Annotated in this window: 100 protein-coding genes and 2 pseudogenes (2 of these 102 cut by a window edge); 43 read left to right on the top strand and 59 right to left on the bottom strand. The window is 62.7% G+C overall.

Annotated elements, in window-relative coordinates:
- Positions 1-381: the 5' portion of a dTDP-glucose 4,6-dehydratase gene (rfbB, locus tag NMB96_RS09875; RefSeq protein WP_255086792.1), read on the bottom strand. Its footprint begins 675 nt before the window's first position; the window shows 381 of its 1,056 coding nt (coding positions 1-381); the start codon lies at positions 379-381; the stop codon falls past the left edge of the window.
- A 229-nt stretch (positions 382-610) separates the two neighbouring features.
- Between rfbB and NMB96_RS09870 the strand changes: the two genes are divergently transcribed.
- The 11 genes from NMB96_RS09870 to NMB96_RS23530 all read left to right on the top strand — a co-directional run bounded on the left by NMB96_RS09870 (position 611) and on the right by NMB96_RS23530 (position 12,534).
- Positions 611-1,357 (top strand): electron transfer flavoprotein subunit beta/FixA family protein, encoded by a 747-nt coding sequence (locus NMB96_RS09870; RefSeq protein WP_104549286.1) that lies wholly within the window; start codon positions 611-613, stop codon positions 1,355-1,357.
- Positions 1,357-2,301 carry an electron transfer flavoprotein subunit alpha/FixB family protein gene (locus tag NMB96_RS09865; RefSeq protein ID WP_255086791.1) on the top strand — a complete coding sequence of 315 codons (945 nt, stop codon included), beginning with the start codon at positions 1,357-1,359 and terminating at the stop codon, positions 2,299-2,301. Before NMB96_RS09870 ends, NMB96_RS09865 begins: the two co-directional genes overlap by 1 nt.
- A 15-nt stretch (positions 2,302-2,316) precedes the next feature.
- Positions 2,317-3,303 (top strand): lysylphosphatidylglycerol synthase transmembrane domain-containing protein, encoded by a 987-nt coding sequence (locus NMB96_RS09860; protein WP_255086790.1) that lies wholly within the window; start codon positions 2,317-2,319, stop codon positions 3,301-3,303.
- Positions 3,304-3,406: 103 nt separating this feature from the next.
- A complete protein-coding gene (locus NMB96_RS09855) occupies positions 3,407-4,795 on the top strand; it encodes a UbiA family prenyltransferase (protein WP_255086789.1) in 1,389 nt (462 codons plus the stop codon).
- Positions 4,795-6,096 (top strand): FAD-binding oxidoreductase, encoded by a 1,302-nt coding sequence (locus NMB96_RS09850; protein ID WP_255086788.1) that lies wholly within the window; start codon positions 4,795-4,797, stop codon positions 6,094-6,096. Before NMB96_RS09855 ends, NMB96_RS09850 begins: the two co-directional genes overlap by 1 nt.
- Positions 6,097-6,098: 2 nt before the next feature.
- Complete coding sequence (locus NMB96_RS09845; protein ID WP_255086787.1) at positions 6,099-6,827, top strand: SDR family oxidoreductase; 729 nt, start codon at positions 6,099-6,101, stop codon at positions 6,825-6,827.
- A gap of 1 nt (position 6,828) precedes the next feature.
- Entirely contained in the window at positions 6,829-7,773 is a 945-nt protein-coding gene (locus tag NMB96_RS09840; RefSeq protein ID WP_255086786.1) for an NAD-dependent epimerase/dehydratase family protein, read from the top strand.
- A gap of 22 nt (positions 7,774-7,795) precedes the next feature.
- Positions 7,796-9,103, top strand: a complete 1,308-nt coding sequence (locus tag NMB96_RS09835; protein ID WP_255086785.1) for an NAD(P)/FAD-dependent oxidoreductase — start codon at positions 7,796-7,798, stop codon at positions 9,101-9,103.
- On the top strand, positions 9,100-9,507 hold the full coding sequence (locus NMB96_RS09830; RefSeq protein ID WP_255086784.1) for a GtrA family protein: 408 nt from the start codon (positions 9,100-9,102) through the stop codon (positions 9,505-9,507). Before NMB96_RS09835 ends, NMB96_RS09830 begins: the two co-directional genes overlap by 4 nt.
- Positions 9,508-9,681: 174 nt before the next feature.
- Positions 9,682-11,640 carry a hypothetical protein gene (locus tag NMB96_RS09825; RefSeq protein WP_255086783.1) on the top strand — a complete coding sequence of 653 codons (1,959 nt, stop codon included), beginning with the start codon at positions 9,682-9,684 and terminating at the stop codon, positions 11,638-11,640.
- Positions 11,641-12,285: 645 nt separating this feature from the next.
- Positions 12,286-12,534 (top strand): integrase core domain-containing protein, encoded by a 249-nt coding sequence (locus tag NMB96_RS23530; protein WP_425520918.1) that lies wholly within the window; start codon positions 12,286-12,288, stop codon positions 12,532-12,534.
- 13 nt (positions 12,535-12,547) lie between these two features.
- Here the strand turns inward: NMB96_RS23530 and NMB96_RS09820 are convergent.
- Positions 12,548-12,822 (bottom strand): annotated as a pseudogene (locus tag NMB96_RS09820) (integrase core domain-containing protein); the annotation flags it as partial.
- Between the two features lie 119 nt (positions 12,823-12,941).
- Between NMB96_RS09820 and NMB96_RS09815 the strand changes: the two are divergent.
- Positions 12,942-14,309, top strand: coding sequence for an IS5-like element IS1478 family transposase (locus tag NMB96_RS09815; RefSeq protein WP_011035783.1), 1,368 nt, complete (start codon positions 12,942-12,944; stop codon positions 14,307-14,309).
- Between the two features lie 22 nt (positions 14,310-14,331).
- Here the strand turns inward: NMB96_RS09815 and NMB96_RS09810 are convergent.
- The 11 genes and pseudogenes from NMB96_RS09810 to NMB96_RS09760 all read right to left on the bottom strand — a co-directional run.
- Positions 14,332-15,170 (bottom strand): annotated as a pseudogene (locus tag NMB96_RS09810) (IS3 family transposase); the annotation flags it as partial.
- A protein-coding gene (locus NMB96_RS09805) for an IS3 family transposase (RefSeq protein ID WP_183086658.1) occupies positions 15,148-16,250 on the bottom strand; the annotation gives its coding sequence in 2 pieces (ribosomal slippage) (positions 15,148-15,992 and positions 15,992-16,250; 1,104 coding nt in all). The pseudogene NMB96_RS09810 and the gene NMB96_RS09805, both read right to left, overlap by 23 nt.
- 570 nt (positions 16,251-16,820) lie before the next feature.
- Positions 16,821-18,188 carry an IS5-like element IS1478 family transposase gene (locus tag NMB96_RS09800; protein ID WP_011035783.1) on the bottom strand — a complete coding sequence of 456 codons (1,368 nt, stop codon included), beginning with the start codon at positions 18,186-18,188 and terminating at the stop codon, positions 16,821-16,823.
- Between the two features lie 165 nt (positions 18,189-18,353).
- Complete coding sequence (locus tag NMB96_RS09795; protein ID WP_255086782.1) at positions 18,354-22,832, bottom strand: glycoside hydrolase family 99-like domain-containing protein; 4,479 nt, start codon at positions 22,830-22,832, stop codon at positions 18,354-18,356.
- Positions 22,833-22,852: 20 nt separating this feature from the next.
- Positions 22,853-24,190 carry an ABC transporter ATP-binding protein gene (locus NMB96_RS09790; RefSeq protein WP_255086781.1) on the bottom strand — a complete coding sequence of 446 codons (1,338 nt, stop codon included), beginning with the start codon at positions 24,188-24,190 and terminating at the stop codon, positions 22,853-22,855.
- Entirely contained in the window at positions 24,180-25,019 is an 840-nt protein-coding gene (locus tag NMB96_RS09785; protein ID WP_425520917.1) for an ABC transporter permease, read from the bottom strand. The genes NMB96_RS09790 and NMB96_RS09785 overlap by 11 nt, the downstream gene beginning before the upstream one ends.
- Positions 25,019-26,215, bottom strand: coding sequence for a cystathionine gamma-synthase (locus NMB96_RS09780; protein WP_255086780.1), 1,197 nt, complete (start codon positions 26,213-26,215; stop codon positions 25,019-25,021). The genes NMB96_RS09785 and NMB96_RS09780 overlap by 1 nt, the downstream gene beginning before the upstream one ends.
- Positions 26,216-26,317: 102 nt before the next feature.
- Entirely contained in the window at positions 26,318-27,688 is a 1,371-nt protein-coding gene (locus tag NMB96_RS09775; protein WP_074056614.1) for a pyridoxal-phosphate dependent enzyme, read from the bottom strand.
- A gap of 218 nt (positions 27,689-27,906) precedes the next feature.
- Positions 27,907-28,125: an HP1242/YdcH family protein gene (locus NMB96_RS09770; RefSeq protein WP_002814034.1), complete on the bottom strand. Its 219-nt coding sequence runs from the start codon at positions 28,123-28,125 to the stop codon at positions 27,907-27,909.
- A 336-nt stretch (positions 28,126-28,461) separates the two neighbouring features.
- Entirely contained in the window at positions 28,462-29,352 is an 891-nt protein-coding gene (locus tag NMB96_RS09765) for a hypothetical protein (protein WP_255086778.1), read from the bottom strand.
- Positions 29,349-29,732: a DUF4398 domain-containing protein gene (locus NMB96_RS09760; protein ID WP_006449646.1), complete on the bottom strand. Its 384-nt coding sequence runs from the start codon at positions 29,730-29,732 to the stop codon at positions 29,349-29,351. Before NMB96_RS09760 ends, NMB96_RS09765 begins: the two co-directional genes overlap by 4 nt.
- A gap of 98 nt (positions 29,733-29,830) precedes the next feature.
- Between NMB96_RS09760 and NMB96_RS09755 the strand changes: the two genes are divergently transcribed.
- Positions 29,831-30,964, top strand: coding sequence for a PilT/PilU family type 4a pilus ATPase (locus NMB96_RS09755; RefSeq protein ID WP_006449645.1), 1,134 nt, complete (start codon positions 29,831-29,833; stop codon positions 30,962-30,964).
- 523 nt (positions 30,965-31,487) lie between these two features.
- On the opposite strand, the gene maiA is transcribed toward NMB96_RS09755, so the two are convergent.
- Both maiA and NMB96_RS09745 read right to left on the bottom strand, forming a co-directional pair.
- Positions 31,488-32,150: a maleylacetoacetate isomerase gene (maiA, locus tag NMB96_RS09750; protein WP_255086777.1), complete on the bottom strand. Its 663-nt coding sequence runs from the start codon at positions 32,148-32,150 to the stop codon at positions 31,488-31,490.
- A 55-nt stretch (positions 32,151-32,205) separates the two neighbouring features.
- Entirely contained in the window at positions 32,206-33,264 is a 1,059-nt protein-coding gene (locus NMB96_RS09745; RefSeq protein ID WP_255086951.1) for a fumarylacetoacetate hydrolase family protein, read from the bottom strand.
- A 308-nt stretch (positions 33,265-33,572) separates the two neighbouring features.
- Here NMB96_RS09745 and NMB96_RS09740 point away from each other — a divergent pair, with 308 nt between their 5' ends.
- Complete coding sequence (locus tag NMB96_RS09740) at positions 33,573-34,961, top strand: DEAD/DEAH box helicase (RefSeq protein WP_006450465.1); 1,389 nt, start codon at positions 33,573-33,575, stop codon at positions 34,959-34,961.
- A 190-nt stretch (positions 34,962-35,151) separates the two neighbouring features.
- On the opposite strand, the gene NMB96_RS09735 is transcribed toward NMB96_RS09740, so the two are convergent.
- Together NMB96_RS09735 and NMB96_RS09730 are read right to left on the bottom strand one after the other, a co-directional pair.
- The gene (locus NMB96_RS09735; protein ID WP_255086776.1) at positions 35,152-37,434 is read right to left on the bottom strand and encodes a transferrin receptor-like dimerization domain-containing protein; all 2,283 of its coding nucleotides are present in this window, start codon (positions 37,432-37,434) and stop codon (positions 35,152-35,154) included.
- Positions 37,435-37,545: 111 nt separating this feature from the next.
- Complete coding sequence (locus NMB96_RS09730) at positions 37,546-40,188, bottom strand: TonB-dependent receptor (protein ID WP_425520916.1); 2,643 nt, start codon at positions 40,186-40,188, stop codon at positions 37,546-37,548.
- 258 nt (positions 40,189-40,446) lie between these two features.
- Here NMB96_RS09730 and queD point away from each other — a divergent pair, with 258 nt between their 5' ends.
- Both queD and NMB96_RS09720 read left to right on the top strand, forming a co-directional pair.
- On the top strand, positions 40,447-40,800 hold the full coding sequence (gene queD / locus NMB96_RS09725) for a 6-carboxytetrahydropterin synthase QueD (protein ID WP_043888904.1): 354 nt from the start codon (positions 40,447-40,449) through the stop codon (positions 40,798-40,800).
- A 193-nt stretch (positions 40,801-40,993) separates the two neighbouring features.
- Entirely contained in the window at positions 40,994-41,356 is a 363-nt protein-coding gene (locus tag NMB96_RS09720; protein WP_255086774.1) for a phasin family protein, read from the top strand.
- Between the two features lie 175 nt (positions 41,357-41,531).
- Here the strand turns inward: NMB96_RS09720 and bioD are convergent, their stop codons facing one another.
- Positions 41,532-42,206 (bottom strand): dethiobiotin synthase, encoded by a 675-nt coding sequence (bioD, locus tag NMB96_RS09715; protein ID WP_255086773.1) that lies wholly within the window; start codon positions 42,204-42,206, stop codon positions 41,532-41,534.
- 118 nt (positions 42,207-42,324) lie between these two features.
- Between bioD and NMB96_RS09710 the strand changes: the two genes are divergently transcribed.
- Positions 42,325-42,807: a GAF domain-containing protein gene (locus tag NMB96_RS09710; RefSeq protein ID WP_255086772.1), complete on the top strand. Its 483-nt coding sequence runs from the start codon at positions 42,325-42,327 to the stop codon at positions 42,805-42,807.
- Positions 42,804-43,196: a TfoX/Sxy family protein gene (locus tag NMB96_RS09705; protein ID WP_255086771.1), complete on the top strand. Its 393-nt coding sequence runs from the start codon at positions 42,804-42,806 to the stop codon at positions 43,194-43,196. The genes NMB96_RS09710 and NMB96_RS09705 overlap by 4 nt, the downstream gene beginning before the upstream one ends.
- Positions 43,197-43,311: 115 nt before the next feature.
- On the opposite strand, the gene NMB96_RS09700 is transcribed toward NMB96_RS09705, so the two are convergent.
- The 4 genes from NMB96_RS09700 to dinB all read right to left on the bottom strand — a co-directional run bounded on the left by NMB96_RS09700 (position 43,312) and on the right by dinB (position 48,659).
- Positions 43,312-44,220: an alpha/beta hydrolase gene (locus tag NMB96_RS09700; protein ID WP_425520924.1), complete on the bottom strand. Its 909-nt coding sequence runs from the start codon at positions 44,218-44,220 to the stop codon at positions 43,312-43,314.
- A gap of 98 nt (positions 44,221-44,318) precedes the next feature.
- Positions 44,319-46,535 (bottom strand): TonB-dependent siderophore receptor, encoded by a 2,217-nt coding sequence (locus tag NMB96_RS09695; RefSeq protein ID WP_485130473.1) that lies wholly within the window; start codon positions 46,533-46,535, stop codon positions 44,319-44,321.
- Positions 46,536-46,767: 232 nt separating this feature from the next.
- Complete coding sequence (locus NMB96_RS09690; protein WP_255086768.1) at positions 46,768-47,418, bottom strand: phosphoglycolate phosphatase; 651 nt, start codon at positions 47,416-47,418, stop codon at positions 46,768-46,770.
- A gap of 161 nt (positions 47,419-47,579) precedes the next feature.
- Entirely contained in the window at positions 47,580-48,659 is a 1,080-nt protein-coding gene (dinB, locus tag NMB96_RS09685) for a DNA polymerase IV (RefSeq protein ID WP_255086767.1), read from the bottom strand.
- A 205-nt stretch (positions 48,660-48,864) separates the two neighbouring features.
- On the opposite strand from dinB, the gene fabA reads away from it, so the two are divergent.
- The 3 genes from fabA to NMB96_RS09670 all read left to right on the top strand — a co-directional run bounded on the left by fabA (position 48,865) and on the right by NMB96_RS09670 (position 51,321).
- Entirely contained in the window at positions 48,865-49,380 is a 516-nt protein-coding gene (fabA, locus tag NMB96_RS09680; RefSeq protein WP_176341626.1) for a 3-hydroxyacyl-[acyl-carrier-protein] dehydratase FabA, read from the top strand.
- Positions 49,380-50,588 carry a beta-ketoacyl-ACP synthase I gene (gene fabB / locus NMB96_RS09675; protein ID WP_255086765.1) on the top strand — a complete coding sequence of 403 codons (1,209 nt, stop codon included), beginning with the start codon at positions 49,380-49,382 and terminating at the stop codon, positions 50,586-50,588. The genes fabA and fabB overlap by 1 nt, the downstream gene beginning before the upstream one ends.
- A 277-nt stretch (positions 50,589-50,865) precedes the next feature.
- Positions 50,866-51,321, top strand: a complete 456-nt coding sequence (locus tag NMB96_RS09670) for a GIY-YIG nuclease family protein (RefSeq protein ID WP_255086764.1) — start codon at positions 50,866-50,868, stop codon at positions 51,319-51,321.
- A 181-nt stretch (positions 51,322-51,502) separates the two neighbouring features.
- Here the strand turns inward: NMB96_RS09670 and NMB96_RS09665 are convergent, their stop codons facing one another.
- Together NMB96_RS09665 and NMB96_RS09660 are read right to left on the bottom strand one after the other, a co-directional pair.
- Positions 51,503-53,527, bottom strand: a complete 2,025-nt coding sequence (locus NMB96_RS09665) for a M3 family metallopeptidase (RefSeq protein ID WP_255086762.1) — start codon at positions 53,525-53,527, stop codon at positions 51,503-51,505.
- A gap of 115 nt (positions 53,528-53,642) precedes the next feature.
- A complete protein-coding gene (locus NMB96_RS09660; protein WP_255086760.1) occupies positions 53,643-54,746 on the bottom strand; it encodes a PLP-dependent cysteine synthase family protein in 1,104 nt (367 codons plus the stop codon).
- 133 nt (positions 54,747-54,879) lie between these two features.
- Between NMB96_RS09660 and NMB96_RS09655 the strand changes: the two genes are divergently transcribed.
- The 4 genes from NMB96_RS09655 (at position 54,880) to gloA (ending at position 59,268) form a co-directional block, all read left to right on the top strand.
- Positions 54,880-55,281, top strand: a complete 402-nt coding sequence (locus NMB96_RS09655) for a CopL family metal-binding regulatory protein (protein ID WP_255086759.1) — start codon at positions 54,880-54,882, stop codon at positions 55,279-55,281.
- Between the two features lie 82 nt (positions 55,282-55,363).
- Complete coding sequence (locus NMB96_RS09650; RefSeq protein WP_255086758.1) at positions 55,364-57,199, top strand: copper resistance system multicopper oxidase; 1,836 nt, start codon at positions 55,364-55,366, stop codon at positions 57,197-57,199.
- Positions 57,200-57,417: 218 nt separating this feature from the next.
- Positions 57,418-58,512: a copper resistance protein B gene (locus NMB96_RS09645; RefSeq protein ID WP_425520923.1), complete on the top strand. Its 1,095-nt coding sequence runs from the start codon at positions 57,418-57,420 to the stop codon at positions 58,510-58,512.
- Between the two features lie 231 nt (positions 58,513-58,743).
- Positions 58,744-59,268, top strand: a complete 525-nt coding sequence (gloA, locus tag NMB96_RS09640) for a lactoylglutathione lyase (protein ID WP_255086756.1) — start codon at positions 58,744-58,746, stop codon at positions 59,266-59,268.
- 172 nt (positions 59,269-59,440) lie between these two features.
- Here the strand turns inward: gloA and NMB96_RS09635 are convergent, their stop codons facing one another.
- On the bottom strand, positions 59,441-60,577 hold the full coding sequence (locus NMB96_RS09635; protein WP_255086755.1) for a hypothetical protein: 1,137 nt from the start codon (positions 60,575-60,577) through the stop codon (positions 59,441-59,443).
- Between the two features lie 229 nt (positions 60,578-60,806).
- Positions 60,807-61,280 carry a hypothetical protein gene (locus NMB96_RS09630; RefSeq protein WP_255086753.1) on the bottom strand — a complete coding sequence of 158 codons (474 nt, stop codon included), beginning with the start codon at positions 61,278-61,280 and terminating at the stop codon, positions 60,807-60,809.
- A 542-nt stretch (positions 61,281-61,822) separates the two neighbouring features.
- Between NMB96_RS09630 and NMB96_RS09625 the strand changes: the two genes are divergently transcribed.
- The gene (locus tag NMB96_RS09625) at positions 61,823-64,288 is read left to right on the top strand and encodes a hypothetical protein (protein ID WP_255086752.1); all 2,466 of its coding nucleotides are present in this window, start codon (positions 61,823-61,825) and stop codon (positions 64,286-64,288) included.
- Positions 64,289-64,661: 373 nt separating this feature from the next.
- Here NMB96_RS09625 and NMB96_RS09620 read toward each other — a convergent pair whose 3' ends face one another.
- Positions 64,662-65,345 (bottom strand): hypothetical protein, encoded by a 684-nt coding sequence (locus NMB96_RS09620; protein ID WP_255086751.1) that lies wholly within the window; start codon positions 65,343-65,345, stop codon positions 64,662-64,664.
- An 89-nt stretch (positions 65,346-65,434) separates the two neighbouring features.
- Between NMB96_RS09620 and NMB96_RS09615 the strand changes: the two genes are divergently transcribed.
- On the top strand, positions 65,435-66,070 hold the full coding sequence (locus NMB96_RS09615) for a Crp/Fnr family transcriptional regulator (RefSeq protein WP_255086750.1): 636 nt from the start codon (positions 65,435-65,437) through the stop codon (positions 66,068-66,070).
- A 274-nt stretch (positions 66,071-66,344) separates the two neighbouring features.
- Here NMB96_RS09615 and glmS read toward each other — a convergent pair whose 3' ends face one another.
- Positions 66,345-68,174, bottom strand: coding sequence for a glutamine--fructose-6-phosphate transaminase (isomerizing) (gene glmS / locus NMB96_RS09610; RefSeq protein WP_255086749.1), 1,830 nt, complete (start codon positions 68,172-68,174; stop codon positions 66,345-66,347).
- A gap of 203 nt (positions 68,175-68,377) precedes the next feature.
- Between glmS and NMB96_RS09605 the strand changes: the two genes are divergently transcribed.
- From NMB96_RS09605 to NMB96_RS09580, 6 genes are all read left to right on the top strand, one after another.
- Positions 68,378-69,649, top strand: coding sequence for an efflux RND transporter periplasmic adaptor subunit (locus NMB96_RS09605; protein WP_043888898.1), 1,272 nt, complete (start codon positions 68,378-68,380; stop codon positions 69,647-69,649).
- A gap of 81 nt (positions 69,650-69,730) precedes the next feature.
- Positions 69,731-70,450, top strand: coding sequence for an ABC transporter ATP-binding protein (locus tag NMB96_RS09600; RefSeq protein ID WP_023902459.1), 720 nt, complete (start codon positions 69,731-69,733; stop codon positions 70,448-70,450).
- Positions 70,451-70,461: 11 nt separating this feature from the next.
- Positions 70,462-71,760 (top strand): ABC transporter permease, encoded by a 1,299-nt coding sequence (locus NMB96_RS09595; RefSeq protein WP_023902458.1) that lies wholly within the window; start codon positions 70,462-70,464, stop codon positions 71,758-71,760.
- Between the two features lie 55 nt (positions 71,761-71,815).
- Positions 71,816-73,048, top strand: a complete 1,233-nt coding sequence (locus NMB96_RS09590) for an ABC transporter permease (protein ID WP_023902457.1) — start codon at positions 71,816-71,818, stop codon at positions 73,046-73,048.
- A 409-nt stretch (positions 73,049-73,457) separates the two neighbouring features.
- Entirely contained in the window at positions 73,458-74,801 is a 1,344-nt protein-coding gene (locus tag NMB96_RS09585; protein WP_023902455.1) for a sigma-54-dependent transcriptional regulator, read from the top strand.
- Positions 74,802-74,809: 8 nt separating this feature from the next.
- A complete protein-coding gene (locus NMB96_RS09580; protein WP_043889661.1) occupies positions 74,810-76,162 on the top strand; it encodes a sensor histidine kinase in 1,353 nt (450 codons plus the stop codon).
- Positions 76,163-76,202: 40 nt separating this feature from the next.
- On the opposite strand, the gene NMB96_RS09575 is transcribed toward NMB96_RS09580, so the two are convergent.
- Both NMB96_RS09575 and glmU read right to left on the bottom strand, forming a co-directional pair.
- Positions 76,203-77,168 (bottom strand): NosD domain-containing protein, encoded by a 966-nt coding sequence (locus NMB96_RS09575; RefSeq protein ID WP_255086748.1) that lies wholly within the window; start codon positions 77,166-77,168, stop codon positions 76,203-76,205.
- A 109-nt stretch (positions 77,169-77,277) separates the two neighbouring features.
- Positions 77,278-78,642 (bottom strand): bifunctional UDP-N-acetylglucosamine diphosphorylase/glucosamine-1-phosphate N-acetyltransferase GlmU, encoded by a 1,365-nt coding sequence (gene glmU, locus NMB96_RS09570; protein ID WP_255086747.1) that lies wholly within the window; start codon positions 78,640-78,642, stop codon positions 77,278-77,280.
- A 144-nt stretch (positions 78,643-78,786) separates the two neighbouring features.
- On the opposite strand from glmU, the gene NMB96_RS09565 reads away from it, so the two are divergent.
- Complete coding sequence (locus NMB96_RS09565; RefSeq protein ID WP_006450430.1) at positions 78,787-79,170, top strand: GtrA family protein; 384 nt, start codon at positions 78,787-78,789, stop codon at positions 79,168-79,170.
- Positions 79,171-79,358: 188 nt separating this feature from the next.
- Here the strand turns inward: NMB96_RS09565 and NMB96_RS09560 are convergent, their stop codons facing one another.
- From NMB96_RS09560 to NMB96_RS09515, 10 genes are all read right to left on the bottom strand, one after another.
- Positions 79,359-79,928 (bottom strand): chorismate mutase, encoded by a 570-nt coding sequence (locus NMB96_RS09560; RefSeq protein WP_255086746.1) that lies wholly within the window; start codon positions 79,926-79,928, stop codon positions 79,359-79,361.
- 235 nt (positions 79,929-80,163) lie between these two features.
- The gene (locus NMB96_RS09555) at positions 80,164-80,586 is read right to left on the bottom strand and encodes a F0F1 ATP synthase subunit epsilon (RefSeq protein ID WP_184409146.1); all 423 of its coding nucleotides are present in this window, start codon (positions 80,584-80,586) and stop codon (positions 80,164-80,166) included.
- A gap of 168 nt (positions 80,587-80,754) precedes the next feature.
- Positions 80,755-82,161 carry a F0F1 ATP synthase subunit beta gene (atpD, locus tag NMB96_RS09550; RefSeq protein WP_023902450.1) on the bottom strand — a complete coding sequence of 469 codons (1,407 nt, stop codon included), beginning with the start codon at positions 82,159-82,161 and terminating at the stop codon, positions 80,755-80,757.
- A gap of 122 nt (positions 82,162-82,283) precedes the next feature.
- Positions 82,284-83,147 (bottom strand): F0F1 ATP synthase subunit gamma, encoded by an 864-nt coding sequence (atpG, locus tag NMB96_RS09545; protein WP_006450426.1) that lies wholly within the window; start codon positions 83,145-83,147, stop codon positions 82,284-82,286.
- A 189-nt stretch (positions 83,148-83,336) separates the two neighbouring features.
- The gene (gene atpA, locus NMB96_RS09540; protein ID WP_055824757.1) at positions 83,337-84,884 is read right to left on the bottom strand and encodes a F0F1 ATP synthase subunit alpha; all 1,548 of its coding nucleotides are present in this window, start codon (positions 84,882-84,884) and stop codon (positions 83,337-83,339) included.
- A gap of 47 nt (positions 84,885-84,931) precedes the next feature.
- Complete coding sequence (locus tag NMB96_RS09535; protein WP_176341648.1) at positions 84,932-85,459, bottom strand: F0F1 ATP synthase subunit delta; 528 nt, start codon at positions 85,457-85,459, stop codon at positions 84,932-84,934.
- Positions 85,460-85,462: 3 nt separating this feature from the next.
- Entirely contained in the window at positions 85,463-85,933 is a 471-nt protein-coding gene (locus tag NMB96_RS09530; RefSeq protein ID WP_006450423.1) for a F0F1 ATP synthase subunit B, read from the bottom strand.
- A gap of 113 nt (positions 85,934-86,046) precedes the next feature.
- Positions 86,047-86,349 carry a F0F1 ATP synthase subunit C gene (gene atpE / locus NMB96_RS09525; RefSeq protein WP_002814105.1) on the bottom strand — a complete coding sequence of 101 codons (303 nt, stop codon included), beginning with the start codon at positions 86,347-86,349 and terminating at the stop codon, positions 86,047-86,049.
- A 72-nt stretch (positions 86,350-86,421) separates the two neighbouring features.
- Entirely contained in the window at positions 86,422-87,222 is an 801-nt protein-coding gene (gene atpB / locus NMB96_RS09520) for a F0F1 ATP synthase subunit A (RefSeq protein ID WP_006450422.1), read from the bottom strand.
- A gap of 25 nt (positions 87,223-87,247) precedes the next feature.
- Positions 87,248-87,613, bottom strand: a complete 366-nt coding sequence (locus NMB96_RS09515) for a hypothetical protein (RefSeq protein WP_005920882.1) — start codon at positions 87,611-87,613, stop codon at positions 87,248-87,250.
- A 529-nt stretch (positions 87,614-88,142) separates the two neighbouring features.
- Here NMB96_RS09515 and NMB96_RS09510 point away from each other — a divergent pair.
- The gene (locus tag NMB96_RS09510; protein ID WP_023902449.1) at positions 88,143-88,955 is read left to right on the top strand and encodes a hypothetical protein; all 813 of its coding nucleotides are present in this window, start codon (positions 88,143-88,145) and stop codon (positions 88,953-88,955) included.
- Positions 88,956-89,239: 284 nt separating this feature from the next.
- Here NMB96_RS09510 and lpdA read toward each other — a convergent pair whose 3' ends face one another.
- From lpdA to NMB96_RS09485, 5 genes are all read right to left on the bottom strand, one after another.
- Complete coding sequence (gene lpdA, locus NMB96_RS09505; RefSeq protein WP_255086745.1) at positions 89,240-91,072, bottom strand: dihydrolipoyl dehydrogenase; 1,833 nt, start codon at positions 91,070-91,072, stop codon at positions 89,240-89,242.
- A gap of 16 nt (positions 91,073-91,088) precedes the next feature.
- Positions 91,089-91,736 (bottom strand): hypothetical protein, encoded by a 648-nt coding sequence (locus NMB96_RS09500; RefSeq protein ID WP_255086744.1) that lies wholly within the window; start codon positions 91,734-91,736, stop codon positions 91,089-91,091.
- Positions 91,733-93,523, bottom strand: coding sequence for a dihydrolipoyllysine-residue acetyltransferase (locus NMB96_RS09495; protein ID WP_023902445.1), 1,791 nt, complete (start codon positions 93,521-93,523; stop codon positions 91,733-91,735). Before NMB96_RS09495 ends, NMB96_RS09500 begins: the two co-directional genes overlap by 4 nt.
- Before the next feature lie 128 nt (positions 93,524-93,651).
- Positions 93,652-94,410, bottom strand: coding sequence for a DUF2884 family protein (locus NMB96_RS09490; RefSeq protein WP_255086743.1), 759 nt, complete (start codon positions 94,408-94,410; stop codon positions 93,652-93,654).
- 251 nt (positions 94,411-94,661) lie between these two features.
- Positions 94,662-95,222: a DNA-deoxyinosine glycosylase gene (locus NMB96_RS09485; RefSeq protein ID WP_023902442.1), complete on the bottom strand. Its 561-nt coding sequence runs from the start codon at positions 95,220-95,222 to the stop codon at positions 94,662-94,664.
- Positions 95,223-95,363: 141 nt separating this feature from the next.
- On the opposite strand from NMB96_RS09485, the gene NMB96_RS09480 reads away from it, so the two are divergent.
- Positions 95,364-96,035: an OmpW/AlkL family protein gene (locus NMB96_RS09480; RefSeq protein ID WP_006450414.1), complete on the top strand. Its 672-nt coding sequence runs from the start codon at positions 95,364-95,366 to the stop codon at positions 96,033-96,035.
- A gap of 234 nt (positions 96,036-96,269) precedes the next feature.
- Here NMB96_RS09480 and NMB96_RS09475 read toward each other — a convergent pair whose 3' ends face one another.
- The 5 genes from NMB96_RS09475 to NMB96_RS09455 form a co-directional block, all read right to left on the bottom strand.
- Positions 96,270-96,827 carry a CcdC protein domain-containing protein gene (locus NMB96_RS09475; RefSeq protein WP_006450413.1) on the bottom strand — a complete coding sequence of 186 codons (558 nt, stop codon included), beginning with the start codon at positions 96,825-96,827 and terminating at the stop codon, positions 96,270-96,272.
- A 163-nt stretch (positions 96,828-96,990) separates the two neighbouring features.
- Positions 96,991-97,794 (bottom strand): MetQ/NlpA family ABC transporter substrate-binding protein, encoded by an 804-nt coding sequence (locus tag NMB96_RS09470; RefSeq protein ID WP_006450412.1) that lies wholly within the window; start codon positions 97,792-97,794, stop codon positions 96,991-96,993.
- 136 nt (positions 97,795-97,930) lie between these two features.
- The gene (locus NMB96_RS09465) at positions 97,931-98,626 is read right to left on the bottom strand and encodes a methionine ABC transporter permease (protein ID WP_168957210.1); all 696 of its coding nucleotides are present in this window, start codon (positions 98,624-98,626) and stop codon (positions 97,931-97,933) included.
- Positions 98,623-99,630: a methionine ABC transporter ATP-binding protein gene (locus tag NMB96_RS09460; RefSeq protein ID WP_255086742.1), complete on the bottom strand. Its 1,008-nt coding sequence runs from the start codon at positions 99,628-99,630 to the stop codon at positions 98,623-98,625. The genes NMB96_RS09465 and NMB96_RS09460 overlap by 4 nt, the downstream gene beginning before the upstream one ends.
- Before the next feature lie 147 nt (positions 99,631-99,777).
- Positions 99,778-100,674, bottom strand: a complete 897-nt coding sequence (locus tag NMB96_RS09455) for a DMT family transporter (RefSeq protein WP_255086741.1) — start codon at positions 100,672-100,674, stop codon at positions 99,778-99,780.
- Between the two features lie 107 nt (positions 100,675-100,781).
- Here NMB96_RS09455 and NMB96_RS09450 point away from each other — a divergent pair, with 107 nt between their 5' ends.
- The 4 genes from NMB96_RS09450 to NMB96_RS09435 all read left to right on the top strand — a co-directional run bounded on the left by NMB96_RS09450 (position 100,782) and on the right by NMB96_RS09435 (position 103,741).
- Complete coding sequence (locus NMB96_RS09450; RefSeq protein ID WP_006450408.1) at positions 100,782-101,267, top strand: YajQ family cyclic di-GMP-binding protein; 486 nt, start codon at positions 100,782-100,784, stop codon at positions 101,265-101,267.
- A gap of 148 nt (positions 101,268-101,415) precedes the next feature.
- Positions 101,416-102,102: an alpha/beta hydrolase gene (locus tag NMB96_RS09445; RefSeq protein ID WP_425520915.1), complete on the top strand. Its 687-nt coding sequence runs from the start codon at positions 101,416-101,418 to the stop codon at positions 102,100-102,102.
- Positions 102,103-102,250: 148 nt separating this feature from the next.
- On the top strand, positions 102,251-102,811 hold the full coding sequence (locus NMB96_RS09440; RefSeq protein ID WP_006450406.1) for a DUF1415 domain-containing protein: 561 nt from the start codon (positions 102,251-102,253) through the stop codon (positions 102,809-102,811).
- Positions 102,812-102,934: 123 nt separating this feature from the next.
- Positions 102,935-103,741 carry an SDR family oxidoreductase gene (locus tag NMB96_RS09435; protein ID WP_255086739.1) on the top strand — a complete coding sequence of 269 codons (807 nt, stop codon included), beginning with the start codon at positions 102,935-102,937 and terminating at the stop codon, positions 103,739-103,741.
- Between the two features lie 149 nt (positions 103,742-103,890).
- On the opposite strand, the gene NMB96_RS09430 is transcribed toward NMB96_RS09435, so the two are convergent.
- Both NMB96_RS09430 and NMB96_RS09425 read right to left on the bottom strand, forming a co-directional pair.
- On the bottom strand, positions 103,891-104,604 hold the full coding sequence (locus NMB96_RS09430; protein ID WP_255086737.1) for a pseudouridine synthase: 714 nt from the start codon (positions 104,602-104,604) through the stop codon (positions 103,891-103,893).
- Positions 104,601-105,668, bottom strand: a complete 1,068-nt coding sequence (locus NMB96_RS09425; RefSeq protein ID WP_255086736.1) for a class I SAM-dependent methyltransferase — start codon at positions 105,666-105,668, stop codon at positions 104,601-104,603. Before NMB96_RS09425 ends, NMB96_RS09430 begins: the two co-directional genes overlap by 4 nt.
- A gap of 848 nt (positions 105,669-106,516) precedes the next feature.
- Here NMB96_RS09425 and NMB96_RS09420 point away from each other — a divergent pair.
- On the top strand, positions 106,517-106,777 hold the full coding sequence (locus NMB96_RS09420) for a hypothetical protein (RefSeq protein ID WP_006452568.1): 261 nt from the start codon (positions 106,517-106,519) through the stop codon (positions 106,775-106,777).
- A 102-nt stretch (positions 106,778-106,879) separates the two neighbouring features.
- Here NMB96_RS09420 and NMB96_RS09415 read toward each other — a convergent pair whose 3' ends face one another.
- The 5 genes from NMB96_RS09415 to NMB96_RS09395 form a co-directional block, all read right to left on the bottom strand.
- Positions 106,880-108,229: a PQQ-dependent sugar dehydrogenase gene (locus NMB96_RS09415; protein WP_255086735.1), complete on the bottom strand. Its 1,350-nt coding sequence runs from the start codon at positions 108,227-108,229 to the stop codon at positions 106,880-106,882.
- Positions 108,230-108,318: 89 nt separating this feature from the next.
- A complete protein-coding gene (locus tag NMB96_RS09410) occupies positions 108,319-108,627 on the bottom strand; it encodes a DUF3247 family protein (protein WP_023902431.1) in 309 nt (102 codons plus the stop codon).
- 125 nt (positions 108,628-108,752) lie between these two features.
- The gene (locus NMB96_RS09405; RefSeq protein WP_023902430.1) at positions 108,753-110,786 is read right to left on the bottom strand and encodes a PAS domain-containing hybrid sensor histidine kinase/response regulator; all 2,034 of its coding nucleotides are present in this window, start codon (positions 110,784-110,786) and stop codon (positions 108,753-108,755) included.
- A 107-nt stretch (positions 110,787-110,893) separates the two neighbouring features.
- On the bottom strand, positions 110,894-111,184 hold the full coding sequence (locus NMB96_RS09400; protein WP_023902429.1) for a hypothetical protein: 291 nt from the start codon (positions 111,182-111,184) through the stop codon (positions 110,894-110,896).
- Positions 111,171-111,617 (bottom strand): hypothetical protein, encoded by a 447-nt coding sequence (locus NMB96_RS09395; protein ID WP_043888894.1) that lies wholly within the window; start codon positions 111,615-111,617, stop codon positions 111,171-111,173. The genes NMB96_RS09400 and NMB96_RS09395 overlap by 14 nt, the downstream gene beginning before the upstream one ends.
- A gap of 247 nt (positions 111,618-111,864) precedes the next feature.
- Between NMB96_RS09395 and NMB96_RS09390 the strand changes: the two genes are divergently transcribed.
- The gene (locus NMB96_RS09390) at positions 111,865-112,440 is read left to right on the top strand and encodes a DUF3016 domain-containing protein (RefSeq protein WP_016903446.1); all 576 of its coding nucleotides are present in this window, start codon (positions 111,865-111,867) and stop codon (positions 112,438-112,440) included.
- Between the two features lie 149 nt (positions 112,441-112,589).
- Here the strand turns inward: NMB96_RS09390 and alr are convergent, their stop codons facing one another.
- Together alr and NMB96_RS09380 are read right to left on the bottom strand one after the other, a co-directional pair.
- Positions 112,590-113,690 (bottom strand): alanine racemase, encoded by a 1,101-nt coding sequence (alr, locus tag NMB96_RS09385; RefSeq protein WP_023902426.1) that lies wholly within the window; start codon positions 113,688-113,690, stop codon positions 112,590-112,592.
- The gene (locus NMB96_RS09380) at positions 113,690-114,979 is read right to left on the bottom strand and encodes a D-amino acid dehydrogenase (RefSeq protein WP_016903445.1); all 1,290 of its coding nucleotides are present in this window, start codon (positions 114,977-114,979) and stop codon (positions 113,690-113,692) included. Before NMB96_RS09380 ends, alr begins: the two co-directional genes overlap by 1 nt.
- A 149-nt stretch (positions 114,980-115,128) precedes the next feature.
- Here NMB96_RS09380 and NMB96_RS09375 point away from each other — a divergent pair, with 149 nt between their 5' ends.
- On the top strand, positions 115,129-115,343 hold the 5' portion of the coding sequence (locus tag NMB96_RS09375; protein WP_023902425.1) for an Lrp/AsnC ligand binding domain-containing protein. Its footprint extends 265 nt past the window's final position; 215 of the gene's 480 nt are visible here — the first part of the coding sequence; its start codon is at positions 115,129-115,131; its stop codon lies beyond the right edge, outside the window.

Raw genomic sequence — 115,343 nt, 5'->3', positions numbered from 1 at the left:
GCGGAACGCATCACGGCGCGTATCCGGCAACGCTTTCCAATAGTCGCGCACTGCCTCAAGCAGGGCCAAAGTGCCGACCACGTTGGTCTGGATGAAGGCGCCAGGGCCTTCGATCGAACGATCGACATGGCTTTCGGCCGCGAAGTTCAGCACCGCGTCCGGCTGATGTTCCTGCAGCAAGCGAGTCACAAGCGCGCCGTCACCGATGTCGCCCTTGACGAAAACATGGTCGGCGTTGCCTTCCAGCGACGCCAGCGTGTTCAGATTGCCCGCATAAGTGAGCGCGTCCAGATTGACCACGCGGATCCCACGAGAGACCGCCTCCAGAACAAAATTTCCGCCGATAAAGCCGGCCCCGCCGGTTACTAGCCAAGTCGCCACTGTCTACTCCTCCTGGTCGCGCGCACCCGCGCTGCATTTTCAAACCACACAGGATATATGGTCCGGGCAAGACCGAGCTTAAGCATCGCCCACATCGCTGCGTCCGACTGCCGCAGCGCAGCATCCATACGCCATCGCATGGTGCGCCCTCCCCGGTTAGAATGGCGGCACTCCCGAGCCTGCCGCCGCGGCCGGGCCTTCCCGCAACAGCTGAAGGATCTCGTACACGATGAAAATCCTCGTCGCCTACAAGCGCGTGGTGGACTACAACGTCCGCATTCAGGTCAAGCCGGATGGCTCCGGTGTGGTGACCGACGGCGTCAAGCTCTCGCCGAACCCGTTCGACGAAATCGCCCTGGAAGAGGCGTTGCGCCTGCGCGATGCCGGCATCGCCACCGAGGTGGTAGTCGCCACGCTGGCGCCGGCCGACGCGGCCGCGCATCTGCGCAACGGTCTGGCCATGGGCGCCAACCGGGCCATCCACGTGGTGACCGACTCCGCCATCCAGCCGCTGACCGCTGCACGTACCCTGCTCAAGCTGGTCGAGAAGGAACAGCCGGACCTGGTCATCCTGGGCAAGCAAGCGATCGACGACGATGCCAACCAGACCGGTCAGATGCTCGCCACGCTGTGGGGCCGTCCGCAGGCGACCTTCGCCGGCAAGCTGGTCGTGGCCGATGGCAAGGCCACCGTGACCCGTGAGGTCGATGCCGGCCTGGAAACGCTGGAAGTGGACCTGCCGGCGGTGATTACCACAGATCTGCGCCTGAACGAGCCGCGCTTCATCAAGCTGCCGGACATCATGAAGGCCAAGAGCAAGCCGCTGGAAACGCTGGCTTTTGCCGACCTCGGCGTCGATGCGCACGACAGCCTCAGCACCACCCACTACGCCGCGCCGTCCAAGCGCAGCCGTGGCGTGATGGTCAAGGACGCCGCCGAACTGGTGGCCGCACTCAAGCAAAAGGGGTTGTTGTAATGGCCAAGATTCTCGTTGTCGCCGAACATCTCAACGGTCAGCTCAATGCGGCCACCGCCAAGACCCTCAGCGCCGCGCTGGCGGTGTCGGCCGAGTCCATCGACATCGTCGTGCTGGCCGCCGACCCTGCGACGGTTGCCGGGCAGGCCGCGCAGTTGGCGGGCGTCGCACGCGTACTGACGGTGACAAACGCCGCCAACGAACACGCCGTCGCCCAGGTGCTTGGGCCGCAGATCGCACAGCTCGCCGGCCAGGGCTACAGCCACGTGTTCGGCCCCTCGACAACGTTTGGCAAGGATCTGATGCCGGTCGTGGCCGCGCTGCTGGGCGTGAACCAGATCTCCGACCTGATGTCGGTCGAGGATGCCTACACCTTCAAGCGCCCGATTTACGCCGGCAACGCGATCATCAGCGTGAAAGCGCCGGCCGACCAGATCGTTGTTGCAACTGTGCGCAGCGCCTCGTGGCCGGAAGCGGCAGCCGGCGGCAGTGCGACGGTCGAGGCAGTCACCGTCGATGCCGCGCTGCCGACCCACACCCGCTTCGTCGGCCTGGCCGCAGGCAGCTCCGATCGCCCCGACCTGCAGAGCGCCAAGCGCGTGGTCTCCGGCGGCCGCGGCGTCGGCTCGGCCGAGAATTTCCAGCACATCTACAGCCTGGCCGACAAACTCGGCGCGGCCGTGGGCGCCTCGCGCGCTGCAGTGGACGCCGGCTACGTGCCGAACGAACTGCAGGTCGGCCAGACCGGCAAGATCATCGCCCCCGAGCTGTACGTGGCGATCGGTATCAGCGGCGCAATCCAGCATCTGACCGGCATCAAGGACGCAGGGACGATCGTGGCGATCAACAAGGACCCGGAGTCGCCGATCTTCGAGATTGCGGATATTGGCTTGGTTGGGGATCTGTTCGCATTGCTCCCTGAGCTGGAGGCCGCACTGGGCTGAGGCCCTTCTGCTGCAATGGATTCACCTTCACCTCCCAGCATCAACGGTGCCGCAAGATTGTGGCACCGCCTGGATTATCTGGCCGCCTTCGTTCTCGTGCTATGCGCCGGGTACGTCGCCGCATTGGTCTGGGTCGATCACGGAAACCGGACCTTTTCGCGGCTGAGCGAGGTCTGGCCGTTGATGTCGCTCGCCATCGTGCCCGTTTCCATCACGTATCTGTTCCGGTACTGGCGGTGGCACTGGCTCCTCCGCCGTAAAGGCCATCAGTTACCGGTATTACCTGGCCTGGCTGGCTATTTGGCAGGCTTCGCATTGACCGCAACGCCCGGCAAGGCCGGCGAATTGCTGCGGATTCGCTATTTCGCGCGCATGGGCATCCCGCCCGAGCGTACGCTGGGCGTCTTCGTCTTCGAGCGCGCGTCCGATCTGCTGGTCATCCTGTCTTTGGCGTTGCTGGCTGCCTCGGTGTTCCCCACCCTGGGCGCCCTGGTCGCGGTGGTGCTGGGATTTGTCTGCCTGCTATTCGGCGCGGCAGCGTGGCCTGCGCTATTGAACACTCTGGCACGTTTGAGCGAGCGCTTTCCCGGCCGCTGGTTACGACGCTTGGCCAGCTTTTGCCTTGCGGCAGCGTTGGAGCTACGTAGCTGCCTGGATCTGCGCGCGTTCGGACAAAGCATGCTTGCCGGATCCATCGCCTGGGGACTGACATCTGCGGTCTTCGTAAGCCTTTGCATTGGAATGGGCTTGCAGCTGAACCCTGTTGTCGCGCTCGGTATTTACCCGCTCGCGATGCTGATTGGCGCACTGTCGTTCGTCCCCGGTGGCGTTGGCACGACCGAACTGGCCATCGTGTTGATGCTCAATCGGCTCGGGATCTCTACGCAGGACGCAATTGCAGTCGCCGTCGCAGCCCGCCTGGTCACGCTCTGGTACGCCATTCTCGTCGGCGCGTTGGCCATGTTGATAGCAGAATTTGCCTCGCGAGAAGAAGCAGGTTGATCGACTAGGTATAATCGCGGCCCCGCAATGGATCGCCAGGCCCTCGATGTCAGCCCCTACCAGCAGCTCCACTCGTCCAGTTGTTTCGGGACGCGCCTTGTGCGTGGATCTGGATGGCACGCTTTTGAACTCTGACATCCTCTACGAGTCGGTGCTAGCTCTGCTGGCACGAAATCCGCTGTACGTGTTCTTGCTGCCCCTGTGGCTGTTGCGCGGCAAGGCTGCGCTGAAGCGCGAACTTGCCTCCCGCGTCTTCCTGCCTGCAGAGACCTTGCCTTACAACCACCAAGTGCTAGAGCTGCTGCGTACCACGACGCAACGCCCACGCGTGCTATGCACGGCCTCGGATACACTGCTGGTGAAGCCTATCGCAGACCACCTGGGCCTGTTCGAACAAGTGATCGCCAGTGATGGCAAACGCAATCTGTCTGGTCGCAACAAGGCCGATGTACTGGTCGACACATTTGGGCAGGGGAACTTCGATTACGCCGGCAACGGCAGCGTGGATCTGCACGTATGGGAAAAGGCTGGCGGCGCCTGGGTCGTCAACAACGGGACTGCACTCGCCAAAGCCGCCGCAGAGCGGACGCACGTGCATGCGCATTGGCCTGCTCCGCCGCGTGCCCGAGCATGGCTGAAAGCGTTGCGCCTGCATCAATGGTTGAAGAATCTGCTGGTGTTCGTTCCACTCCTTACCGCTCATCGCTTCCTGGATCTGGACTCGGTAATGCAAGCCACGATCGCGCTTGTGGCGTTCGGGCTATGCGCATCTGGCGTCTACGTGCTCAACGATTTACTTGACCTGACGCCGGACCGTCAACATCCGCGCAAGCGCAAGCGGCCGTTTGCGGCAGGTCGACTTCCTCTTCTGCAGGGTCTGCTCGTCGCTCCTGCGCTGACCATCGCCGGACTGCTGCTTTCTTTAGCCTGCAGCGTCGAATTCACGTTGGTGTTGCTGGCCTACTACGTCATGACACTGGCGTATTCGCTGCGTTTGAAGCGTGTCGTGATGATCGACGTAGTACTGCTCGCAGCGCTTTACACCGTGCGCATCATCGGTGGGGCCGTGGCGATCGGCGTCGAATTATCGTTCTGGCTGCTGGCCTTTTCGATGTTCATGTTCCTGTCTCTGGCCCTACTCAAGCGTTACACTGAACTGCACGCCATGTTGAGCAGCGGCAAGACCAAGGCCAGTGGGCGTGCCTATTCGGTCGAGGACCTTTCGCTGCTGCAATCGATGGGCGCTGCTGCCGGCTACATCGCAGTCATGGTGATGGCGTTGTACATCAACAGCCCCGAGAGTGTGGAGCTTTACCGCAACCCCAAGTTGCTGTGGTTGGTTTGTCCAGTGCTGCTGTATTGGGTGAGCCGAGTCTGGATCATTGCCTACCGCGGAGACATGCACGACGATCCGATCGTGTTTGCCGCCACAGACCGTGTAAGCCAGATCGTTGTCGTGCTGTGCGGGCTGTTCGCTCTGAGCGCCATCTGATGACAGCGGGGCAATCCTGGGGACGCTATCCCAAGGCACATCAGACGCTGATACCGGTCAACGATCGCGCCACACGCTTGCCGGCATTCGATGGCCAAGCCCTGCCCCGCGGCAACGGACGCAGTTATGGCGACAGTTGCCTTAATCCGGATGGGACCTTGTTGTGCGCAAGCGGGCTCGATCGCTTCATCGCCTTTGATCCGAGCAATGGCGTACTGCGTTGCGAAGGGGGCGTCACCCTGGCGGAAATCATCGAACTGGTTTTGCCACAGGGCTGGTTTTTGCCTGTGACGCCGGGCACTCGCTATGTCACGGTGGCTGGCGCAATCGCCAATGACGTGCATGGCAAGAACCACCATCGCACTGGTACCTTCGGTCACCACGTGCGCGCATTCGAGCTGCTGCGCAGCGATGGCGAGCGGCGGCTCTGCACTCGAGCCGACAACGATCACTGGTTCGCAGCCACGGTGGGAGGCCTGGGCCTGACCGGCCTGATCACCTGGGCAGAGATTCAACTACGACGCGTCGGCAGCCCAACCCTGGAGGCGGAGAACATCCGTTTCGGCTCGCTCGACGAATTCTTTGCCTTATCTGCCGCATCTGCAGAAAGCCACGAATACAGCGTTGCCTGGATCGATTGCCTGGCAAGCGGACGTTCGCGGGGACGTGGACACTTCACGCGTGCCGATCACTGCAGCGGACTTCCGCAGGAACGACCGAAATCACCAGACGCGGGACTATCCATGCCGATCACGCCGCCGATTTCGTTGGTGAACAAATTATCCCTGCGGCCTTTCAACGCGCTGTACTACTGGCGCCAGCCTGCACCACGCAAACGCTTTGTCAGTCATCTGCTGCCGTTCTTCTATCCGCTGGACGGCATCCGCGACTGGAACCGCATGTACGGGCCTTCCGGCTTCCTGCAATACCAGTGTGTACTGCCGCCAGCAACCTCGCGAGACGGGGTCGATGCCCTGCTAGCCGAAATTGCCCGCAGCGGTAGCGGCTCGTTCCTTGCTGTGCTGAAAGAGTTCGGCAGCACACCCTCACTCGGCATGCTGTCATTTCCCAGACCAGGCACTACGCTGGCACTGGATTTTCCCAATAGTGGCCCTGACGTGTTCCGCCTGCTCGAGCGACTCGACCGCATCGTCGACGAAGCAGGCGGCGCTCTGTACCCTGCCAAAGATGCACGTATGGCCGCGCATTCGTTCCAGCGCGCCTACGGCCTCTGGCGCGAATTCAGCAGCTATCTCGATCCACGTTTTTCTTCCGGCTTCTGGCGCCGGGTCACGGAGTAAACATGCAACGCGTCCTCATCATCGGTGCCACCTCGGCCATCGCCGAAGCAACCGCCCGACGCTACGCCGCACGCGGGGCGGCCATCCATCTGCTCGGCCGACAGGCAACGCGCCTGGAGACGATCGCGGCGGACCTCGCAACACGCGGCGCCAAGAGCAGCGTCGGCGTGCTGGATGTCAACGACAGCGCACGTCACTGCGATATCCTGGATGCTGCCTGGGCCGCATTGGGTGGCGTCGATGTGGTGTTGATTGCGCATGGCACGCTGCCGGATCAAGCTGCGTGCAACGCATCGTTCGAACTGTCGCTTCGCGAATTCGCAACCAACGGCACCTCCACTATCGCGCTGTGCGCAGCGATCGTGCCGCGGCTGGTCTCGGGCGCAACGCTTGCGGTGATTTCTTCGGTGGCAGGAGACCGTGGTCGCGCCAGCAACTACCTATATGGCTGCGCAAAAGCGGCTGTGACTGCATATCTGAGCGGACTCGGCCAGCGCTTGCGTCCGGAAGGCATCAACGTACTCACGATCAAGCCGGGCTTCGTCGACACCCCAATGACCGCAGCTTTCAAGAAGGGCGCCCTGTGGGCAAAGCCGGATCAGATCGCCAAGGGAATCGTCAGTGCGGTGGACAAGCGTCGTGCTGTGGCCTACTTACCAGCTTTTTGGTGGGCCATCATGCTGGTGATCAAAAACATCCCCGAATTCGTTTTCCGCAGGATCAAGCTCTGACATGACCGACAAACACGCCAAGATTGTCATCACGGGTGCCGCCGGGCTGGTCGGCCAAAACCTGATCGTCGAGCTCGAACAACAGGGCTACACCCAACTGGTGGCAATCGACAAGCACGCGCACAATTTGCAGATTCTGCGCGAGCTGCATCCTGCCGTGCGTGTCTTGCATGCGGACCTCGCCGAACCGGGCGAATGGGCCCGCGAGTTCGAAGGCGCAGCCTGCGTCGCTCAATTGCACGCACAGATCACTGGCAAAACCACCGAGCTTTTCACCCGCAACAACCTGGTTGCCACTTCGCATGTGCTTGACGCCTGCAAAGCGGCCAACGTGCCCTTCGTGGTCCACATCAGCTCATCGGTGGTGAATTCGATCGCTGTGGATGATTACACAAACACCAAGCGCTCCCAGGAAGAAATGGTGGTGAGCAGCGGCTTGCGTCATTGCGTGTTGCGGCCAACGCTGATGTTTGGCTGGTTCGATCCAAAGCATCTGGGCTGGCTGTCGCGCTTCATGGCCAAGACGCCCGTCTTTCCGATCCCAGGCGATGGCAAGTTCATGCGCCAGCCGCTATACGAACGTGACTTCTGCCGCTGCATCGCTAAATGCATCGAACGCGAACCCAACGGCGAGGTCTACGATATCGTTGGCGACACACGCGTGGATTACGTTGACATCATCAAGACGATCAAGCGGGTCAAACGCCTGCATACGGTGATCGTGCATATTCCTATCGGTTTCTTTGCCTTCCTGCTGCGCGTGTATTCGATCTTTAGCAAGAAACCCCCATTCACGGCCGACCAGCTCAAGGCGCTCAGCGCCGGCGATGACTTCAAAGGCGTCAATACCGAGAAAGTCTTCGGCGTGCGCCAGACGCCATTCGAAGATGCGATCCGCGAAAGTTATACCGACCCGCGCTATAGCCACATCGTACTTAAGCGCTGAACTGTCACCAAGAGATAAACACATGAGCTCATTCGCGATCGTCGGCAGTGGCCCCATGGGCCTAATGGCTGCCATGGAACTACTGAAGAAAGGTCATCAGGTCGATGTATACGAACGCGATGACCGGATCGGTGGCATGTCCGCCGATTTTGATTTCGACGGCCTGCACATCGAGCGCTATTACCACTTCATCTGCAAGACTGATTTCCCGCTGTTCAAGCTGCTCGAGGACCTAAAGCTGTCCGACCGCCTGCATTGGACCGACACAAAAATGGGGTACTACTACCAGGGCAAGCTGCACAAATGGGGAACGCCGTTCGCCCTGCTCGGTTTCCCGCATCTGGGACTAGTCGACAAGATCCGCTACGCGCTGCATGTCATGCACACCAAGGGTATCAGCGACTGGACCGCGCTGGATAAGGAGAACGCACGCGACTGGATTACCCGCTGGATCGGCCCCAAAGCCTACAAGGTGATGTGGGAGAAGGCGTTCGCGCTGAAGTTCTTCGAGTACCAGAACGACCTGTCCGCCTCGTGGATCGGTACCCGAATCAAGCGCGTGGCGTTGTCGCGGCGCAATCTTCTCAACGAAAGCATGGGCTATCTGGAAGGTGGCTCGGCCGTTCTGCTGGAACGCATGGCGGCAGAAGTTGCACGTCTCGGCGGTCGCATCCTGCTGTCGCGGCCGATCGAGGAGGTCGCCTCGGCCGACGGCCAGGTCACCGGCATCCGCACCCGCGACGGCCACCATCCCTACGACGGCGTCGTGTCGACCGCACCGATCCAGTACGTGCCCGGCATGGTGCCCGGCCTGCCCAAGACGTTTGCCGACCAGGTCGGCGCGATCGAGAATATTCCGGTCGCCTGCGTGATCCTGAAGCTATCCAGGCCGGTCAGCGAAAACTTCTGGATGAACATCAGCGACGACCGGATCGCCATTCCTGGCCTGATCGAGTACAGCAACCTCAACCCCGGCAACGGCCCCGGCGAGCACATCGTGTACGCGCCCTACTACATGCCCAAGACCCATCCGAAGTGGCAGTGGAGTAACCAGCAGTTGATCGACGAGGTCATCAGCTACCTGCCTATGATCAACCCGGACTTCAAGCCGGAGTGGATCCGCGCCACCCATTGCCATCGTTACGAGTACGCGCAGACCATCTGCCCGCCAGGCTTCCAGGACATGCTGCCGCCGATGAAGACGCCGTTGCGTGGATTCTTCATGGCAGACACCGCCTACTATTATCCAGAAGACCGTTCTATCAATGAAAGCATCGCCGTTGGCGCGAAGCTCGCTCACGTCGCGGCAGAAGGGAAGACGTCAAGGTGATCTCTCGACAGTTCTTACTGTTTCTAGTCGCAGGGAGTATAGCCGCAGCTGTAAATTTTGGCTCTCGTCTTGTCTTTAGTGGGTGGATGCGCTACGTCCCAGCAATTATTTTGGCTTACTGTCTAGGCATGATTACGGCCTTCATACTCAACAAGGTCTTGGTTTTCCAAAAAGCACAGAACGATCTCAGCCATCAGATGACTTGGTTTCTCATCGTCAACTTGGCCGCAGTATTGCAAACAATCATGATCAGCTTGGTACTCTCCCGTTGGTTACTACCTGCCCTGCAGATCAACTTCCATAACGAAACAGTAGCACACGCCTTTGGCGTTGCTGTGCCTGTGATTACTAGTTACTTAGGCCACAAACACCTTTCTTTTTCATCATCAAAATATTTAAGATAGACATTACCACATCTCCACAAGAATAATTTAGTCGAAGATGGCATCGGAGCTTAACTCCGAATGCAAATTTCAATGAAATTCTTGAGTACCTCAACGTAAAGCGCAAACCTGCATTGTTATTAAAAATAATCGAAACAAACCACCGGATGCATAAAATTCTCCATGGAGTCAGCTGTGCGCACCATGAATCCACAACCAAGAGCCATTCTTAGTTTCACCAGCAAATCCTGTGCTCTTGTGTTCATAGCAATATTTCTCTCACGCTTATTTTTGCTAATGAGCGCAGGTGGCTCTGTTCCTTTCTGGGATCAATGGGGTGGCGAAAATTCAATCTTCAGTGCATTTGAGAGTGGCTCCCTGACTCTGGCACAAATGTTTGCACCTCACAATGAACATCGAATCTTCTGGACACGATTGCTCACCATTATCCTGTTTGAGCTAAATGGCCATCAATGGGATAATCAAGTTGAAGCCTTCGCGTCAAACGTTATATACAGCATATCGCTCACTATACCCGTACTAATTACATCGATTAAAAGCCATAAAAATCAGGCGATTTCTGTGGCCGTAGCTGTAACATTGATGGGAACACTTCCATTTGGCTGGGAAAATACATTAGTAGGCTTTCAGAGCCAATTTTACATAAATACCTTACTTGCATTCATAGCAATTGCAGCCTCATCATTCGGCGCAATAAAACTCCGCACAGCGATCACTCTTACCATCTTGATCCTGGCTTCTCTCGCATCTATGGCAAATGGTGTACTCACTGCATTTGCTTGCGCTGGAGTATTAATTGCTCGTGGAGCTAACCAACGTGATCTTCTCAATCGCGGCGCGATGCTTGCTGCATTTGTCACGCTGCTTGGAATCGCTGGCTTCATCATCACCCCTTCCCCAGCGTACCACGCACAGTTGAAGGCCCAGGATATCTCAGAAGCGGCTTCCGCATTACTGATAACAAGCAGCTGGCCACTCTTGCCCGGAATCGGCCAATTAGCTTTATTTGTTCCAGCTGCATTTTGGATGCTGATAGTCGGACGCAATCGCCAGACTCAAACTGACTATTTTTTTCTAGGCATCAACGCTCTCGGCATACTAAATGCGGTTGCAATAGCCTATTCCCGAGGACATGACTTAGCTGAAGTTACTTCACGCTATACAGACACTATCTTGCCCTCTAGCATAGCTACTATTTACTTTGCCTCACGCCTTATCGGATCAGGAGTACGTGGCGTATCAACTCGCGGCATATCCTACGGTAGCTACATAGCAGTAGTGCTTGGTATCTTCTGCCAATCTTATCTTCAATGGCCAAAACTGGAGGAGCGAGCTTACTGGCTTCGTATGTCGACATTAAACACAGCAAAATTCCTTGCTGGCGACGACGAGGCATTCCAGGGCAAGCCACATGGTCATGTACCTTATCCCGATCCAGTCCACCTTGGCGCAAGCCTTCGGAATAATGCGCAAATTGAATCACTACCAACCTCATTGCTTGGAGCCCTCGCTGTATCGGGCCGTTATCCGGCTATCGCGGAGCGTTGCAATGTAGCGTCGGATCCGAAAGATAACTTTGCTAGAATTCAGGCAGACTGTAGCGCACCTGCTGCTTCCAATTCTAATTTTGTTTCGATAGCGACCGGACCGTTATCTACGGCGCTGATGCTCTTCCGCCAAAAGACAAATACCTCAATTTTCCCAAGAGGCAGGGTGACTCCTACCCTTCCGTTAAATACAGGAAAATGCGCACTTGATACGTTCAACGAGCGGCCTGCAGGTCAGCTTCCCATAACATCTTCCATCGGTTTTCCAATCAGACTCGCGGGCTGGACTACGCCGACACAATTTAACTTCAAAAATTTCAATTGGTCGCGGTTGCGAATAGTACTATCAGATGGTGCACAGGCCTACAGTTTTGACACCGGGCATTGGCGCACCAACCGGCCTGATGTAGCCGATTTTTTTAAGAATAAAAATTATATGTACAGCGGCTTCGATGTGTATATCGATCCTCAGGACTTAAAGCCCGGCACATACCGAATCTTAGTAAGCACCAACACAAATTTTGACTGCGACACGGGCCATTCAGTAAAAATTGATGCGCCCACGCTTCCATTTCTGCGTTTCTGAGGGATCGACACACATCCAGATTAAGACTTCACCTTTCTTGTTCGCAGCATTTGGTAAAACTGATCCAGCCACAGCTAAACGCTTCCGGGCGAACTACGCCAAAGGAAAAAATAAGGATGCGCAAAGGCAAGTTCACCGAAAGCCAGATCGTCGCCACGTTGAAACAAGTTGGGAGCTGCCGCTAAGTCAAAGATATTTATTACAAGCTGGGCGTTTTCGAGGCGACCTAGTGCGTCCGGAAGTCCAAGTACGGCGACATGGAGGTCGCTGATTTGCAACGTTTTTGCGACCTGTAGCCGAGCACGGCAAGCTCAAAGAGGTTTTATGCCGACCTTGCGATTGAGAACAATGCATTGAAGGATGTCATCGCAAACAACTGTAGGCCTTGCGCATACGCGCCCGCTCTTGCCAAGCTCGTGAGCAGCATGGCTGGAGCTGGCGACGGATCGGTTCGACGAACGCCTTAGCTCGCTCGGCAGCACGTTATCGACGTCGTTCTGATCGTGATGAGGAGGTAGTTGCGCAGTTATTAGCATTGCCCGAGCATAGATTTTGGCATAAGAATGCATCACTGACTGCCCCGACTAGCCGAACAAGCTTCGCTTAGACGACCGGCCAGAATTTCTTCATGCCGGTCTTGGCCAAGTGGGCCGAGCACAAGGCATCTCATTAAATTTTATCGAGCCGGGACGGCCGATACAGAACGGTTTCATCGAATGCTTAAACGACATCTACCGGCGCGGCAAGCTGGACATGCACATCCTCCGCGCGCCGGGCGAAGTTCGCGAGCGAACCGCGCAGTGGCTGACCTACTACTACAAGCAACAAAAATACCGTAAGACGCCTGGGCGTACTAACGGCTGCCGTGCTCCACGCGACGTCCCCCCGACCTGAGTAGCGGCCGGGTTTAGAGTCCGGGGCTGATGATATCGGTGTTTGCCAGATGTTGGGCATAAGCAGCCAGGGTCATGCGCCGATTGCTTTCTTTGGTCGTTCTTCGTTGTATTCGCGTCGCCAGCGTTCGATCTCGGTGCGCGCATGCGGCAGTGTTGGGAACCAGTGCTCGTTGAGGCATTCGTCGCGTAGCCGGCCGTTGAAGGATTCGACGTAGGCGTTCTGGTTCGGTTTGCCTGGTTGGATCAGCCGCAACTGCACGCCACGTGCATGGGCCCAGACGATCATTAGTCGCCCCTGAAAAACCCCCAATCACCCAACGCCCGCAAGGCCTTGATGTCTGCAGCGGCGTGCCAGAACTACCAGTTTTCGCTACGCTGAAGGCTGGTTTCTGGCAATTTCCACTCATGCATACACGCCGTCCTGCTGCCGAGCACATGCCTGCCGAGGAGTTGTTTCGTTCGCGCCTGGAGAACCAGATCGATCTGCGGCATCCGCTGGCGCAGCTGAGCCAACGGATGCCGTGGACGGCGTTGGAGCAAGCACTTTCATCGCGCTTGCCGGCCACCCAGGCTGGTGGCGGTCGGCCGGCATTGCCGGTGCGGCTGATCGCCGGTTTGCTCTACCTCAAACACGCCTACGACCTGTCCGATGAGGCGGTGTGCGAGCGTTGGCTGGAAAATCCGTATTGGCAGTTTTTCACTGGCGAGGTCGTGTTCCAGACGCGCTTGCCGTGCGATGCCAGCTCGCTGACGCGCTGGCGTCAGCGGCTTGACGAAGCGGGGATGGAAGAGTTGCTGGCACACACCATCAACGCTGCACATGCCATGCAGGCGGTGGACGCACGCGAGTTGTCGCGGGTGATCGTGGACACCACGGTGCAGGAAAAGGCGATTGCCTATCCGACCGATAGTCGGTTGCTGGAGGTGGCACGCAAGAAACTGGTGCTGCTGGCCAAGCGTTACGGCATCGGGTTGCGGCAGAGCTACGCACGGCAAGGTCCGGCCCTGAGCCGCAAGGCGGGCCGCTATGCGCATGCACGCCAGTTCAAGCGCATGCAGCGCGTGCTGCGACGTCAACGCACGGTCTTGGGGCGGGTGTTGCGCGATATCGCGCGCAAGCTGGACCAGGTGGAACCCGGCGTGCGCGAGCGCATCGCGGTCTGGCTGGAACGTGCGCAACGGCTGTACACGCAGCGTCCGAAGGACAAACAAAAACTGTACGCATTGCATGCCCCGGAAGTGGAATGCATCGGTAAGGGCAAGGCGCGTCAAGCGTACGAATTCGGCGTCAAGGTCGGCATTGCGGTCACCGCCTGCAAGGGATTGGTCGTGGGTGCGCGTAGCTTCCCGGGCAACCCGTACGACGGCGACACCTTGGCCGAGCAGCTGGAGCAGACACGCGGGTTGCTGCAGGATCTGAGCGTAGAACCGACGGTGGCGATCGTGGACCTGGGCTATCGCGGGCGCGAGGTCGATGGCGTGCAGGTGCTCCATCGTGGCAAGGCCAAGACGCTGACGCGACGGCAATGGCGCTGGATCAAACGACGGCAGGCGGTGGAACCGGTGATCGGACATCTGAAAGACGACTGCAGGTTGCGTCGCTGCAGGCTGAAAGGTGCACAAGGCGATGCGCTGCACGTACTCGGCTGCGCCGCCGGCTACAACCTGCGCTGGCTGCTGCGCTGGATCGCGTTTTTGCGTGCCTGGATGCGGGCGATGGGATGGCCATCCTTTAGCGCCGTGCCGCTGTCGCCGATGACACTTGGTGCTTGAAGGGGGTTTTTCAGGGGCGACTCATTACCTTACCGCAAAATTCCTTGCCGTTATCAGTGCGGATCACCTTCGGCAAACCGCGACTGTGTGCCAACCGATCCAGCACGCGCGCAACGCCGTGTCCCGAGATCGCGCGCTCCACGTCGATGGCGACCGCTTCGTGTGTTGCGTCGTCCACAATCACCAGACACTTGATCACCCGCCCTTCGGCGGTGCGGTCGAACACAAAATCCATCGACCACACCTGATTGGCCTGTGATGGCCGCAGCAGCGGCTGACGCTCGCCTATTGGCACCTTTTTGCGTCTGCTACGCCGGACCTGCAGCTGCTGCTCGCGGTACAACCGCTCAACACGCTTGTAGTTCACGATGCGTCCTTCTTGTCGCAATTTGAGATAGATCATTCCCACGCCATAACGGCGATGGCGATGCGCCAACGCACAGATGCGTTCGCGCAGTTCGACGTTGCTGTCTTCGCGCGGGCAATAGCGCAGCGCACTGGCGCTCATACCGATCACTGCCAACGCACGACGCTCGCTGGCACCACGCCCGATCCACTCGCGCACCAGCGTACGACGCGCCGGTGCGCTCACCACTTTTTTCGCAGTGCATCCTTGATCAGGTCGTTCTCGAACAACTGCTCGGCCAGCAACTTCTTCAGTCGAGCATTCTCTGACTCAAGGTCCTTGAGCCGTTTGGCATCGGGCACGCTCATCCCGCCGAACTTGCTGCGCCACAAATAGTACGAAGCCTCGCTGAAGCCATGCCGCCGGCATAGGTCCTTGATTGCCACGCCTGCTTCGGCCTCGACGTCCCCCCGCCCTGAGTAGCGGCTTGGTTTAGAGTCCGGGGGTAATGATATCGGTGTTTGCCAGATGTTGGGCATAAGCAGCCGGGGTCATGCCGCCGATTGCATTCTTGGGTCGCTCTTCGTTGTACGCGCGTCGCCAGCGTTCGATTTCGGTGCGCGCGTGCAGCAGTGTCGGGAACCAGTGCTCGTTGAGGCATTCGTCGCGTAGTCGGCCGTTGAACGATTCGACGTAGGCGTTCTGGTTCGGTTTGCCGGGTTGGATCAGCCGCAACTGCACACCACGGGCATGTGCCCAGGCGACCATCGCCCTGCCGCAAAACTCCTTGCCGTTGTCAGTGCGGATCACCTTCGGCAAACCGCGACTGTGTGCCAACCGATCCAGCACGCGCGCAACGCCATGTCCCGAGATCGCGCGCTCCACGTCGATGGCGACCGCTTCGTGGGTTGCATCGTCCACGATCACCAGACACTTGACCACCCGACCGTCGGCAGTGCGGTCGAACACGAAGTCCATCGACCACACCTGATTGGCCTGCGCTGGCCGCAGCAGCGGCTGACGCTCGCTTATTGGCACCTTTTTGCGTTTGCGCCGTCGGACCTGTAGCTGCTGCTCGCGGTACAACCGCTCCACCCGTTTGTAGTTCACGATGCGCCCTTCCTGTCGCAGTTTGAGATAGATCATTCCCACGCCATAGCGGCGATGGCGATGCGCCAACGCAACGATGCGCTCGCGCAGTTCGCCATTGCGGTCTTCGCGTGGGCAATAGCGCAGCGCACTGGCGCTCATGCCGATCGCTGCCAAGGCGCGACGCTCGCTGGCGCCACGCCCGATCCACTCGCGCACCAGCGTACGACGCGCCGGTGCGCTTACCACTTTTTTCGCAGCGCATCCTTGATCAGGTCGTTCTCGAACAATTGCTCGGCCAGCAACTTCTTCAGCCGCGCGTTCTCGGACTCGAGGTCCTTGAGCCGCTTGGCATCAGGCACGCTCATCCCGCCGAATTTGCTGCGCCACAGGTAGTACGAGGCCTCGCTGAAGCCATGGCGCCGGCACAGGTCCTTGATCGCCACGCCGCTTTCGGCTTCGCGCAGAAAGCCGATGACCTGCTCGTCAGTAAAACGTTTCTTCACGTCCAATCTCCTCGGGGTAGGGAATTGGACTCCAAACTGAGGCGCTACTCAAAATCGGGGGGACGTCGCACGATCAACACCAACCGCAGACCCCTAACTTCAGCTGATACTGAATTGCGGGGAGCGACAATCACTGCCCAGGATCTGGCCCGCGAGCTCGACCGGTTCACACGCAGCCGTAGCCTGACACAAGTGAAATAAGAGCTGTGCTAAATGTTTGCCCTGCGAGACCTGCAGGGTAGTCGCCGCTCGAATATGTGTATCAGAGGCATGCAACTAATGCTGCCCCAGCATGGCAACTGAATTAAAGCACCCACTTTCAGCCATTTAACAACAATCCGTTAGACGACTGGCACAATCAAGTGCAGATTCACAGCACTTCTTTATCTTCGCTCTGGAATCGAACGCCGCGATGCGGTTACATCCATAATAGAAATGAGAGGACAAGGACATATGATGTCGTCAGCTTGCGCTTAGCAATTTCCTGAGCCGACATTATTAGCGACGGGATCCAAATTGAGTCTTATTCGGGAAACTGGCCAGTAATTGGTCGCCCCTGAAAAACCCCCTTCAAGCACCAAGTGTCATCGGCGACAGCGGCACGGCGCTAAAGGATGGCCATCCCATCGCCCGCATCCAGGCACGCAAAAACGCGATCCAGCGCAGCAGCCAGCGCAGGTTGTAGCCGGCGGCGCAGCCGAGTACGTGCAGCGCATCGCCTTGTGCACCTTTCAGCCTGCAGCGACGCAACCTGCAGTCGTCTTTCAGATGTCCGATCACCGGTTCCACCGCCTGCCGTCGTTTGATCCAGCGCCATTGCCGTCGCGTCAGCGTCTTGGCCTTGCCACGATGGAGCACCTGCACGCCATCGACCTCGCGCCCGCGATAGCCCAGGTCCACGATCGCCACCGTCGGTTCTACGCTCAGATCCTGCAGCAACCCGCGTGTCTGCTCCAGCTGCTCGGCCAAGGTGTCGCCGTCGTACGGGTTGCCCGGGAAGCTACGCGCACCCACGACCAATCCCTTGCAGGCGGTGACCGCAATGCCGACCTTGACGCCGAATTCGTACGCTTGACGCGCCTTGCCCTTACCGATGCATTCCACTTCCGGGGCATGCAATGCGTACAGTTTTTGTTTGTCCTTCGGACGCTGCGTGTACAGCCGTTGCGCACGTTCCAGCCAGACCGCGATGCGCTCGCGCACGCCGGGTTCCACCTGGTCCAGCTTGCGCGCGATATCGCGCAACACCCGCCCCAAGACCGTGCGTTGACGTCGCAGCACGCGCTGCATGCGCTTGAACTGGCGTGCATGCGCATAGCGGCCCGCCTTGCGGCTCAGGGCCGGACCTTGCCGTGCGTAGCTCTGCCGCAACCCGATGCCGTAACGCTTGGCCAGCAGCACCAGTTTCTTGCGTGCCACCTCCAGCAACCGACTATCGGTCGGATAGGCAATCGCCTTTTCCTGCACCGTGGTGTCCACGATCACCCGCGACAACTCGCGTGCGTCCACCGCCTGCATGGCATGTGCAGCGTTGATGGTGTGTGCCAGCAACTCTTCCATCCCCGCTTCGTCAAGCCGCTGACGCCAGCGCGTCAGCGAGCTGGCATCGCACGGCAAGCGCGTCTGGAACACGACCTCGCCAGTGAAAAACTGCCAATACGGATTTTCCAGCCAACGCTCGCACACCGCCTCATCGGACAGGTCGTAGGCGTGTTTGAGGTAGAGCAAACCGGCGATCAGCCGCACCGGCAATGCCGGCCGACCGCCACCAGCCTGGGTGGCCGGCAAGCGCGATGAAAGTGCTTGCTCCAACGCCGTCCACGGCATCCGTTGGCTCAGCTGCGCCAGCGGATGCCGCAGATCGATCTGGTTCTCCAGGCGCGAACGAAACAACTCCTCGGCAGGCATGTGCTCGGCAGCAGGACGGCGTGTATGCATGAGTGGAAATTGCCAGAAACCAGCCTTCAGCGTAGCGAAAACTGGTAGTTCTGGCACGCCGCTGCAGACATCAAGGCCTTGCGGGCGTTGGGTGATTGGGGGTTTTTCAGGGGCGACTAATTGGCCCATTCTTCACATCAAGAATAGGCCAATCCCAGACCACGTCTAGGATTTATGCAAGGTCGGCTTGGCGTAAGCGTATGTCTTGAAAGAGCCGTAGGCTTCGGTAAATGGTGTATTACTGGAAGCAATGTAATATCCCGACGAACATGTCGCGATACTAAAGCATCGTTCTATCGCGTGCGCTAGCGTTCCATCCACCTGCCCGGCCTCAGGTTCAAAATCTTCGCGTGTCAACTCCAAATCAATAATTAGCTGGATTGCCTCTATACGAGCGTAGAACATCGAACCGGCAGCGAACATTGCAATGGCAGGATCGACAGGATCGCTATGCATCTGTCGCGACAGACGATGCACCGCATCAGCATTCGCGCCCCAGTAGGTCGTCATCGGCAAAATATGCCCATCGGGCGCGGAGAGACCCAACTCTGGCTGCTGGCGGAATGCATCAAAGTTGCGGGCGGCCAGATATGGATCCAGTAGCTTGTCGAGCATGTCTCGCCGCCACGACTCGCCGTCCTCACGGTGGAGCGAACGCTTGGTATGCAACTTCAATACCAGTGACTCGGAAGGGTCCAGCGTCTTTAGGGTTTCCAGAAAAGGCAGAATGTCACGGCCGTGGTTCTCGTAAACTTGCACATCCGCGTCCATTCCCGCATCGGCAAGTCGCGCCTTCACATCCTGCACATTGCGAGAGACTGTCGAGATTACAAGACGATATGGTACGGTCCACGCGGATAGTGACGCCAACATCTCAGGAAGAAGTTCTGGATAGAAGGCGTGGATAATCACCACCACCCGCTCCGGCGTGCGCGGCGTAGGTACACGACGTAGTGCCTGCCGAGTCGCTTCCAGATATGCATATCCGTAGCGACGATCCGGCTCCAGATGCGCGCCCTCAGCCCACTCGTTCCAGGCATTAACAAAAACTAGGGAATCGCCCCGCACCGGGTGCTGACGGGCATAGTCAATTGCTCCTCTTAGCCAAGTGCGATAGCGTTCCGGAGTGGAACGGGCGACTGTATAGCCTTTACCCGGCTTGCGCGCGTCATTATCCCAGCCAGGGAAAACGCCTCGGATCAGGTCGTATTCCGGCTTTGCCTCGGCAAAGGCGCTGCTAACGACATCGGCATAATCAACCACGTTACCCTGGAAGGCAGGATTCACGATCTCCAACTCGTGATTAATCGAAGACAAACCTGCCGCGACTTTGTGAGGTGGAAATTCAACCGCGGCGTCAAAGCCGTATTCACGCGGATCAAGCTTATCGAACTGCACCATGCAGATGAACAGCTCACCGATTCCCACTTCGCGGCAATGCTGCCGCCAACGTTCCAACGTTGCGCCAGCATCAGGCAGCAACGAGGGTCGATAAAGAATGACTAACGGGCGCCCATCAACACGGATATAGCGTGAATCCCTTAGCAGAGGCTCCAATTCTGTGATAAAGGCACGGTCGTCTTCAGCACTGTAATCTTGAGCGATGAGCACATCGTTCTCAAGGCCATCCCAGCGGCGGGTCCAATTTTCGTTCGCCCAGCAAATACAGAAAGGCAGGTCGACATCAGAAGCGAGTAGCTGATCGAGCGGGCGCTCCATAAGCCGCTTACCCGCGAACCAATAATAATGGAAGCAGAAGCCTTCAATGCCATACAACTTTGCCAGCTCCGCCTGACGGCGCATAACATCGATCAGACGCAAATCGTAGAAGCCAAGTTCACCCGGTAAATGTGGCTGATAATGCCCCACGAACTGCGGAACTGCTTTGCTGACATTCGTCCACTCGGTGAAGCCGCGCCCCCACCATGCGTCATTCTCGGGAAAGGGATGAAACTGCGGGAGATAGAAGGCAATGACACGCGCCGCGTTTGCGCGGGGATCAATCCCGGCCGCAATACCGACATACTCACTTTCAGACGGCTTGGGCAACTGCAGGATGGCTTGCGTGTAACGACGCAAGAAAGAATCGCCGCCCTCCTCAACAAACTCCGACGCAGGAGACAATACAATCTCTTGTGGCTGATCAGGCTGGCGGGCGGCCAACCAGTTCCTGTAAGCATTGGTCCTTTCAAATACACTAGGCATCAGCCGGAAGGATGCGGATTTGATTGACTGGCGCGTCGCCTCCGAAACAGGAAGCGCACGATAAACGCGGCGCAGGCTACGTCCAACCGATTGCCTCACGAATTGTGGGCGAAGCATATTCCTCAGCACTCGCAATGGCATGGTAATCCGCCAACTAGTTGATGCCAGCAGCCGATCCAGTTCAGCTGCACGCTCTGACGCCAGGCGAAGCGATTGCTCATATATTCCAAGCGCATCCTTGGCTTCAATCAAATCGCGCCCTAGCCTGACTTCGGCTTCTCGAGCTTGCTCAGCAAGCTGAAACATCCTCTCCAGAATTGTGTTGTTTCTTTCCAGCGCACGATTACGTTCGGCACGCGCCTCCATCAACGACTGAATTTCAGCATCCTTGAGCTGGTCATTGCCCGCGAGAGCCTGTATTTCTGCATCCTTCAATCGCTCACGCGCGGCACTTGCCGCCAACAGCGCCTGAATCTCCAGCTCCTTGAGGCGGAGCTTCTCGGTCAACGCTTCACGTAACGCTTCCACTTCTAATTCCCTGCGTTTTTCTGCTTCTTCCGTGGCTGCTTTATGCTGCCGAATCTCCGCATCCTTGAGCTGCTCCTTCTCAGCATTGATTGCCAGTTCGGCCAAAAGTTGCGCTTGTCTTTGACGAAGCGCATCACCATCGTCTTGGCCCTCCTTGATTCCTTCCTGAAATTGACGGCTGATATCGCTGATTCGCTGCGCCGTATCAGACATCAAGGCATTCCAATTCCTTGACATTCTTCCCACATCAGGGAGCGATCGCAAATTGAAGTTTGAGAAGCTCTTTAGCCCTAGCCCACTATCTCGCCCATAGACCAAACGCGTGACCATGCCATCCAGATCGATAAAACGTTCGACGTCACCCTCTCCAACTGGTGCGCCCATCATCTCCATCAATAGTCTAAGCAGCGTAGGGAGATGAAGGTGGGAAATATCTTCAGGCGCGCCTACTGCAACCAAAGAGGTAAATGAACCAACGATGGCCCGATAAATTAAATAGGGTAGCTCCAGCTCTCCATGCCAGACCCATTCCAAATCGATAAACTGGTAATTGCCATCTTCCAGTTGCATCAGGTTACGCGGCAACGCATCCAAGGCCCAGCCAGGGAGCATGCCCCCCCCCATGGGATCACCCGCAACTTCGACTTCATGCAACAGGGCATCCTTCCATTGCCCCAACCATTCGGCCACCTCAGCAGCTGTCCAACCATCGCGAGTCACTATGGCTTCCAGCCCCTGACTGTGTATACGTCCGTGTAGAAACGGCTCCGGCAGCAACCGCATACTGATGGGGCGTGAACGCTCAACACTGTCATCTTCCGCAAGGCGGCTGCGGACGACTTCTATTTCGCCACGACTCATGCTCGATTGAAACTGGACCTGCTTGCAAAACACCGGAACGCGTTCGCTTGCGAAATGCAGTGCCAGTGGCACAGGTCCACTCCTGGCAACTGAAACAGCACGCTTACGAGCAACGACCAAGAATGAATTGGACATATCTGCCAACAAACCGTTGCGACCGATCACCGTCCAAGCCCGCTCCAATGCAAATAGCGGGGCGTAGGGGAGCTGTGGGTCGCTCGATGCACTCTGGCTGGCGAGGGAACTCGCATCGAACTGCGGGTAGGACCCGTCGTAACCGGCTGGGAGAACCACCGCGCCGGGAAATTTGTAGTCAGGAAACGGCAGCAGGAATTCGGCATGCTCGAAACCTGCGTCTTGAAGCATTTTCGTCAGCTCAAGCCGACCGAAAGTAGCTACAGTTTTTTCCCCGTAGTTATCCGAAATGCCATACATGGCCTTGCCGACATGATCTTCCGGCATGCCAGCCAGGTACTTAAGACCTAACTGGTTTTCGATCGCGACAACCAGCACGCCGTCGTCAGCCAGCAAGGAGTGCGCTTTACGCAGCCACGCAGCCGCAGGATCTGCAGCCTTGCCATAGATCCTCGCATACTCAAGGACGCCGATGAGCGTCACTGCGTCAAACGCCTCTTCAGCCGAAAAGTTCTCCAGGACGTCGTTCACCACCTGCACATTCGACAAATCGCGACAGCGTGACGCCGTCATTCGCGCGCGACGCTGACTGCCCTCCAATGCGACCAATGTAGTTCCGAGCTCACCCAAGTAGCGGGAAATAGCACCACAGCCTGAGCCGACCTCCAGAACACGTCCACTTAGCAAATCTGCCAAAGGGCGTAGAAGGTTCGCGCGACTGGCACTGAGGTGATAGCGCGATGGCCAGTCGATTTGATGTTCAGATAATGAGCGCGAAAACAATGAGACGTCGTCACAACCAGCTATTGCAGCAGCCACTCGCTGCTCAGCTTCGTCACCATCACTGTAGCCGAACTCTTCCGCCTGATTTTTAGGCAGCCAAACTCCTTCAGACAGCATATATGTGTCTGCCATTCCCACATCCGAGCTAGACATTAACTTGCCAATCCTTGTTGAGCCGCTAATTTAGGACGAATCACAGCTCCGACGTCACTGAATCCGACAAAGCCTTCCGAAATGACCTGGAAGTGGATCGAATCGTAGCGCCTATCGTGTGGAATCACGTCGTCCCCCTGTCGACTAGCGACACCAACGGAAATAAAGTAGTCGCCACTTCCCAGTCTGCATTCAAAGTCGACATCGATTCGTATCGCACTTCCCAGGGCACCTAGTTGCGCCATCTCGACGATCTCTTGCATCTCGGTATTGGTCGCATAAACAGTAACACCCTCAGTATTCTTGATAGTAAGACCAAGTACCGGCCGCACCACTTCTCGTTCGAAACGAACGGCAAGACTTAGACAGCCGGCCTCGCCGCTGGAGACCACTTGAGGAAAAGCTTGAGCACCAACTCGCAAATAAAAATCTTGCAGGACGGCTGCTCGATCTCCCCAGCGGTACTCATGGGGGTTGTAATTCGGATGACTAGAAAATGGATCGGTCCCTATCGGCGGCACAGCCAAAAATCCAGATTGGCTTTCTGCCTCGCCGCTACCCTCAAATTTTACCAAGGCCTGCGACGGACGACTTTTTCCGAATAGCAGGTCCATATAATGGTGCACTACTTTCTTTGGCGCGCCATCCATCAACAGACGGCCTCTATCTAGAAGTACTGCGCGATCGCAATGTGTAACAATTTGCTCAGTGGAATGAGACACGAACAAGATGGACGTACCCTGCTCACGCAACTCGCGCAGTCGCGCGAAGCACTTCGACTGGAACTTCGCGTCACCCACTGCAAGCGCCTCGTCCACAACCAAAACGTCTGGGGTGACATTGATCGCTACGGCAAACGCGAGGCGGACAAACATACCGCTGGAATAGGTCTTTACGGGTTGATCGATGAACTCGCCGATGTCGGCGAATTCTGTGATTTGCTGGAAACGCCCCTCGATCTCTCTGCGCGAAAGGCCAAGAACTGCGCCGTAAACGAAGACATTCTCTCGCCCGGTGAATTCTGGATTGAAGCCCGCTCCAAGTTCCAACAGAGCGGCGACCCGCCCATTTACGATCGCAGTGCCCGTCGTGGGCGCCAATGTACCGCAGATAATTTGCAAAAGGGTCGATTTGCCGGAACCATTACGGCCAACAATACCTACGCTCTCCCCCCGCCCCACATTAAAGCTAACCGCATCGAGCGCATGGAACTCACGAAACCACTGAGCCTTGCGTTCATTCGGACTCAGCATCTGCATCAATCGATGATGCGATTTCTGGTAAACAGGAAATACCTTACCAATATTATTAACTTGGATAATCGATTCAGATGACATCTGCGAATCCTCTGCGAGTTGCCTTGAACCATGCAAAGCCTGCATAGAAGACAACTATCGCAATACACATGTAAATCCCAAGACCAATGAAATTTGGCAAATTCCCCCAAAGTGCTACTTCGCGTGCCTGGTCAATGATGAAAGTCAGCGGATTCAACTTGAACACTAGTTCAAAGCTCTCAGGGATCGCCTGCTCGGGGATCATGGCCGAAGACAGAAACAACAGTGCAGTAGAAAGCACACCGGTAACCTGGGTGATATCGCGGAAGTACACTCCAAGCGAGGCTAGGAACCAAGATACTCCAAGCCCGAGCACTACCAATGGCAGCAGTACGATCGGAAGCAGTACAATTGTCCAAGACATCTCTCCATCCATAGCTAACCGGAGCAGTGCAAACACCACTGTATTCATTAGCACATGGAAAAGCGCAGACGCAACCATCGGCCAAGGCAAAATTTCAAGTGGGAATATGACCCGTTTGACAAAATTCGGGTTACCCATAATCAAATATGGTGAACGGCTTAAACATTCGGCAAAAAAGCCATGCACGATCAAGCCAACGAACAGCACCAACGAAAAGTGCGCTTGACCTTCGGCGACTTGGGGCCAACGGCTTTTCATGATCGAACCAAATGCAATCGTATAGACGATCAACAGCAGAAACGGGCTTATCAATGACCAGAGTAGACCAAAGCTGGCTCCGCGATAGCGGCCTAACACTTCACGCTTGGATAATTCCAATGTCAGGTCTCGACGCTCTGTGAGTGCGTCGAAAGGGCCGAGTACTAACCTTGTTAGACGTCCTCGACCAAATAAAGTCCAAGTCATTAAAAACTTCCCTCTTGTAAGGCGATTTCCAAATCCCCCCGCAAATCCCCAACATCCTCAACACCCACACTCAGCCTGACCAGCGCATCGCTGATCCCAAGCTGTTCGCGGCGGGCCACAGGAATCGAGGCATGCGTCATAACGGCTGGATGGTTCACCAGGCTTTCCACCCCGCCAAGCGATTCGGCCAGGGTAAACAGCTCGGTCTTCTCGCAAAACCGCTTGGCCGCATCAAACCCGCCCTTGAGGACGATCGAGACGATGCCGCCGAAGCCGGTCATCTGCGTCTTCGCCAATGCGTGCTGTGGGTGCGAGGTGAGGCCGGGGTAGATCACCTTTTCGATCGCGGGGTGGGTTTCCAGCCACTGCGCCAGCGCCAGGGCGTTCTCGCAATGCGCGCGCATCCGCAGCGGCAGGGTCTTGAGGCCTCGCAGGGCGAGGAAGCTGTCGAACGGACCCTGGACGCCGCCGATGGAGTTCTGCAGGAACGCCAATTGCTCGGCCAGTTCTGCATTGTCGCCGACCACCGCGATGCCGCCGACCATGTCGGAGTGACCGTTGAGGTATTTGGTGGCCGAGTGCACGACGATATCGGCGCCCAGGCTGAGCGGGCGCTGCAGCATCGGCGAGGCGAAGGTGTTGTCGACCACGATCAGCAGGCCGTGCTTGCGCGCGATGGCAGCAATGGCGGCGATGTCGACCAGCTTGAGCATCGGGTTGGTCGGGGTTTCGATCCACACCATCTTGGTGTCGGGGCGGATCGCCGCTTCGAAGGCGGCCGGGTCGGTCAGGTCGACGAAGCTGAAGTCCAGGCCGGCGGTGCGGCGGCGCACGCGCTCGAACAGGCGGAAGGTGCCGCCATACAGGTCGTCCATCGCCACCACGTGGCTGCCGGCATCCAGCAATTCCATCACCGTAGAGGTGGCGGCCATGCCGGAGGCGAACGCGAACGCACGCGTGCCGCCTTCCAGCGACGCGACGCAGCGCTCATAGGCAAATCGCGTAGGGTTGTGGGTCCGCGAGTACTCGAAGCCCTGGTGCTCGCCCGGGCTGGACTGCGCATACGTGGACGTCGCGTAGATCGGCGGCATCACCGCGCCGGTGCTGGGATCCGGCGACTGCCCTCCATGGATCGCCAGCGTGGCAAGCGAGAGTTCGCGCGCGCCATCGTGGCAGGTTGTGGTGCGATTGGACATGGAGGTTCCCGGAAAAAGTGGCGAATTGTAACAAGCAGGTCTGAATGGCCGGTGCCGCGCGTCTCATCCGGGCGCGCGGCGCTACCCGATCACTGCATGCGATCACTGCACGCGGCGGCGCAGGTAGTTGAGCAGGTCGATGCGGGTGATCAGGCCCAGGAACTGGTTGCCGTCCATGACGATGGCGACCTGGCCGCGGTCGAACACCGGCAGCAGCGCTTCGATCGGGGAGGCGACATCCAGGCGATCGAGCTTGCTGACCATGGCGGTGGAGATCGGGTCGCGGAAACGCGCCTCGTCGCCATACACATGCAGCAGCACGTCGCTTTCGTCGACGATGCCGACCAGCTCGCCGTCGTCGATTACCGGCAGTTGCGAAACGTCGTACAGCTTCATGCGCTGATAGGCAGTGGTTAGCAGGTCTTTCGGGCCCACCACCACGGTGTCGCGCTTGTTGTAAGGGCGCAGGATCAGGTCGCGCAGATCGCCGTGCTGCGGGCGCTCCAGAAAACCGTTGTCCAGCATCCAGTAGTCGTTGTACATCTTGGACAGGTACTTGTTGCCGGTATCGCAGACGAACACCAGCACGCGCTTGGGCGTGGTCTGCTCGCGGCAATACTTCAGCGCCGCGGCCAGCAAGGTGCCGGTGGACGAGCCGCCGAGGATGCCCTCCTTGGCCAGCAATTCGCGCGCAGTGTGAAAGCTTTCCGCGTCGGTGATCGAATAGGCCTTCTTGACCCGTGAGAAATCGGAGATATCCGGCAGGAAATCCTCGCCGATGCCTTCGACCAGCCAGCTGCCCGATTTTTCGCTGACCGTGCCCTCTTCGATGTACTGGGTCAGGATCGAGCCGACCGGGTCGGCCAGCACCAGCTCGGTGTGCGGCGAGGCGGTAGCGAACGCACGCGACAGGCCGGTCATGGTGCCGGAGCTGCCGCAACCGAACACGATCGCGTCCAGATTGCCGTCCATCTGCGCCAGGATTTCCGGCCCGGTGCCGAATTCATGCGCGGCCGGGTTGTCCGGGTTGCCGAACTGATTGATGAAGTAGGCGCCGGGCGTCTCGGCGGCGATCTTGGCGGCCAGGTCCTGGTAGTACTCCGGGTGGCCCTTGGCCACGTCCGAGCGCGTCAGCACCACCTGGGCACCCATGGCCTTGAGGTTGAAGATCTTCTCGCGGCTCATCTTGTCCGGAACCACCAGGATCAACTTGTAGCCCTTCTGTTGCGCCACCAGCGCCAGGCCCAGGCCGGTGTTGCCGGCCGTGCCTTCGACCAGCGTGGCGCCAGGCGTCAGATCGCCGCGCTGTTCGGCCGCTTCGATCATCGACAGGCCGATACGGTCCTTGATCGATCCCCCGGGGTTGGCCGCCTCCAGCTTGAAGAACAGCTCGCAGACGCCGGTGTCCAGGTGCTGTGCCTTGACGATCGGCGTGTTGCCGATCAGTTCGAGTACGGAGGAGTGGATCGCCATCGGGATATCGTCGCTGCGCCGCGTGGGCTAGGCCGCCCATTATCCGACGAACGGCTGGGGAATGCTCATTCAGACTGGAAACGATCGCGCCCGCCTATGAACGAGCGTGCTCAGCCGCCGCTCCAACGGGCGCACACATAAAGACGCGGACGGTGGCGAGCCGACGAGGAGGCTGCCACCGCCCGCGGCGGTGAACTTGTTCTGGATGTGGGGAAGGATCAGTGCGTGAGCTGGTCGTACATCCGGGTGAGCTTTTCTTTGGCCTGCAATTTCTCGCGTTTCATCTGGCCCAAGGTCACGTCGTCGATCGGGAGCACCCCGAGTTCGGCATCCATGCATTTCTTGTTCAAGAGCTTGTGGCGTTGGTACAGCTGCTTGAACTCGGGATCGGACTTGACCAATGCGTCGATTTCGGTCTGCGGTTGCCCTTCGAACATGGCGTTACCTCCTTCACTTAAAACAAGAACGCCCCGGCCACGGATGGCACGGGGCGCAGCTTGGGGATGGAAGACTCGCGGATCACAATGGCAGGCGCACTGGCGGAACCAACAACCTTCCCACCGAATTGCGTTGTTGCGTGCCCTTGCGTCACTGGCCCGGCCCTCCGTACTTCCAGGCAGCGGAGTGCTGCCCGGGAGTACGACCCTACGCCGGTCGCGGAGGGGGTTCAAGGCCAGAACGGCTGCTTTTGCCGTTCCCTGTGTCAATCAGTGACCGCGGTTCAACCGGGCGTCATGCCCGGGTTAAAAGACCTTAACTTCCAACCACTTGCATTACGGCGAGACGACCACCTCGGCAGCGCGCGTCTTGCTGGCGGCAGCCTTGGTCCCGCTGACCTGCAAGCGTCCACTGGCCACCCCCGCGGCGACCAGCGCATCGCGCACCGCTTCGGCCCGCTTCTTGGCCGTGGCTGCATCGCTGTCGAAACCGACAATGCTCACCCGACCCTTCTTGCCGATGTTCAGATATTCGGCCAACGCCTTGGCCTGCCCTGCAGCATCGCCAGACAGGGCGGTCTTGCCGCCGAACGCGCCGCTGCCCAACGAAAACACTTCGCCGCGGGGTTCGAACCTGGCGGACGGCAACTTGGCCCCGGACACCAGTTCGGCTTCTTCGTGCGCCAGTTGCACGGCTTTCTGCTGGGCCGCATTGAGCTTGGCAGTCTGCTTGCCGGCCACGCTGGTCAGCGCCAGCTCGGCGTCCTGGCGGGCCAGGGTTTCCTGCTCGGCCGCCTGTCGCATGCGCTCGGCCTCTTCGGCCTGGATCTGCGCCTGCACGCGCAGACGCTCGGCCTCCTGCCGGGCGCGTGAGGCATCCCGGCGGCTGGCTTCGATCAGCAGATCGTTGCGGGTGCCTTCCAGCCGGTCCAGCTCGCGCCGTGCCAGTGCGGTGCGGGCGGTGCGTTCGGCGATTTCGACCCGGCGGTCGGCCAGAAATACCAGTTCGTCGCGGTCGCGCCGCTTGGCTTCGGCCAGCGCCGCCACGCTCTGCTGCGCCTGCAGCCGCTCGAAGCGGGCCAGTTCATTGGTCTGCGGGTCGTTCTGCAGCGCAGCCAGGCGCCGGTTGAGCGCGTCGGCCTGCGGGTCGTCCTTGGCGGCCATTGCCAGCGACGGCAGTGTGGCCAGGCTCATTACACCGATATAGAGAAGAGGACGCAGTTTCATCGGCCACCCTCCCCGGTGTTGAGGCTGTTCTGCAGCTGCGCCACTTCCTTGCGGCGCTGTTCCAGCTGGGCGGTGACCACCGCTTCTTCGCTGCGGGCCTTGGCCAGATCGGCATCGGCGGCAGCGCGCAAGGCGATCTGCGGCACCTGCTTGCGCTGGCGCTTGTCCAGTTGCGCCTGCTGGGCCTGCATCAATTCCTGTCGGGCCAGATTGACCAGATCGGGGGCGTATTGGTCGGCATCGGCCTGGGTGGCGCGTTGCACGGCCTGTTCGGCGGCGGTGAGCTCCGGTGCCACCTGGGCGGCGGCGGGAGAGGAAAGAACCATGAAACAGGCGATGCCATACAGGGATCGCCGCAAGTATGCGAAGCTAGCCGTCATTAGGGGAGCCGTAGCGAGAAGTCTCGAGCACGGCCATTGTCGGAAGCCTGCGGCGGACTTGCAACGAGACGCTGCTGTTTGTTGGGGAACCATTGCGCATGGATATCGGCTACTTCCTGAAGCTGATGACCGAAAAGAATGCCTCGGACATGTTTTTGACCACCGGCGCGCCGGTGTACATCAAGATCGAAGGCAAGCTCTACCCGCTCGGCAATACGGGGTTGCCGCCGGGGATGGTCAAGAAAATCGCCTACTCGTTGATGGACGAGGGCCAGGTGCCGCAGTTCGAGCGCGACCTGGAACTCAACATGGCCATCTCGCTGCCCGACGCCGGACGCTTCCGTGTGAACGTGTTCAAGCAGCGCGGCGAAGCAGGCATGGTGATCCGCGCCATCCGCAGCCGGATCCCGAGCATCGAAGAACTCAACCTGCCGCAGGTGCTCAAGGACGTCATCATGACGCCGCGCGGCCTGGTGCTGCTGGTCGGCTCGACCGGTTCCGGCAAGTCGACCTCGCTGGCCTCGATGATCGACCACCGCAACAGCACCACCACCGGGCACATCCTCACCATCGAGGACCCGATCGAATACCTGCACAAGCACAAGATGTCGATCGTGAACCAGCGCGAAGTCGGCCTGGACACCCACACCTTCCAGAGCGCGCTGAAGAACGCGATGCGCGAGGCGCCGGACGTGATCCTGATCGGCGAAATCCTGGATGCCGAGACCATGGAGGCGGCGATTGCATTTGCCGAAACCGGTCATCTGTGTCTGGCGACGCTGCATTCCAACAACGCCGACCAGACCATCGAGCGCATTCTCAATTTCTTCCCGGAAAGCGCGCACAAGAACGTGCTGATGAATCTGGCGCTGAATTTGCGTGCGGTGGTCTCCCAGCGCCTGGTCAAGGGCCAGGACGGACGCCGCCGCCCCGCCACCGAAGTGTTGCTCAACACCCCAATGATTCGCGACCTACTGCGACGCGGGCAGGTGCACGAGGTCAAGGCGGCGATGGAAGAATCGCTGGAAGAAGGCATGCAGACCTTCGACCAATGCCTGTTCCGCATGGTCAAGTCAGGCGAGATCGAGCAGGAGGAAGCGCTGCGCGCCGCCGACTCGCGCGATGGTCTGGCACTGAAGTTCCGCCTGTCCGAAGGCGGCTCCGGTGAGCACGACCCGTACGCGGATTACGAAACGGCAGCAGCGCCCAAGATTAGCCACGGGTTTGTTTAGAGCGACCAACAAAATGTAGCGTGCGGCCGCCTGGCGGTGAGCGCAGTGGTTTTGCTGGTCGCATATTGCTTGGATGCAGTCAAAAGTCCAGATCAACAGGCCTAGTCGGGTCGAGGGCGCGGTGCCCTCACCGCTCGCGGGACACGCCGTGAATCCGCCCATGGAGGCTCAGTGGCGGCATCCATGCCGCCACATGGTCCCGCAATCGGCCAGGACACCGCACCAGACAGTTTGCTGGTTGCTTTGAGAAGAGCTACGCGCACCGACCATCTTGACTGGTCCTTGCCCGCCCACCGTCGCGGGACCTTACGCGGCATGGATGCCGCGTAAGAGCCTACATGGACGTACTTGCGGCGTGTCCCGCGATGGTGGGCGGGCAAGGGCCCTGCAGCCAAGCAACAGATCAGCACCCTGCAGTAGACCGGCGTGAGCATCAGCGACCGCACGCGTGTCGATCGCTCTGCGCGCCCCTGCATTACGGGAGACTGCCCGAAGGGCAGATACAGCCGGCAACTCCCCGCATTTAAACTGCCGCGTCAGGCTGCGTTTCCGGCCGCGCCGCATTGAACGCCGGCAGTGCCAGGCACGCCTGTTCGATGCGTTGCAGCGTCGGATACGGCGCAAGATCGACGGCGAACCGGCGCGCGTTGTAGAGCTGCGGAATCAGCACGCAATCGGCCAGGCCCGGCGTGTCGCCGTGGCAGAATTCGCCCGTCTGCGGATCATTGGCCAGCTGCGCTTCCAGTGCGGCGAAACCGCGCTGCATCCAGTGCTGCGTCCACCGCTGGCGTTGCAAGGCATCAAGTTGCCATTCGCGCTCTAGAAACTGGGTCACGCGCAGGTTGTTGAGCGGATGCACGTCGCAAGCGACGACCTGCGCCAATGCACGCACGCGGGCGCGCGCGGCCGGCGCGGCGGGTAGCAACCGCGCACTGTCAGGGAACGCATCTTCCAGATATTCCAGGATCGCCAGCGACTGCGGAATCACCACCGCGCCATGCCGCAACGTGGGCACCAGTTCCTGCGGATTGAGTTGCGCATACGCCGGCGCGTGTTGCTCGCCGCCATCGCGCACCAGGTGCACCGGATGCGCGATGTAGGCCAGCGCCTTCAACTGCAGGCCGATGCGCACGCGATACGCCGCGCTGGAGCGCCAGTACGAAAACACTTCCAGTGGCGCGCTCATGCCCTGCCCCGCGTGCAGTTGTTCGTAGCGAACTTCGCAAACGCCTTTGCCGATGTCATGGCAGCGGCTGACGTTCGATGCGCTGTTCGATCGCACCGAAGATGCTGGCGCCATCGGCATCGAACATTTCGATCCGCACCACATCACCGAAGGACATGAACGGCGTGCTCGGCTTGCCGTCGCGCAAGGTTTCCACCACGCGCTGTTCGGCAAAACACGAGGCACCCAGCGTGGTGTCCTGATTGGCGATGGTGCCGGAGCCGACGATGGTGCCGGCCGACAGCGGCCGCGTTTTGGCAGCGTGGGCGATCAATTGGGCGAAGTCGAACTGCATGTCGTTGCCGGCTTCGGGCGCACCGAACCAGGTGCCGTTGACGTGGGTGACCAGCGGCAGATGCACCTTGTTGTCGCGCCATGCCTCGTCCAACTCGTCCACGGTGACGAACACCGGCGACAGCGCCGAGCGCGGCTTGGATTGCACGAAACCGAAGCCCTTGGCGAGCTCGGCCGGGATCAGGTTGCGCAGCGAAACGTCATTGACCAGCCCGACCAACTGGATGTGCGCTGCCGCCAATTCGGGCGATGCGCCCATCGGCACGTCGTCGGTGATCACCACCAGCTCGGCTTCCAGATCGATGCCGTGCTCCTCGCTGATCACCTTGATGGCGTCGCGGGGGCCGTAGAACCCGGCACTGGTGGCCTGATACATCAGCGGGTCGGTGTAGAAGCTCTCCGGCACCTCGGCATTGCGCGCACGACGCACCCGCTCCACATGCGGCAGGTAGGCGCTGCCATCGACGAACTCGTAGGCGCGCGGGAGCGGCGCGGCCAGTGCCTGCAGATCCAGATCGAACACGCCATCGGCACTGCCCTCGTTGAGCGAGGCCGACAAGGCATTCAGGCGCGGCGCGATATTGCTCCAGTCCTCCAGCGCGCGCTGCAGCGTGGGCGCGATACCGGTGGCGCGCACCGCCGTGCGCAGATCGCGCGAGACCACGATCAGGCTGCCGTCGCGGCCGCCTTCCTTCAGGGAACCTAGCTTCATGACCATCCTGTGCTGTGGCTGATCGGCCGATTGTACGGCCTGCTGCAACACTGGTTGCAGTTGAAACAACTGACCCGTAGCCCAACCGATGAACTCGCCTTTTGTGCAGCGCGCCAAACGCGCGTACACTTGCCGGGTCTGCATGCGGCCGTCCGTTTCCCTTAGGGACAGCCGGCGAGGCCAGGATCGATCGATCCGCTCGCCCGCCCCACCCGACGCCTTTCGTGGTGCCGACAAACCCATCGCTCTTTGATTGGGTTGTTCCACCATCTCGCAGCGCGGTTCACGGGAACGCTCCGAGCCTCACTTTTTTGCATCTGCAATGCGTCTGCGCTCCGGGCTCTGCCTGGTGGCGACGCTTTACTTGGAGCTTCCTGATGTCTTTTGAATCCCTGGGCCTTGCGCCCTTCCTGCTGCGCGCGTTGGCCGAGCAGGGCTATGAAACCCCCACCGCGATCCAGCAGCAGGCGATCCCGCTGGTGCTGGCAGGTCACGACCTGCTGGCCGGCGCACAGACCGGTACCGGCAAGACCGCCGCGTTCGGCCTGCCGCTGCTGCAGCACCTGGGCACCACGCCGCAGCCGGTCAACGGCCCGCGCAAGCCGCGCGCGCTGATCCTGACCCCCACCCGCGAGCTGGCCACCCAGGTGCATGACAGCCTGCGCGGCTACAGCAAGTACCTGCGCATTCCGAGCGCGGTGATCTACGGCGGCGTGGGTATGGGCAACCAGCTCGACACCCTGCGTCGTGGCGTTGATCTGCTGATCGCCTGCCCGGGCCGGCTGATCGACCATATCGAGCGTCGCAGCGTGGACCTGTCCGGCATCGAAGTGCTGATCCTGGACGAAGCCGACCGCATGCTCGACATGGGCTTTTTGCCGTCGATCAAGCGCATCCTGACCAAGCTGCCGCGCCAGGACCGCCAGACCCTGCTGTTCTCGGCCACGTTCGAAGAGAACATCAAGCAGCTGGCGCTGGAATTCATGCGCAACCCGATGCAGATCCAGGTCACCCCGAGCAACACCGTGGCCGAGAGCATCACCCACCGCGTGCACCCTGTCGATGGCGCGCGCAAGCGCGATCTGCTGCTGCATCTGTTGGCGCAGGACAGCCGCGAGCAGACCCTGGTCTTTGCGCGCACCAAGCATGGCAGCGACAAGCTGGCACTGTTCCTGGAGAAGTCCGGCATCAAGACCGCGGCGATCCACGGCAACAAGAGCCAGGGCCAGCGCATGCGTGCCCTGAGCGACTTCAAGGCCGGCCGTGTGACCGTGCTGGTGGCCACCGATATCGCCGCGCGCGGCATCGACATCAACGAGCTGCCCAAGGTCATCAACTACGACCTGCCGATGGTGGCCGAGGATTACGTGCACCGCATCGGTCGCACCGGCCGTAACGGCTCCACCGGCGAAGCGATCTCGCTGGTGGCGCAGGACGAGGCCAAGCTGCTGCGCCAGATCGTGCGCATGTTGGGCCGCGACGTGGAAATCCGCGACGTGCCGGGCTACGAGCCGCAGACCCCGATCCGCTGGGGCAACAGCGCCCCGGGCCGTGCCGAACAGCCGGGTGGCGATCGCGCGCCGCGCAAGAGCCACGCCCGTCGTCCGCATGGCGATGCACCGCGTCAGGCGCATGCGCATGCCGGCCCGAAGAAGCCGGGTGGCCAGCGCAGCAGCGGTCCGCGTCAGGCCGGTGTTGCTGCCGGTGCCGGCGCAGGCCGTCGCGATGGTGGCCGTGGTGGTCAGCGTCCGAGCGGCACGCGCTGAATCCTGTGCGCCGGTGCGACCGGCGCTTAGGCATGCGGTGAACTGAAAGAAAAAGCCGCCCTTCGGGGCGGCTTTTTTGTGGGCGCACGCTGAGCAATGTGGGCATGTCGTTAACTGCGCATTCCAAAGATGTGCGACGCAGCTTGCTCCCACACGAATGACACATGCGTGCCAGCGCGCGCTCGCTGCCCTAGCCTTCGATCAACGCCGTATTGCGATCGATCGCCTCGCGATACCGATCCAGCACCGCAGCGGTCTGCACGATGTATTTGCTCAGATCGTCCCAGCGCCGGTCTTCCAGCGCTTCGCGAATGCCCGGCAAGGTCTTGACCTCGTAGCCGGTGGCAAGGCCGGGTGCATAGATCAGATTGCGGTACCACGGCCGGCCCGGCAAACCGCCTTCGGCCAGCAAGGTCTGGTCGATGCGCTGCAGCGAGGCATTGAGCTTGCCGCGCACGCCTGAATCCAGGTTGCCGCCGCGCGATGCGAGTGCACTGTCGTAACGCTTGGCGCTGGTCTGCAAGCGCGTAATCGCCTGATCCAATGCGGCGAAGTCGATCTGCGGCACCGCGGCTTTCGGCTCGGGGGCACGTTGCGGGCGGTTGGGATTGTCGACCGCGGCGTAGGCACCGGCATGCAACAACTCGGCCTGCGTGCGTGCGGCAGTGCGATCGCTGTCGGCCTGCTGCTTGAGCTCCTGCGCGTAACCGGCCACCGCATCGGCAAAATCGCCGAAACGCTGCGGCAACACCGGTGCATTTGCCACGCGCAACACGGTGCGGCCTACGGTCTGCGACAACAGCGGCAGATAGCTGAAATCCGGATCGATATAGCGCGCGAAATAATCGTAGGAGTCGTACAGCGAGTGATAGACGCCGCTACCGCCGCCCTGCCCGCCGTAGCCCAGATCCAGCGTCGCCAGCCCCAGATGCTGCAGGAACGGGCTGTAGTCGCTGCCCGAGCCAAGCGCCTTGAGCGGCACATCGCCACCGGCCGCGACCTGCTTGGCGATGTCTTTTTGCGCCGGCTTGGCGGTGGGTGCCAAGGCATCGATGCGGGCACGTGCGCGTTGCCGTTCGAGCACGCTCACGCCGCTGTCGGGGTCGCGCAGATCCGCCGCCACCCCGTTGACCAGGCGTTGCAGCGCATGGCTGCCGCCGGCATTGAGAAAGCCGCGCCCATTGCCGTCGGTGTTGACGTACAGCACCGCCTTGCGGCGCAATTCGTCGGCGTGCTGTTCGGCCCATTCGGTGGAGCCCAGCAAGCCGGCTTCTTCGCCGTCCCAGCTGGCATAGACGAGCGTGCGCTTGGGGCGCTGCCCTTGCTTGGCCAGCTCGCCAATCGCCTTGGCTTCGGCCAGCAATGCGGTGGTGCCTGAAAGCGGATCGGCCGCACCGAACACCCAGCCGTCGCGGTGATTGCCGCGCACCACCCACTGGTCCGGATACTCGCTGCCGCCCAGGGTGGCGATGACGTTGTAGATGGTCTTGCTACCCCAGTCCGCATCGACCTTGAGGTGCACGCGCGCGGTGTCATCCCCGCCGATGCGGTAGGTGATCGGCAAGGCGCCGCGCCAGTCCTCCGGTGCCACCGGCCCGCCCAGGGCGGCCAGCAATGGCTGCGCGTCGCCCCAGCTGATCGGCAGCGTGGGAATCTTCAACACGCTGCCGGCCTGCTCGATCTTCAGGCGTTTGGCGCTTTTGCTGGCGCCGACGCCCGGGGTGAGCGGATCGCCGGGATAGATCGCGAAATTGGCGACCGAGCCGCGTTGCACGCTCCACTGGTTGCGCGCCGGGCCATCCGGATACGCCTGATCCTGAAAATAACCGTCGTCGCGCGGATCGGAATAAATGATCGCGCCGATCGCACCATGCTCCTGCGCCAGCCGCGGCTTGAGCCCGCGCCAACCTTTGCCGTAGCGCGCAATGACGATCTTGCCGCGCACGTCCACGCCGTTGCGCGCCAGCGCTTCGTAGTCTTCGGCGATGCCGTAATTGACGTAGACCAGGTCGCCGGTGACATCGCCATTGCCGCCATAGATCACATACGGTGGCAAGACGTTTTCGGTCTGAGTAGAGGTACTGTCGCCCGGCAGCGGCGGCTCCTTGAGACGGGCGACATACGGTTTGGCCCCGAGCAGTTCCAGCTGCGAGGTCTTGGGCGAGGGCCACAGCACCTCGAAGGTTTCGATGCGCGCATCCCACCCGTAGGCGCGCAGGCGCGTCTGCAGATCGCGGGCGTTTTCCAGGTTATGCGGCGAGCCGACGTGGTTGGGCGCCGACGCCCATTGCTTCAACCAGCCACGATAATCGGCGTCCTTCAATCCGCCATCGAAACGCGCTTCCAGCGCGCGTTGCGCCTGTGCGGCAGCGGCGTCGTAACCCGGCAGTGCGGCGGGTGCCGCAGGTTGTGCAGCCAGGGCAGGCGCGACGAATGCCAGGGCGAGTAGCCAGGCGTGCTGCGAAGAGGTCATCGTAGTTCCTTGAATAAAGTGTCCGGGGTAAACGGCGATTGGTTTGATACAGGGCGCTGGCGAGCACACAGCCACCATCGCACGACCGCGCACGGGCCGTACGTGCGCCGATCAGAAGCGATAGTCCAGGCCCACGGTGAAATAGCGCCCGCGCAGGTCGTACTGGGTGAAGTCGTACGGCGCGCGAATCCCCGGGAACGAGGCATCCACCGGCGGCTGCTTGTCGGCCAGATTCTCGATCTTGGCGTAGAGCGTGAGCTTGTCGATGCCGGTGTAAGCCAGATACAGATCGAACTGGTTGTAGTCGCTCACGCGCGACTGCAATGCACTCGCTGCCGCGCTGGCCTTCTGGTCGTAGCCGCCGGTGTAGTACCAGGTCAGCGCCGCACTGACGGTGCCCAGATTCCAGTCCAGCGTGGTGGTCGCCTTGTTGCGCGGCAACGAGGGACCGAGGTTGCTGCCGGCGTAATCCTGCAACGGGCCACCGACCACGGTGGGGCGGCGGTAATCGCGCACGTGGGTGTAAGCGGTATTGAGGCCGAAGTTGCCGGCCGCTTCGGTGCGCCAGCGCTGGCGCAATTCGACATCGATACCGGAGGTGGTCAGCTCGCTGAGGTTTTGATAGCGGTTGTACACCGCCACCAGCGTGCCGCGCTCGTTGCGGATGACATCGGCCGGGTTGTTGTTCTGCACGATGGTGGCGTTGTTGCCGGTGCCGACCAGATTCTCCAGTTCGATCTTGTACCAGTCCACGCTCAGGCTGGTGTCGGCCCACGGCGACAGCACCACGCCAAGGTTGTAGCTGCGCGTGCGCTCCGGATTGAGCTCGGTGTTGCCGACGGTGAAGAAGGTCGGGTTCTGGCGCGAGCCCGGCACATCCGGATCGAACGGATCGACCACCGAGCCGTAGGAGATATTCGTACTGGCCGCATTCTCCGATAGCGACGGTGCGCGGAAGCCACGCGAGGCCGCCGCGCGTACCAACACAGCATCCAGCGGTTGCCAACGCAGGCTGGCCTTGGGCGAAAACGCATTGCCGAAATCGCTGTAATGATCACCGCGCCCGGCCAGTTGCAGTTCCAGCGATTGCAGCAGCGGCAGGTTGACCTCGGCATACAGCGCCGACACCTTGCGCTCGCCATCCACCGCAGCAATCGCCGGGCGGATCTGCAGGCCTTGATCGATCTGCAGCGGATTACGCGAGACCAATTCTTCCTGACGCCACTCGGCACCGGCGGCGAATCCGACGCTGCCGGCCGGCAGCTCGAACAGATTCCCGGACACTTTGGCATCGACGCCGCGCAGCGTCGATTGCGCCGGGCGCAGCGTGCTGAGGTTGATACCGTCGATCACCGATTGCGGCGTGGCCGATGGATCGAGCAGGTTGTAGCTGCCGTCGGCCAGCGCCTGCGCCAACGTGAAGCGATTAGCGAAACCGCCGGAGACGGTTTCGTGCTCGGTGCTGCGCGCGGCGAACGCCGCCGCCTCCCAGTCCCAGCGTTCGGTCTTGCCGCGCACGCCGCCGAGAAAGCGGTAGGACTGCGAGCGATTGGTTTTGACCGTCTGGCCCAGGTCGAAGAAGGTGTATTCGATCGGTACCGCCGTGCCGTACGGGTTGTAGGGGCTGGAGGCCGGCAGCAGGTTGGACACCGGCTCGGCCAGCCCGGTCACGGCGTTCAACGCAAAGCGGCCGCCTTCCAGGGTGAAGTACGGGCTGGAGCCGAAGATCGACACGCCCTTGACCTCGCTGTAGAGCGCCTCGCCAAACGCTTCGACAGTGTCGCTGAGCCGGAAGGTGGCGTTGGTATAGGCCTGGTAGCGCTTGGTCGAGGGAATCAGCGTGGTGAACGGAGCCTGGTTGAAGCCGCAGGTATCGCCGGCCAGGCCGTCGATCGGTGCGCTGGCGGTGAGCACCGTGCCGGTGGGGCAGTTGCCTTGCGCGTCGAGCATCGGCACCGAGCGGCCGCCGACCAGATAGCGCGCGCCCTTGGCCGACCAGCCGTTCCAGCGCCCGCCGGGCAGATCGGTATAGATGCCCGAGCGGGTCAGTTCGCGCTGGTCCTGATCCAGCCGGTCGCGGTTGTAGGCGTCGACACTGAAAAGGATGTTGTAGCCGTCGCTGTCCAGATCGCCGATGCCGCCGATGAACTTGGCGCGCTGGGTGTCCATGCCGCCCTGATCGGAGGTGCCGCCGCTGATGCCGAGTTCGGCGCCCTGAAAATCCTGCCGGGTGATGATGTTGACCACCCCGGCCACCGCATCGGAGCCGTACACGGCAGAGGCGCCGTCCTTGAGCACTTCGATGCGTTCCACCGCCACCAGCGGCAGCGCGTTGAGGTTGACGAAGGTGTCGCCCAGGCCATTGGCGGGAAAGCCGTAATTGGCCAGGCGGCGTCCGTTGAGCAGCACCAGGGTGTTCTTCTGCGACAGGCCGCGCAAGCCGATACCCGCCGAGCCCGAGGCCCACCCGTTGTTGGTGGTTTCGTTGGTGGCGTTGCCGGTGTTGGCGGAGATCGAGCGCAGTGCGTCGGCCACGGTGACCTTGCCGGACTGCTCCAGCTGCTGGCGGTCGATCACCTGCACCGGGTTCGGGCCTTCGCTGTCGGTGCGCTTGATGTTGGAGCCGGTGACGCTGACGGTGGCCAGGGTCTTGCCCGTGTCGGGTGTCGCGTCGTCGGCATGAGCGAGGGGAATCAGCGCCGAGAGAACGGCAAGGGACAGCAGGTAAGGCGTAGGGCGCTTCACGCACGGCATCCATGAATGGGGGTTTTGCAGTGGGCCATGCGCGATTGATTAACAAAAATTACATAACTGCATAGGGATATGACGCGCTGTGACACACACTGGCGGCCAGACGCGGTAAGACGCGTGTCGGACGTCGTGCGCTGCGTATGGCGATTGAGCACAACGAGAACAACGCATGCTGCTGTTTGTCTTCAAGAGCTCGCAGATGGGCTGTCTCGCAGCGATTGGCACAGCCCGAAAAGCACTGGCGCACTTACAATGGCGCGCATGGATATCTTCAAAGTCTTTACGCTCGAAGCCGCGCATCGGCTTCCCAATGTGCCGCCCGGCCACAAGTGCGCCCGCCTGCACGGGCATTCGTTTCGGATCGAGCTGCATGTCAGCGGCGAGCCGGGTGCCGAGACCGGCTGGATCATGGATTTCGGCGACATCAAGGCCGCCTTCAAGCCGATCTACGACCGCCTGGACCACCACTACCTCAACGACATCGAGGGATTGGAGAACCCGACCAGCGAGCGTCTGGCGATCTGGATCTGGCAGCAGCTCAAGCCGGCGCTGCCGCAGTTGAGCGAGATCGTGGTGCACGAAACCTGCACGTCCGGCTGCCGTTATCGCGGCTGATCGCCCGGCGCAATCGTGTGACGCAAGGCCGCCTACTGGGCGGCTTTGCCGTTTCTGCGGCCTGGATAACTTGTTGATCCCAAAAGCCTCTTGAAGCTGTTTTGGAAATTTTCAGCAAACGTGTTGCATCGCAACAATATCCGCGTATGCTGCAACGCAACAAACAGTCACAGCATTCCCCAAGGGGTTCGCAATGTCGGCGCAGTTCGAAAACGGCTTCAGCAGTTTTGCTTCCGCAGCGGCACGCGCCAACCAGTTGGCGATGGAACACGCAGAAAACGCGTTTGGCCTGCAGCTGAAGACGTTGGAGCAAAACGTGAGCGTGACCACCAGCTTCTTCGGTGAGTTTGCACAGGCACGCGAGCTGGGCGCCTACAAGACGCTCTGGCCGAAGGGGCTGCAACTGGCCCGCGACAACCTGGAACGTCTAGCGTCGGTCAATCAGGAAGTGGTCGGCTTGGGCTTGAAGGCCTCCGATGCGCTCGGCCAACTGGCCAAGCAGCAGTTCGACGCCAACAACGAGCAAGCGAGCAAAGGCAACACCCGGCGCAAGTAACCGCCACCAAAATTCAGCGTCTTTGCATGGGTCCCTCCCCCCATGCAATCCGGCCCGACAGATCCCTCCCTCTGTCGGGCTTTTTTATTGTCTGCGCATTGGCCTGCGTGCTGCCGACGCCGCCCGTGGCGGCGCTTGTCTGGCCGCTGTGCAGTCGCTAGACCGCCGGCTCCACTTATTCCGGCAGCTGCAGCCCTTGCGCCTGAATCGCAGCGTCGGCACCCGGACGCCATGCGATCCGGCCCCAGCACGGCATCGTCAGGCGCTGGCGCAGCATGTCGATGTTCTCTTCGATGCGCTCCATCTGCGGATCGATTTCGTTGGCGATCCAGCCGATGCAGTCCAGCCCATCGGCGGCGATGGCGGCGGCAGTCAGGCGCGCGTGATTGATGCAGCCCAGCCGCACGCCGACCACCAGCACAACGGGCAGCTTGAGTGCGCGGACCAGATCGGCCTGGTCCAGATCGGCGCTCAATGGCGCGGCCCAGCCGCCGACGCCTTCGACCACCACCACCTCGGCCTGGCTGCGCAATTGCGCGAAGGCGCGGGCGATCGGCTCCAGCGACAGGGTGACGCCGACATCGGCGGCGGCCAGCTCCGGCGCCAGCGGGGCCGGCAAGGCATAGGGATTGAGAGTGGCGTAGTCGGGTTGCGGGTCGCTGGCGGCCTGCAGCGCCAGGGCGTCCTCGTTGCGCCAGCCGTGCGCGGTTTGCTCGCAGCCGCTGGCGACGGGCTTCATGCCCACGGCGGTGTGCCCGCGTGCGCGCAATGCGTGCAGCAACGCGGTGCTGCCCATGGTCTTGCCGATGCCGGTGTCGGTGCCGGTGACATAGAACGCCGAAAGCTGCATGCGTTTGGTTCCTGCGGCCACGCCGCGGTTGCAGTGAGGGCGCGCAGCATAGCGTGCGGATCCGAACGGAACGCTGAGTCGCAACGACCCTGCGGATGGCCGCTGCTAGACTTCGGCCATGTTCACAACTTCTTCGCTGACCGGCAGCAAGCCGGAACAATACGCCCAGCTCACCGCCCAGGCCCAGGCACTGGTGCATGGCGAGCCGGATCGGATCGCCAATGCGGCCAACCTTGCCGCCCTGATCTTCAACGCGTTGCCGTCGCTCAACTGGGCCGGCTTCTACTTTTACGACGGCCGCGAGCTGGTGGTGGGGCCGTTCCAGGGCTTGCCGGCCTGCGTGCGCATCCCGCTGGACAAGGGCGTGTGCGGCGCGGCCGCCAGCACCCGGCAGAGCCAGCGCATTGCCGACGTGGACGCCTTCCCCGGACATATCGCCTGCGATTCGGCGTCGCGCTCGGAGCTGGTGATTCCGCTGGTCAAGGGCGATGCGCTGATCGGCGTGCTGGATCTGGACAGCCCGGAGCTGGATCGCTTCGATGCCGACGACCAGCGCGGCCTGGAAGCCATTGCGCAGATCTTTGTCGGCGCGCTGACGTGACCACAGAACGGCTGCGCAACATCGGCCCGAAAAGTGCAGCGTGGCTGCGTCAGGTTGGCCTGCGCACGCAGGAGGATCTGCAGGCGGTGGGCGCGGTGGGCGCGTTCGTCAAAGTGCGCCGCGCCGGCTTCAAGCCCAGCCTCAATCTGCTGTATTCGCTCGAGGGTGCGTTGACCGACTGCCATTGGCAGGAGGTGCCCGAAGCGCGGCGGCATGCCTTGCTGGCCGAGTACGAAGCGGCCAGCGCGTTGCTACCGGTGCGTGGACGCGCGGTGGGTGGGCCGGTGGAGACCGTGCACTACGCGCGCGCCGATAACGACGATACGCATGGCGACATGCGTGAGGCAGCCGATGACGATGCGGCAACAGGCGAGACGCAGGACGATTGAGCGTCTGTGCCAGGTTGTAGCAGCTGTGTGTGCATCGCGATGGTGATGCGATCAGTAGCAGCGTGATCGTTGATTTCTCGATCGATTGATCCTCGATGCTCAATCGATAGCGTCATCAACGCGTCGCTGCATCCCGTAACGTTGGCGCAAGCGATGCACCCAGCGTCTGACCATGGCTAAGGCCAAGTAGCGGTTGGTACTCGGTGGTGAGGCCGGGTAACGACGACAACAGCGTGACGAGATTCTGTGCAGCGTATGGGTCTGCACGCGGCCGCCCGGGGCGATCCGGTGTTGCATCTTGTCCCGGTGGCCTGCCCTCGCCTGCCATCAGCGTCAGACGACGCTGCGATGGCTGTGTGTCTGCAGAAGCTGCTTGTGCGTGATCCACCACGCGCCGCGCCTGCTGGACGATAAACCCATCGCCCCACCACAGCGACGGATCGACCGCGACGTAGTGTTGAAACAGCTGCGGCTGTGTCAACAACATCTGCAGCACGAACAGCCCGCCATACGAATGGCCCCATAGCGTTTGCCGCTGACGATCCACCGACGCGCGCGCTTCCACCTGCGGGCGAATGCGTGTGGCGATCAGTTGCGCGAATGCGGCCGCGCCGCCGGTCCTGCGCTGCGGATTCAGCGGATCGGTTTCCACACGGCCATCGGTAAAACGCGCAGGCGTGTAATCCAGACTGCGCCCCACCGCGTCGATGCGCATCGCACTGTCGTCGGCGATGAACACCAGCACCGGTGCAGCGCCGTGCGTGGACAGGCTGTCGAGCAGGCGCTCATCCAGTTCCATCAATGCCGCATTGCCATCCAGCAGATACACCACCGGATATCCCGCAGCGGGCGGCGCTGCCTTGGGTGTGGCAATCCGTACGCGGTAATGGCGTTGGGCATCGGCCGAGTCCAGACGCAACGCGCTGAAGCCATACGAGGCGCTGGGACGATCGGCAACGGTGCTGCCGAGCGTGCGAGTCAGATCCGGCTGCGCGAACGCAGGTGCTATACCGACGATCCACATCAGCAAACCGGCGCACGCAAGCCGCCAACGATGATGTCGCATCACTGCATGCTCTCCTCATGCGCCGCGCACGTTTGTACGCGGCGCTGCATCGCCATTTAGAAGCCGAAACTCAAGCTCGCCCAATACGCGCGCCCTGGCTCGTTGTAGGTGGCCGCACCCGCCGCACCGCCGGTGTTGTTGGTGCCTTCGCGGAACAGTCGCGTATCGAACAGGTTATCCACGCCCATCCCCACGCTGATCTTGCGGGTAATGCGGTAACGCGCACTGATGCCCCACAGATCGTAGGGGTCGCGCGCGTCGGGGGCGATGGCGCCGCCGCTGGTGCTCGATTGGGTGGCCGATTCCTGCTTGCCGTAGAAGGTGCCGATGAGCAGCAGCGACAAGGCCTGGGTCGGTTGCCAATCCAGCGTGGTATTGACGGTGTATTCCGGGATCACCGACAACGGCTGATCGGTGGCGGTGTTCTTGTTCTCGATCATGTAGGTGACGTTGGTGTTCCACTTCAGTTCGCGGCCCTGGTCGCCCAGCAGCGGCAAGGTGAGATTGCCCTCCACGCCCTGCACGATCGCTTCCGACGCGTTGGTCCACTGGAACACCTGCCCACGTCTGTCGACAGTGACGCCAACCGGCGTCATGCCGGCAACGATCTTGTCGTCATAGGCGTTGTGGAAATACGTCAGCGAGGCGTGGTGGCCGCTCTGCGGTGCCCACTCGATGCCGATCTCCTTGTTGATGCTGGTCTCCGGATCGAGGTTGTCGTTGCCCTGGATATAGCAGCCCGAGCCGAGATTGGGGAACAACACCGGGCAGCCATTGCCGCGCGTGTAATACAGATAATTGGCGTTGGACTGGTACAGGTTGGGCGCCTTGAACGCGCGCGCGATGCCGCCCTTGAGCAGCCAGTCGTCGGTGAGTTTGTACTGCACGTTGAGGCTGGGGCTGAGGTTGTTGCCGAACTGGCTGTGGTGATCCAGCCGCAGGCCCGGCGTGAGCGTCAGCCGCTCGGTGGCGTAGATGTTGTCTTCCAGATACACCGCGCTGAGCGTGGCTTCGCTGCGTGGACTGCGTGCGCCTGCGGCAAGGCCGGGGAAGCCGCCGCCGGCGGTGACGGCTTGCGACATCGAATAGGCATCGCTGAGGCGGCTCTGGCGGCGCTCGAAACCCAGCGTGAGCACCTGTTCGGCCCAGGCCTGCAACGGCATGTTGAATTCGCCATCGATGTTGAGGTTATCGAGCGTGGCGGTGGAGTTGAGCAGGCCGGCGGCGATGGAGCCTTCCGGCCCGCCGGCCAGGCCTTCGTTGAGGCGGGTGTTGTCGGTGCCTTCATGGGCAGCAGTGAGGCGCGAGGTGCCCAGCGCCCAGGTGCCGCGATGGGTCAGCGATGCGGTGCGGCGGATCATGGTATTGGTTTCGCTGCCGAACAAGGCGCTGAGATCCGCGCCGGCCAGGCCGTCGGCACTGACCGCGCGATCGCCCGCGTACAGATTGCCCTGGCGGCTGAAACCGGCATCGAGTTCGAGCACCTGGCCTTCCATCGGGTCCCAACGCAGCAGGCCGTTGATGTCCTTGTTGCGCACGCCCTCGCGCCCGGCCGGTGGCACTGCGGCAGCGTTGCTGGCGAAGCGACGATTGAGATCCAGCGAATCCGGATCGGTTTTGTTGAGGTTGCTGTAGAGACGGAACGAGAACGTGTCGGACAGCGGGCCGCTGAGCTGGAAGCCGGCACGCTGGCCACCGCCTTCGGCACTGTGCTGCGGCACAAGACCGAACACCGTCATCGAGCCGGTCAGATCGCCGGTGGGCTTTTTGGTGATGATGTTGACCACGCCACCGGAGGCACCCGAGCCATAGCGTGCAGCGGCCGGGCCGCGCAGCACTTCGATGCGCTCCACCGCTTCGGCAGGCACCCAGTTGGTGTCGCCGCGCGTATTGCGCTCGCCGCTGCGGCCCATGCGCACGGCATCGCGCGATCCCACCGGCTTGCCATCGACCAGAATCAGCGTGTTTTCCGGGCCCATACCGCGCAGATCGATCTGGCGGTTGTTGCCGTACTGGCCAGAGGCACTGTTGCCGGTGAGATTGACGCCAGGCATGGTGCGCAGCAACTGCGACAGATCGTTGACCGGTGGGCGCCGTTCGATGTCTTCGTCGGTGATCACCGACGAACCCAATGCTTGCCGGGCGATCTGTGCGGCAGTGACATGCACGGTGTCCAGCGATTGCGGATCGGCTGCGGCGTCTTCGGCAGATGCGCTGCAAATGCAGCTGCCACAACCGAGCGCAATGGCCAGCACCAGCTGACGGTGGGACAACACGGGACGGCGTGCAGGCACAGACATCCATGACCGGCGTGATGCGGACATTCTCAAACCTCTCGACAGGAGATAGACCTCTGGCGACGGCTTGAGGTGACACGGTGGGGGTGATGCGTGCAACGTGCACTGGGTACGTGCAAGGCGCTACAACGCAGTCAAGATTGTCCGCGCATTCTACACAGATGCGATTCATTCTCAAATCGCAGGTCTGCGGTGGCGCTGCTGCGCGCTACTTCAACGCAAGCAGTTCGCGCATGTCATCGACAAGGGCAACCGCGCCGGATGTCTGTACATCAAAGCCGCGCAGATAGCCGTAGCGCACCATCGCCAACGGCATTGCAGCCGCATTTGCGGCGGCCGCATCGGTGGCCGAATCGCCCACCATCAGGCACTGCTGCGGTGTGTGCCGAAACTGCCTGGCTAGATGCAGCAGCGGCGCTGGATCGGGCTTGCGCTGCGGCAGCGAATCGCCACCGAGCACCGTGCTGAAATGCGTCGCGATGCCCAGGTGCTCCAACAACGGTGCGATAAAACGCGACGGCTTGTTGGTGCACAACGCCAGCGTGGCACCCGCTTCGCGCAAGCCGGTCAATGCCTCGGCAACGCCGGGATACACCTGCGGGTTGTGCAGCAGGCAGGCTTCGTAGTGCCGCATCATCACCGGCATTTCGGTATCGGCATCGTGCGTGCCGCCGGCTTCGCGCAAGGCGGTGGCAAGCAGCACGTGCACCCCTTCGCCGATCCAGCTGCGGATCGTCGCCTCGCTGAACTGCTGCAGCCCAAGTTCCTGCAAGGTGGCGTTGAGCGCTTCGGCAATATTCGGTGCGCTGTCCACCAGCGTGCCATCCAGGTCGAAAATCACCAGTGGATACGGATACATGCGGACTGCCTTGTGTGGGGAGAGCGAGGCGCAGTGTACGAAGTGCAGGATTCACAGCGTGTCACCGTGGAGCGATGGGGAGTGCGGATGCATGCGTCGATGCAGTCATTGCTGCATGCATCACGCCAACGCAGCAGCAGTGCAGGCACCGCGCATCGCACTCACTGCGCCTGCGGCACCTCGCCGAACAACTCGCCCTGCACCGCGCCCTCTTCCGCATCGCTGAAACCGCTCAAACCCACACCGACCAGGCGATAGCGCGTGTCGGCAGGCAACTCCACGCGCCGGGTCAGCGCCAATGCAATCTCCGCCAGTGCCTCCAGTGAGGCCGGTGGCTGCTCCGGCGTGTACGAGCGGGTCAGAATGCGAAAGTTCGAGGTCTTCAATTTCAGCACCACGGTGCGCCCGATACGCTCGGTGCGCCGCGTGGCGAGCCAGGTTTTTTCGGCCAGGCGCAGGATGTGCGGATCCAGCGCCTCCAGCGCGATATCTTCGCTGAAGGTGTCTTCCGAGGACACCGACTGCACCTCCTGATCCGGCTCGACCGGACGCTCGTCGATGCCACGCGCGCGGCGATACAGGCTCTGCCCGAAGCTGCCGAAATGCGCCTGCAATTCTTCCAGGGGACGCAGCCGCAGATCGCTGACGGTGACGATGCCTAAGGCCGCCAACTTGCCATCCATTACCTTGCCCACGCCAGGAATACGATTGACCGGCAGCGGCAGCAGGAAGGCATCCACACGACTGGGCGCGATGACGAACTGCCCGTCGGGCTTGCGCCAGTCCGAAGCGATCTTGGCCAGGAATTTGTTCGGCGCGATGCCGGCCGATGCAGTGAGCCGGGTTTCCTCGCGGATCTGGGTGCGGATCAGTTGCGCGATTTCGGTGGCCAGTTGCATGCCGGTCTTGGCTTGCGTGACATCCAGATAGGCCTCGTCCAGCGACAACGGCTCGACCAGATCGGTATGCCGATAGAAGATCTCGCGCACCTGCCGCGACACCGCCTTGTAGCGTGCAAAATCCGGCGGCACGAACACCGCGTCCGGGCATAGACGCTCGGCACGCATCGCCGGCATGGCCGAACGAATACCGAAGGTACGCGCTTCGTAGGAGGCCGCGCACACCACCGAGCGCGCACCGCGCCACGCCACCACCACCGGCTTGCCGCGCAGCGATGGATCGTCACGTTGCTCCACGGACGCGTAGAACGCATCCATGTCCACGTGCACGATCTTGCGCATCAAGCTGGCGTCTCTCCAAAAGCGTCAGCACATGATAAATCAGCCGCGTCTCACGCCTTGATCCGGCCTGCACAGACCGCTTGCCGCACTGCGCAACCGGTTGAACACAGCACGCATGCGTACGGATAAAACGTTTGATTGAACCGCGCGCCCTCATGCACGCTTGCCGGCTTCGCCTTATCGCTTCTTGCAGGAAACGTTCGTCATGACTCGTCAAAGTGCGTACTCGCGTGACCAATTGCTGGCCAGCGCGCGTGGGGAATTGTTCGGACCCGACAGTGCCCGCCTGCCCAACGACCCGATGCTGATGTTCGACCGCATCACCGAGATCAACGACACCGGCGGTGCACACGGCAAGGGCGTGATCCGCGCAGAACTCGATGTCCGCCCGGACCTTTGGTTCTTCGGCTGCCACTTCATCGGCGACCCGGTGATGCCCGGCTGCCTGGGCCTGGATGCGATGTGGCAGCTGACCGGCTTCTTCCTCACCTGGATCGGCGCGCCGGGCCGCGGCCGCGCGCTGGGTTGCGGCGAGGTCAAGTTCACCGGCCAGGTGCTGCCGAGCGCCACCCTGGTAACGTACGAGATCGATATCAGCCGCGTGATCAACCGCAAGCTGGTGATGGCGCAGACCGATGCACGCATGCTGGTGGACGGGCGCGAGATCTACACTGCCAAAGACCTGCGCGTAGGCATGTTCACTTCAACGGAGAATTTCTGATGCGCCGTGTCGTCGTCACCGGAATGGGCATCAATTCGTGTCTGGGCAATGATCTGGACACCGTCTCCACTGCACTGCGCGAGAGCCGCTCGGGCATCACCGCGTTGCCCGATCACGCCGAAGCAGGCCTGCGCAGCCAGGTCGGCGGCGCGGTGGCGCTGGACCTGGACAGCCTGATCGACCGCAAGCTCAAGCGCTTCATGGGCGATGCCTCGGCGTACGCGTATCTGGCGATGCGCGATGCGATCGCCGATGCCGGGCTGGATGCCGAACAGGTCAGCGCATTACGTACCGGCGTGATTGCCGGCTCCGGTGGCGGATCCAGCCAATGGCAGGTGGAAACCGCCGATCTGCTGCGCAACCGTGGCGTGCGCAAGGTTGGCCCATACATGGTGCCGCGCACGATGTGTTCGGCGGTGTCTGCATCGTTGGCCACTGCGTTCAAGATTCGCGGCCTGAGCTACTCGCTATCGGCTGCCTGCGCCACTTCGGCGCATTGCATTGGCGCGGCTGCGGATCTGATCCGGCATGGCGCGCAGGATGTGATGTTCGCCGGCGGCGGCGAAGAATTGCACTGGACCATGAGCGTGATGTTCGATGCGATGGGTGCGTTGTCGACCGGCTTCAACGATCGTCCTGCGGTCGCCTCGCGCCCGTACGATGCGCAGCGTGATGGCTTCGTCATCGGTAGCGGCGGCGGCATGCTGGTGCTGGAAGACTACGACCACGCCATCGCGCGCGGCGCACGCATCCATGCCGAATTGCTCGGTTATGGCGTGACCTCCGATGGCGCCGACATGGTCGCGCCCAGCGGCGAAGGCGCAGTGCGCTGCATGCACATGGCCATGCAAGGCCTCAGCCAGCCGATCGATTATCTCAACACCCACGGCACCTCCACCCCACTGGGCGATGTCACCGAACTGGGCGCGGTGCGCGAAGTGTTCGGCGACAACGTGCCACCGCTGTCCTCGACCAAGGCGCTGTCGGGCCATTCGTTGGGCGCGGCCAGCGTGCACGAGGCGATCTACAGCCTGCTGATGCTGCGCGATGGTTTCATGGCCGGCTCGGCGCATATCGACGAACTCGACCCGCGCGCGGAAGGCTTCCCGATCCTGCGCGAAACGCGTGCCGCAACGTTGAACACTGTGATGTCCAACAGCTTCGGCTTCGGCGGTACCAATGGCGCATTGGTGTTCGGCCGGATGTAATGATTGATGACGTGGCGGAAGCCGAACGGGATCGCGTGACCTGTTCGGCATCTGCACGGCACGCATCGGCAAGCAGTCGGCGGCATGCCGGGCCGATACTTGCGCCAGTAGGCACGCTCGCGCTGCTCGGCCCAGGCACGGCCGCGCTAATGCGCATCCCAATACGTATCGAGCGAGATCGCCGCGTCTTTGCTAGCCTGCAATTGCACTATGCCAACATCGCGACGGTCGCGCTCGGGTTGGCCCATGGTGCATGGCGAAGATGGAGGTAGCGAAGATGGCTGACACGCGCTCTCCGGTGAGATCGGAATTCGCGGCGCTTGAGCATGCCGACTGGGATAGCTTGTTTCATGGCCCATCGGTGGTTTACCTGCTGGCGCATGCGCGGCGGGAGGCGTTTTACATCGACGTGGCAAGTGGTCTGGGCGCAATCAGCGACACGCGCCGGCGCATCATCGCGCAGCAGGAAGCCAGCTTGCCCAGGGAGCGCGTGATGCCGCTGCTGCTGGTGTGGTTCGAGGCCTGCACCGATCTGGCAGCTGCCCAGGCCCGCGCCACGCAACTTCGCGCCTGGCCGCATGCCTGGCGGCGGCAGTTGGTGGAGACGCTCAACCCTGCCTGGATCGAACTGGATGCCTATGCCTTGGGATTTCCTGGCGCACTGGCGCAGGTGGGCGAACGCCATGCCCAGTGCCGCGACTTGCAGCATCCTGAAGATGTAGAAGGCACCTGAGCGAGCGGGTGCCTGGTCCTGCAGCACGATGGGACGCGCTCGAACTCAAGGACACACGATGTCCAGTGCACTGCTTCGATCAGCTTTTTGCGCTCGCCGAAGCGTCGCTTCCGAATGCGTTGCACTGCACCGGAGGCGACGCTTTAGAAAAGCAGGGAGACCTGACTAAAAAAGCCCGCGATCAGCCCGCCATGCCGTTATGCCGCAACAGCGCATCGATGCTCGGCGCACGCCCACGGAAGGCACGGAAATTGTCGGCCGCACTACGGCTGCCGCCACGCGACAAGACTTCATGGCGGAAGCGTGCGCCCGTATCGGCAACCTGTTCGGGTGCTTCTTCGAAGGCGGCGTAGGCGTCAGCGCTGAGCACTTCGGCCCACTTGTAGCTGTAGTAGCCAGCCGCGTAGCCACCGGCAAAGATATGGCTGAACTGATGCGGGAAACGATTCCACGCCGGCGGGCGATTGACCGCCACTTCGTCGCGCACGCGCTCGATCAGCTGCAACACGTTGTCCTGCAGCGGGTCGAAGCTGCTGTGCAGCTGCATGTCGAACAGCGCAAATTCCAGCTGGCGTACGGTGAACATGCCGCTCTGGAAATTGCGTGCGGCCAACAGCCGATCGAACAGATTACGTGGCAACGGCTCGCCGGTGCGCACATGCGCAGTCATCGCCTGCACGCGCTCCCATTCCCAGCAGAAGTTCTCCATGAACTGGCTCGGCAGTTCCACCGCATCCCATTCCACGCCGTTGATACCGGCCACACCCAACTCGCCGATGCGCGTGAGTAGCTGATGCAGGCCGTGGCCCATTTCATGGAACAGCGTAGTGACTTCGCCATGCCGGAACGTGGCCGGCGTATCGCCACTGCCGCGACCGAAGTTGCACACCAGATACACCAGCGGTGTCTGCACGCCGTTGGCGGTGTCGCGGCGATTGCGGCAATCGTCCATCCACGCACCGCCGCGCTTGCCTTCGCGTGCGTACAGATCCAGATAGAACTGCCCGACCAGCTCGCCCTGTGCATCTTCCAATCGATAGAAACGCACATCCTCGTGCCAGACCGGCGCGCTATCGGGCTTGACGGTGAGCCCATACAGGCTGTGGATGACATCGAACAGGCCGGCCAGCACCTTGGGCTCGGTGAAGTACTGCTTCACTTCCTGCTCGGAGAAGCTGTAACGCGCCTGCTTGAGTTTTTCGCTGACGTAGAACAGATCCCACGCCTGCAACTCATTCAGGCCCAGCTCGTCGCGTGCGTAGGCTTCAAGCTCGGCACGGTCGCGTTGCGCATACGGCTTGGCGCGCACCGCCAGATCACGCAGGAAGCCCATCACTTCATCCGGGCTTTGCGCCATCTTGGTGGCGACCGAATACTCCGCGTAGCTGGCAAACCCGAGCAGCTGCGCCAGCTCGGCGCGCAAGGCGAGAATGCGGTCGATATTGGCGCTGTTGTCCAGCGCAGCATTGCCGAATTCGGAGGCGCGCTCGGCATTGGCGCGATACAGCCGCGCGCGCAGTTCGCGATTGTCCGCATCGGTTTGCACCGGCAGATAGCACGGCATCTGCAAGGTGAGTTTCCAGCCTGGCACGCCGTCTTTTTCGGCAGCAGCGCGTGCGGCGGCGATCACTTCGACCGGCAGGCCGGACAGCTCGCTTTCGTCTTCGCTCACGTACGACCATGCATCGGTGGCATCGAGCACGTTCTGCGAAAACTTGGCGGCCAACGCAGACAACTCTTCCTGCACTTGCGCAAAGCGCGCCTTGGACGCGTCATCCAGCTCGGCACCGCCGAGGCGGAAATCGCGCAGCGCGTTTTCCAGCACCTTGCGACGTGCCGCGTCGTAGTGCGCCGCTTCCGGTGATTCCGCGAGCGCCTTGTATTGCGCGTACAACGCCAGATTCTGCGCCAGCGCACTGCCGAAGCGGCTTAACTTGGGCAGATTGCTGTTGTAGGCCTCTCGCAGTTCCGACGTATTGACCACCGCCTGCAGATGGCCCACCTGCCCCCACGCGCGCCACAGCCGCTCGGTGGCATCGTCCAGCGGCACCACGAAGCTGTCCCAGCTGACCGGGCTGACCTGCTCGGCCGCTTTCACCGCAGCCTCGGCCTCGGCCAGCAGGCGATCGATTGCCGGGCCTACGTGTTCGGGGCGGATCGCATCGAAGGACGGCAGTCCGGACAGGTCGAGCAGCGGGTTGGTCATGGAGCGCTCCGGCGGTGGACTGGATGACGGGTGACTGGATCAAGAACCAACACGTGTGGCTAGCAAAACGTCGCGAGGCGCAGCGGTGTTGATGGCAGCTCCAAGGATATGGCGGTCATTCCAGCGCCGCACAAGGCAACGTGGGCAAGTCGCCGCCGTTGACGGCGATGGCAATGGCCGCATCGCTGTCGGTGACGTCGATGGTATGCGCCACGTACCAGGCCGGGTCGTAATAGCTGTGCGCGTAACGCTCGCCGGCATCGCACAGGATGGTGACGATGGAGCCGGTGCGGCCTGCCTCGCGCATGCGCTGGGCGGCCTGCAGCACACCGACGAAATTGGTGCCGGTGGAGCCGCCGACGCGGCGGCCGAGCGTGGCGCTGACGTGGCGCATCGCCGCCAGGCTCAAGGCATCGGGCACCTTGATCATCATGTCCACGCAGCTGGCGATGAAGCTCGATTCCACCCGCGGGCGGCCGATGCCCTCGATACGCGAGCCACCGGTGATGGCCAGCTCCTTGGGGCACTGCCCGTCCACCGCGCGGCAATAGCCGTCGAAGAACACCGACACCTCCGGGTCCACGCACAGGATGCGGGTGGCGTGGCGCCGGTAGCGCACATAGCGGCCCAGCGTGGCACTGGTGCCGCCGGTGCCGGGGCTGCACACGATCCAGTCGGGAATCGGGTGCGGTTCGTCGGCCAGCTGCTTGAAGATCGACTCGGCGATGTTGTTGTTGGCGCGCCAGTCGGTGGCGCGCTCGGCGTAGGTGAACTGGTCCATGAAGTGCCCGCCGGTCTCGCGCGCGAGCTGGTGCGAGGCGCTGTCCAGATCGCAGGCGCGCTCCACCAGATGGCAGCGGCCGCCCTGGAATTGAATCGCGGCGATCTTTTCGGGCGAGGTCGAGGCCGGCATCACCGCGATGAAGGGCACACCCAGCAAGCGTGCGAAATACGCTTCGGAAATCGCAGTCGAGCCACTGGAGGCCTCGATCACCGGCCGCCCCGCACGCAGCCAGCCGTTGGTCAGCGCGTACAGAAACAGCGAGCGCGCCAGCCGATGCTTGAGGCTGCCGGTGGGGTGACTGGACTCGTCCTTGAAATACAGGTCGATGCCCGGATAGCCCGGCAAGTCCATCGGAATCAGGTGGGTGTCGGCCGAACGGTTGAAATCGGCTTCGATCTTCTGGATGGCGGCGGCCACCCACTGGCGCTGCGACATGGCAGGACTGTGCGGCGAAGTAAGCCCCAATTCTACCGCTGCAAGGCGCGCGGCCACGGCCGGCGGGTCATCGGGCGGACAGCTGGGAGCCGATGCTATGCTCATCGCACCTGTTCGCCTGCCCTGACCGCCTGTGCTGCGTTGCCTGCTCCGCCTGCTGCTGTGCCTGTGCCTGGTTGCCAATACGGCCACCGGTGCGTGGGCGTCGGTGGGCATGGCGATGCCGGCAATGGCATCGGGTGCGATGGCACCGGCTGCGTCAGCTGCGCAGGCTTCCATGCCGGCCGCAATGCCGTGCCATGCCGACATGCAGCCGACTGCCGCCGTGCCTACCCACGACAACGCCAAGCATGCGCATGCAGCCGATTGCTGCAAGCTGGGCAGCTGCGACTGCCTGCAGCACTGCAGCCTCGCCTTGCTGACACTGCCTGCGGTGCCCGCAGGCCTGCTCGGTCACTGGGCGTTGCCGGCTGACCTGGCCGAAGGACGCAGCAGCCCGGTGCCCGAGCAACCGGTTCGACCTCCCATCGCCTGAGCGCTGACGGCTTTTGCCGTCATCGGGCCCGCGTGCTTGCTGCGCGGGGTTTCTAAGCGATGCGATGCGTCCGCCTTCATCCGTGGGCCGCAGCGGAGATGTCATGTCTTTCGATCCCACTTCTTTCGATCCACCCTCCAACGGCGGCCTGAGCCGGCGACGCTTCGTGCAGGGCATCGCCCTGGGCGGGGTTGTCGCAAGCACCGGCCTGTGGCGCAGCGATGCGCGTGCGTCCAACCCGGTAAGCACGCCGGTCCTGCGTGGCAGCAGCCAATCGCTGCAGATCGGCCGCATGCCAGTCAACCTCACCGGGCGCACGCGCACCGCCATCACCGTCAACCAGAGCCTGCCCGCGCCCACGCTGCGCTGGCGCGAGGGCGACATGGTGAGCGTGCGCGTACGCAACGCGCTGGCCGACCAGCCTACCTCGGTGCATTGGCACGGCCTGTTGCTGCCGGCCAACATGGATGGCGTGCCGGGCATGAGCTTTGACGGCATCGCGCCGGGCCAGGAGTATCACTACCGCTTCGCGCTGCGCCAATCCGGCACCTACTGGTACCACAGCCATTCGATGTTTCAGGAGCAGGCCGGGCTGTATGGCGCGATCGTCATCGACCCGCTGACACCGCCGCCGTATCGGCACGATCGCGAGCATGTGGTGCTGCTCTCTGACTGGACCGATCTGGAGCCGGCCGCGCTGTTCCGGCGGCTCAAGCAGATGCCCAGCCACGACAATTACGCACAGCGCACCGTGGGCGATTTCCTGCGCGATGCGCGCGAAGACGGCATGCGCGCAACGCTGGCCGATCGCGGCATGTGGGGGCGCATGCGCATGACCCCCACCGACCTGTCCGACGTCAACGCCAATACCTACACCTACCTGCTCAATGGCGTCGCGCCGGCCGGCAACTGGACCGGGGTGTTCACCCCCGGCGAGAAGGTACTGTTGCGTTTCATCAACGGCTCGTCGATGACCTATTTCGACATCCGCATTCCGGGCCTGCGCATGACCGTGGTGGCCGCCGACGGCCAATACGTGCACCCGGTGAGCGTGGACGAGCTGCGCATTGCTGCTGCAGAAACCTTCGACGTGATTGTCGAACCCATCGGCCAGGATGCATTTACGTTGTTCGCGCAGGACATGGGTCGCACCGGATTTGCCTGCGGCACGCTGGCGGTGCGGCATGGCTTGCAGGCACCGATTCCGGCACTGGATCCGCGCGCGATCCTGACCATGCAGGATATGGGGCATGGCGACGGTATGGCACCAGCTGATCACGCCATGCACGGCGGTGATGCGATGCAGGGCGATCCACACGCAGCGCACGCGATGGCAATGCCGATGCCGGCAACGCACATGCATGAGCATGCAAGTAACGATGCGCAGAGCAAGGCACCGCACCACCCCGCCAGCGAAGACGGCAATCCGCTGATCGACATGCGCAGCAATGCCACTTCACCGCGCCTGGACGACCCCGGCGTTGGCCTGCGCGACAACGGCCGCCGCGTGCTGTGCTACGCCGACCTGCACAGCGTGTTCGACGATCCGGATGGACGCGAGCCCGGGCGCGAGATCGAGCTGCATCTGACCGGGCATATGGAAAAATTCGCCTGGTCGTTCGACGGCATCGCCTTTGCATCAGCAGAACCCTTGCGGCTGCAGTACGGCGAGCGGCTGCGCATCGTGTTGGTCAACGACACCATGATGCAGCACCCCATCCACCTGCACGGCATGTGGAGCGACCTGGAAGACGCCGACGGCAATTTCCAGGTGCGCAAGCACACCATCGACATGCCGCCCGGCACCCGCCGCACCTACCGCGTGCGTGCCGATGCGCTAGGCCGCTGGGCCTACCATTGCCATCTGCTTTACCACATGGAAGCGGGCATGATGCGCGAAGTGCGGGTGGAGGCATGAGCGCGCTTCGTACGCAAGACGTGGTGCTGCTCGCACTGCTGCTGAGCGCATCGGCTACTGCACAGGAGCATGTGCCTGAGGCGATGGATTCATCCGCGCATGCCGATGGCACGCATGCAATGCAGATGGCCGACCACGCAACGGCTGCCCAGTCGCAGACGTCCACCGCGACAGATGTATCGCCGCCATCTGCGCAGGAGACCGCAGATGCGATGCAGATGGATCACGCGCATCTGCAACACACCGGCGCTGCATCGCCATCGGCAGACGCTGCCGACAGCACGCCTGCGCAACGCCCGGTACAAGCCGACGTTTCGGCATCGCCGACATCGATGCATCACGCAGGCATGCAGCACGCCGACGTCAAGCATGCCGCACACCAGGCCTCTACGAATCCACAACCGGGTCACAGCCAGCAGCCCCAGGCAGACATGGACCATGGGGCAATGGACCATGCGTCGATGGACCACGCGTCGATGCAGCACGCCCCGATGCAACATGGACCAGCGCAGCATGGGCCGATGGATCACAGCAACATGCAGCACGCACTGCACACCGAAGCGGCGACCCAAACGTCGGCATCGCCCACCACCAGCGCACTGCCACGCGAGCCTATCCCCGAGCCCACTGCCGAGGAGATCGCTGCGGCATTTGCACCTCTGCAGCACCATGCGATGCACGCGGCAGGCATCAATCACTACGTGTTGCTCGATCGACTGGAAGCGTCCAATACCAACCGCGGCAGCGGTCAGGATTGGGAAGCACGCGCCTGGATCGGTGGCGACATCGACAGGCTCTGGCTGCGCAGCGAAGGCGAGCGGCACGACGGGCGCACGCAGGACGCCTCGTTGGAGGCGTTCTACGGTCACGCCATCTCACCGTGGTGGGATGTACTGGTTGGCGCACGTCAGGACATCGGCGCGGACGCGCATCGCAGCTGGGCCGCCTTCGGCGTGCAGGGACTGGCGCCCTACAAATTCGAAACCGAAGCCACGCTCTACATCGGCAGCGGCGGCAGCGCGGCACTGCGACTGGAAGGCGAGTACGAGGTGCTGCTGACCAACCGACTGATCCTGCAACCGCGCGTGGAAGTCAGTATCGCCTTGACCGACGACAACCGGCGCAACATCGACAACGGAGTGGAGCAGGCCGAATTCGGCCTACGGCTGCGCTACGAAATCACCCGCCGTTTCGCGCCCTACATCGGCTGGGTGCACAGCCGCAGCTTCGGTGACACCGCCAGACGCGCTGCGATCGAAGACGAACCGGCGCGCGACAGCCGCTTCGTTGCCGGCGTGCGCATCTGGTTCTGAGACAGCCGCTGTGCGTGCATGGACCTGATCGTTCGGGTCCATGCAACACCCTCTAGGAGGGCAAGGAAGTCTGCTTACAGCGATCACCTAAAGAACAGCCGCGATGAGCGAAAGAAGCATAACGGCCAGATCACCGATTTCTCGCAATGCAGACATACCGACAACCATTGCCTCGCTAACATCGGCGCCCAACGCAGTCAGACCTGCCCCCATTCCATCAAGGAGACCGCAATGCCTTTGACCGATCTGCAACACGTTCCCGGCGCCAGCGCCGCGCCCGCCGAGACCGGCGGTTTCGTGTTCAACCACACCATGCTGCGCGTCAAGGATGCACAGCATTCGCTGGATTTCTACACGCGCGTGCTGGGCTTCCGCCTGCTCGATGCACGCGATTTTGCCGATGCGAAATTCAGCCTGTACTTTCTCGCCTTGTTGCCGGAAGGCACCGCAATCCCCGAAGAAGATACCGACCGTCGTCTGTGGATGGCCGGCATTCCCGGCGTACTGGAACTCACCCACAACCACGGCACCGAAACCCAGGACGGCCCGGTCTACCACGACGGCAACAGCGAGCCGCGCGGCTTCGGCCACATCTGCATCTCGGTGCCCGACATCCACGCCGCCTGCGCCCGCTTCGACACCCTCGACGTGCCGTACCAGAAGCGCCTGGAAGATGGCCGCATGAAGCACCTGGCCTTCATCAAGGACCCGGACGGCTACTGGGTAGAGATCATTTCCAATACGCCGCTGGCCTAACGCAGAACAAAAAATGCCCGGAATTCCCGGGCATTTTTTATGCGTGCGAGCTATCGGCAGTTGTTACAAAACGGCGCGTTCGAGCAACGTGCATCAGCAAAGAACACTACCAGCACCTTTCAACGAACCCGATGCGCTCAGAGGCAGCCGCCATCCAGCGCGGCGCACTGCATCAGTTGGAAGCGGCAACAGCCTCTCTGTCCGGAAACCATTGCGGCAACTGCTCGGCAAATCTTGCAGCACATTCCTCGCTGTAGGCCTGCGCGGCTTCTTTGACCAGTGCGTAGTCGTTGGCCTCCCATTCCTCAAGCGATGCAGTGCGCGGTGTCGGTGCACAGTCCAGATTGACCGGGCTGGCCTTGCGCTTCAGAAGGCCCGAGCGCTCACCGCAGATCGTCACTGCATAGCGCAGCTCGTAGGGCGACGTGGTATCGGCCAGGCTCTGGTAGACAAGCAGCCAGTCGGACATCAGCACCTGCAGCGGGAACGGGTCCACCGGCAGTGCTGCCGGATGCCCGGTGAAGTAGCTCTTCAGACGCGCATTGACCGCATCGCGCTGCAATTGATATCCGGGATTCCCCACGGCCTCCATCTTCTCGCCTTTCAGCTGCCCCTTACCAAAGGACGACACTGCGATACCGCGCGCGAACAGGCTGGTGGCGATCTGCAAACCCACCACCGCCCCAGTGTGTCCGCGCCGCACCACGCGCAACATTTCGTCGCCGTTGGGTAGCCCGTTGGAACCAACTCGCATGCTGGCATGCAACGGAAGCTGCAACGCCCAATCCGCCGACGATGCAATGACGGCATCGCCTTGCGTTTGTGAAGCGGACTGCTCCTCCGTTGCAGCGACCAACACCGTGCCGGCAGCCGCAGCATAGGCCGTCGCTGTCGAAAAATCGCCAGTGGCAAATGCAGGTACCACTGCCACCGCCTCTTCCCCACGTGTGGCCGTACAGAACGCGCTGGAAGCACGCATCTGTACTTCATGAAATGCGATGCCGTTGATCTGATGTACCACCGCATCCTGGCCGTACTGCGCCACCAGTTTGGTAACGATGGCCTCCTGCTCGACCGGCTGCTGGCCGCAGACCTTGGCCGCGGCGGTGCGCGACCAGGCGAACTGCAGCGCAGGATCCCACCCCATCGCGTCTTCGCCCACAAACCCGTGGTCGTAGTGGTAGGCGTAGATGGCAGGGTCGATTTCTTGCAAGGTCATCCCGCCCACACCCGCATAACCGGGCGGAACATCGCCAGCCATCGCAACGCCGCTCAGTGCCGAGATCGCCACCGCAATCAATGCTTTCATAGATTCCTTCCACTGGAAATGGCGTCGCATTGCGTGTCCCCCACGCAATGCGACAAGACACTGTCAGACCGCGCGGACAGCGGCCAATAGCACAGTGCTTGGTCCATCGAACAATGATCCGCAGTCGGCTCGAACGCTCAGTTGCGAACATAGTGTGGGCGCATCACGCGCACTTGGCAGTCGGGGCGGTCCCCACATCTGTAGGGACCGCCCCGGAAGTGGCGGTTATCTATGCATGCAACAGTCCGCGAGTACTGCGCTGCCACTCGCGCGGCGGGCGCAGTGCGGCAAGCGTGTGGACCAACTCGCGATAGCTCTCGGCCAGTTGCGCGAACAGGCTGGCATCGCTGCAACGCGTGTCGGCCACATCGGAATAGGCGCCGCGCCCCAGGTCGATGAAGTAGTCCACGCTGAGCCGGCGACGTTGCGCCACGCCTGGAAACAGCCCGGCAATCAGCAGACAGCCATCGCCCACATCGCGTAGCAGATCGGCACGCACACTGCCCATCTGTTCCTGCGCATGCAACCACGCCAATGCCTGCGTGCGCGAAAGCAGATGCGCATCGCGCTGGAAGCGCAGCAACACGAACACCAGATAATGCTCGCGCGATTCGTCCAGCGGCCGCGCGATGCGCTGCCCTGCCTCACGTACCAACGCCTGCCACAACTCGGCCGGCGCGCCCTGTTTGAAAGACTCGTGCATACGTCCTCCTGCGTGGTGGGACCCTCGCCAAGACAGAAGCATATTCCGGGCCAAACGGTTGGCAGTGCCGGGTGTCGAGCGCTAATGCAACCCGTGCCGACGAGCGCAGATGGCGGCATGGTGCGTGGCCACATGCCAGCGGCATCGAAGCCGCCTGTCCATCGCAACGGCCGGGTGGATCCCAGACACCTCACTGTGTCGATGCCTCGGCATGTCGACGAAATCGCGCAACAGCACGACCTGTCCAAAAAAGTGACCTGGCTCGCGCAGCGAGACATTGGCATCAAACGAACGCGACTGTGTGATCCATGTTCGCATTCAAACGCGTGCGCCTCTCTAGGATGGCCGCTGCCCGGCGCGCCCGATGCCGCTGGACATCCAGGTTCTGCGGTCGCGGAGGCGCGATGCACATGCATGACGCCCAGCCCTTGCCGTGCTGCATCGGCGGTCGCAGAACTTCCCAGCGGGATCAATGCGCAGTGGTTTGGCGCGCTTCCGCAATTCCCGGAAGCCTTGTGCTTCTGTAACAGGAGTCATCCGACATGGGTGTAAAAACGTCAGTCGTTTCACTATTCCTGGCATCCACGCTGTGGCTGTCCAGCAGCGATGGCCACGCCTTTGCACGGCCTGGCAACCCGCCGGATGCGCGCACACCTGCAAGCAACAGCAAAACCACCGCGATCGGTCCTGCGTCCGCGGCGTATCCAGGTCCGACAGAGGTGCCCGCCGGCACGGCGATGACGTTCTGGGCATCGCAACCGGTCGACCGCAACGAGACGGTGGTAGTCAGCGGTGGCAACATCGGCCCCAGCGCCACGGTGCGCCTCACGCGGCTCGACGATGGCGCGGTGGGCAGTCCGTTGGAGGCGACAGACAGCACCAATAGCGGCTGGAGCAGCGTGACACCGACGCAGGCCACCGAGCAATCGCTCAAGTTTCAGCTTCCCGATAGTGCGCGCGGCGTCTATGCGTATCAGATCGTCACCGGCAGCGGTGCGGGGGCAACGACGCTGGTGAATGCGCCGGATATCTGGTTCGTGCAGGGCAATGTCGGCGGCGGTGCATCGCCGCGTGGCAGGCTCAATGTGTTCGGCACCGCCTTGGGCAGGATGTCGGCATCGAGCCAGCCGGTGCGGCTTGCGCTGGTCAAGGATGGCACCGTGCAGCGTATCGTGATCGCCGACGAATCGAATCCCAAAGAAGGCATGTACGCACAGAGCTTCGCCATTCCGGCCGACATGCCCGAAGGCGACTACGAGCTGTATTTGCACAATGGTTCCGGCGGTCCCAGCGCATGGAGCCGCTATCAGAATTTCGGCGTCGGCGCAGATCGCACCGCCCCACGTCGCACCATCACCACCGTCAGCATTGCCTATCCGACCAACTGGCCGAACATCCAGTGCAGGGTGGCCCCGGCGATCGGCAACGGCGCACCGGACGATGCGAGTTTTGTCGCCGCATTCGCCTGCGCGGCCAATGGCGGTGTGGTGTCGATTCCCGCCGGCAGATACACCTTGTCGCAGCAATACGCACAAGGATTCAATCAGACGATTCCCAACCACGTGGTGATCGCCGGCGCGGGCAAAGACGCCACGGTGCTGTCCTTCCCAACCGCCAACAACACCACCTTGTTCAAGGGCAACGGCGTCTATTACACGCCGCCACGCCAACCCAAGTGCGATCAGCAGATCAACTGGGCCACCAACCTGTTTGGCATACGCGACCTGGCCATCGAAGCGCCCGCCATGCGCGAAGGAACCGGCATCGTGTTCGAGCATATGCCGCTGACGGATCTGCGCTCGGTCCCCTTCGTGCGCGATATCCGGCTCACCCTCGGCAGGCAAACCGATCGCACGGCCAACGGGCCGCTGACGACCGGCATCCAGGCGAGCAATATCTCCAACCTGCAGATCAGCGGAAACGACATCACCGCCAGCAAGCCGATCACCATGGATAAACACGTCTACGGCGCTACCGTGCAAAACAACACACTGCGTTGGCACGAGCTGGCACTGACGTTCAATCATGATGTGCAGAACGCGCTCATCACGCACAACCGGCATCTGTCCGCCGGTGCGCCTTATCATCAAACGCCCTCGGAACTGGGTTTCGCGGCGCCCGGTCGTGATGTGTACTACGCAGACAATGCCAGCCAGTATCCGCAGGATGCGCAGCAAACCTGGCAGCTGACGTTGGACGAGGGCATCGGCAACTATCTTGGCAAGGTCGCTGCCAGTTCGGGGACGACGCTGACGTTGGCCAACAATGCAAAAGACGTTCCGTATCTGTGCGATCCCGATGGCAACTCGGTGATGATCGTTTCCGGCAAGGGTGCCGGCCAGATGCGTTACCTGATGGGCAATACATCGCCGCTGGGCAACCGCGTGAACCTGGACCGCGCATGGGACATCCCGCCCGATCAGAGCTCCACCATCACCATCGTGACCACCAACGGGCGGATGTTGTTCGTCAATAACGACCATGGTGGCGCTGGCCCGATCACCAACTTCTTTCCATCCGCCGACGTCATCCATGCATACAACCGGCTGCATCGCTTTGGTGCCGGAATCGTGCAGCCCACCGGGTTTTATACCGATGCCAACTCGCTACTGGCAGGCTGGCATTCGCAGATGCTCAATAATGAAATTACTGCAGATGCGGTTGCCAACCCGTCCTCGATCGGTGGCCAGACGGCAGTATTCAACCTGCAGGGAAGCAATCTCATGATCAGCGAAGGCAAGCGGGAAAATGCCTGGTACACCGATGCCGTCACCAGCACCGGCATCATCCGCAATAACCGCTTTGCCGCAGGCGCAACTGGAAGCGTGGGCCTTTGGGATCGGGTGAAGAACTCGCTGATCGAGAACAACACCACCCCGGAGGTCCGCATTCAAAACGAAAACGTCAAGGACGCATTGATCCGCGGCAACCGCACGGCAAGCGGGCAAACGTCGCCGGTCATCATGAATGAGCCTCGCCCGGAAAGCGGCAATCTGATCGTGCCGTAGCCAACGCAGCTACCGATACGCTGCGCCCATCGTGTCGCAGCGTACTGGCCTAATTGCTCAGCCCGCGCAACAGGCGCGTTACGCCGAGGACGCGGCTCTGGATAACACCATCTGGTGAACGCTCTTCGGCATGAATCCGCGTCGAAGGCGCCCATCTCGCAGTGAGCGCAGCGCTTTATCGGCCGTTCCTACTCCACCGTCACCGACTTGGCCAAGTTGCGCAGCTTGTCCACATCGGTGCCGCGCGCCAACGCGGTGTAATTACGCCAACAGTTGCACCGGAATGGTGTGGATCACCGGCGACAGCACGCCGGCGTGGCGCGGGGTGCGGATCACGTGCACGCCTTCGGAACTGCCACTGCAGGGCACGTCATCAGGTACGCAAGACCAGTGCCTTTCGCTCTTCACGATTCACGAGCCACGTGAGCAATGCACCGGGCAGCAGGAATCCCAGCGTTACAAGCAAGCCGTGGAGCATATGTGCCGCCGGCTCGTCCAGCACGGCGATGTGCTTCATCGGAGACAGCCACGGAGAAAGATTGAAGAACGCGATCGTCAAGACGACAAGCGACAAAGTCCAGTTCACCCCACGCTTGCGCGCCGAATTCCAGGCGTAAGCGGCCAGCACAACAACAAAGAGTCCTTCGATCACCCAAGAGGCGGTGCCAAGCCGTCCCCACAGTCCCAGACCAAAGTGGGTCTGGGAATGCGGCAAAAGTGCCAGGTCATTGTTGTGCATTGGCCAGTCGGCAAGGAAGTGAGAGAAAGAAGCGATGAACGCCAGAACTGCAACGCGTCTGTCTTTCCAGAAGAGGCCAGCCCAGACCAAGGAACAAACGACCGCCGCCAAGAGCGAATGATCCCAGTCGATGAATGTCAGGTCGAAGAACAGATAGGGGCCTGCAGCAAGGTTGGGCGTTACGATGTCCCAGCCAAGCATGATGAAAATACCGTCCAGGATGTCGAGGAAGCCGACGCCCAGCAGTAGCGGAAGCGTCGGGATGCTCGGAAAGCGGGCTTTCAAGGCTAGTCCGATCGCAAAGTGACCCACATACATGGCTGGTGCTCCAAAGATTAGGCCTGCATGGTGCCCCCGTTGAACCCTCCAGACTGTAAAATCAGAACAGTTCGACCACGGTCCCGGCTATGCCCGACGATGGCACCCTGAGTCCAGAGATTGCAGAGATTTTTCTCTCCCAGGCTTCGGTTCGAACGTGTGTTGCGGGGCAGCGCATCTTTGAGCTGGGCTCCTCCCCTGCCTGCATGTTCGGCATTCTCAGCGGCTCGGTCCGGGTCTCGCTGGAGCCGATCCAGCTCAGCGAGAGGCTGTCGCTGATCCTTGGACCAGGCCAGTGGTTCGGGGAAGTTCCGCTGCTGGATGAGCGGGCACGGGCGTTCAGCGCGGTGGCCCACGGGCGTAGCAAGATCGCCGTCGTCTCGACTGCCGCCTTCAACCGTGTGATCGCATCCAACCCGGCGGCGCTCCTGGCCATCACCCGCCTGGTGTGCTCACGCTATCGCCAGACCTTGGACTGGATTGAAGCCAACCAGGCACGTTCGCTCGAACGCCGGCTGGCGGCTCAGCTTCTCACTGCCCAACACAACGTCCGCATGCCACAGAGTGCGCTGGCCGACAGGCTGGGCGTCTCCCGTCCTACCGTGAACCGGCTCTTGAAAGCATGGAAAGCCCAAGGCTTGATCGACGTTGGCTACGGGAAAGTCAATGTGCTGAACATGGAAGCCCTGGCATCGATCCTCGCAGGGGAGCTAGAGCGCGACTAGCGCCCCTTGGCGCCTGGATGATCAGGCCAAGTCCCCACCGCGGAACCAGCATGCGCGATCCGATTCTGTGGATGGCAGACCAGTAGGAGTCGCAAGCGTCGCGCTGCAGAAACCCAAAAGGGCGGGAGCAATGACGCCCCCGCCCTTTCGCTCTTTTCGGGTTTGGACGAAGCATTACTCGTCCGCCCGCCACACGTCGGCGCTGGTTGGACGAACCATTGTCCAGTCGGACCGAGAGTTCCCTGCGACCGCCCACGATGCTGGGCTTCTGCCGCTACTCTACCGTCACCGACTTGGCCAGATTCCGCGGCTTGTCCACATCGGTACCGCGTGCCAGCGCGGTGTGATACGCCAGCAGTTGCACCGGGATGGTGTGGATCACCGGCGACAGCACGCCGGCATGGCGCGGGGTGCGGATCACGTGCACGCCTTCGGACTCGCTGAAGTGGCTGTCCTGGTCGGCGAACACGAACAGCTCGCCACCACGGGCGCGCACTTCCTGCATGTTGGATTTGACCTTTTCCAGCAAGCGGTCGTTGGGTGCGATCACCACCACCGGCATCGCCGCATCCACCAGCGCCAGCGGTCCGTGCTTCAACTCGCCGGCCGGATACGCTTCGGCGTGGATATAGGAGATTTCCTTGAGCTTGAGCGCGCCTTCCAGCGCGATCGGGTAATGCAGGCCACGGCCGAGAAACAGCGCATTTTCCTTGGCCGAGAAGCGCTCGGCCCAGGCCATGATCTGCGGCTCCAGATTCAGGGCGTGCTGCACGCTGCCGGGCAGGAAACGCAGCTGCTCCAGATAATCCGCCTCTTCGGCCTCGCCGATGCGCCGCCGCAACTTGCCCAGCACCATGGTCAGCTGGAACAACACCGCCAGCTGGGTGGTGAACGCCTTGGTCGAGGCCACGCCGATCTCCGCGCCGGCACGCGTGTAGCAGACCAGTTCGCTGGCGCGCGGGATCGCACTTTCGGGCACGTTGCAGATCGATAGCGTGTGCAGATGCCCCAGCGATTTGGCGTATTTCAGCGCCTCCATCGTGTCCAGCGTTTCGCCGGATTGGGAGATGGTGACGATCAGATGTTTGGGGTTGGCATAGGCGGCGCGGTAACGGTACTCGCTGGCGATTTCCACGCTGCACGGCAGCCCGGCGATGGCTTCGATCCAGTAACGCGCGGTCATGCCGGCGTAGTAGCTGGTGCCGCAGGCCAGGATCTGCACGCCTTCGATGTCGCGCAACACCGCTTCGGCATTCGCGCCGAACAGAGAGGCAGGAAATCCCTTCGCATCGATCGCCGCCTCGATCGTATCGGCCAGCGCGCGCGGCTGCTCGTGGATTTCCTTCTGCATGAAATGCCGGAACGGACCGAGCTCCAGCGATGCCAGCGACACATCGGACAGATGCAGCGGGCGTTCGACCGGCGCGTCGTTGCCATCGAAGATGCGCACGCCATCGCGGCGCAGTTCGGCCGTATCGCCCTCTTCCAGGAAGATCACCTGGCGGGTGGCCTGCACGATGGCCGAGACATCGGAGGCGACGAAGTTCTCGCCCTCGCCCACGCCGATCAGCAGCGGGCAGCCCATGCGCGCGCAGACGAAGCGCTCCGGCTCGGCCTGGCTCATCACCGCCAGCGCGTAGGCACCGGTGAGTTCCTTGACCGTGCGCTGCAGCGCGATCAGCAGATCGCCGGCGCTACCCAGATGATGATGGATCAGATGCGCGATGACTTCGGTATCGGTCTGCGACTCGAAGGTGTAACCGAGCGCGCGCAACTTCTCGCGCTGCTGCTCGTGGTTTTCGATGATGCCGTTGTGCACCAGCGCCACGCCGGCACTGATATGCGGGTGCGCGTTGGCCTCGGTGACGCCGCCATGGGTGGCCCAGCGCGTGTGGCCGATGCCCAGCGTCGCGCCGAACTGCTCGGCCTGCGCTGCCTGCGCCATCTCCACCACGCGCCCGGTACGACGCACGCGGCGCAGCTGCGCGCCATCGAGTACCGCAATGCCGGAGGAATCGTAGCCACGGTACTCAAGACGCTTGAGTCCTTCGATCAGGACCGGGACCACATCGCGCCCGGCGATCGCTCCGACAATGCCGCACATAGGACAACCCTTGAAGACGAAGCCGCGCATTTTAGCGTGTCCGATCTTGTCCGCTGCATGACCGTGCCCGGACAGCGTGTCCGCGCCAGTGTCCGCGGACACTGCGGACACCTGCCCCCAAGCACAAAGACGTTTACTTTCAAGCACTTGGCAATTGGCACAGGTTCTGCTTTATCGCAGTGACGCCACCGAGCCAGCCGATCATGATTCGCGATACCTCTGCCCAGGACCAGGTTCTCCGTACATCCGCCCAGCGCGCGCCATGGCGCCGTTGGCTGTGGCCTGGCATCGCTGCGGTCGCCGTGTTGGCCGGTATTGGTTGGGCGGTCACCGCGTGGAGCGCCGGCAGCCGCTCGTTCGATGCCAGCCGGGTGCGTATCGCCACCGTCAGCCAGGGCGACCTGGTGCGCGACATCGCCGCAGACGGCCGCGTCATCGCCGCCAACAGCCCCGTGCTGTACGCCATCTCGGCCGGCACGGTGACGCTGAGCGTGGTGGCCGGCGACGTGGTCAAGCAGGGCCAGGAGCTGGCGCGCATCGACAGCCCGGAGCTGCGCAGCAAGCTGGCGCAGGAGCAGGCCACGCTGGCCGGCCTGGAAGCCGAATCCAGCCGCGCCGGGCTGGATGCCACGCTGGCCCGTGCCAACGCCAGCAAGCTCACCGACCAGGCCAAGATCGACAAGCAGGCCGCCGCACGCGACCTGGAGCGCTATCAGCGCGGCTACGATGGCGGCGCCGTGCCGCAGGTGGAACTGGCCAAGGCGCAGGACACCTTGAAGAAGACCGATATCGACCTGCAACACGCGCAACGCGATGCCTCGCTCAAGAGCCAGGGCGCGGATCTGGATTCGCGCAACAAGCGCCTGCTCGCCGACCGCCAACGCGCGGTGGTGGCCGAGGTGCAGCGCCAGGTCGATGCACTCACGTTGCTGTCGCCGTTCGATGGCCAGGTCGGCCAGGTGCAGGCGGTGCAGCACACCCAGGTCGTGGCGAATGCGCCGATCCTGGGCGTGGTGGATCTGTCAAAGTTCGAAGTCGAGATCAAGGTGCCGGAGAGCTTCGCGCGCGATCTGGCGATCGGCATGCCGGCGCAGCTCACCAGCGGCAGCGGAGAACCGTTTCCCGGTGCCATCTCGGCGGTGTCGCCGGAAGTGGTCAACGGCGAAGTCACCGCGCGCATCCGCTTTGCCGACAAGCAGCCGCCGGGCCTGCGCCAGAGCCAGCGCATGAGCGCACGCGTGGTGATGGACACCCGCCGCAACGTCCTCAAGGTCGAGCGCGGCCCGTTCGTCGAACAATCCGGCGGCAGCTACGCCTACGTGATGGATGGCAACACCGCAGTACGCCGCCCGGTGCGCATGGGCGTCAGCAGCCTGGGCGAAGTGCAGGTGCTCTCCGGACTGCAGGTGGGCGACCGCGTGGTGGTGTCCGGCGCAGATAACTTTGGAGATGCCCCGCGCGTCACCGTTCACTAAGAGCGGCCAGCAAAATTACTGCGGTTTGTTAGCCACTCTAAATCTCTTCCGCACACACCACTTTTCGCAAAGGAATCGGCAATGCTCAAGATGCAATCGGTCTCCAAGGTCTTCCGCACCGAACAGGTGGAGACGCACGCGCTGCGCTCGCTGGACCTGCATGTGCGCGAAGGCGAATTCGTCGCGGTCACCGGCCCTTCCGGCTCGGGCAAGACCACCTTCCTCAATCTCGCGGGGCTGCTGGAGACCTTCACCAGCGGGCAGTACCTGCTCGATGGCGAAGACGTCAGCCATCTGTCCGACGATGCGCGTTCGCGCCTGCGCAATCAGAAGATCGGTTTCATTTTCCAGGGCTTCAATCTGATTCCCGACCTCAACCTGTTCGACAACGTCGATGTGCCATTGCGTTATCGCGGCATGGCCGCAGCCGAGCGTAAACAGCGTATCGAAGAAGCCTTGACCAAGGTCGGCCTGGGCTCGCGCCTGAAGCACTACCCCACCGAGTTGTCCGGTGGTCAGCAGCAGCGCGCCGCGATTGCGCGCGCATTGGCCGGCAGCCCACGCCTGCTGCTGGCCGACGAACCCACCGGCAACCTCGACTCGCAAATGGCACGCGGGGTGATGGAACTGCTGGAGGAAATCAACAGCCAGGGCACCACCATCGTGATGGTCACCCACGACCCGGAACTGGCCGCACGCGCGCAGCGCAACGTGCATATCGTCGACGGCCAGGCCACCGATCTGGAACGCAATCCCGCCCTGATGCGCTCGCGCGATAGCGCACCCACCCTGGCCGAGTAAGGGGCACCTCCATGTTCGGCTATTACTTCACTCTCGCGGTCCGCAGCTTCCGCCGCAACAAGATACTCACCGCGCTGATGGTGCTGGCGATCGCACTCGGCATCGGCGCCAGCATGACCACGTTGACGGTGTTCTATGTTCTGTCTGGCGATCCGATTCCGCAGAAGAGCGATCGGTTGTTCACTGCCTTGGTGGACCCGTACCCCAAAGCAGGCTACCAACCGGGAGAAGAACCTGGCGACCAGGTCACTCGCTTCGATGCCGAAACGCTGCTGCGCGAAAAGCGCGCAAAACGCCAGGCCTTGATGACCGGCGGACGAGTGGCGATCGAGCCCGACAAGAACGGCATGACTGCCTTCAAATCGGAAGTACGCTTTACTTCGGCAGATTTCTTCCCAATGTTCGAAACGCTCTTCCTGTATGGCCAGGGTTGGTCGGCCGGTAGCGACGAGGGGCACGAACGCGTTGCGGTGATCACCAAGGAACTCAACGACAAACTGTTCGACGGCAGCAACAGTGTCGGCCGCGACCTGCGCATGGACAAGAACACCTTTCGTATCGTTGGTGTTCTCAATGACTGGAAAGTCAACCCACGTTTCTATGATCTCAGCAACAGCTACGGCTCGAGCGAGCAAGTGTATCTGCCATTCTCCGTCGCGATGGATCTGAAGATGGATCATTACGGCGGTATGAATTGCTACGGCAAGAACGACAGCGACCAGACAGCGCTCAACGCATCCTGCACATGGATGCAGTACTGGGTGGAGCTTGACAGCCCAGCGCAGGCCGGCGACTACAAAGCCTACCTGGATAACTACTCCGATCAGCAGCGCGCTGCAGGGCGCTTTGAACGTCCGAACAATACCCGCCTGCGCAACGTGATGGAGTGGCTGGACTACAAGGAAGTTGTCCCTAGCGACGTCCGCCTGCAGCTGTGGCTGGCGATGGGCTTCCTGCTGGTGTGTCTGCTCAATACCGTAGGTTTGCTACTCGCCAAGTTCCTGCGCCGCAGTGGAGAGATCGGCGTGCGTCGCGCCCTGGGTGCCTCACGCGGTGCCATCTTTGCGCAATGCCTGGTCGAAGCCGGAACCATCGGACTTGCCGGCGGCGTTGCAGGGCTTGGGCTGGCATGGTTGGGGCTGTGGGTCGTGCGCCAACAACCTGTCGACTACGCCAAGCTTGCGCATCTGGATCCGAAGATGTTGTTGCTCACCTTCGCATTGGCGCTCGTTGCCAGTCTGTTGGCCGGCTTGCTGCCCTCCTGGCGTGCCATCCAGGTTGCGCCTGCGCTACAGCTCAAAGCGTCCTGACCACCAAGCCCGCCGCCCTGCGGCGGGCACGGCCTCTTATCCGAAGGTACCGCCCATGGACATCCGCCCCATCATTTCCACCCTGCGCCGTCACAAGACCGCATCAGCATTGATCGTGCTCGAAATCGCACTCGCCTGCGCCATCATCTGCAATGCCATGTTCTTGATCGGCAACCGCATCGAGACGCTGCAGCAACCCAGCGGCATCGCCGAATCGGAACTGGTCAGCGTCCAATTGGGCGGCATCGGCACCCAGGTCAATGCAGAAGCGCGCACACGCGAAGACCTGGCTGCACTGCGCAGCCTGCCAGGTGTCCGCAGCGCGATCGTCATCAATCAGATTCCCTTTGTGCATTACTCATGGAACAGCAGCATCTCCCTGACGCGTGAACAAGAGCGCCAGACACTTAGCGCTGCGCAATACATGGCCAGCGAAGGCACCATCGGCACACTTGGCCTGCAACTGGTCGCAGGGCGTGATTTCACCGCAAGTGAATTCATCGATATGGCACAGGCCAATAACGACAGGTCCATCGACCAGAAAGGCCTTTCAGTGATCATCACTCGGCGCATGGCTGACAAGCTGTTCCCCTCGCAAAATGCATTGGGAAAGACAGTCTATGCAGGCGATACCGCACTCCACATCATCGGCATCGTGCAGACACTGGCACGCCCCACCAACAATAGCGCCGGCGGTGTTGATCAAAGCAATTACTCGATGTTGCTACCACTGCGCATCGACTACACCGCAGGCCAGTACATTATTCGTGTCACCGATCCAACGCGTCGGGCAGAGGTGCTGCAATCTGCCGTCGCTGCGCTGATGAAATTAGACAATAGCCGGCTGGTCCTGAAACAGGAGACGTATAGCGAAATCCGCGCGGAATATTTCGAGAATGATCGCGCAATGGTGTGGCTACTTGGCGCGGTCTGTATCGCACTGCTGATCGTCACCGCACTGGGCATCGTGGGCTTGGCCAGCTTCTGGGTACAGCAGCGTACCAAGCAGATCGGCATTCGCCGCGCACTGGGCGCCACGCGCGGCCAGATCCTGCGCTACTTCCAGATCGAAAACTTCCTGCTGGCCTCGGTCGGCATTGTGCTCGGCATGTTGCTGGCGTACTCGATCAATATCTGGCTGATGGACCGCTACGAGTTGCCACGCCTGCCGGTGCTGTATCTGCCGATCGGCGCGTTACTGCTCTGGGCGCTGGGCCAGATCGCCGTGTTCTGGCCCGCGCGTCGTGCCGCACTGGTACCGCCGGCGGTGGCCACACGTAGCGCGTGATGAGCATGCGGCGCGTCAGCGGTTGCTGTGTCCACCCGCTGACGCGAGGCACACATTCGATCTTGCTTAGCTCATGTGCGATGGCACCATCGCTGCCGTTGACATGGACAGCGGAAATCTATGCAACGCCGATCCACCACTACCAACTTTACGATGCTGGCTACTGCCTTGCCCTGACGCCCATGTTGCGCATGTTGCGCATGGACTAGCCTGCGCTTGAGGCCGGCATCGACGCATGCCTCTTGCCGACTCCCCTGCACTGATCAACCGATCAAGACACTGCCGGGTTCCGCCCTGTCTGGCTAATCGCTGCTCGACCCGCGCGCTCCCCGTATCTCGTACAGTTCCGCCATGTCTCGAATCCTGTTCTGATAGAACTCTCTCCTTCGCGCCTTTTACCGAGCACCCGATGCCGCAGATTTTGATCATCGACGACAACACCGCCGTGGCCACCGCGCTGGAGGTGCTGTTTTCGTTGCACGACATCGACGCGCGGCATGCGCATTCGCCGCAGACCGGATTGGCGTTGCTGGACGAGCAAGGGTTCGATCTGGTGATCCAGGACATGAACTTCACCGCCGACACCACCTCCGGTGAGGAAGGCGAAGCGCTGTTCGCGCAGATCCGTCAGCGCCACCCCGATCTGCCGGTGATCCTGCTCACCGCCTGGACCCATCTGGGCAGCGCGGTGGGCCTGGTCAAGGCCGGTGCGGCAGACTACATCGCCAAGCCCTGGGACGACACCAAGCTGCTAACCACGGTCAACAACCTGCTGGAACTCTCCGAAGCACGCCGCGAACTGGAACGCCGCCGCGAGCGCGAGCGGCGCGGTCGCGAGCAGCTGACCCAACGTTACGACCTGCGCGGCGCGGTGTTCGCCGACCCGGCCAGCGAACGCGCGATCGCGCTCGCCTGCCAGGTCGCACGCTCGGACCTGCCGGTGCTGATCACCGGCCCCAACGGCAGCGGCAAGGAGAAGATCGCCGAGATCATCCAGGCCAACTCGCCGGCAAAGAACGGCCCGTTCATCGCGCTCAACTGTGGCGCACTGCCCGGTGAATTGATCGAAGCAGAATTGTTCGGTGCCGAGGCTGGTGCTTACACCGGTGCGAACAAGGCGCGCGAAGGCAAGTTCGAAGCGGCCGATGGCGGCACGCTGTTTCTCGACGAAATCGGCAACCTGCCATTGGCAGGTCAGATGAAGTTGCTGCGCGTGCTGGAAACCGGCCGCTACGAGCGCCTGGGCTCCAATCGCGAACGCCACGCCAAGGTGCGCGTGATCAGCGCCACCAATGCCGACCTGCAAGCGATGATCCGCGAAGGCAGCTTCCGCGAGGATCTGTATTACCGGCTCAACACGGTGGAAATCGCGCTACCCGCACTGGCCGAACGCCCCGGCGATATCGGGCCATTGGCTGAGCACTTTCTGGCCGGCGACAAACCGCTGTCCACGCAGGCGCGCGATGCCTTGCAACGGCACGCATGGCCCGGCAACGTGCGCGAGCTGCGCAACGTGCTGCAACGTGCGTGCCTGCTCGCGCAAGGTGTGCGTATCGAAGCCAGCGATCTGAACTTGCCACGCGCAGCCGCACCACGCCCGGTTGCGCCGGCGGCAGGCGAGCCGGATCGTGCCCGCATCGAACAGGCACTGGCGCGCGCGCAAGGGGTCATCGCTCAGGCCGCCGCCGAGTTGGGGCTGAGCCGACAGGCCCTGTATCGGCGCATGGACCGCTACGGCATCACTTCGGAATGAATATCCGCATGTGGCAGCGTTCCTTCACGTTCTCGCTGTTTTTGCGGCTGTTGCCGGTGCTGGCGCTGGCGGCCGCGCTGCCTTGGTTCACGGCGTACTGGCTGGACCGTGGCTGGGAAGTGGCGGTGTTATCGGCAGTGGTCCTGTTGTCGGCAATGTGGTTCAGCCTCAGCCGCGCCACAGCTCCGATGCGCTCGCTGTTCCGCGCACTGGCCGGCACCACCAGCAGCTACCGCGATGGCGAATACAACTTCGGCGTGTACTGGCGCGGCACCGACGAGCTGGCGCAGCTGGTGCAGGCGCACGCAGAGCTGGGCGAGGTGCTGCGCGCGCAACGGCGCAATCTGGTGCAGCGCGAATTGATGCTCGACACCATGTTGCAGAACACCCCGGTGGCGATGTTGCTGGTGGTGGCCGGCGGCGATGGTGTGCGCCGTATTGGTTTCTCCAACAACGCTGCGCGCAAGCTGCTGCATGACGGCCGCAAACTCGAAGGCCAGCATCTGGACGATGTGCTCAGCCGCATGCCGAACGAATTGCGCGATGCCTTGGCACGCGGCGGCGATTGTCTGTTCGCAGTACGCGAAGACGGCGATGACGAAGACGACGAGCAGATCTATCACCTCTCCCGCCGCAGTTTTCATCTCAACGGACGCGGCCACGAGCTGTTGTTGATCCGCACATTGACCAACGAACTGCGCCGCCAGGAAGTGCAGACCTGGAAGAAGGTGATCCGTGTGATCAGCCACGAGCTGAACAATTCGCTTGCACCGATCGCCTCGTTGGCACATTCCGGCGCCGAGCTGCTGCGTCGCGAACGTACCGACCGGCTCGGCATCGTGTTCGAAACCATCGAAGAGCGCGCACGCCATCTGGAAGGCTTCATCCGCGGCTACGCACGCTTTGCCAAGTTGCCGCAGCCGCAGCTGCAGACCATCGAATGGGCGCCGTTTCTGGAGCGTTTGCGGCAACAGATCCCGTTCCAGCTGCAAGGCGCGCTGGCGGATGTCTCCAGCCGCATCGATGCGGCGCAGATCGAGCAGGCATTACTCAACCTGCTCAAGAATGCGCACGAAGCCTGCAGCGAGGCGCAGCCACCCAACAGCGACGTCGCTGTGCGCGTGACCCGCGTGCCGCAATGGCTGCGCATCGAAGTGCTGGACCGCGGCAACGGCATGAACGAGGCCGTGCTGCATAACGCGCTGATGCCGTTCTACTCGACCAAGCGCAACGGCACCGGGCTCGGACTTGCGCTCACCCGCGAGATCGCCGAAGCCCACGGCGGACGCATCTCGCTGCACAATCGCGAACACGGCGGGTTATGCGTCACCTTGTTGCTGCCGTCTGCGGTGGCCGGTTAGTTCGCTGCAAGCTGTAGCGAGCAACCGTTTGATAACGGCTTCACCCGCCACGAAGCGTCCCGCGCTCTTCGATGCGCGGTTTTTTCAACGCACCACAGGCATCGTCTGCACCTGTCGTTCGCGTGGCGTCGATCGCGCCGTAATAGCCAGCCCCCACCGTGTTGTCGAAGAACTGCCCGCCTTGCGAGGGACACTCGCCTTCAGGCTTGATCCAGTCCGAAAACGCCGCGTACTTGCCGGCCCGGACGAAGCGATTGGTACCGACATAGGTGTTGTCCGAGGCATCGCGGGTGCGTACGGCATCGCCGTTGACGTTGGTAAAGGTATTGCCTTCGATGCGGTTACCGGAGGAGTGACGCGCCAGATAGATTGCATGGATGAAGCCTGAGGTCTTGGTGTCGTTTTCGATCGACACGAAGCGATTGCGTTCGATGCGGTTGTCGCGCGAATTCTGCAAGCGGATCGCCGCGAATGAATACGCCGCTTCGCTGCTGCTGCCATGGATGCCACCGATCCGCTCGAAGGTCATGTTGCGGATCACGTTGCCGCTGTTGCCGTCCTGGCTGCGTTTGCTGCTGCCCAGGTCCATTGCCATCCAGTAATTGCTGACTTTCAAACCGGCGAAGGTCAGCCGCGTGGCAGCATTGCCGCCGCCCTTCAGCGTGAACCAGGTAGCGCCACCGCGTCCATCGAACCACGGTGGCGTGGCGGCATCGGATGCTGCGATGAAGCGAATGGACGCGCCGTTGGTGAATGTCCATTGCACCGACTGCCGCAAATAGGTGCCTGCGGCAATCACCACATCTACCGCGCCGGTGGGGCGCCGTTCGAGCAAGCGCTGTTGGGCGGCACTCAAACTACGCAACGCCGTCGAGGCACTGGTGCCCGCCGCGGCGTCGTTGCCATCCGGCGCCAGATACAGCCGAAAGGTCTGTGCGGATACCGCCCCTGGTAGCAGCGCTGCCAAGAACACCATCAACAGCAGTGCATAGCGTCGCGTTTGCATCGGGCACCTCGTAATCGTTGGCGACGTGCGTGGTCTGCCAGTGTCGTCACTGCACAGCGCAGGTGCAGCATGCGGTGCAGTACGACGACCAAGCCGCATGCACCCACCGCTATTTCTTGGTCGGACGCTCCCAGCCTTCGATCACGGTCTGACGCGCACGCGCCACGCTGAGCTGGCCGGCAGGCGCATCGCGGGTGATCACCGAGCCCGCGCCAATGTTGGCCATGGCACCGATGACGATCGGTGCCACCAACGCGCTGTTGGAGCCGACGAAGGCGCCATCGCCGATGGTGGTCTGCGACTTGTTCACGCCGTCGTAGTTGCAGGTGATGGTGCCGGCGCCGATGTTGACCTTGCTGCCGATCACCGCATCGCCCAGATAGGTCAGATGGTTGGCCTTGCTGCCTACGCCCATCGTGACCTTTTTGGTCTCGACAAAGTTGCCGATATGCACGCCATCGGCCAGCACCGTGCCAGGCCGTAGCCGCGCGAACGGGCCGATTATCGCTGCGCCTTCGGTCACCACGCCTTCCAGATCGCAATGCGCACGCACCTGCGTACCGGCGCCGAGCGTGACATCGCGCAGCCGTACGAACGGGCCGATCACCACGCCATCGCCCAGCGTCACCTCGCCTTCCAGAATCACATCGATATCCAGTTGCACGTCATTGCCCACTGTCACCGTGCCGCGTTGCTCCACGCGCGCCGGGTCGGCCATGCGCACGCCGCGCAGGCACAGCGCACGTGCCGCACGTGTCTGCCAGGCACGCTCCAGTAGCGCGAGTTGCCACAGGTCGTTGGCACCTTCCACATCCTGCGGATCACTCACATGCACCATGTCGGCCGGGGTGAAATCGGCCGCGGCGCTGGCAAACACATCGGTGAGATAGAACTCGCCCTGCGCATTCTGGTTCGACAAACCACTCAGCCAACGACGCAGCGCCGTGGACTCGGCGGTGAGGATGCCGGTGTTGATGGTGCGGATGCGGCGCTGCTCGTCGTTGGCATCCTTCTGCTCGACGATCGCGGCGACCTTGCCTTCGGCATCGCGCAGGATGCGGCCGTAACCGCTGGGATTGGGCACATCGGCCACCAGCACCGCCATGCGCCCGGGTGCGTGCAGCAGTTGCAGCAAGTCGTTGGACTGGATCAGCGGCACATCGCCGTACAACACCAGCACCGTGGCTGCGTCCGGAATCGCATGCATCGCCTGCTGCACCGCATGCCCGGTGCCCAGTTGCTGACGTTGCTCGGCCCAGTGCAGATCGCTTTGCGCAGCGAACGCCGCCTGCACCTGCTCACCACCGTGCCCGTGCACCACATGGATCGCGGCTGGCTGCAACTGCCGCGCAGTGGCGATCACGTGCGCCAGCATCGGCTGGCCGGCAAGCGGCTGCAGCACCTTGGGCAGGGACGAGCGCATGCGCTTGCCCTCTCCCGCGGCCAGGATCACGACGTGCAGGGGCAAAGTCATCGAAGCGTTCCAAAACGTGAGATGGACAAATTCTAGTCGCTGTCTCGGCAGCGCGTCGTTACCGCATCGCCGTCTTTTGGTGATTACGATTTTTAAGCGCCGCTGCCGTTAGCATGAGCGCCCTCTCACGATCACCCGGCCCGCATGAGTCTGTTCCGCCAAGGCAGCCAGTTCACCCTGATTGGCGCCCTGCAATTGGCTGTGGATTGCGGCATCTTCATTGCCGCCACGGCGGCGGGCATGCCGACAGTGCCTGCCAATCTGCTCGGGCGCATCAGCGGTGCAGTGCTTGGCTTCTGGCTAAACGGCCGCTACACCTTCGCCCAGGAAGGTGGTGCACGTCTGGGCTGGCAGCGCTTCCGCCGCTTTGCGGTGATGTGGCTGGTGCTCACACTCATCAGCACCTGGCTGCTGTCGGCGACGGTGGATCTGCTCGGCCTGCGTCAGGCCTGGCTGGCCAAACCGCTGGTGGAAGGCGGGTTGGCGATCGTGTCGTTTTTTCTTGGCCGGCATGTGGTGTATCGCTGAGCGAGCGCACTGACGCTAACGCAGTGACCGAAGACGCTGCTGCTTTCGATTGAAGAAAACGCGATCCATGTCGCCGCCAGGTGCAGATCAGCCAATACACGTCTAGCGCATCGCTGATCGCGTGCTCGGTAGAGCGTCCCCCTCCTGAGGGGACGATCGGTGCTTGAGTGCTGGTGGCGGTGCGGGGTTTAGTGGCAGAAATCGCCCAAGCTGCGCACCAGTGCGGCGCGATGCAGCGCATCCAGCTGCCATTGCGCCGCATAATGCGCTGCTGCGCGCGCGGTGCTGGCCGGGCACCCGGGCGCTGCGCGCAAGGGTGCAACGTCGGCCAATGCATCGAGCAATTCGCCTTGCAGCTGATCCAGGCGCACACGCAACGTCGCCAGATCCGGACGTGCGGTGTCCGGCGCGCGTCCGCGTTCGCGCCAGTGATTCAACAATGCGTATTGCACTGCCTTGTTGGCCTCGATCTGCGCCGCAAAGAACCGCGCCGCATCGTCGGCATCCAGCCCGTGCGCAGCGGCCTGATCGCGCACGCTCTGCAGCACCGCCGCCTCGCGGGTCTGATCCAGCACCGGCTTGCCGCTGTCCCACTTGCTCAGCGCCACCGCATCGCCGATCGCATTGCGCTGCACGATGCGATCCAGCAACGGATCCAGCGGCGGCTGGCTGCGCGCCGGCAGCGCACACCCCAGCATCGCCACGGCCAACAGGCCAGTCAGCGCGAAACCACGAAAACCATCGATCTTGCGGGCCATCTGGCGTTCCTTAACGGGCATGCATGAGCTGCCGGACCGCTGGCAAGCAGCGGCACGATGTAAGGCATGCAGTGTGCCTGCTGCCTCGACGCGTGCGGGCCGCATCACGCACGCGCATCCGCAAAAACGAAAAACGCCGACACGATGGTCGGCGTTTCGATTTCTACACGCGCAGCTGGCCGTGCTTCCAACCCTCGGGGTGCATGCGCCATCCGACGCCCGCATGCCCTGACACTCAGTGCTTGAGAGTGCGACGCAAACGTTCGAGCGCCTGCAACTGCACGGTCGCCTCGGTCAACCGACGCTGTGCTTCCGCCACATCCACCGCGTCGCCACGGTTGGCCAGCAGACGTTCGGCCTCTTCCTTGACCTTGCGCACGGCGGCTTCGTCGATGTCCTGCGCGCGCACCGCGGTGTCGACCAGCACGGTCACCACCTGCGGCTGCACTTCCAGGATGCCGCCGGAAATGGCGAAGTCCAGCTGCTCGCCACTGGCGGTGGTGACCACCACCTTGCCCGGCTTCAGCCGCGTGATCAGCGGCGCGTGCTTGGGCGCAATGCCCAGCTCGCCCAACTCGCCGGTGGCCACGACCAGCGTCGCCTCACCGTGGAAGATTTCCTTCTCGGCGCTGACGATGTCGCAACGGATAGTGCTCATGGTGCCTCACTCTGTGAGGCGGGGAATCGGGAATCGGGAATCGGGAATGGGAAGAGCCGCTGGCTGCGTACGCTTCCTGGTTCCCACATTTCCGACTCGCCTACAACCCGCCTTTACGATTCCCGATTCCCGATTCCCGATTCCAGCCGCACAGCGGCTGGGATCGCATCAGGCCTTGGCGCTCATCTTGTTGGCTTTCTCGACCGCTTCTTCGATGCTGCCGACCATGTAGAACGCCTGCTCCGGCAGGTGGTCGTACTCGCCGTCGCAGATCGCCTTGAAGCCGCGGATGGTGTCCTTCAGCGAGACGTACTTGCCCGGCGAGCCGGTGAACACTTCGGCCACGTGGAAGGGCTGGCTGAAGAAGCGCTCGATCTTGCGTGCGCGCGACACCGACTGCTTGTCTTCTTCGCTCAGCTCGTCCATGCCCAGGATCGCGATGATGTCCTTCAGTTCCTTGTACTTCTGCAAGGTCTGCTGCACGCGCTGGGCGGTGTCGTAATGCTCGTGACCGATCACCAACGGGTCCATCTGGCGGCTGGTGGAATCCAGCGGATCCACGGCCGGATAGATACCCAGCGAGGCGATGTTACGGCTCAGGGTGACGGTGGAATCCAGGTGGGCGAAGGTGGTCGCCGGCGACGGGTCGGTCAGGTCGTCCGCAGGCACGTACACGGCCTGGATCGAGGTGATCGAACCGCTCTTGGTCGAGGTGATGCGTTCCTGCAACACACCCATTTCCTCGGCCAGGGTCGGCTGGTAACCCACTGCCGACGGCATACGGCCGAGCAGCGCGGACACTTCGGTACCGGCCAGCGTGTAGCGGTAGATGTTGTCGACGAACAGCAGCACGTCCTTGCCCTTGCCGTTCTCGTCCTTCTCGTCGCGGAAGTACTCGGCCATGGTCAGGCCGGTCAGCGCAACGCGCAGTCGGTTGCCCGGCGGCTCGTTCATCTGGCCGTAGACCATCGCGACCTTGTCCAGAACGTTGGAGTCCTTCATCTCGTGGTAGAAGTCGTTGCCCTCACGGGTACGCTCGCCCACGCCGGCAAACACGGACAACCCCGAGTGCGCCTTGGCGATGTTGTTGATCAGTTCCATCATGTTGACGGTCTTGCCGACGCCGGCGCCGCCGAACAGGCCGACCTTGCCGCCCTTGGCGAACGGGCACATCAGGTCGATGACCTTGATGCCGGTTTCCAGCAACTCGGTGCTGGAGGACTGGTCTTCGTACGACGGCGCAGCGCGGTGGATTTCCCAATGGTCCGAGGCCTGCACCTCGCCGGCTTCGTCGATCGGACGACCCAGCACATCCATGATGCGGCCCAGCGTCCCGGCGCCGACCGGCACCGAAATCGCACGCTCGGTGTTGGTGGCCAGCAGGTTGCGCTTCAGGCCGTCGGTGGAGCCGAGCGCAATCGTGCGCACCACGCCATCGCCGAGCTGCTGCTGCACTTCCAGGGTGATTTCGGTGCCTTCGACCTTCAACGCGTGATAGACCTTCGGCACTTCATGGCGCTGGAATTCGACGTCGACGACCGCGCCGATGATCTGAACGATCTTGCCCTGACTCATTTGGATAACTCCACTAATGTCTGTTCGATTCTGGTGTCGGGATTGGGGAAACGGGATTCGGGATTGGGAAGATCAAGTGCCACTGCCTCGACCATTCCCGATTCTCCATTCCCTATTCCCGGCTATACGGCGGCCGCGCCGCTGACGATTTCCGAAATTTCCTGGGTGATCGCCGCCTGACGCGCCTTGTTGTAGACCAGTTGCAAGGTGCCGATCATCTTGTTGGCATTGTCGCTGGCGGCCTTCATCGCCACCATGCGCGCGGCATGTTCGGAGGCCACGTTTTCCAGCACGGCCTGATACACCAGCGACTCGATGTAGCGCGTCATCACGTGCTCCAGCACGCTGGCGGCATCGGGCTCGTACAGGTAATCCCAATCGTGATGGGCCACCTTGTGCTCGGCGGCCGGCAGCGGCAGCAGCTGATCGAAGCTGGCCTTCTGCGTCATCGTGTTCACGAAGCGGTTGTAGACCAGATACACGCGATCGACCTTGCCTTCGGTGAAGGCATCCAGCATCACCTTGATCACACCGATCAACTGCTCGATGTGCGGGCTGTCGCCCAGATGGGTGACGCTGCCGACCATGTTGACCTTGATGCGGCGGAAGAACGCCGAGGCCTTCTGACCGATGGTCACCACGTCGATCTCGGCGCCCTGCTCCTGCCACGGGCGCACTTCGCCCAGCATCTTGCGGAACAGGTTGTTGTTCAGACCGCCGGCCAGGCCGCGGTCGGAAGAGATCACGATGTAGCCGACCCGCTTGACCTGCGCACGCTCCATCAGGAACGGATGCTGGTAGTCGGTGCTGGCCTGCGCCAGATGCCCGATCACCTGCTTCATGGCCTGCGCGTAGGGGCGCGAGGTCTTCATGCGGTCCTGCGCCTTGCGGATCTTGGAGGCCGAGACCATTTCGAGCGCGCGCGTCACCTTGCGGGTGTTCTGCACGCTCTTGATCTTGGTTTTGATTTCGCGTCCGCCTGCCATTGCTCGCTCGCTTCGCTGGTGGGATTCGGGATTGGTGATTCGGGATTGGCCAAAGCCTCCCGCATCCCGCACCACGACTCCCGAATACCTGAATCTGGAGATTCGCAAGTGGTGCTTCGAGTGGCCTAAGCCCCCGAACCACCGCTCTTACGAATCCCGACTGCCCAATCCCAAATCCCGGCTACTGACTTACCAGCTACCGGTGGTCTTGAACTCTTCGATGCCCTTCTTGAAGCCGGCTTCGATGTCGTTGTCCCAACCGCCGGTGGTGTTGATCTTGGAGATCAGCTCACCCTGGGTGTTGGCGAAGTGCGCGTGCAGGCCTTCTTCGAACGCCAGCAGCTTGTTGACCGGCACTTCATCGAGGTAGCCCTCGTTGACGGCATAGATCGACAGCGCCTGGTTGGCGATGGACATCGGCGCGTACTGCTTCTGCTTCATCAGCTCGGTGACGCGCTGACCGCGCTCGAGCTGCTTGCGGGTGGCTTCGTCCAGATCCGAGGCGAACTGCGCGAACGCAGCCAGCTCACGGTACTGCGCCAGCGAGATACGGATGCCGCCGGACAGCTTCTTGATGATCTTGGTCTGGGCCGCACCACCGACGCGCGACACCGAGATACCGGCGTTCACGGCCGGACGGATACCGGCGTTGAACAGGTCGGTTTCCAGGAAGATCTGGCCGTCGGTGATCGAGATCACGTTGGTCGGCACGAATGCGGAGACGTCGCCAGCCTGCGTTTCGATGATCGGCAGCGCGGTCAGCGAACCGGTCTTGCCGGTCACCGCACCGTTGGTGAACTTCTCCACATATTCCTCGGACACGCGCGCAGCGCGCTCGAGCAGACGGCTATGCAGATAGAACACGTCGCCCGGATAGGCTTCGCGACCCGGCGGGCGCTTGAGCAGCAGCGAGATCTGGCGGTAGGCCACGGCCTGCTTGGACAGATCGTCGTACACGATCAGCGCGTCTTCGCCGCGGTCCATGAAGTATTCGCCCATGGTGCAGCCGGCGTAGGGGCTGATGTACTGCATCGCGGCCGATTCGGACGCGGTCGCCGCCACCACCACGGTGTGTGCCAGCGCGCCGTTCTCTTCGAGCTTGCGCACGATGTTGGCAACGGTCGAGGCCTTCTGGCCGATCGCCACGTAGACGCACTTGATGCCGGTGCCCTTCTGGTTGATCACCGCATCGATCGCCAGCGCGGTCTTGCCGGTCTGGCGGTCGCCGATGACCAGCTCGCGCTGGCCGCGGCCGATCGGGATCATTGCATCGACCGACTTGTAACCGGTCTGCACCGGCTGGTCGACCGACTTGCGCCAGATCACGCCCGGCGCAACACGCTCCACCGGTGCGGTCTGGGTCGCGCCCAGCGGGCCCTTGCCGTCGATCGGCTCGCCCAGCGCGTTGACCACGCGACCGAGCAGCTCCGGACCCACCGGCACTTCCAGGATGCGGCCGGTGGTCTTGGCCACGTCGCCTTCGCGCAGGTTCTCGTAGTCGCCCAGCACCACGGCGCCGACCGAATCACGCTCCAGGTTCAGCGCAAGCGCAAAAGTGTTGTTGGGCAGTTCGATCATTTCGCCCTGCATCACGTCGGCCAGGCCGAAGATGCGCACGATGCCATCGGACACGCTGGTCACGGAGCCTTCGTTGCGCGACTCCGCGGACAGCTTGACCGTCTCGATGCGGGTCTTGATCAGGTCGCTGATTTCGGAGGGGTTGAGCGTGGTTGCCATCGTTCAGTCCTAGGTGCCGGCCGCGAGGGCCATGCGTTTATGTGAATTCAGTGGGCGAGCGAGCTTTGCAGACGCGCGAGCTTGCCCTTCAGCGAGCCGTCGATGACCACGTCGCCGGTGTCGATCACCGCGCCGCCGATCAACGAAGCATCCACCGCGGTAGTGATGTCCACCTCGCGGCCAAAACGCTTCTTCAGCGCAGCAGCGATCGTGTCCAGCTCGGTCGCGGTCATTTCGGTTGCCGAGGTCACCGTCGCCTTGACGACATGTTCGGCCTCGGCGCGCAGCTGTTCGTACAAGCCTGCGATTTCCGGCAGCACCGACAGGCGCTGCGCATCGGCTAGCAGGCCAAGAAAACGCAGATAGTCTTCGCTCGCCGTTGGCGGCGCCAGCAACGTCACTGCCTGTTCCTGGCTCAGGGCCGGGTTGAGCAGCAATGCAGCCACGCGCGGGTCGCCGGCCACCTGCGCCGAGAACGCCAGCGCATCGGACCAGAGTGCGAAGGTACCGCCCTCACGCGCGATCGCAAACGCGGCACGGCCGTAGGGACGGGCAAGTGTGAGGGCCTGGCTCATCGATTAAATCTCCGCCGCCAGCTCGTCGAGCAGCGCCTTGTGGGCGTTGGCATCGATTTCGCGCTTGAGCAGCTTCTCGGCACCGCTGACCGCCAGCACCGAGATCTGCTTGCGCAGTTCTTCGCGGGCACGGGTGGCAGATGCGTCGATTTCGGTCTGCGCCAGATCCTTCTGACGGTTGGCTTCGGCAATTGCCTCGTGCTTGGCCGCTTCGATGATCTGGTTGGCGCGCGCATGGGCCTGATCGATGATCTCGTTGGCCTTGGTGCGTGCGTCCTTCAGTGCTTCGTTGACCTTTTCCTGCGCCTGCGCCAGATCCTTCTGACTGCGATCGGCCGCAGCCAGACCTTCAGCGATCTTTTGCTGACGCTCTTCGATCGCCTGCAGCAGCGGCGGCCAGATTTTGGTCGCGACGATCCAGATCAGACCGGCGAAGGCCAGCGCCTGGGCAAAGATGGTAAGGGTGATGTCCATGGGTCGCTCAATCGCTCTTTAGGGGTGAAAGCGCCGCCGCATGGCGACGCTTTCCGACCTTCATCCGCGGAGACAACCGCACGCGGTTGGCCCCACATCCTGCTACCGCTGGATCAGCCAGCAGCCTGCGACAGACGCTCGATGAACACCTGGGCCAGCGGGTTGGCGAAGGCGAACAGCAGGCCGACAGCGACACTGATGATGAACGCGGCGTCGATCAGGCCGGCGGTGATGAACATGCGGACCTGCAGCACCGGGATCAGTTCCGGCTGGCGCGCGGCAGATTCCAGGAACTTGCCAGCCATGATGGCCAGACCGAGGCCGGCACCCAGCGCGGCCAGGCCGATCATGATGCCGACGGCGAGGACGGTGGAGCTCTGGACTTGAGCGAGGTTGGTCAGGACGGCGAGGTACATGGTGATCTCCGAACGAAAGTTTCTAAGGGTGATGGATGAATCGGGATGAAGCAGATGAAGGGTGCAGCAAACTCAGTGACTGTCTTCGGCAAGGCTCAGATACACGATCGATAGCATCATGAAAATGAAGGCCTGCAGCGGAATCACCAACAGGTGGAACAGCATCCAGCCGAGGCCGAATACGCCGCCAGCAACCATGCCGGCGATGCCCGCACCGCCCAGCACCCAGATCAGCAGGAAGACGATCTCGCCGCCGAACATGTTGCCGAACAGTCGCATCGCCAACGAAATCGGCTTGCTCAGCCACTCGACGATGTTCAAAAGCAGGTTGAACGGCATCATCCACTTGCCGAACGGCGCCGTCAGGAATTCCTTGGTCATGCCGCCCACGCCCTTGGAGCGCAGCGAGAAGAAGATCATCAGGAAGAACACGCTGATCGACATGCCCAAGGTGGCATTGACGTCGGCGGTCGGCACCGGCTTCCAGGCGTGGATGCCTGCCCAGCCCAGCGGGATGGCGATGAAGTCGGCCGGGATCATCTTGATGAGATTCATCAACAGGATCCAGAAGAAGATCGTGATCGCGATCGGGGTCACCAGCTTGCTGGTGCCGTGGTAGGTGTCCTTGGCCTGCCGGTCGACGAACTCCAGGCAGATTTCCACGAACGCCTGCCACTTGCCGGGCACGCCGGCGGTGGCATTGCGGGTCGCCGTCCAGAAGCCGACGACCATCACCAGGCCCATCAACACGGCCATGACCAGGGTGTCGACGTGGATGGTCCAAAACGTACCGCCACCCTCGCGAACCGGATAGATCAGGTTCTGCAAGTGATGCTGGATATAGGAGGTAGGTGTTGCTGCCTCGCCCGCCATGTGTCCGGAGCCCTTTAAGTTCGAATCAACGCCTGGCCAGAGCCAGAACCTGAAAAATCAGCCCGATGGCGATACCCGCCAACAAAGCCAGAGGAGGCAGCCGCCACAGGCCGAAGCCGAGCGCCAGCGCCACGAAAACCAATACCCACTTCAACACCATCGCCAGGATCAACCGGACCATGGCTATACCTGCCGCCTGGATCCCGCCCCCTAGCGCGGTCCGTGCTGCGACCCAGCCGCCCAGTACCGTCGCAAATCCGGTCAACGCCAGACCGGCAGCGTAACGGGGACCGACCAACAGCAACCCCAGACTGGTTATAGCTACAGCGGCAAGCGGATATACCGCAGCGCGCAGCATCAACCGCCGACCCGCGTCAACGGAGTTCAGCACTACGGTTACCTTACGTGTGAATGAGTGGGAAGCGCAGATGCGCCTCGTCGAGCCGCGAAAGTATAGCAATGGGACAAATTGCGAGACAACCGGCAGAAGTCACTGGCTGCTGCGGCGCACCATACAGGTGCTGCGGCAACGGGTGGGAACTTTGCCACAAACAGACGGTCATAACCTACGAGGCCTGCACATCCTCGTCGAAAGGTACTGCCGCAGGCTGCGTCTAGGAGCCCTGGGAGACCGGGGCTCCTGCTTTTTACGCATTTTGTCGCACCCTGCGACCTTCCCATCGGCGGTCCAATCGACGCGTTCCTGGCGCGATACCAGCCGCATCGTTTCGTTATTGGCGCCTCGATTGCGCGGCGCACGACTAAAGTCGAACTGCCCGCGGCACCGGACCGTTTTGTCCGATTGCTATTTAGGCTTTCACATCGAATCGACAGCTCGTTCACTTGTGAACGACACCATTTTATCGATAGTGCGCGCCACAGGTCGGTTGCCTGCCTCTCTTAGAACGATGGAGTTCCCCATGAAACACCTTCTCGCACTGGTCATCCCGTGCGTACTGGCTGCCGCTTATGCCGCGCCTGCCCATGCCGAAGACACCGATGATCGCTTCCAGATTCGTCTCGGTGCGATGAACGTCGACAACGACAACACCATCCGTGGCAACACGCTGGTGGTAGGCAACAACGTGTCGGTCAATGAAGATTTCAAGCTCGGCGGCAAGGAATGGGAGCCGCGTGTCGATGGCGTGTTCCGCATCAGCACCCGTCAGCGCCTGATCTTCGATTACTTCAAGTACGACAAGGATCGCCGCGAGACCCTGACCCAGGATCTGAGCGGCGGCGGCATCACCGTGCCGACGGGCAGCTTCATCAAGGGTGAGCTGAAGTATCAGGTCGCCACCCTGGTGTATGACTACTCGGTCATCGATTCGCCGGAATTCAGCCTGGGCCTGCAGCTCGGTGCCGAATACGCCAAGGTCGAAGCCAACGCCTATGCCGATCTGGGCAGCGTGTTCAGCGGCGACGTGTTGAACGAGAAGGCCGACGGCGTTGCGCCGGTGGTCGGTATCCGCTTCACCGCGCGTCCGAGCGAGCATTGGCTGTTCAACGTGCAGGGTCAGTACCTCAACACCAGCTGGGGCAACTTCGACGATTACAAGGGCGACCTGAGCCGCGCCAACGCGATTGCCGAATACCGCTTCACCAAGAACTTCGGTCTGTTCGCCGGCTACGACTGGTTCAAGCTCGACGTCGACCAGCGCGGCAGCGATGGCCTGATCGGTTTGAAGCAGGAGTTCAAGGGTCCGGTTGCAGGCGTGACGTTTGCGTTCTGAGTCGCTCCTAGCATAGTACTCAAAAGGCCCGCTTTTTGCGGGCCTTTTGCATTTTTCCATGTGCCGAATGCGCCGCTATGGCGTTGGGCAGAGGTGCGCGGCGACGTACACATAGTCGGCCAACGGCGTCTCACCCACGCTGTCGCGCCGCACGTCCACCTGATCTGGATCCTCGATGGCCTGGGAATCCAACGGGCTTGCTGTGCGATCAACACCACGACGCCCAAACGACGACGCCCCGCGCAAGGCGGGGCGTCGTTGGCACTGCACGCAATGTGCGCGGCTTACTTCTTCCTCGGGATGTGCAGGTCGGTGATGGTGCCGTCGTAGACTTCGGCGGCCATTCCGACCGATTCGCTCAGGGTCGGATGCGCGTGGATGGTGTGGCCGATGTCTTCGGCCTCCGCGCCCATTTCGATGGCCAGACCAATTTCGGCCAGCAGATCACCGGCATGCACGCCGACGATGGCACCACCGATCACGCGATGCGTTTCTTCATCGAAGATCAGTTTGGTGAAGCCTTCGGTGCGGCCGATGCCGATTGCGCGGCCACTGGCGGCCCACGGGAACTTGGCCACGCCAACCTTCAGGCCCTTGGCCTTGGCTTCGGTTTCGGTGACGCCGACCCATGCGATTTCCGGGTTGGTGTAGGCGACCGACGGAATCACCCGCGCCACCCATTCCTTCTTCTCGCCGGCAGCCACTTCGGCGGCCAGCTTGCCTTCGTGGGTGGCCTTGTGCGCCAGCATCGGGTTACCGACGATGTCGCCGATGGCGAAGATGTGCGGCACATTGGTGCGCATCTGCCGATCGGCCGGGATGAAGCCGCGCTCGGTGACGGTGACGCCGGCCTTATCGGCGCCGATCTTCTTGCCGTTGGGCGTACGGCCCACTGCGACCAGCACGCGATCGTAGGCGGTCGCCTGCAGACCCGGCTTTTCGCCTTCGGTCGCGGCTTCAAACGACACCGTGATGCCGCTCTTGTCGGCGGTGACGTCGGTGGCCTTGGTCTTGAGATGGACCTCCACGCCCTGCTTCTTCAGGCGGTCGGCCAGCGGCTTGACCAGGTCCTTGTCGGCGCCCGGCATCAGCTGGTCCATGAACTCGACCACGGTGACCTTGCTGCCGAGCGCGCTGTACACCGTGGCCATTTCCAGGCCGATGATGCCGCCGCCGACCACCAGCAGGGTCTTGGGAATGTCGTGCAGTTCCAGCGCGTCGGTGGAATCCATCACGCGCTTGTCGTCCCACGGGAAGTTGGGCAGCTTCACCGCCTGCGAGCCGGCGGCGATGACGCAATGCTCGAAGCGCAGCAGCTGGGTCTTGCCGTCGTCGCCGACGATCTCCAGCTCGTTGGGCGAGACGAAGCTGGCCACACCGGTGACGGTGCGCACCTTGCGCTGCTTGGCCATGCTGGCCAGGCCACCGGTGAGCTTGCCCACCACTTTTTCCTTGTACTCGCGCAGCTTGTCCAGGGTGATCTTGGGCTGGCCGAAGTCCACGCCGAAATCGCCGGCATGGGCCACTTCATCGATCACCGCGGCGGCATGCAACAGCGCCTTGGACGGGATGCAGCCGACGTTGAGGCAGACCCCGCCCAGGCTGGCATAGCGCTCGATCAGCACGGTGTCCAGGCCGAGGTCGGCGGCGCGGAACGCGGCGGTGTAGCCGCCGGGGCCGGCGCCGAGCACCACCATCTTGCATTCGATATCGGCCGGCTTGCCGCTGGCCAGCGCCGGCTTGGACGGCGCCGGCTCGGCCGGGGCGCGATGCGAGGGCGTCACCGGCGGCTTGCTGCCCGGCGCGGCGGCCGGTGCAGCAGCAGCCGGCGCAGGCTTGGTGTCGGCCTTGGCGGGCGCAGCCGGTGCAGCGGCCTCGCCTTCGGTTTCCAGCAGCAGCACGACCGCCCCTTCGGACAGGTTGTCGCCGACCTTGATCTTGAGCTCCTTGACCACGCCCGCAGCCGAGGACGGCACTTCCAGCGTGGCCTTGTCCGATTCCAGCGTTACCAGGCCCTGATCCTTGACCACGCTGTCGCCGACGGCGACCAGCACTTCGATGACGGGGACATCGCTGTAATCGCCGATGTCGGGAACCTTGATTTCAATGACCGCCATTTGCTTCTCCTGTGGCTCAACCGGCCGTGCCGGCAAGCGTCTGCTGGAGTTCATCCAGCGACGATTCGATTTGGGTCCAGCGCTTGTCGCGCTTCTTTTCCTTGCCTTCGCTGGCTTCGATCAGCAACGCGGCCTGCTGCACCAGCAACTCGCCGGCGCCGCAGCCCGGACGCGCGCCGCTGTAGCGCACGCCATCGACCTGGAACGACAGCACCTCGCCCTCGTTCACCGGCGCGGTGCGTCCGGTCGGTGCGAGCTGGGTCAGTGCGGCGGTCCAGTTGCTGACCAGGCGCTTTGCCAACGCTGCCGGAATCGGAATTTCCACCGTTTCCGGGGTCTGCTTGGTGCGGAACTGCACGCTGCCGCGATCGCTCTGGCTGACCCAGCTGTAGACGCGCTCGTCGGCGCGGCTGTGGCGCAGGGTCCAGTCGGCGCCGTCCTTGCCCGGCAGCAGCGAGACGCCGCTTTCCACGCCGCGGGTGGGCAGCGTGAGCAACGACAAGCTTGGCTTGCCGCCAGCATCGAGCAGCGTGGTCACCGCGGTGCCGTAGTTGCCCACCGCCGGCGGCCAGCCGCGCCCGAGCGCGCTCTCGCACTCGCGTGCCGCCGCAGCCGTGCACGGCAGCACGCCCAGCAGGGCGAGCGTCAGCAGCGCCGCTCTCACAGCAGGACGCGTCGCATGTCGGCCAGCACCTGGGCGAGATAGGTGGTGAAGCGTGCAGCCAGCGCGCCGTCGATGACGCGGTGGTCGTAGCTCAACGACAACGGCAGCATCAACTTGGGCGCGAACTCCTTGCCGTTCCACACCGGCTGCATCGCCGACTTGGACACGCCCAGGATCGCCACTTCCGGCGCGTTGATGATCGGCGTGAACGCCGTACCACCGATGCCGCCGAGCGAGCTGATCGAGAAGCAGCCGCCGCTCATGTCGGCCGGGCCCAGCTTGCCGTCGCGCGCCTTCTTGGCCAGCTCGCCGCTTTCCTGCGCGATCTGCAGCACGCCCTTCTTGTCGACATCGCGGATCACCGGCACGACCAGACCGTTCGGCGTGTCGGCGGCAAAGCCGATGTTGATGTACTTCTTCAGCGTGAGGTTTTCGCCTGCCGCATCGAGCGAGGCGTTGAACTCGGGGAATTTTTTCAACCCCGCGGCGCTGGCTTTGACCAGGAAGGCGAGCATGGTGAGCTTGATGCCCGCCTTCTCGTTTTCCTTGTTGAGGGCCACGCGCAGGGCTTCCAGGTCGGTGATGTCGGCCGATTCGAACTGGGTGACGTGCGGAATCATCGCCCAGTTGCGTGCCAGGTTGGCACCGGAAATCTTCTTGATGCGCGACAGCGGCTGGGTTTCGGTCTCGCCGAACTTGCTGAAGTCCACCTTCGGCCAGGCCAGCAGGTTCAACCCATTGCCACCGCCGGCCGGCGCAGCACCGGCCGCGGCAGGCGCGCCGCCACTAAGTGCGGCCTTGACGAAGCGCTGCACGTCTTCGCGGGTGATGCGGCCGCCCTTTTCGCTGCCCTTGAGCTGGTTCAGATCCACGCCCAGCTCGCGTGCGAACACGCGCACCACCGGGCTGGCATAGGCCACCTTGGACGGCAGCACGCTGTCGGCGTCGAAGGTCACCGGCGGGCTGGACGGGTTGCCGGCCGATGGCTGGCCGCCCTGTGCAGGCTGCGACGCCTCGCTGGAGCGCGCGCCCTGTACCTGCGCGATCTCGCGCTGGGCCAGTTTGTCCGGTACCGCGGACACCGCGACCGGCTCGACCTTGCCCGCCGTTTCGGCGGTCTCGGTGGTGGGCTTGGCCGGGGACTGCGCCGCACCGGCACCGCCATCGCTGGCCGCGATGATGGCGACCACATTGCCCTGCGAGAGCGTGTCGCCGACCTTGACCTTGAGTTCCTTGACCACGCCGGCGGCCGAGGACGGCACTTCCATCGTGGCCTTGTCCGACTCCAGCGTGACCAGGCTCTGGTCCTTGGCGACGGTATCGCCGACGGCGACCAGCACTTCGATCACCGGGATGTCGGTGTAGTCGCCGATGTCGGGCACAAGCGCCTCGACCAGGCCGCCTTCCGAGGATGCGGCAGGCGCGGCCGGCTCAGCCTTGGCGGCCGGGGCGGCAGCGGGCGCGGCCTTGGCCGGAGCAGCGGGCGCAGCCGCCGGAGCGGGCGCAGCCGCCGGAGCGGGGGCAGCAGCGGTCTCGGCGCCGGCATCGGCCACTTCGATCAGCGCCACCAGCGCGCCCTGCGACAGCGAATCGCCGACCTTGACCTTGAGTTCCTTGACCACGCCGGACACCGACGAGGGCACTTCCATCGTGGCCTTGTCCGATTCCAGCGTGACCAGGCTCTGGTCCTTGCTGACCGTATCGCCGACCGACACCAGCACCTCGATTACCGGGACATCGCTGTAGTCACCGATATCGGGGACAAGTGCTTCCTTGATTTCGGCCATACGGGGAACTCCGGCAACAGAATGGGGAAACCCCTATTGTGGCCGGCTGCGGGCCGCAGCGCCAACCATTGCCGTGGAAAAAGTCGCACACCGGGTGGGATGCAGCGTTTGCGCACGCACGCGCTGGATCATTTCGAGGCGCGTCGATCCACCCGCAACAGTTGCAGTGGCTCGCCCGAGGGCAAACGATACGCCAGCGCATTGTCCAAGCCATCGAGCGCTTCCACCCGCTCGCACAGTTGCTGCGCGCGCGGCCGCAACGCACGTGCCTGCGGCTCAATCAGGCGCTCGATGCGCGCTTCCACGCCATCCAGCGACCGCAGCTGCACATCGTTACCGGTCAATGCCGACTGCACCGCACCGGCGACGACATCGCCGATCAGTTGCGGCAGCAGCTCGGCCACCATGGCGCCGATGTCGTCATCGATGTCGATCGTGGTGAGCTGGCTTTTGCTGAAGCTCTGCTTCAGGCGCGTATCGATCTTCTCGCGCACGTTCGCCATCTGGGTGCGGGTGGCCTCCGGGGTGCGGCTGAAACCGGCCGCCACCTCGCCCAGCGCGGTGACGGCGATGTCGGCCGCTTCGCGCCCGACCTCCTGCGCCAGCGGTACCACCTCGCGGGTCTGGCGCTCGAACTGGATCAAGCGGGCGCGATCGTCCGCGCTCAGTGCGACCCAGCGGTCGTCGACGAACAACGCGCCCTGGCGCATCACCAGACGCTGCGGCGTGCCCGATTCGCGGATCAGGATCAGGCTGCGCGGGTTGAGCGTGAGGTCGTAGTCGCTGCTGACTTCGCAGTGCAGGTCTTCGGCCGCTGCCGCGTCCGCGACACCGAACATGCCTGCCAGCAGCCCTAGCGCCATCATCAATCCGTGCTTGCTCGTCATCGCGCTGCTCCGTTGTGCATTGGGTGCAGCATGCCCGCGCGTGCCGGACGCGTGCCTGTGCCGGACGCTGGCATGACTTATGGCCGATAGCGGTGCCGCAGCCGGTCAAATTGGCGCTGCAGTTGGTATGCGCGTTGGTTCAAGCCGCTAAAACGCGTGCACATCGCTCGACCGGCATCATGCGCCTCGCTCGTGTCTCGATCATGGGCATGTCTTCGATCACGACGTCGATGCATGCCTGGCCAACGTCGCTAGTCCAAGGCATCGCGCAACGGCTGCCAGGCGTCGCACAAACGTTGCAACGACCACGCTGCGTTGGCCGGGCTGGTGGACGGCAACGCCCAGACCGGCACTGCCTGCAACTGCGTTGGCAACAGCGGTTGCACGTGCCGACGCCACGCCTGCGCCGCAGCGGCACCATTGCAGGCCACCGCGCGCAGCTGCGGCAGCGTCGCCAGGCGCGCCGCCAACGGATTAACCACGATGCTGCTAGCGACGATGGCCGTATCCAGGCTGCCGCGCCGTTCGCATTGGCCGATCACATCCCACACGCCGACGCCGCAGTGCGCCAACGCCTCCAGACGTTCGGCATACGCGGCGCTTGCATCGATACCCAGCAACACCTGCATCAACGGCCAGAACCGATTGCGTGAGTGCGCGTAGTACATCGCCGCGTCCAGCGAGGCGTTGCCGGGCATCGAACCGAGCACCAAGACACGGCAATCGCCAGGAATGTGCGCTGGCAGGCCTTGCAACACGTCGTTTTTCGTCACGGCGATCGCACCTGGGTGAATGTCTTTTTCAGCTTGCATGTCGCAACCACGGCCTTCTCCGGAAACTTGCTGAACAAACGAAATTTTAGCGAGCTGCGGGTGGGCGTGGATTCAGATTTTCAGGAATAGCTTTGGCGCGGCCCACTCCACGGGCCCAACAAGAACACGAGGAGACCCCCAATGCGTTCCATTTCCATCCTGAGCCTGGCTGCTGTATCCGCACTTGCGTTTGCGCCGTCTGCTTTTGCACAAGACACCACCTACACCGGTGACACCTCCTCGGCTTCCACCAGCGCCGATAGCGCCTCTGGCAAGCATTGGGCAGTGGTCGGCGGTGTGGCCCTGATCAAGCCGAAGAACGACCCGGCTCCGGGCCTGGACGTCGATGGCGGCCCGGCGCCGACGCTGAGCGCCAGCTACTACATCAACGACAACTGGGCCGTTGAACTGTGGGGCGCAGCCGACAAGTTCAACCACCGCGTCAACGCCGATGGCGTGGGCAAGGTCGGTACCGTTGAGCAGCAGCCGATCGCCATCAGCGGCCAGTACCACTTCGGCCAGGCCGATAACGTGTTCCGTCCGTTCGTGGGCGTGGGCTACTACGAGTCGAACTTCAGCAACGAGAAGATCGACGCTGCCTCGGCCAGCGGCCAGCACGTGGGCCTGGACACCGCCAAGGGTGTCATCGGCACCGTCGGCGTGGACATGAACATCAACTCCACCTGGTTTGCACGTGCCGACGCCCGCTACATGCGTTCGCGTCCGGAACTGCGCGAAGGCGGCCAGGGCACCGGCAGCGAGCTGGAACTGGATCCGTGGACTGTCGGCTTCGGTGTCGGCGCGCGCTTCTAAGCACGTTCGACTAAGTGTCAGTTGAAGAAAAACGGGCCGCAAGGCCCGTTTTTTTATGCGTGGAAAGCGCGGCGCTCTACACATTTCGGAGCGCTGAATCGCGCGCGCTCTGTGTGCGAATGCCGGGCGGGATGGGGCGGGCTTTGCGCGCCGGTGCCTACTGCGTGCCAGTGTGAATGCCGCCGGTGCCAGTGCCAGCGAAGCATCGACATGCGCTCACGTGCAGGCGCCAGCTCAACGCCAGTAAACGCTGCCGCGCAGGCGCGCACTGCGCCAACGCCACCACAGCAAGGTGGCATACGCGAGCGCATAACCAAGCAATACGCCGGCCGCGCCCAGCAGACTGGCATGACTGAGCCAGCCTTCCGTGGGCCAGGCCACGCCCTGCCAGGCGCTGCGCCAGCCCTGCACCATGCCGGCGATGACGCGTACCACCACCAACGCCGTCACTGCGAGCACCAGCCACAGATTGGGCCGGTAAAACAGGCCCTGCTGGGTGCGCTCGAAGCGGGTCAACCGCAACGCCAGCAGACCCAATGCCAGCCCGCAGGCCCAGCCGAACGCGGCATGGCTGATCGCGCCGGGCCAGAATGCCGCAGCAACCAGCGCGAAAATGACGAACAACACGTTGGAGAGCGCAGCCGAGGCCAGATTGATCATCAACAACCATCCGCGGGCCTGTCGCCGCGCAGTACCGACCCGGAAGCGCTGCACCAGCGACAACGGAAACAGCACAGCGAACACCGCCAGAGCGATGATCACGGCCAGCGGAATAGCGAGGAGAAGTGGCATCAGATGCTCAGTTGCGGCGAACAGTGGTTAGCAAAACGTCGCGGGGCGCGCGTCAGGCGGAGGTGGACGGCGCGCTCAGGACCGCAGTGCACGAGAAATGTATGCCGCGACGGGTACCGATCGCACCCGCCTGGCCACTGCACAGCCGTGTTGATGACCGCTCTTAAAACGCCGGCAACACCGCGCCCTTGTACTTCTGCTCGATGAAGGCCTTCACTTCTGGGCTGGTCAGGGCCTTGGCGAGCTTCTGCACGCGCGCATCGTCCTTGTTGTCCGGGCGGGCTACCAGGAAGTTCACGTACGGCGAGTCCTTGCTTTCGATCGCCAGTGCATCGCGGGTCGGATTGAGCCCGGCGTCGAGTGCGTAATTGGTGTTGATCAGCGCCAGATCGACCTGATCGAGCACACGCGGCAGCATTGCCGAATCGAGCTCGCGGAACTTCAGCTGCTTGGGGTTCTCGACGATGTCGCGCTGGCTGGACAACGCGTTGCTGGGATCTTTGAGTTTGATCACGCCGGCCTTGTCGAGCAGGATCAGCGCGCGGCTGTTGTTGCTCGGGTCGTTGGGAATCACCACGTCCGCGCCGGTGGGCAGCTCGGCCAGCGTCTTGAAGCGGCGCGAATACGCACCGAACGGTTCGATATGCACGCCGACCACGGTCACCAGCTGGCTCTTGCGGTCGCGGTTGTAGGCGTCCAGATACGGCTCGGTCTGGAAGTAATTGACGTCGATCTGCTTCTGCACGACCTGGTCGTTGGGCTGCACGTAGTCGTTGAACACGCGCACGTCCAGCTTGACGCCCTGCTTGGCCAGCAACGGTTCGACCACCTCCAGGATCTCGGCATGCGGCACTGCGGTGGCGGCCACGGTCAGCGTGTCGCCGCCGCTGCTGCCGCCGTTACCGCCGCAGGAGGCCAACGCCAGCGTGGCCGCAGCCAGAAGGGAACGAAACGCAAATGTGCTCATGTAGGGATCCGTGGGAGGAGGAATGCGGCACTGCCGCAAGAGGTAAACCTAGCAGACCGCGGGTGCAGCGGCGATTCGCAAGCCCATGTTTCGTGCGTGACCCTCCACGCCACGCGGCACCCGGTCGCAGCCGACCTCAGCGCCGGCTGTAACGCGCCACCAGCCGGTCGCCCAGCATCTGCAGCAGCTGCACCAGCACCAGCAAGGCGATCACGGTGACCAGCGCGACATCCGAATGCGAGCGCAGATAGCCTTCGCGATAGGCCACATCGCCCAGACCGCCGGAGCCGATCGCACCGCCCATCGCAGTGAAGCCGATCAGCGCGATGGTGGTCACGGTGGCACCGGCAATCAGCCCGGGGCGCGCCTCGGGCAGCAATACACGCAGCACCAGTTGCCAGGTGGTGGCGCCCATCGCCTGGCTGGCCTCGATGATCCCGCGGTCCACCTCGCGCAAGGCGGTTTCCACCAGCCGCGCGTAGAACGGTGCAGCGCCGACCACCAACGGCAGGATCGCGCCGCGCACGCCCAGCGAGGTGCCCATCAGCATCAGCGTGAGCGGGATCATCGCAATCATCAGGATGATGAAAGGCACCGAGCGCAGCAGATTGATCAGCGCCGCGAGTGCGCCGTACAGCACCGGGCGGCGGCGTAGTTGGGGCGCGCCGCACAGGAACAGCGCCACACCCAGCGGCAGGCCGATCAACAACGTCAGCGGCAGCGCGCCGGCCAGCATCAGCAAGGTGTCGAGCGTGGCCTGGCCGATATCGCCCCACTTGCCGGCATCGAGATTGCGGAAGAACCCATCGGCAGCGGCGATCAACAGAGTCATACGCGTAGATCCTCCACTTGCACACCAGCCGCGACGAAGCCGGCACGTGCCGCGTTATGGTCGCCGCCGGTCAAGGCGACGATGAGCTGGCCGTACGGGGTGTCCTTGATGCGGTCCACGCGCCCGGACAGGATGTTGTAGTCCACGCCGGTCGCGCGCGCGATGCGGCCAAGCACCGGTTCGTAGGTGCCATTGCCAAGAAAGGTCAGCCGCACGATGCGCCCGCCCACCGCAGCGAAGTCGCGATGCAGCTCGGCTTCGTCCACGTGCTCGGCTTCGGAGACAAAGCGCCGGGTGGTGGCATGCTGCGGATGCAGGAACACCTCGGTCACCGGGCCGGTTTCGACCAGCTTGCCGGCGTCCAGCACTGCCACGCGGTCGCAGACGCGGCGGATCACGTCCATCTCATGGGTGATCAACACGATGGTCAGGCCCAGCTCGCGGTTGATCTGCGCCAGCAGTTGCAGCACCGAGGCGGTGGTCTGCGGATCCAGCGCGCTGGTGGCCTCATCGCACAGCAGGATCTGCGGCCGGGTGGCCAGCGCGCGCGCAATGCCCACGCGCTGCTTCTGCCCGCCGGACAACTGCGCCGGGTACTTGTTGGCGTGCTGCTCCAGCCCCACCCGCGCCAGCAGCTCGGCCACACGCGCATCGACCTCGGCGCGCGGGGTGCCGGCAAGTTCCAGCGGAAACGCCACATTGCCGGCCACGGTGCGTGAGGACAGCAGGTTGAAGTGCTGGAAGATCATGCCGATACGGCGGCGCAGCGTGCGCAGACCCTGGCTGTCCAGCGCGGTGACGTCCTCGTCGCCGATCAGCAGGCGCCCGCCGCTGGGTTCTTCCAGCCGGTTGATCAGCCGGATCAACGTGGATTTGCCGGCGCCGGAATGGCCGATGATGCCGAACACTTCGCCGGGGCCGATCCGCAGATCGAGCGGGTGCAGCGCCACGATCTGGCGACCGTCAACGGAATAAGACTTGTGCAGGCGCTGAAACTGGATCACCGCGCGTGGCCGATTGGGGGGCCGTGAAGCCTACCAGTCAATGTTTGCGGACGATATTCCATTGAGTTCTAAGGTGGGGATTGGGGATTGGGGATTCGCTAGAGCAACGGCAAGGCGCTTTGGCTTTTGCGAATCCACAATCCCCAATCACGGCTTATCTAGCGGCGTCAGGCGATCCGCCTTCCGAATCCGCTCCCGCCGCAGCAAATACAGCCCGCTGGCGACGATGATGCCGGCGCCGGTCCAGGTCCAGTTGTCTGGCAGGGTCTGCCACAGCAGCCAATCCCAGCCGATCACCCAGACCAGGCCGGTGTATTCCAGCGGCGCGATCATCGAGGCTTCGCCGCGCAGGAAGGCCTGGGTCAGCGCGATCTGCCCCAGCGCCCCGGCTAGGCCCATGCCGGCGATCAACCAGGCGTGCTCGCCCCGCAACGGCACCCAGCCGGGGATCGCCAGCAGGCCGGCGCCGATCGCCATGAACAGCAAAAACCACACCACCATCGCCTGCGGGGTATCGGTACGCGTCAGCAGGCTCACGGTGATGGCCGCGATGGCGTAGGCAGTGGCCGCCAGCAGCACCATCAGGCCGGGCAGCGAGATCAGGCCATCCACGCCGGGGCGCAGCACCACGATGACCCCGACCAGACCAATGCCAATGGCGGTCCAGCGTCGCGGACCCACATGCTCACCCAGCAGCGGCACCGACAGCGCCGCCACCAGCAACGGGGCGACGAAGTACAGCGTGTAGGCGGTGGACAGCGGCATGCGCTTCAAGCCGTAGACGAAGCAGCCGATCATCACCATGCCCAGCACCCCGCGCAGCAGGTGCAGGCCCCAGCGCACCGGCACGATCGAACGCGGCCCGGCGGTGGCGAACACCCACACCAGTACGAACGGCAGCGAGGCGGCGCCACGCAACAAGGTGACCTGCAGCGGTGGGTAATGCGCCGACAGCAGCTTCATGCCCGCATCCATCAGCGAGAAGCAGGCCACGGCGGCCACCATCCAGGCGATGGCGGGAAGCGGAGAACGGGTGTTGGGCATGGCGCATTATCGCTGCGCCTGCGCACCGACCGCCAACCCCCGTCTCGACAGTACGCACGACGCGATGCCCTAGAATGGCGGCTGTTTTCAGATAGCAGGAGCTTTGCATGCCTTCCTTCGACGTGATCTCCGAAGTCGACAAGCACGAACTGACCAATGCGGTGGATCAGGCCAATCGCGAGCTGGATACGCGCTTCGATTTCAAGGGCGTGGAAGCCAGGTTCGAGCTGGAAGACGACAAGGTGATCAACCAGTCCGCGCCCAGCGATTTCCAGGTCAAGCAGATGACCGACATCCTGCGCGCACGCCTGCTGGCACGCGGCATCGACGTGCGTTGCCTGGAGTTCGGCGATATGGAAACCAATCTGGCCGGTGCGCGCCAGAAGGTCACCGTCAAGCAGGGCATCGAGCAGAAGCAGGCCAAGCAGCTGGTGGCCAAATTGAAGGAAGCCAAGCTCAAGGTGGAAGCGCAGATCAATGGCGACAAGCTGCGTGTGAGCGGCAAGAAGCGCGACGATCTGCAAGATGCGATGGCGCTGCTGAAAAAGGCCGATTTCGAGCTTCCGCTGCAGTTCGATAATTTCCGCGACTGAGCTAACCATCGACAGCACTGACCTCAAGCCTGGCAACGCCGCACGCTGCCACTGGCAACATGCGGCGCAGACACGCACACCGCTGTCGCTGCTGTACCTGCACGGCTTCACCGCCAGCCCGGGCGAAGCCGGCGCACTGCCCGAGCAGATGGCCGATACGTTGGGCGCCAACCTGTACGTGCATCGTTGGCCCGGGCATGGATGCAGCGCAGCCGACGCGATGCAAGGACTCACGCCTGCCGCGTTGCAGGCATCGGCACTGCAAGCATTGGCGCAGGCGCAGCGGATGGGCGAGCGCGTGGCGATCGTCGGCTCGTCCATGGGCGGCACTCTGGGGTTATGGCTAGCAGCGCAGCAGCCCGACGCGGTGGCTGCGGTCATCGCATGGTCGCCCGGCATCCGGCCGGCCGACCCTGCACTGCTCGATCAGGTCTGCGCGGCGCAGGCGCCATTGACCGATCCACGCCCGCGCAACGCCGCATCCTTGGCATTCTGGTCGAACATCATCCACCCGGATGGATTCCGCGCGCTGCGCAGTCTGTTCGCGAGCGTGGCCGCCGATCCTCCCTGGTCGCGCGTGCGCTGCCCGGTATTTGTGGGCTACTACCGCGCGGCCAACGGCGAGGAAGATCCAACCGCCTCGGTGCCGGCGATGCTGGACATGTTCGATGCGCTCGGCACCGCGACAAGTCGCAAACAGGCGATGGCCTTCGACACCGGCGCGCATGCGATCGGCTCGCCGCACAAGACCCCGCATGCCGATGCGGTTGCACAGGCATCGATCGCGTTTGTGCGTGCGCACGTGGCAGCTCCTGCGCAGACCGAGACTCGATAGACCAGCGGCGCCAAGGTCAAACTGCACGTTGCAATGACAGTGCGCGCCGCTATCGCTCGCGCCTGCTTGACCGGGGCGCCGGGACAACCGCGCGCGGCTGCAAAAACACCGATCGCATACACTGGCGCTCCATCCCGCCGCCGCCACGATGACGTCCACGCCTTCCACGCTTGACCCGTTGACCGCCACCCGCCAGTGGATCGAGCGCGCGGTGATCGGTTTGAACCTGTGCCCGTTCGCCAAGGCGGTCTACGTCAAGGAGCAGGTGCGCCTGGTCCTCAGCGACGCCAGCACGCCCGAAGCGCTGCTCGAACAACTGGCCGAAGAACTGGTGTTGCTGCGCGACACCCCGGCCGAGCAGATCGACACCACCTTGATCGTGCATCCGGACGTGCTCACCGATTTCCTGGATTACAACGACTTCCTCGACAACGCCGATGCGGCCGTGGAAGCGCTGGATCTGGACGGCGTGTTGCAGGTGGCCAGCTTCCATCCGGACTATCAGTTCGCAGGCGCGGCCGTGGACGATGTGGCCAACTTCACCAACCGCTCGCCCTTCCCCACCTTGCACCTGCTGCGCGAAGACAGCGTGGAGCGTGCTGTGGCCGCCTTCCCCGACCCGGACGTGATCGTCGAGCGCAATATCGAGACGCTGGAACGCCTGGGCCAGGATGGCTGGGAACGTCTGTTGAACGCATCGACGCACTGATCAGCCGAGACACGGCGCGCGCGCAAGCGCCGCCGATGCAGCGACAGATCGCACGCGCGTCTTGCTGCGACCACCACAACGCACGCGTTACAGTGCCAACGACCTCACTGACGCGATGCTCCGATGCCCTTGATTCCGGCTGTTTCCGCATGGAACCCGTCCCCGCTGCAGGACCGCGTGGTGGTGATCACCGGTGGCGCGCAAGGCATCGGCCGCGGCATTGCGCAGGCAGTGCTGGGCGCGGGCGGCAGCGTGGTGATCGGCGATCTGGATGCGGAAGCCGGCAAGGCCTGTCTGCACGAATGGGCACTGCCGCAACGCAGCGCCTTCGTCCGTTGCGATGCCGCGCGCGAACCCCAGGCAACGCGTTTGATCGCCACCGCACTCAAACGCTTCGGTCGCCTCGATGGCCTGGTCAACAACGCAGGCGTGGCCGATCCGCATGTTGCGCCCTTGCCGCAACTGGAGTGGGACGAGTGGAATCGCCGGTTGGCGAGCCTGCATGGCGCATTTTTGTGCAGCAAGCAGGCCTTGCCCGCACTGGCGCAAGCCGAGGGCGGCGGCGCAATCGTCAATATCGCCTCCACCCGCGCCTGGCAATCCGAACCGCATAGCGAAGCCTATGCCGCCGCCAAGGGTGGTTTGGTGGCCTTCACGCATGCATTGGCGCTGAGCGAAGGCCCACAGGTGCGCGTCAACAGCATCAGCCCGGGCTGGATCAGCACCGATGCCTGGCGTGCACCGCAGCGCAGGCGCACGCCCAAACTCTCGCGCCGCGACCATGCACAACACCCGGCCGGCCGAGTGGGCACGCCGGAAGACATCGCGCAGCTGGCGGTGTATCTGCTGTCGCCGCAGCTGTCCGGCTTTGTGACCGGCCAGGATTTCGTCGTCGATGGCGGCATGTCGCGCAAGATGCAGTACATCTAAAGGTCTGTCACAGGTTAGCTACTTGGAGCGGGGAGACAAAACGACGTGCACCGCCAGGCGGGCGCGGCCGTCTTCCTAGTTCCCATCAGCACACGAACACGTTGGCGGGTGCGGTGTTCTCACTGCTTGCGGGACCTGTGGGGCATGGATCATGCCTGCTCGCTACGGCCGAACAACACCTCAAGATCGGCCGCTTCCAGCGTGCGCCATTGCCCGGACGGCAGACCGTCCAGCGACAGCCCGCCGATACGGCTGCGGTGCAGCGCCACCACATGATTACCGGCAGCGGCGAACATGCGTCGCACCTGGTGGTAGCGGCCCTCGTGCAAGGTCAGGCGCGCTTCGCGTGGGCCGAGCACATCCAGTTCGGCCGGCAGCAATGGTTTGGTTTCGCCTTCCAGCAGCAAGGTGCCGCTGGAAAACAGCGCGGCTTCGTCGCCACGCAAGTCTTCGGCCAGGGTGACGTCATAGACCTTGTCCAATGCGGACTTGGGCGAAATGATCCGGTGCAGCAGCGCGCCGTCGTCGGTCATCAGCAGCATGCCGCTGGTTTCGCGATCCAGCCGCCCCACCGGTGCCAGTACCGGTGCACGCGAACGGAAGCGCAGCGGCAGCAGTTCGTAGATCAGCCGGCCGGTGTCCTTGGTCGAGCAGGTGTAGCCGCTGGGTTTGTGCAGCAACAGGCTGAAACCCGGCGGCGGATCCAGCGGCTCGCCATCGATGCGGATCGCGTCGTGCTCCACCTGGTCGTCGGCATACAGCACCTCGCCCTGGACATCGGTGACCACGCCCTGGCGAAACAGCTGGGTCACCTGCTTGCGGCTGCCATAACCGAGATTGGCGATGTGCTTGACCAGCTTCATGCGCGCGCTCCACGGCCACGGATGGCAGAGATCAGCTTGAAACCGTGGCGTTCGGCGGCCACGCGTACCTGCCCGAAGCTTTCGTTGAGTACGTATTCGTAAGGCAGATGCCGGTTGGCGACCAACAACAACTGCCCGCCCGGGCGCAGCGCCTGCGCGGCCACCGAGATGAAGCGCTGCCCGATATCCGGGCGATCGGCACGCGAGGGCGTGTGGAACGGCGGATTGCTGACGATGAAGTCGTACTGCGCCACCAGGCCGGCGGTGACGTCGTGCCAGTGGTACTGCAGCTGCGCCGGATGCGCGATGCCCTGCAGATTGCGCTGCGCCAGGGTGAGTGCGCGCGCCTCGGCCTCGTACAGATCCAGCGCGGTGACCTTGGGGCAGCGCGCCAGCACTTCGGCCGACAGATAGCCAAAGCCCGCACCCAGATCGGCGCCGTGCCCGGCCAGCGTGGTCGGCAGATGCTCGACTAACAGCGCAGAGGCAGGATCGATGCGGTCCCAGGCGAACACGCCCGGGCGGCTGACGAAGCGCCCGTCCAGAATCTTGCGCGGCGCATCCAGCGCGGCCCAGCGCGCCTGCAGCGCCACATCGGTGTCGGCAGGCAGCGGGGCGCTCCAGTAGGTGCGGCAATGGTGCTTGGTCAAACTCCCGGCCAGGCCGGTGAGCTGACGCAGATCGGCTTCGCCCGAGCGCGCGCCCTCGTTGTTGGACTGGCAGGCCACCACGCGGCCACCCGGCGCGGTCAGCGCCACGGCGCGCGCAAACAACGCACGCGCTTCTTCGCGCTGACGCGGCGGCAGCACCAGCACCAGTGCGTAGCGGGTGCTGTCGGCTTCGATCTCGCTCTCTTCGCGCACGTTCCAGCCGCTGCGCTCCAGCGCCTCGGCGAACGGCCGAAAGCTCTGCTCGCAGGTCAGCGTATCGGCAGCGGCATGCTCACTGAGCGCAAAACCATCCCGCGCGCGCAGGAACAACACCGGGCCTTTCGGCCACGGCAGCACACCCTGGGCGAAGGGCAGGAACAGGGTTTGAAGCGGGGCGTCGTGCGGGCCAGCCATCGGATCATCGGGTCGGGAACAGGCGGCCATTGTAAGGGACCGCTGCCGGCTACCCGGCGCCGCCGTCCGCTGGGAGCTCTCAATTGCGCCGATCTTGATTGAGCGAGTCAGAAGCTTAGTCGGTCGAGGGCGCGGTGCCTCACCGCACCGGAGGGTCGCGTCAGAAGCCTGGTCGGTCGAGCGCGCGGTGCCCTCACCGCTCGCGGGACACGCCGTAAACCCGTCCCTGGGGGCTCGGTAGCGGCATCCATGCCGCCACACGGTCCCGCAATCGGTGAGGACACCGCACCAGAACGTTTGCTGGTTGCTTGAAAACATGCAAACCGACCATCGCGACTGGTCATTGCCCGCTCACCGTCGCGGGACCTTACGCGGCATGGATGCCGCGTAAGAGCTACAAGGACGTACTTGCAGCGTGTCCTGCGACGGTGGGCGGGCAAGGGCCCTGCAGCAAACCCGCAGATCAGCCGCCCCGCAATCGACTCGCCGACTGCTTTGCTTAAGACCACACACCGACCATCTCGACTGGTCCTTGCCCGCTCACCGTCGCGGGACCTTACGCGGCATGGATGCCGCGTAAGAGCCTACACGGACGTACTTGCGGCGTGTCCCGCGAGGGTGGGCGGGCAAGGGCCCTGCAGCAAACCCGCAGATCAGCCGCTCTGCAGTGAAGGCCAAATCCTCCGCTTTGCAATCGACCAACGTGAAATAGTTCTGTCAGCCACTCCAAGCCGATTCCAATTGCGTGACCTGGCAACGGCATGCCTTCCAATGTCTATACGGACTATTGATGCGTACGCAACATCTGCCCGCCTAGGCTGAAAGCACGCCCACACCGGAGAGACGCGATGCGAGCCTTGTTCGTAGGTGGAGTTGTCGACAACAGCGAAATGGATCTGGACGACACCCCGCCACCGATGCATTACCCCGAAAACACCGGCGCCGGCCGGCCGCGTTATCGCCTGCATCAGGTGGGCGAACGCGACGATGGCAGCTTGGCCTATGCGGTCTATGGCGCACCGGAAATGGCCGACGATGACATCAGCCGGATCACCGAGGAGCGTGGCTACGCGCGTCGCTTCAGTGCGTCTCCGGAGGCGCCGCGCTAATTGCGCTTAAGCGACCTGATTGTGTTTGAGTGAGAACGCGCATGAAAAAACCGGGCCTGAGCCCGGTTTTTTTGTTTGAACGCCTGGATCAGCGCATTGGGATCAGCGTGCCTTCGGAGTCACCCGCCAGATCACATTGCCCACATCGTCGGCCACCAGCAGCGCGCCGCTATTGTCGGGCGCCACACCGACCGGGCGGCCCTGTGCATTGCCTTCGGCATCCAGAAAGCCGTCCAGCACCGTGATCGGCGTGCCGTTGGGCGTGCCGTTGGGCTTGCCGTCGACGAACGGCACGAACAGCACCTTGTAGCCGCTGGGCGGATCGCGATTCCACGAGCCATGCTGGCCGATGAAAGCGCCCTGGCGGAAGCGCTCGGGGAGCAACGTACCGCTGGCAAAGCTCAGACCGAGCGAGGCGGTATGCGGCCCGAGTGCGTAATCGGGCTTGATCGCCTTGGCCACCAGTTCGGCATTCTGCGGCTTGACCCGCTCGTCCACGTGCTGGCCGTAATAGCTGTAAGGCCAGCCGTAAAAGCCGCCATCGCGCACCGAGGTCAGATAATCAGGCACCAGATCGCTGCCAATTTCATCGCGCTCGTTCACTACCACCCACAGCGATTTGCTCTGCGGCTCCCACGCGGTGCCGACCGGATTGCGTAGCCCGCTGGCGAACACGCGGCTGCTGCCGGTGGCCGGGTCAATCTCCAGAATCGCCGCGCGGTTGAGCTCGGCTTCCATGCCGTTTTCCGCCACATTGCTGTTGGAGCCCACACCTACATACAGCTTGCTGCCATCGGCGCTGGCCAGCAGCGACTTGGTCCAATGATGATTCAGCCCGCCGGGCAGATTGGCCACGAAGGTCGGCTTGGCGGTGATATGCGTATCGCCAGCCTTGTACGGAAAGCTCACCAGCGCATCGGCATTGGCGACATAGAACCGATCGCCGACCAAGGCCATGCCGAACGGCGAAAACAGGCCGCTGACAAATTGCGTGCGCACCTCGGCCACACCATCGCCATCGACGTCGCGCAGCAGCGTGATGCGATTGGCGCTGGGCACCACGGCGCCGGCCTTGCTCATCATCGCGCCCTGCACTTTCTTGCGGATCCCGCCACCGCCTTCGGCATCGTCCGGCTTGGGCGGTTCTGCAGTTTCGGCCACCAGCACATCGCCATTTGGCAGCACATAGACCCAACGTGGGTGATCGAGATCGCGTGCGAACGCGGCGACCTGCAGATCGTCGGCAGCGATCGGCTTGGCGTTCTCAGTCCAGCGTTTGACCGGCGCCACCTTGACCGTGGGGATCAGGCGTTTGACCGGCTCGGGCAATTGCGGGTTGGGTCCGGTTCCCTGTTCGATGGCAAGCGTGGCGGTATCGCCGCAGGCGGCGAGAACGGCGACAGTCAATAACGACAGCGGCCAACGAGCGAGCTTCAACGAGGGTGCATTCATTGCGGGGGCAATCCTGAACAGTTGCGACAATCGGCCATCATGCCGTCAACACCACGTTGAGAAGTAAACACATCGTCAATGCAGGCGTATCAGGGCTTAGGTTGCGGAGCGGCGCCCACTGGCAGCGGATGCACCGCCACGATGCGATCCATCCAGATCCACTGCGGCTCCTGCGCTGCATCCAGGTGATCCAGGCGCAATTGGCCGTTGATGCCTTCGCGCTGCTGAGCATCGAGATAGGTCTGGATGGTGGGGCGTACGGCAACCGTGCCGCTGATGGTGCTGCCATCGTCCAGTTCGATCTGCACACGCTCCTGACCACCGAGCAGCGACACCCAGTGTTCGAGCGTTGCGATCTGTACCTGTTCCGAATAAACGTGCGGGGCATATTTGGACATCGTGGCATCTCCGAAGAAGAAGTTGCCACGCTAGGCCACTGGCTGTGAAAGACGCACAAAACAGCGTCTTGCTTATGCAATCGCCTGGCTACGCATAATCGCGCGACGTGGATGCCGCGCGTGGGTCACTCCACCGATTCGCGCGCCGCGCGCACAGCGGTGACAAGTTGCGCAACGCTGTACGGCTTGGCCAGATGCTCCTGAAAACCGGAGTCCAGCGCGCGCTTGCGATCGTCATCGCGTGCCAGTGCGGTCACTGCCACCGCCGGCAATGCAGTGGCGTCCAGCCCCAGGTTCTCGCGCACGGTACGGATCAGTCCGTAGCCATCCATGCCCGGCATGCCGATGTCGGTGAGCATCAGATCGAAGCGTGCGTAACCGCGATGATCGATCAGGGCCAGCGCATCGGTGGCGCTGCCGGCGGTGACCACTTCGGCGCCCTGCTCTTCCAGCAGGCGGCGCAGGTAATCGAGCATGTCCGGCTGATCTTCCACTGCCAGCAGACGCAGGCCATTGAGCGCACGTGCTTCGATGATCTGCTCGGACATCAGCCGCCGACGCAGCTCGCGCCGCGGCCGTTTGGCCTGATCGGGAATGTGCTCGGGCAGGCGCACGGTAAACGTGGCGCCCTTGCCGCGCCCGCCACTGGTGGCGCCCACCTGGCCGCCATGCATTTCCACCAATTGCTGCACGATCGCCAGGCCCAGGCCCAGACCGCCGTGCTGGCGCGTGGTAGTGCCGTCTGCCTGGCGGAAGCGCCCGAACAGATGCGGCAGGAATTCGGCAGCAATGCCGTCGCCGGAGTCGAGTACCGACACCAGCAGATGGCCGTCGTCGCGCTCGATGGTGACGTCGATGCGGCCGTGTGCCGGCGTGAACTTGATCGCGTTGGAGAGCAGATTCCACAACACCTGCTGCAGCCGCGTGGCATCGCCGAGTACCAGGCACGGGGTGTCCGGCACGTGCACCTCCAGGACCTGGTCCTTGCCTTCGGCAGCCAGTTCCTGGGTAGTCAGCGCTTCGTGCACCTGCTCGGCCAGATCCAGCGATTCGACCTCCAGCTGCACCTTGCCCAGCAGCATGCTGCTGAGATCGAGCATGTCCGAGATCAGCCGCTTTTGCGCGCGTGCGCTGCTGGCGATCACCGACAGGCCCTTGTAGGTGGGTTGGCCTTCTTCGACCCGCTGCAGCAGCAGTTCGCTCCAGCCCAGAATCGTGGTCAATGGCGTACGCAATTCGTGCGACAGCGTGGCCAGGAACTCGTCCTTGAACCGCGCCATGCTCTCGGCCTCGTTGCGCGCAGTGCGCTCGGACTCGAGCAATTGTTCGCGCGCCAATTCGATTTCGCGCTGTTCGGTGACATCCGGACTGCTGCCGGCAAGACCAATGAAACGACCATCGGCCGAATACCGCGGCGTGGCGGCCATTTCGATCCAGCGCCACTGGCCATCGTGGCGGCGCGCACGTACCAGCGCATGCAACGCGCGCTGTTCTTCCAGGGAAGCGGCCAGTTCGAACTGGAAGATCGACAGATCGTCCGGATGCAGCAATTCGCTCCACGCCGAGACCGTGCCACTGGAAATATCGATGCCGAAAAATTCGCCGTAAGCGCTGTTGACGAAACGCACCACACCCTGCGCGTCCAGCACCCAGACCGGCATCGGCAAGCCATCGGCCAGTGCGCTGAAGCGCGCTTCGCTCTCGGCCAGCTCGCGCTCGACGCGCTTGCGTTCGGTGATGTCCATGAACAGCACCGCCACCCGCGCCTGCTCCGGTTGCCCGACGCGGAACGCGTCCACCGAATACCAGCGCCGCAACGCCTTGGCCTGCATTTCGAAATGGATACGGTTGCCGGTGCGGGCAACGTGCCCGTAGCGGTCGAACCACTCCTGCTCATGCTCGGCGAGCATGCCGCGCACGGAGACGTTCACTGCGTTGGTCAGACCGGTGTAGCGCTCGAACGCGCCATTGGTCGAGCGAATCACGTAATCGACCGCTTTGTCGCCATCGAACACCATGTCGATGACGCAGAACCCCGCGTCCACGTTATGGAAGATCTCGTGGTACATCGCAGGATCCAGGAACGGCTCGGCGATGGCGGCAGGCAGGCCGGCGGCCAATTCAGGGCTGGGACTGGAAGTGCTCAAATCGGGGTCCACGGGTGATGCCGATGCGGATGACGGGCAGATGAAAACACGCCCGATGTCGTCAGCGGGTGCACGTGCAACTGACTGGATTCACGATTCACCCACGATCCCGAATCGCCTCACCACAGCAAGGCCGCAGACAGCGCGATAGCGGCGGCCAGCAACACGATGCCGGCAATCACGCCGCGCAGGACCCATTGCCCTTCGCGCCGCAACTGCTCGTCCATCCAGCGTTGGGCTTCTTCGCGCCAGGCGGTCGAGCGCGCATGGTCGGCATCCAGCAACAGCAAGCGCACGCGCGATAGTCCGAGCTCGGCGCATTCGCTGCGACAGCGCAGGCTGAAACCGTCCACGCCGCTCGCGACCTGGGCGTCGAGCGGCAGTTGCAATTCGAGTTCAGGCCTGGACATAACGGGGACGCTCCTGATCCAGCTCGTGTTCCAGCGCCATGCGCGCCAGTTGGGTGTAATTGGCACGCGGGCCCTGGCCGCGACCGGTGAGCATTCCCTGGTAATCCAGATCCTGCCAGACCCGCCCGGTCCACTCGACGCAATCCTCGGCGATAACCAGCATCAACGAGTAACGGTAGTCGAGCCCATTGGCCGAGGTGTAGGCATAAACCGGCGGGAACTGCACCGCCACATCACCCTGCCGCGCCAACGCAGCCAGATGCTCACGCAGCGCATCCCGTGGGTCGGCACCTGGCTCCAGACGCATCCCGCGGGTTGCCAGATCCAGATCCACATCGCTTTGCAACGCGACGAACGCGGCGGCCCCGGTGGCAGGGTTGTGGCCGTGCTGCTTTGCCCAGTCGATGAACTGCAGGCGCACGTCCGACGGCATGTGTGCCGGCGCCGAGGAAGCTGACTTTGTGCGGAAAGAGTGGGTGTCCATGCTGGCGATCATCCGGTCCGCGCCGTGAAGCGCGGGCGCAGGCGCAGTGAACCCGCCGTCATGGCGGAGCGGTCGCGGATTAACCGCGCGCAACACCGATGCATGCCCGGTTGCTGCCGCGTTGCGGGCGATCCAGCGCACCCCCACACTGCTGGAACACCCGGTACGCCATGTACCTTCCGCTTGGAGACTTTCCATGAAACGTTCCAGCCTTTACGGCGCCAGCCTGTTGCTGGCAGGACTGCTCGCGGCGACCGGTGTGCAGGCCCGCGTGCGTAATGTCACCGACCCTGAAGCGCCACGCGCGCTGAGCAGCGATGGCAAGGTAGATGTGCGCTGGACCGACCCGGCGCAGTTTGCCGAGATGCGCTTCAGCGGCAACCGCTGGGAGGCGCAGCGCGGCGATTGGGTGACCCAGCTGGCGACCCATTTCCAGCAAAGTGCCGCCCGCCGGCTTCCCGACGGCCAACACCTGAGCGTGACCATCACTGACATCCGCCGCGCCGGCCAGTACGAGCCCTGGCACGGCCCGCGCATGCAGGACGTGCGCATCGTCAAGGACATCTACCCGCCGCGCCTGAGCTTCAGCTACACGCTCACCGGCGCCAATGGCGAGGTGATCGATCAGGGCGAGCGCAAGTTGGTGGATTCGGCATTTCTGATGAGCGGCCCGCGCCTGACCGACAGCGACCCGTTGCGCTTCGAAAAAGCCATGATCGACGACTGGGTGCGCAAGCAGTTCCGTGGCGATCGGAGTACGGCCGGGGTGTGAGCTCCGCTTGAGCCCCTCTCCTGCGGGAGAGGGGTTGGGGTGAGGGTACGGGGGCGAAGCCCTCGTTTTGTTCCGACTGCACGAGGCTTCGCTCGTACCCTCATCCGGCACTGCGCGCCACCTTCTCCCGATGGGAGAAGGGATGCAACTTACCGGGTCACTTCATCGCCTACTGTCGCCTCACCCACATACGTCCGCGGCACGCGCTTGAGTCCACACAGCAGCTGATACGCGCTGACATTGCACTGCGTGGCCAACGGGGCGACGCGCGGCGCATTGCCCCACAGCTGCACTGGCGCGCCAATCTCCGCCTGCGGATGCTCGGTGAGATCCACGGTGAGCATGTCCATCGAGACGCGACCGATCAACGGGCAGACCTGCCCATCCACCAGCACCGGCGTGCCATTGGGTGCGAACTGCGGATAGCCGTCGGCATACCCCATCGCCACCACGCCCACGCGCGTGGGCCGTTGCGCAACGAAGCGGGCGCCGTAGCCCACCGGCTCGCCGGCCGGCAGCTCGCGCACGCTGATGATGCGCGAACGCAGCGTCATCACCGGGCGCAGTTGCGCAGTGCTCTCGGTCTCCTGCGGGAACGGGTTTGCGCCGTACAGCATCAGCCCGGGGCGCGACCAATCGTTGCGCAGCGCGGGCCAGCCGAGCAGGCCGGGCGAATTGCGCAGACTGGTTTCCGCGCGCATGCCGCCTGCGGTGAGCGCGAAGGCCACCGCCTGTTCGTCGGTGCGGCTGCACTCCAGTTCGTCGGCGCGCGCCAGGTGGGTCATCAGCACCAGCGAGGCGATCTGCGGCAGCCCGCGCAAGCGCAACCACGCGGCGCGAAAATCTTCCGGCGACAGGCCCAGCCGATGCATGCCGCTGTCCAGCTTCAACCACACCCGTAACGGGCGTGGGCTCTGAAAGTCGGCCAGCGCGCGCACCTGCTGCGTGGTGGCTGCCACCGTCCACAGATCATGCTCGGCAATCAGGCGCAGTTCGTCGTGTTCGAAAAAACCTTCCAGCAGCAAAATCGGCGCACGGATGCCGGCCTGGCGCAGCTCCAGGGCCTCTTCGATGCAGGCCACCGCAAAGCCGTCGGCTTCGGGCTCCAACGCCTGCGCGCAGCGCACCGCGCCATGCCCGTAAGCATCGGCCTTGACGACCGCGAGGGCCTTGCTGCCGCCCAGGCGCTTGGCCAGGCGGTAGTTGTGACGCAATGCATCCAGATCGATCAACGCTTGCGCAGGACGCACTAGGCGGCCTCCTGCTGCGCGCGGGCGCTGCGTGGCGAGAGGTAACGGAACACATCCAGACCTTCGGTATCGATGTCCGGGCTGCGGCCCTGCATCAGGTCGGCAAGATAACGGCCCGAGCCGCAGGCCATGGTCCAGCCCAGGGTGCCGTGGCCGGTGTTGAGGAACAGGTTGGAATACGGCGTGGCACCGACCACCGGGGTGCCATCGGGCGTGGCCGGGCGCAGGCCGGTCCAGAACTCGGCCCTGGCCAGATCGCCGCCACCCGGGAACAGGTCGTTGACCACCATCTCCAGGGTGGCGCGGCGGCGCGGATTCAACGACAGATCGAACCCGGCCACCTCGGCCATGCCGCCGACGCGGATGCGCTCGTCGAAGCGGGTGATGGCGATCTTGTAGCTCTCGTCCAGCACCGTGGAGGTCGGCGCGCGCTGCGCGTCGACGATCGGGATGGTCAGCGAATAGCCCTTGAGCGGATATACCGGCAGATGCATGCCGAGCGAGAGCAGCAGGTCGGCCGAATAGCTGCCCAGTGCCAGCACGTAGCGGTCGGCGGTTTCGAGACGGCCATCGATCTGCACGCCGGTGACGGTACGGCCGTCGTGCTCCAGATGCTCGATCTGCTGCCCGTAACGGAATTGCACACCGGATTGCGCGGCCAGCGCGGCCAGGCGCTGGGTGAACAGCCGGCAGTCGCCGGTCTGGTCTTCGGGCAGGCGCAAGGCGCCGGCCATCTGCGCACCGCCGCCGGCCAGGCCGGGTTCGAACTGGGCGATCTGCGCCGGGGTCAGCAATTCGTACGGCACGCCGTACTGGGCCAGCACTTCGATGTCCTGCGCGGCGGCGTCCAGCTGTTGCTGGGTGCGGAACAACTGGGTGGTGCCGAGCTGGCGGCCTTCGAATTCCAGCCCGGTGCTGGCGCGCAGTTCATTGAGGCAATCACGGCTGTAGTCGGACATGCGCACCATGCGCGCCTTGTTCACCGCATAGCGCTCGGCGGTGCAGTTGCGCAGCATCTGGGTCAGCCAGGCCAACTGGCGCAGATCGCGGGTGGGCCGGATCGACAACGGCGCGTGCTGGGCGAACAACCACTTCATCGCCTTGCCCGGCACGCCAGGGGCGGCCCAGGGCGAGGTGTAGCCGAACGACAGCTGGCCGGCGTTGCCGTAGCTGGTTTCCAGCGCCGAGGCCGGCTGGCGGTCCACCACGGTGACCTCGCAGCCGGACTGCGCCAGATACCAGGCGGTGGTGGTGCCGATGACGCCGCTACCGAGAATGAGCACCCGCATGTCGTTCTCCTGGAAAGGGTATTCCCCCACAACCAAGCGCCGAGGGAGACAGTTAGACGCAGTATATTGCGAGCCAGGCAGTGCCGTTTCTGGAATCGGCGCTACTTCGCAGTGAAATTTCCTGCCAAATCTGTAGGGAGACAGACCTCATGGCCACCCGTGTGCGCGAGCTGGACAAGATCGACCGCAAGATTCTGCGCATCCTGCAGCAGGAGGGGCGGATTTCCTTTACCGACCTGGGCGAACGGGTGGGGTTGTCCACCACGCCCTGCACCGAACGCGTACGCCGGCTGGAGCGCGATGGCGCCATCACCGGCTACTACGCGCGGCTGGACCCGCACATGCTCAAGGCCAGCCTGCTGGT

This window comes from Xanthomonas hortorum, from assembly GCF_024339125.1.
Lineage (GTDB): Bacteria > Pseudomonadota > Gammaproteobacteria > Xanthomonadales > Xanthomonadaceae > Xanthomonas > Xanthomonas hortorum.
Note: the sequence above shows the minus strand (reverse complement) of the source record. Positions and strands in the feature narration are given on the sequence as shown.

Coding starts and splice junctions, on each gene's coding strand:
- gloA (WP_255086756.1), top strand. CDS start 58,744: ATGCCTTTGACCGATCTGCAACACGTTCCCGGCGCCAGCGCCGCGCCC.
- NMB96_RS09800 (WP_011035783.1), bottom strand. CDS start 18,188: ATGCATACACGCCGTCCTGCTGCCGAGCACATGCCTGCCGAGGAGTTG.
- NMB96_RS09470 (WP_006450412.1), bottom strand. CDS start 97,794: ATGAGCACATTTGCGTTTCGTTCCCTTCTGGCTGCGGCCACGCTGGCG.
- NMB96_RS09630 (WP_255086753.1), bottom strand. CDS start 61,280: ATGCACGAGTCTTTCAAACAGGGCGCGCCGGCCGAGTTGTGGCAGGCG.
- NMB96_RS09765 (WP_255086778.1), bottom strand. CDS start 29,352: ATGAAACTGCGTCCTCTTCTCTATATCGGTGTAATGAGCCTGGCCACA.
- NMB96_RS09445 (WP_425520915.1), top strand. CDS start 101,416: ATGGCCGATACGTTGGGCGCCAACCTGTACGTGCATCGTTGGCCCGGG.
- NMB96_RS09775 (WP_074056614.1), bottom strand. CDS start 27,688: ATGGCGATCCACTCCTCCGTACTCGAACTGATCGGCAACACGCCGATC.
- NMB96_RS09400 (WP_023902429.1), bottom strand. CDS start 111,184: ATGTCCAGGCCTGAACTCGAATTGCAACTGCCGCTCGACGCCCAGGTC.
- NMB96_RS09780 (WP_255086780.1), bottom strand. CDS start 26,215: ATGTCCAATCGCACCACAACCTGCCACGATGGCGCGCGCGAACTCTCG.
- NMB96_RS09755 (WP_006449645.1), top strand. CDS start 29,831: ATGGATATCGGCTACTTCCTGAAGCTGATGACCGAAAAGAATGCCTCG.
- NMB96_RS09790 (WP_255086781.1), bottom strand. CDS start 24,190: ATGTCATCTGAATCGATTATCCAAGTTAATAATATTGGTAAGGTATTT.
- fabB (WP_255086765.1), top strand. CDS start 49,380: ATGCGCCGTGTCGTCGTCACCGGAATGGGCATCAATTCGTGTCTGGGC.
- NMB96_RS09455 (WP_255086741.1), bottom strand. CDS start 100,674: ATGCCCAACACCCGTTCTCCGCTTCCCGCCATCGCCTGGATGGTGGCC.
- NMB96_RS09735 (WP_255086776.1), bottom strand. CDS start 37,434: ATGACCTCTTCGCAGCACGCCTGGCTACTCGCCCTGGCATTCGTCGCG.
- atpG (WP_006450426.1), bottom strand. CDS start 83,147: ATGGCAGGCGGACGCGAAATCAAAACCAAGATCAAGAGCGTGCAGAAC.
- NMB96_RS09480 (WP_006450414.1), top strand. CDS start 95,364: ATGCGTTCCATTTCCATCCTGAGCCTGGCTGCTGTATCCGCACTTGCG.
- NMB96_RS09770 (WP_002814034.1), bottom strand. CDS start 28,125: ATGTTCGAAGGGCAACCGCAGACCGAAATCGACGCATTGGTCAAGTCC.
- glmU (WP_255086747.1), bottom strand. CDS start 78,642: ATGACTTTGCCCCTGCACGTCGTGATCCTGGCCGCGGGAGAGGGCAAG.
- NMB96_RS09425 (WP_255086736.1), bottom strand. CDS start 105,668: ATGGCTGGCCCGCACGACGCCCCGCTTCAAACCCTGTTCCTGCCCTTC.
- NMB96_RS09590 (WP_023902457.1), top strand. CDS start 71,816: ATGGACATCCGCCCCATCATTTCCACCCTGCGCCGTCACAAGACCGCA.
- atpD (WP_023902450.1), bottom strand. CDS start 82,161: ATGAGTCAGGGCAAGATCGTTCAGATCATCGGCGCGGTCGTCGACGTC.
- atpE (WP_002814105.1), bottom strand. CDS start 86,349: ATGTACCTCGCCGTCCTGACCAACCTCGCTCAAGTCCAGAGCTCCACC.
- NMB96_RS09615 (WP_255086750.1), top strand. CDS start 65,435: ATGCCCGACGATGGCACCCTGAGTCCAGAGATTGCAGAGATTTTTCTC.
- NMB96_RS09530 (WP_006450423.1), bottom strand. CDS start 85,933: ATGGACATCACCCTTACCATCTTTGCCCAGGCGCTGGCCTTCGCCGGT.
- bioD (WP_255086773.1), bottom strand. CDS start 42,206: ATGCAGCTTTCGGCGTTCTATGTCACCGGCACCGACACCGGCATCGGC.
- NMB96_RS09535 (WP_176341648.1), bottom strand. CDS start 85,459: ATGAGCCAGGCCCTCACACTTGCCCGTCCCTACGGCCGTGCCGCGTTT.
- NMB96_RS09815 (WP_011035783.1), top strand. CDS start 12,942: ATGCATACACGCCGTCCTGCTGCCGAGCACATGCCTGCCGAGGAGTTG.
- NMB96_RS09645 (WP_425520923.1), top strand. CDS start 57,418: ATGGATCACGCGCATCTGCAACACACCGGCGCTGCATCGCCATCGGCA.
- NMB96_RS09600 (WP_023902459.1), top strand. CDS start 69,731: ATGCTCAAGATGCAATCGGTCTCCAAGGTCTTCCGCACCGAACAGGTG.
- NMB96_RS09795 (WP_255086782.1), bottom strand. CDS start 22,832: ATGGCAGACACATATATGCTGTCTGAAGGAGTTTGGCTGCCTAAAAAT.
- NMB96_RS09785 (WP_425520917.1), bottom strand. CDS start 25,019: ATGACTTGGACTTTATTTGGTCGAGGACGTCTAACAAGGTTAGTACTC.
- NMB96_RS09850 (WP_255086788.1), top strand. CDS start 4,795: ATGACAGCGGGGCAATCCTGGGGACGCTATCCCAAGGCACATCAGACG.
- queD (WP_043888904.1), top strand. CDS start 40,447: ATGGATATCTTCAAAGTCTTTACGCTCGAAGCCGCGCATCGGCTTCCC.
- NMB96_RS09860 (WP_255086790.1), top strand. CDS start 2,317: ATGGATTCACCTTCACCTCCCAGCATCAACGGTGCCGCAAGATTGTGG.
- NMB96_RS09415 (WP_255086735.1), bottom strand. CDS start 108,229: ATGAATGCACCCTCGTTGAAGCTCGCTCGTTGGCCGCTGTCGTTATTG.
- NMB96_RS09595 (WP_023902458.1), top strand. CDS start 70,462: ATGTTCGGCTATTACTTCACTCTCGCGGTCCGCAGCTTCCGCCGCAAC.
- NMB96_RS09475 (WP_006450413.1), bottom strand. CDS start 96,827: ATGCCACTTCTCCTCGCTATTCCGCTGGCCGTGATCATCGCTCTGGCG.
- NMB96_RS09585 (WP_023902455.1), top strand. CDS start 73,458: ATGCCGCAGATTTTGATCATCGACGACAACACCGCCGTGGCCACCGCG.
- NMB96_RS09495 (WP_023902445.1), bottom strand. CDS start 93,523: ATGGCCGAAATCAAGGAAGCACTTGTCCCCGATATCGGTGACTACAGC.
- NMB96_RS09395 (WP_043888894.1), bottom strand. CDS start 111,617: ATGCCGTCGGACGTGCGCCTGCAGTTCATCGACTGGGCAAAGCAGCAC.
- NMB96_RS09435 (WP_255086739.1), top strand. CDS start 102,935: ATGCCCTTGATTCCGGCTGTTTCCGCATGGAACCCGTCCCCGCTGCAG.
- NMB96_RS09605 (WP_043888898.1), top strand. CDS start 68,378: ATGATTCGCGATACCTCTGCCCAGGACCAGGTTCTCCGTACATCCGCC.
- atpB (WP_006450422.1), bottom strand. CDS start 87,222: ATGGCGGGCGAGGCAGCAACACCTACCTCCTATATCCAGCATCACTTG.
- NMB96_RS09635 (WP_255086755.1), bottom strand. CDS start 60,577: ATGAAAGCATTGATTGCGGTGGCGATCTCGGCACTGAGCGGCGTTGCG.
- NMB96_RS09740 (WP_006450465.1), top strand. CDS start 33,573: ATGTCTTTTGAATCCCTGGGCCTTGCGCCCTTCCTGCTGCGCGCGTTG.
- NMB96_RS09555 (WP_184409146.1), bottom strand. CDS start 80,586: ATGAGCACTATCCGTTGCGACATCGTCAGCGCCGAGAAGGAAATCTTC.
- NMB96_RS09730 (WP_425520916.1), bottom strand. CDS start 40,188: ATGCCGTGCGTGAAGCGCCCTACGCCTTACCTGCTGTCCCTTGCCGTT.
- NMB96_RS09700 (WP_425520924.1), bottom strand. CDS start 44,220: ATGTGGATCGTCGGTATAGCACCTGCGTTCGCGCAGCCGGATCTGACT.
- NMB96_RS09560 (WP_255086746.1), bottom strand. CDS start 79,928: ATGGCCCGCAAGATCGATGGTTTTCGTGGTTTCGCGCTGACTGGCCTG.
- NMB96_RS09870 (WP_104549286.1), top strand. CDS start 611: ATGAAAATCCTCGTCGCCTACAAGCGCGTGGTGGACTACAACGTCCGC.
- NMB96_RS09670 (WP_255086764.1), top strand. CDS start 50,866: ATGGCTGACACGCGCTCTCCGGTGAGATCGGAATTCGCGGCGCTTGAG.
- NMB96_RS09430 (WP_255086737.1), bottom strand. CDS start 104,604: ATGAAGCTGGTCAAGCACATCGCCAATCTCGGTTATGGCAGCCGCAAG.
- NMB96_RS09835 (WP_255086785.1), top strand. CDS start 7,796: ATGAGCTCATTCGCGATCGTCGGCAGTGGCCCCATGGGCCTAATGGCT.
- lpdA (WP_255086745.1), bottom strand. CDS start 91,072: ATGGCGGTCATTGAAATCAAGGTTCCCGACATCGGCGATTACAGCGAT.
- maiA (WP_255086777.1), bottom strand. CDS start 32,150: ATGAGCGCGCCACTGGAAGTGTTTTCGTACTGGCGCTCCAGCGCGGCG.
- NMB96_RS09620 (WP_255086751.1), bottom strand. CDS start 65,345: ATGTATGTGGGTCACTTTGCGATCGGACTAGCCTTGAAAGCCCGCTTT.
- NMB96_RS09665 (WP_255086762.1), bottom strand. CDS start 53,527: ATGACCAACCCGCTGCTCGACCTGTCCGGACTGCCGTCCTTCGATGCG.
- NMB96_RS09490 (WP_255086743.1), bottom strand. CDS start 94,410: ATGACGAGCAAGCACGGATTGATGATGGCGCTAGGGCTGCTGGCAGGC.
- NMB96_RS09390 (WP_016903446.1), top strand. CDS start 111,865: ATGAAACGTTCCAGCCTTTACGGCGCCAGCCTGTTGCTGGCAGGACTG.
- NMB96_RS09410 (WP_023902431.1), bottom strand. CDS start 108,627: ATGTCCAAATATGCCCCGCACGTTTATTCGGAACAGGTACAGATCGCA.
- NMB96_RS09440 (WP_006450406.1), top strand. CDS start 102,251: ATGACGTCCACGCCTTCCACGCTTGACCCGTTGACCGCCACCCGCCAG.
- NMB96_RS09580 (WP_043889661.1), top strand. CDS start 74,810: ATGTGGCAGCGTTCCTTCACGTTCTCGCTGTTTTTGCGGCTGTTGCCG.
- NMB96_RS09625 (WP_255086752.1), top strand. CDS start 61,823: ATGGGTGTAAAAACGTCAGTCGTTTCACTATTCCTGGCATCCACGCTG.
- NMB96_RS09510 (WP_023902449.1), top strand. CDS start 88,143: ATGAAACACCTTCTCGCACTGGTCATCCCGTGCGTACTGGCTGCCGCT.
- NMB96_RS09845 (WP_255086787.1), top strand. CDS start 6,099: ATGCAACGCGTCCTCATCATCGGTGCCACCTCGGCCATCGCCGAAGCA.
- NMB96_RS09660 (WP_255086760.1), bottom strand. CDS start 54,746: ATGTCGCAGCGCCAGTGGGTGGCCGCCGCCATCCAGAAGATCGAAGCC.
- NMB96_RS09840 (WP_255086786.1), top strand. CDS start 6,829: ATGACCGACAAACACGCCAAGATTGTCATCACGGGTGCCGCCGGGCTG.
- glmS (WP_255086749.1), bottom strand. CDS start 68,174: ATGTGCGGCATTGTCGGAGCGATCGCCGGGCGCGATGTGGTCCCGGTC.
- NMB96_RS09760 (WP_006449646.1), bottom strand. CDS start 29,732: ATGACGGCTAGCTTCGCATACTTGCGGCGATCCCTGTATGGCATCGCC.
- NMB96_RS09565 (WP_006450430.1), top strand. CDS start 78,787: ATGAGTCTGTTCCGCCAAGGCAGCCAGTTCACCCTGATTGGCGCCCTG.
- NMB96_RS09380 (WP_016903445.1), bottom strand. CDS start 114,979: ATGCGGGTGCTCATTCTCGGTAGCGGCGTCATCGGCACCACCACCGCC.
- NMB96_RS09420 (WP_006452568.1), top strand. CDS start 106,517: ATGCGAGCCTTGTTCGTAGGTGGAGTTGTCGACAACAGCGAAATGGAT.
- NMB96_RS09465 (WP_168957210.1), bottom strand. CDS start 98,626: ATGACTCTGTTGATCGCCGCTGCCGATGGGTTCTTCCGCAATCTCGAT.
- fabA (WP_176341626.1), top strand. CDS start 48,865: ATGACTCGTCAAAGTGCGTACTCGCGTGACCAATTGCTGGCCAGCGCG.
- NMB96_RS09690 (WP_255086768.1), bottom strand. CDS start 47,418: ATGTATCCGTATCCACTGGTGATTTTCGACCTGGATGGCACGCTGGTG.
- NMB96_RS09710 (WP_255086772.1), top strand. CDS start 42,325: ATGTTCACAACTTCTTCGCTGACCGGCAGCAAGCCGGAACAATACGCC.
- NMB96_RS09575 (WP_255086748.1), bottom strand. CDS start 77,168: ATGCAAACGCGACGCTATGCACTGCTGTTGATGGTGTTCTTGGCAGCG.
- dinB (WP_255086767.1), bottom strand. CDS start 48,659: ATGCGCAAGATCGTGCACGTGGACATGGATGCGTTCTACGCGTCCGTG.
- NMB96_RS09485 (WP_023902442.1), bottom strand. CDS start 95,222: ATGCAAGCTGAAAAAGACATTCACCCAGGTGCGATCGCCGTGACGAAA.
- atpA (WP_055824757.1), bottom strand. CDS start 84,884: ATGGCAACCACGCTCAACCCCTCCGAAATCAGCGACCTGATCAAGACC.
- NMB96_RS09865 (WP_255086791.1), top strand. CDS start 1,357: ATGGCCAAGATTCTCGTTGTCGCCGAACATCTCAACGGTCAGCTCAAT.
- NMB96_RS09720 (WP_255086774.1), top strand. CDS start 40,994: ATGTCGGCGCAGTTCGAAAACGGCTTCAGCAGTTTTGCTTCCGCAGCG.
- NMB96_RS09450 (WP_006450408.1), top strand. CDS start 100,782: ATGCCTTCCTTCGACGTGATCTCCGAAGTCGACAAGCACGAACTGACC.